General features: G+C 45.4%; 85 protein-coding genes, 1 tRNA gene, 1 rRNA gene, 1 pseudogene and 3 riboswitches. Of the genes and pseudogenes, 31 read left to right on the top strand and 57 right to left on the bottom strand.

The annotated features are described in order from the left end of the window. Positions 1–459 precede the first annotated feature (459 nt). Complete coding sequence (locus tag FKN93_RS08900) at positions 460–930, top strand: RNA-binding protein (protein ID WP_154169876.1); 471 nt, start codon at positions 460–462, stop codon at positions 928–930. Here the strand turns inward: FKN93_RS08900 and murI are convergent. Then, positions 884–1,693: a glutamate racemase gene (gene murI / locus FKN93_RS08905; protein WP_170904975.1), complete on the bottom strand. Its 810-nt coding sequence runs from the start codon at positions 1,691–1,693 to the stop codon at positions 884–886. The two genes, FKN93_RS08900 and murI, sit on opposite strands and share 47 nt — an antisense overlap. Before the next feature lie 151 nt (positions 1,694–1,844). After that, a complete protein-coding gene (locus tag FKN93_RS08910; RefSeq protein WP_170904944.1) occupies positions 1,845–3,695 on the bottom strand; it encodes a TonB-dependent receptor in 1,851 nt (616 codons plus the stop codon). Between the two features lie 45 nt (positions 3,696–3,740). Continuing rightward, positions 3,741–3,938: riboswitch (cobalamin riboswitch) on the bottom strand. 154 nt (positions 3,939–4,092) lie between these two features. Between FKN93_RS08910 and trmA the strand changes: the two genes are divergently transcribed. Beyond that, positions 4,093–5,202, top strand: coding sequence for a tRNA (uridine(54)-C5)-methyltransferase TrmA (gene trmA, locus FKN93_RS08915; RefSeq protein ID WP_170904945.1), 1,110 nt, complete (start codon positions 4,093–4,095; stop codon positions 5,200–5,202). A gap of 26 nt (positions 5,203–5,228) precedes the next feature. Here trmA and FKN93_RS08920 read toward each other — a convergent pair whose 3' ends face one another. Both FKN93_RS08920 and fabR read right to left on the bottom strand, forming a co-directional pair. Beyond that, a complete protein-coding gene (locus FKN93_RS08920; protein ID WP_040903607.1) occupies positions 5,229–5,591 on the bottom strand; it encodes a YijD family membrane protein in 363 nt (120 codons plus the stop codon). Further along, positions 5,591–6,232, bottom strand: a complete 642-nt coding sequence (gene fabR / locus FKN93_RS08925; RefSeq protein ID WP_154169851.1) for an HTH-type transcriptional repressor FabR — start codon at positions 6,230–6,232, stop codon at positions 5,591–5,593. Before fabR ends, FKN93_RS08920 begins: the two co-directional genes overlap by 1 nt. 264 nt (positions 6,233–6,496) lie before the next feature. On the opposite strand from fabR, the gene sthA reads away from it, so the two are divergent. Next, a complete protein-coding gene (gene sthA / locus FKN93_RS08930) occupies positions 6,497–7,897 on the top strand; it encodes a Si-specific NAD(P)(+) transhydrogenase (protein ID WP_040903606.1) in 1,401 nt (466 codons plus the stop codon). A gap of 95 nt (positions 7,898–7,992) precedes the next feature. Here sthA and dinF read toward each other — a convergent pair whose 3' ends face one another. The 3 genes from dinF to lexA all read right to left on the bottom strand — a co-directional run bounded on the left by dinF (position 7,993) and on the right by lexA (position 10,964). Next, positions 7,993–9,330 carry an MATE family efflux transporter DinF gene (gene dinF / locus FKN93_RS08935; protein ID WP_161425725.1) on the bottom strand — a complete coding sequence of 446 codons (1,338 nt, stop codon included), beginning with the start codon at positions 9,328–9,330 and terminating at the stop codon, positions 7,993–7,995. A 110-nt stretch (positions 9,331–9,440) separates the two neighbouring features. Then, a complete protein-coding gene (locus tag FKN93_RS08940; protein WP_115152674.1) occupies positions 9,441–10,259 on the bottom strand; it encodes a class I SAM-dependent methyltransferase in 819 nt (272 codons plus the stop codon). 78 nt (positions 10,260–10,337) lie between these two features. After that, complete coding sequence (lexA, locus tag FKN93_RS08945) at positions 10,338–10,964, bottom strand: transcriptional repressor LexA (RefSeq protein ID WP_004393945.1); 627 nt, start codon at positions 10,962–10,964, stop codon at positions 10,338–10,340. 291 nt (positions 10,965–11,255) lie between these two features. Between lexA and plsB the strand changes: the two genes are divergently transcribed. Further along, complete coding sequence (plsB, locus tag FKN93_RS08950; protein ID WP_158137500.1) at positions 11,256–13,682, top strand: glycerol-3-phosphate 1-O-acyltransferase PlsB; 2,427 nt, start codon at positions 11,256–11,258, stop codon at positions 13,680–13,682. 93 nt (positions 13,683–13,775) lie between these two features. Here plsB and ubiA read toward each other — a convergent pair whose 3' ends face one another. Further along, positions 13,776–14,633, bottom strand: coding sequence for a 4-hydroxybenzoate octaprenyltransferase (gene ubiA, locus FKN93_RS08955; RefSeq protein WP_170904946.1), 858 nt, complete (start codon positions 14,631–14,633; stop codon positions 13,776–13,778). Next, positions 14,634–15,173 (bottom strand): chorismate lyase, encoded by a 540-nt coding sequence (locus FKN93_RS08960; protein ID WP_158137502.1) that lies wholly within the window; start codon positions 15,171–15,173, stop codon positions 14,634–14,636. Positions 15,174–15,339: 166 nt separating this feature from the next. Between FKN93_RS08960 and FKN93_RS08965 the strand changes: the two genes are divergently transcribed. Further along, positions 15,340–15,747, top strand: a complete 408-nt coding sequence (locus FKN93_RS08965; protein ID WP_040903599.1) for a flagellar basal body-associated protein FliL — start codon at positions 15,340–15,342, stop codon at positions 15,745–15,747. Between the two features lie 40 nt (positions 15,748–15,787). Here FKN93_RS08965 and glpG read toward each other — a convergent pair whose 3' ends face one another. The 6 genes from glpG to ftsY all read right to left on the bottom strand — a co-directional run bounded on the left by glpG (position 15,788) and on the right by ftsY (position 21,244). Further along, the gene (glpG, locus tag FKN93_RS08970; RefSeq protein ID WP_158144571.1) at positions 15,788–16,627 is read right to left on the bottom strand and encodes a rhomboid family intramembrane serine protease GlpG; all 840 of its coding nucleotides are present in this window, start codon (positions 16,625–16,627) and stop codon (positions 15,788–15,790) included. Positions 16,628–16,632: 5 nt separating this feature from the next. After that, a complete protein-coding gene (glpE, locus tag FKN93_RS08975) occupies positions 16,633–16,953 on the bottom strand; it encodes a thiosulfate sulfurtransferase GlpE (protein ID WP_154169836.1) in 321 nt (106 codons plus the stop codon). 390 nt (positions 16,954–17,343) lie between these two features. Then, positions 17,344–18,201, bottom strand: coding sequence for an RNA polymerase sigma factor RpoH (gene rpoH, locus FKN93_RS08980; protein ID WP_170904947.1), 858 nt, complete (start codon positions 18,199–18,201; stop codon positions 17,344–17,346). Between the two features lie 136 nt (positions 18,202–18,337). Beyond that, the gene (ftsX, locus tag FKN93_RS08985) at positions 18,338–19,303 is read right to left on the bottom strand and encodes a permease-like cell division protein FtsX (protein ID WP_004393938.1); all 966 of its coding nucleotides are present in this window, start codon (positions 19,301–19,303) and stop codon (positions 18,338–18,340) included. Then, positions 19,290–19,967, bottom strand: coding sequence for a cell division ATP-binding protein FtsE (gene ftsE, locus FKN93_RS08990; protein ID WP_004393937.1), 678 nt, complete (start codon positions 19,965–19,967; stop codon positions 19,290–19,292). Before ftsE ends, ftsX begins: the two co-directional genes overlap by 14 nt. A gap of 104 nt (positions 19,968–20,071) precedes the next feature. Continuing rightward, entirely contained in the window at positions 20,072–21,244 is a 1,173-nt protein-coding gene (gene ftsY, locus FKN93_RS08995) for a signal recognition particle-docking protein FtsY (protein ID WP_170904948.1), read from the bottom strand. Between the two features lie 212 nt (positions 21,245–21,456). Here ftsY and rsmD point away from each other — a divergent pair, with 212 nt between their 5' ends. Next, the gene (rsmD, locus tag FKN93_RS09000; RefSeq protein WP_161437990.1) at positions 21,457–22,062 is read left to right on the top strand and encodes a 16S rRNA (guanine(966)-N(2))-methyltransferase RsmD; all 606 of its coding nucleotides are present in this window, start codon (positions 21,457–21,459) and stop codon (positions 22,060–22,062) included. A 75-nt stretch (positions 22,063–22,137) separates the two neighbouring features. Here the strand turns inward: rsmD and FKN93_RS09005 are convergent, their stop codons facing one another. From FKN93_RS09005 to FKN93_RS09015, 3 genes are all read right to left on the bottom strand, one after another. Continuing rightward, complete coding sequence (locus FKN93_RS09005; RefSeq protein ID WP_004393933.1) at positions 22,138–22,728, bottom strand: YhgN family NAAT transporter; 591 nt, start codon at positions 22,726–22,728, stop codon at positions 22,138–22,140. Between the two features lie 61 nt (positions 22,729–22,789). After that, positions 22,790–23,425: a lysoplasmalogenase gene (locus tag FKN93_RS09010; RefSeq protein WP_170904976.1), complete on the bottom strand. Its 636-nt coding sequence runs from the start codon at positions 23,423–23,425 to the stop codon at positions 22,790–22,792. Positions 23,426–24,447: 1,022 nt separating this feature from the next. Further along, positions 24,448–24,834: a hypothetical protein gene (locus FKN93_RS09015; protein WP_040903595.1), complete on the bottom strand. Its 387-nt coding sequence runs from the start codon at positions 24,832–24,834 to the stop codon at positions 24,448–24,450. A gap of 388 nt (positions 24,835–25,222) precedes the next feature. On the opposite strand from FKN93_RS09015, the gene FKN93_RS09020 reads away from it, so the two are divergent. Further along, complete coding sequence (locus FKN93_RS09020; RefSeq protein ID WP_154169828.1) at positions 25,223–25,558, top strand: DUF2500 domain-containing protein; 336 nt, start codon at positions 25,223–25,225, stop codon at positions 25,556–25,558. Here the strand turns inward: FKN93_RS09020 and FKN93_RS09025 are convergent. After that, positions 25,555–26,568: an acyltransferase family protein gene (locus FKN93_RS09025; RefSeq protein WP_170904949.1), complete on the bottom strand. Its 1,014-nt coding sequence runs from the start codon at positions 26,566–26,568 to the stop codon at positions 25,555–25,557. The genes FKN93_RS09020 and FKN93_RS09025 overlap by 4 nt on opposite strands. A 324-nt stretch (positions 26,569–26,892) precedes the next feature. On the opposite strand from FKN93_RS09025, the gene FKN93_RS09030 reads away from it, so the two are divergent. From FKN93_RS09030 to FKN93_RS09040, 3 genes are all read left to right on the top strand, one after another. Continuing rightward, complete coding sequence (locus tag FKN93_RS09030; protein WP_154169824.1) at positions 26,893–27,363, top strand: Dps family protein; 471 nt, start codon at positions 26,893–26,895, stop codon at positions 27,361–27,363. Positions 27,364–27,665: 302 nt separating this feature from the next. After that, positions 27,666–28,640: an alpha/beta fold hydrolase gene (locus FKN93_RS09035; RefSeq protein ID WP_170904950.1), complete on the top strand. Its 975-nt coding sequence runs from the start codon at positions 27,666–27,668 to the stop codon at positions 28,638–28,640. A 126-nt stretch (positions 28,641–28,766) separates the two neighbouring features. Then, positions 28,767–29,606: a Cof-type HAD-IIB family hydrolase gene (locus FKN93_RS09040; protein WP_170904951.1), complete on the top strand. Its 840-nt coding sequence runs from the start codon at positions 28,767–28,769 to the stop codon at positions 29,604–29,606. A 105-nt stretch (positions 29,607–29,711) separates the two neighbouring features. Here FKN93_RS09040 and FKN93_RS09045 read toward each other — a convergent pair whose 3' ends face one another. Beyond that, positions 29,712–30,176 (bottom strand): EVE domain-containing protein, encoded by a 465-nt coding sequence (locus tag FKN93_RS09045; RefSeq protein ID WP_040903590.1) that lies wholly within the window; start codon positions 30,174–30,176, stop codon positions 29,712–29,714. Positions 30,177–30,223: 47 nt separating this feature from the next. Between FKN93_RS09045 and FKN93_RS09050 the strand changes: the two genes are divergently transcribed. Together FKN93_RS09050 and FKN93_RS09055 are read left to right on the top strand one after the other, a co-directional pair. Next, on the top strand, positions 30,224–31,768 hold the full coding sequence (locus FKN93_RS09050) for a hypothetical protein (RefSeq protein WP_170904952.1): 1,545 nt from the start codon (positions 30,224–30,226) through the stop codon (positions 31,766–31,768). Next, positions 31,762–32,367: a DTW domain-containing protein gene (locus tag FKN93_RS09055; RefSeq protein ID WP_170904977.1), complete on the top strand. Its 606-nt coding sequence runs from the start codon at positions 31,762–31,764 to the stop codon at positions 32,365–32,367. The genes FKN93_RS09050 and FKN93_RS09055 overlap by 7 nt, the downstream gene beginning before the upstream one ends. On the opposite strand, the gene FKN93_RS09060 is transcribed toward FKN93_RS09055, so the two are convergent. The 8 genes from FKN93_RS09060 to FKN93_RS09095 all read right to left on the bottom strand — a co-directional run bounded on the left by FKN93_RS09060 (position 32,344) and on the right by FKN93_RS09095 (position 42,382). Continuing rightward, positions 32,344–34,743 carry an EAL domain-containing protein gene (locus FKN93_RS09060; RefSeq protein ID WP_249374170.1) on the bottom strand — a complete coding sequence of 800 codons (2,400 nt, stop codon included), beginning with the start codon at positions 34,741–34,743 and terminating at the stop codon, positions 32,344–32,346. The two genes, FKN93_RS09055 and FKN93_RS09060, sit on opposite strands and share 24 nt — an antisense overlap. Positions 34,744–34,927: 184 nt before the next feature. After that, on the bottom strand, positions 34,928–35,647 hold the full coding sequence (gene yigB, locus FKN93_RS09065; RefSeq protein WP_170904954.1) for a 5-amino-6-(5-phospho-D-ribitylamino)uracil phosphatase YigB: 720 nt from the start codon (positions 35,645–35,647) through the stop codon (positions 34,928–34,930). Between the two features lie 3 nt (positions 35,648–35,650). Further along, complete coding sequence (xerC, locus tag FKN93_RS09070) at positions 35,651–36,580, bottom strand: tyrosine recombinase XerC (RefSeq protein WP_004393922.1); 930 nt, start codon at positions 36,578–36,580, stop codon at positions 35,651–35,653. Next, the gene (locus FKN93_RS09075; RefSeq protein WP_170904955.1) at positions 36,573–37,256 is read right to left on the bottom strand and encodes a DUF484 family protein; all 684 of its coding nucleotides are present in this window, start codon (positions 37,254–37,256) and stop codon (positions 36,573–36,575) included. The genes xerC and FKN93_RS09075 overlap by 8 nt, the downstream gene beginning before the upstream one ends. 14 nt (positions 37,257–37,270) lie before the next feature. Next, positions 37,271–38,101, bottom strand: coding sequence for a diaminopimelate epimerase (dapF, locus tag FKN93_RS09080; protein ID WP_154169812.1), 831 nt, complete (start codon positions 38,099–38,101; stop codon positions 37,271–37,273). A gap of 11 nt (positions 38,102–38,112) precedes the next feature. Beyond that, a complete protein-coding gene (lysA, locus tag FKN93_RS09085; protein ID WP_170904956.1) occupies positions 38,113–39,366 on the bottom strand; it encodes a diaminopimelate decarboxylase in 1,254 nt (417 codons plus the stop codon). 30 nt (positions 39,367–39,396) lie between these two features. Further along, complete coding sequence (locus FKN93_RS09090; RefSeq protein ID WP_083797725.1) at positions 39,397–39,609, bottom strand: lipoprotein; 213 nt, start codon at positions 39,607–39,609, stop codon at positions 39,397–39,399. A gap of 244 nt (positions 39,610–39,853) precedes the next feature. Then, positions 39,854–42,382: a class I adenylate cyclase gene (locus FKN93_RS09095; RefSeq protein ID WP_158137515.1), complete on the bottom strand. Its 2,529-nt coding sequence runs from the start codon at positions 42,380–42,382 to the stop codon at positions 39,854–39,856. A gap of 149 nt (positions 42,383–42,531) precedes the next feature. On the opposite strand from FKN93_RS09095, the gene FKN93_RS09100 reads away from it, so the two are divergent. The 5 genes from FKN93_RS09100 (at position 42,532) to FKN93_RS09120 (ending at position 46,867) form a co-directional block, all read left to right on the top strand. Continuing rightward, positions 42,532–42,714, top strand: a complete 183-nt coding sequence (locus tag FKN93_RS09100; protein WP_004393917.1) for a hypothetical protein — start codon at positions 42,532–42,534, stop codon at positions 42,712–42,714. An 81-nt stretch (positions 42,715–42,795) separates the two neighbouring features. Beyond that, positions 42,796–43,734 (top strand): hydroxymethylbilane synthase, encoded by a 939-nt coding sequence (gene hemC, locus FKN93_RS09105; RefSeq protein WP_158137517.1) that lies wholly within the window; start codon positions 42,796–42,798, stop codon positions 43,732–43,734. Between the two features lie 3 nt (positions 43,735–43,737). Next, entirely contained in the window at positions 43,738–44,460 is a 723-nt protein-coding gene (locus FKN93_RS09110; protein ID WP_158144559.1) for a uroporphyrinogen-III synthase, read from the top strand. 20 nt (positions 44,461–44,480) lie between these two features. Beyond that, positions 44,481–45,689, top strand: a complete 1,209-nt coding sequence (locus FKN93_RS09115) for a uroporphyrinogen-III C-methyltransferase (RefSeq protein ID WP_170904957.1) — start codon at positions 44,481–44,483, stop codon at positions 45,687–45,689. Next, a complete protein-coding gene (locus FKN93_RS09120; RefSeq protein ID WP_170904958.1) occupies positions 45,686–46,867 on the top strand; it encodes a heme biosynthesis HemY N-terminal domain-containing protein in 1,182 nt (393 codons plus the stop codon). The genes FKN93_RS09115 and FKN93_RS09120 overlap by 4 nt, the downstream gene beginning before the upstream one ends. A gap of 102 nt (positions 46,868–46,969) precedes the next feature. On the opposite strand, the gene hemN is transcribed toward FKN93_RS09120, so the two are convergent. The 4 genes from hemN to FKN93_RS09140 form a co-directional block, all read right to left on the bottom strand. Further along, entirely contained in the window at positions 46,970–48,358 is a 1,389-nt protein-coding gene (gene hemN, locus FKN93_RS09125; protein WP_161439324.1) for an oxygen-independent coproporphyrinogen III oxidase, read from the bottom strand. A gap of 238 nt (positions 48,359–48,596) precedes the next feature. Next, the gene (locus FKN93_RS09130) at positions 48,597–49,085 is read right to left on the bottom strand and encodes a DUF2489 domain-containing protein (RefSeq protein ID WP_170904959.1); all 489 of its coding nucleotides are present in this window, start codon (positions 49,083–49,085) and stop codon (positions 48,597–48,599) included. Between the two features lie 9 nt (positions 49,086–49,094). Further along, a complete protein-coding gene (gene yihI, locus FKN93_RS09135; protein ID WP_170904960.1) occupies positions 49,095–49,667 on the bottom strand; it encodes a Der GTPase-activating protein YihI in 573 nt (190 codons plus the stop codon). After that, on the bottom strand, positions 49,667–50,305 hold the full coding sequence (locus FKN93_RS09140) for a class I SAM-dependent methyltransferase (protein ID WP_154169780.1): 639 nt from the start codon (positions 50,303–50,305) through the stop codon (positions 49,667–49,669). Before FKN93_RS09140 ends, yihI begins: the two co-directional genes overlap by 1 nt. 414 nt (positions 50,306–50,719) lie before the next feature. On the opposite strand from FKN93_RS09140, the gene yihA reads away from it, so the two are divergent. Next, on the top strand, positions 50,720–51,376 hold the full coding sequence (gene yihA / locus FKN93_RS09145; RefSeq protein ID WP_004393907.1) for a ribosome biogenesis GTP-binding protein YihA/YsxC: 657 nt from the start codon (positions 50,720–50,722) through the stop codon (positions 51,374–51,376). A 681-nt stretch (positions 51,377–52,057) separates the two neighbouring features. Here yihA and polA read toward each other — a convergent pair. Both polA and hemB read right to left on the bottom strand, forming a co-directional pair. Further along, positions 52,058–54,853 carry a DNA polymerase I gene (polA, locus tag FKN93_RS09150; protein ID WP_154169778.1) on the bottom strand — a complete coding sequence of 932 codons (2,796 nt, stop codon included), beginning with the start codon at positions 54,851–54,853 and terminating at the stop codon, positions 52,058–52,060. 753 nt (positions 54,854–55,606) lie between these two features. Next, the gene (gene hemB, locus FKN93_RS09155; RefSeq protein ID WP_154169776.1) at positions 55,607–56,662 is read right to left on the bottom strand and encodes a porphobilinogen synthase; all 1,056 of its coding nucleotides are present in this window, start codon (positions 56,660–56,662) and stop codon (positions 55,607–55,609) included. 233 nt (positions 56,663–56,895) lie between these two features. Here hemB and FKN93_RS09160 point away from each other — a divergent pair, with 233 nt between their 5' ends. Next, positions 56,896–57,657 (top strand): TatD family hydrolase, encoded by a 762-nt coding sequence (locus FKN93_RS09160; RefSeq protein WP_158137525.1) that lies wholly within the window; start codon positions 56,896–56,898, stop codon positions 57,655–57,657. 32 nt (positions 57,658–57,689) lie between these two features. Here FKN93_RS09160 and tatC read toward each other — a convergent pair whose 3' ends face one another. From tatC to rmuC, 7 genes and pseudogenes are all read right to left on the bottom strand, one after another. After that, positions 57,690–58,433 (bottom strand): twin-arginine translocase subunit TatC, encoded by a 744-nt coding sequence (gene tatC, locus FKN93_RS09165; protein WP_154169772.1) that lies wholly within the window; start codon positions 58,431–58,433, stop codon positions 57,690–57,692. Between the two features lie 255 nt (positions 58,434–58,688). Beyond that, a pseudogene (gene tatB / locus FKN93_RS09170) lies at positions 58,689–58,970 on the bottom strand (Sec-independent protein translocase protein TatB); the annotation flags it as partial. A 3-nt stretch (positions 58,971–58,973) separates the two neighbouring features. After that, positions 58,974–59,213: a Sec-independent protein translocase subunit TatA gene (gene tatA, locus FKN93_RS09175; protein WP_004393899.1), complete on the bottom strand. Its 240-nt coding sequence runs from the start codon at positions 59,211–59,213 to the stop codon at positions 58,974–58,976. A gap of 51 nt (positions 59,214–59,264) precedes the next feature. Continuing rightward, positions 59,265–60,896, bottom strand: coding sequence for a ubiquinone biosynthesis regulatory protein kinase UbiB (ubiB, locus tag FKN93_RS09180; RefSeq protein ID WP_161438654.1), 1,632 nt, complete (start codon positions 60,894–60,896; stop codon positions 59,265–59,267). After that, complete coding sequence (locus FKN93_RS09185) at positions 60,893–61,498, bottom strand: SCP2 domain-containing protein (RefSeq protein WP_161425973.1); 606 nt, start codon at positions 61,496–61,498, stop codon at positions 60,893–60,895. The genes ubiB and FKN93_RS09185 overlap by 4 nt, the downstream gene beginning before the upstream one ends. Positions 61,499–61,506: 8 nt before the next feature. Further along, positions 61,507–62,289 (bottom strand): bifunctional demethylmenaquinone methyltransferase/2-methoxy-6-polyprenyl-1,4-benzoquinol methylase UbiE, encoded by a 783-nt coding sequence (gene ubiE / locus FKN93_RS09190; protein ID WP_154169764.1) that lies wholly within the window; start codon positions 62,287–62,289, stop codon positions 61,507–61,509. Between the two features lie 48 nt (positions 62,290–62,337). Beyond that, a complete protein-coding gene (rmuC, locus tag FKN93_RS09195) occupies positions 62,338–63,870 on the bottom strand; it encodes a DNA recombination protein RmuC (RefSeq protein WP_154169762.1) in 1,533 nt (510 codons plus the stop codon). 181 nt (positions 63,871–64,051) lie between these two features. Between rmuC and FKN93_RS09200 the strand changes: the two genes are divergently transcribed. After that, positions 64,052–64,960, top strand: a complete 909-nt coding sequence (locus FKN93_RS09200; protein WP_170904962.1) for a DMT family transporter — start codon at positions 64,052–64,054, stop codon at positions 64,958–64,960. A 26-nt stretch (positions 64,961–64,986) separates the two neighbouring features. Here the strand turns inward: FKN93_RS09200 and FKN93_RS09205 are convergent, their stop codons facing one another. From FKN93_RS09205 to ftnA, 3 genes are all read right to left on the bottom strand, one after another. After that, a complete protein-coding gene (locus tag FKN93_RS09205; RefSeq protein WP_170904963.1) occupies positions 64,987–66,174 on the bottom strand; it encodes an NAD(P)/FAD-dependent oxidoreductase in 1,188 nt (395 codons plus the stop codon). A gap of 99 nt (positions 66,175–66,273) precedes the next feature. After that, positions 66,274–66,597 (bottom strand): universal stress protein UspB, encoded by a 324-nt coding sequence (gene uspB, locus FKN93_RS09210; RefSeq protein WP_040903572.1) that lies wholly within the window; start codon positions 66,595–66,597, stop codon positions 66,274–66,276. Positions 66,598–66,676: 79 nt separating this feature from the next. Further along, complete coding sequence (ftnA, locus tag FKN93_RS09215; protein ID WP_040903570.1) at positions 66,677–67,204, bottom strand: non-heme ferritin; 528 nt, start codon at positions 67,202–67,204, stop codon at positions 66,677–66,679. A 163-nt stretch (positions 67,205–67,367) separates the two neighbouring features. On the opposite strand from ftnA, the gene uspA reads away from it, so the two are divergent. Further along, complete coding sequence (gene uspA / locus FKN93_RS09220) at positions 67,368–67,793, top strand: universal stress protein UspA (RefSeq protein WP_004393869.1); 426 nt, start codon at positions 67,368–67,370, stop codon at positions 67,791–67,793. 55 nt (positions 67,794–67,848) lie between these two features. Then, a complete protein-coding gene (locus FKN93_RS09225) occupies positions 67,849–68,736 on the top strand; it encodes a DMT family transporter (protein ID WP_170904964.1) in 888 nt (295 codons plus the stop codon). A 73-nt stretch (positions 68,737–68,809) separates the two neighbouring features. Here FKN93_RS09225 and FKN93_RS09230 read toward each other — a convergent pair whose 3' ends face one another. Together FKN93_RS09230 and FKN93_RS09235 are read right to left on the bottom strand one after the other, a co-directional pair. Further along, the gene (locus tag FKN93_RS09230) at positions 68,810–69,199 is read right to left on the bottom strand and encodes a hypothetical protein (protein ID WP_170904965.1); all 390 of its coding nucleotides are present in this window, start codon (positions 69,197–69,199) and stop codon (positions 68,810–68,812) included. Between the two features lie 90 nt (positions 69,200–69,289). Then, complete coding sequence (locus FKN93_RS09235) at positions 69,290–70,081, bottom strand: class I SAM-dependent methyltransferase (RefSeq protein WP_170904966.1); 792 nt, start codon at positions 70,079–70,081, stop codon at positions 69,290–69,292. Between the two features lie 273 nt (positions 70,082–70,354). On the opposite strand from FKN93_RS09235, the gene asnC reads away from it, so the two are divergent. After that, the gene (gene asnC / locus FKN93_RS09240; protein WP_004393858.1) at positions 70,355–70,819 is read left to right on the top strand and encodes a transcriptional regulator AsnC; all 465 of its coding nucleotides are present in this window, start codon (positions 70,355–70,357) and stop codon (positions 70,817–70,819) included. A 57-nt stretch (positions 70,820–70,876) separates the two neighbouring features. Here asnC and FKN93_RS09245 read toward each other — a convergent pair whose 3' ends face one another. After that, a complete protein-coding gene (locus FKN93_RS09245) occupies positions 70,877–71,158 on the bottom strand; it encodes a hypothetical protein (protein ID WP_004393857.1) in 282 nt (93 codons plus the stop codon). Between the two features lie 144 nt (positions 71,159–71,302). After that, positions 71,303–72,463, bottom strand: a complete 1,161-nt coding sequence (locus FKN93_RS09250) for a multidrug effflux MFS transporter (protein ID WP_170904978.1) — start codon at positions 72,461–72,463, stop codon at positions 71,303–71,305. 153 nt (positions 72,464–72,616) lie between these two features. Between FKN93_RS09250 and FKN93_RS09255 the strand changes: the two genes are divergently transcribed. The 8 genes from FKN93_RS09255 (at position 72,617) to choV (ending at position 82,748) form a co-directional block, all read left to right on the top strand. Then, complete coding sequence (locus tag FKN93_RS09255; protein WP_170904967.1) at positions 72,617–73,579, top strand: LysR substrate-binding domain-containing protein; 963 nt, start codon at positions 72,617–72,619, stop codon at positions 73,577–73,579. Between the two features lie 158 nt (positions 73,580–73,737). Further along, positions 73,738–75,525, top strand: a complete 1,788-nt coding sequence (locus FKN93_RS09260; RefSeq protein ID WP_170904968.1) for an aminopeptidase P family protein — start codon at positions 73,738–73,740, stop codon at positions 75,523–75,525. A gap of 393 nt (positions 75,526–75,918) precedes the next feature. Continuing rightward, the gene (gene betI, locus FKN93_RS09265) at positions 75,919–76,521 is read left to right on the top strand and encodes a transcriptional regulator BetI (protein WP_040903566.1); all 603 of its coding nucleotides are present in this window, start codon (positions 75,919–75,921) and stop codon (positions 76,519–76,521) included. An 8-nt stretch (positions 76,522–76,529) separates the two neighbouring features. Next, positions 76,530–77,990, top strand: coding sequence for a betaine-aldehyde dehydrogenase (betB, locus tag FKN93_RS09270; protein WP_170904969.1), 1,461 nt, complete (start codon positions 76,530–76,532; stop codon positions 77,988–77,990). 9 nt (positions 77,991–77,999) lie between these two features. Next, positions 78,000–79,739: a choline dehydrogenase gene (gene betA / locus FKN93_RS09275; RefSeq protein ID WP_170904970.1), complete on the top strand. Its 1,740-nt coding sequence runs from the start codon at positions 78,000–78,002 to the stop codon at positions 79,737–79,739. After that, the gene (locus tag FKN93_RS09280) at positions 79,732–80,655 is read left to right on the top strand and encodes a choline ABC transporter substrate-binding protein (protein ID WP_158144544.1); all 924 of its coding nucleotides are present in this window, start codon (positions 79,732–79,734) and stop codon (positions 80,653–80,655) included. The genes betA and FKN93_RS09280 overlap by 8 nt, the downstream gene beginning before the upstream one ends. Positions 80,656–80,712: 57 nt before the next feature. After that, the gene (choW, locus tag FKN93_RS09285) at positions 80,713–81,558 is read left to right on the top strand and encodes a choline ABC transporter permease subunit (RefSeq protein WP_040903560.1); all 846 of its coding nucleotides are present in this window, start codon (positions 80,713–80,715) and stop codon (positions 81,556–81,558) included. Then, a complete protein-coding gene (choV, locus tag FKN93_RS09290; RefSeq protein WP_170904971.1) occupies positions 81,558–82,748 on the top strand; it encodes a choline ABC transporter ATP-binding protein in 1,191 nt (396 codons plus the stop codon). The genes choW and choV overlap by 1 nt, the downstream gene beginning before the upstream one ends. Before the next feature lie 195 nt (positions 82,749–82,943). On the opposite strand, the gene thiH is transcribed toward choV, so the two are convergent. The 9 genes from thiH to rrf all read right to left on the bottom strand — a co-directional run bounded on the left by thiH (position 82,944) and on the right by rrf (position 91,647). Continuing rightward, positions 82,944–84,104 (bottom strand): 2-iminoacetate synthase ThiH, encoded by a 1,161-nt coding sequence (gene thiH, locus FKN93_RS09295; RefSeq protein ID WP_170904972.1) that lies wholly within the window; start codon positions 84,102–84,104, stop codon positions 82,944–82,946. Between the two features lie 4 nt (positions 84,105–84,108). Beyond that, positions 84,109–84,870, bottom strand: coding sequence for a thiazole synthase (locus FKN93_RS09300; RefSeq protein ID WP_170904979.1), 762 nt, complete (start codon positions 84,868–84,870; stop codon positions 84,109–84,111). Positions 84,871–84,872: 2 nt separating this feature from the next. Next, complete coding sequence (thiS, locus tag FKN93_RS09305; protein WP_004393834.1) at positions 84,873–85,079, bottom strand: sulfur carrier protein ThiS; 207 nt, start codon at positions 85,077–85,079, stop codon at positions 84,873–84,875. Further along, the gene (locus tag FKN93_RS09310) at positions 85,079–85,879 is read right to left on the bottom strand and encodes a HesA/MoeB/ThiF family protein (RefSeq protein ID WP_170904973.1); all 801 of its coding nucleotides are present in this window, start codon (positions 85,877–85,879) and stop codon (positions 85,079–85,081) included. Before FKN93_RS09310 ends, thiS begins: the two co-directional genes overlap by 1 nt. Beyond that, on the bottom strand, positions 85,866–87,182 hold the full coding sequence (thiE, locus tag FKN93_RS09315; RefSeq protein ID WP_170904974.1) for a thiamine phosphate synthase: 1,317 nt from the start codon (positions 87,180–87,182) through the stop codon (positions 85,866–85,868). Before thiE ends, FKN93_RS09310 begins: the two co-directional genes overlap by 14 nt. 3 nt (positions 87,183–87,185) lie before the next feature. Then, positions 87,186–89,120, bottom strand: coding sequence for a phosphomethylpyrimidine synthase ThiC (gene thiC, locus FKN93_RS09320; RefSeq protein ID WP_249374169.1), 1,935 nt, complete (start codon positions 89,118–89,120; stop codon positions 87,186–87,188). A 106-nt stretch (positions 89,121–89,226) separates the two neighbouring features. Further along, positions 89,227–89,325, bottom strand: a riboswitch (TPP riboswitch). Positions 89,326–89,385: 60 nt separating this feature from the next. Continuing rightward, positions 89,386–90,732 carry a voltage-gated chloride channel family protein gene (locus tag FKN93_RS09325; RefSeq protein ID WP_158137547.1) on the bottom strand — a complete coding sequence of 449 codons (1,347 nt, stop codon included), beginning with the start codon at positions 90,730–90,732 and terminating at the stop codon, positions 89,386–89,388. A gap of 342 nt (positions 90,733–91,074) precedes the next feature. Further along, a riboswitch (Fluoride riboswitch) is annotated at positions 91,075–91,148 on the bottom strand. 220 nt (positions 91,149–91,368) lie between these two features. Continuing rightward, positions 91,369–91,445, bottom strand: a tRNA-Asp gene (locus FKN93_RS09330). 86 nt (positions 91,446–91,531) lie between these two features. After that, positions 91,532–91,647 (bottom strand): 5S ribosomal RNA (rrf, locus tag FKN93_RS09335). Positions 91,648–91,799: the final 152 nt, after the last annotated feature.

The raw sequence follows: 91,799 nt of genomic DNA on the forward strand, positions 1-91,799 counted from the left end.
ACCGAAGTGCTTATTGCTAAGCATTTTGATTATCATCAACGAGTGCCCACACAGATTGATTGGTTTAAATTGTTAAAGAGCTGGCTTGCGAATCTCTCGTTGAGCTTCGAAGCGGAGGTGAATTCTAACGAGTTAATTTGAAGAGTCAAACACTTTTTCAAATTTTCTTTTTTAGAAGCTTTCCCTCAACTAACACTGCCTGAAGCCTTGCGGCATCTGCCGTGTCAGTGAGGGCGCATTATAGGGAGTTAGTTTAGCTTAGCAAGTACTTTTTTCTATTAATTTTCCGTTCGCTCAAAAAGCCATCGGATCATTAATTTTTGAATAAAATTCCAACATTTGAAGAGGGTCACAGCAATCGATTGGAAAAACTCCAAGCATAAACGTAAGATTCATGTGTCTATATTGTTAATCTTAGATACGCCTCTTACTTTCATTCTGATTAAGTAGTATTTCAATATGAGCTCGAATAAATCTACATTATTTATTGTTGCACTGGCTATCATTGGTGCACTGGTTTTTTCTCTATTATCGATTCATCCCGCGGTAAGTTTTGTTATTGGTGTTATTTCTGCCGCGATCACTCTGCAAGTTTTATCAAATCCTTCCGTAGTATCAGTGAATGCTCCATCAACCGAGGAGTCATCCAGTAATACAAAAACGCTTTACGTCGGAAACCTACCCTATAAAGCTAATGAATCGGATGTGCGTGATTTGTTTGCTCAATACGGTGATGTGTTTGCGGTCCGATTAATGAAAGATAAACGCACAGGAAAACGCCGAGGGTTTGGATTTGTAGTCATTGCCACGGCCCATGCCTCTGCGGCGATTAATGCACTCAATGAAAAAGACTATATGCAGCGCACACTCAAAGTGAGAGTTGCTAATGATCCAAAACATCCAGATGAGGAAATGGACGAACAGGATTAAAGCCCATTTTAATTAAGTTCGCATTCAGAGCGCTCTCTTTCCAAGGGGGCGCACTGGCGAAAATCGTGTGCGGATGCTGATGCTTTAAGCCAGGTTCTACATCAAGCAACTGCTGTACCCGACGAGCTATCGCCTGACCAGAATCAATCAACATCACATCATCACCTAATACTTGTTGAATCTCTGCTTTAATGAGTGGGAAATGGGTGCATCCTAATACCGCAACATCTATCCGCTGAATCAGTGGACTTAAAATCGTCGCCAATTCTTCTTTATCGACGTCTTGCCCGCGCAGCTTCTCTTCCGCCATATCGACTAAGCGGGTTGATCCAAGCAGTTCAACACTTTTTTCACTCGAAAAATTACGGATTAAATCATGTGTGTATTGTCTTGTGATCGTTGCGGGGGTAGCAATCAACCCAATCGCTTTATGGGCAACGAGTGAGGCTGGCTTTATCGCAGGAACCACGCCTACAACCGGAATGGATAATTTGGCACGCAGCATGGGGAGTACAATAGTACTAGCGGTATTACAAGCTATCACGACTAAATCAAAAGATTGCTGTTTGACTAATGAAAGAATTAAACGCTCAACACGGTTAAGCAAAACTTCCTGCGCTAATTCGCCATAAGGATACGCTGCATTATCAAACAAATAGGTATAATCAAGCTGTGGTAATAGTGAAACTATCTCTTGATAAACTGACAATCCACCAACACCTGAGTCAAAAATTAGAACCTTATGTGACAACTGTTGCTGCATACTACACCCCAAGAAGAAAGAGTCAGTGATCATACTCCCTCTTTATCATTAGGCAACCACTCTCACTCTAATGAAATAATAATATTATGAGTATAATTTATCAGATGGATCCTCTCTAAAAAATAAGACCGCCTTACAGCGGCCTTGCATTTTAGAACTGGTAACTGGCGTTTAGGTAAAAGGCCCGCTCTGGGGCACGATACCCCAGCGCACTTTGATACTGCTCATTAAAGAGATTTTCTATCCGACTACGAATGACCATGGTATCACTTAACCAGTAGCCTACAGACACATCCCACAGGTTAGTGGAGTGAATATAATCGTTACTGGTTGGCTCTGGTGTAGGTAAGTCTAGGCGCTTACCCGTATAGGTATAAGTTGTATTTATATCAAAGTTACCCAATTGTATGGCAGTAATCCACTTGTAGTTTTCTTTTGCCCGACGAGCCAACTGCACATGATTATCATCTTTATGATCTTTGTACTCCGCCACTAAAGTATGATTGATTGGACCAGTATCAAAGTTCACTTCCAATTCCACCCCTTTAATTCGTGCATCGGTATTCAAAGTGCATCCTCCCCAATTCACCACATCACACACGGCACCGTTAGGATCAGAATACCAGATAATCAAATTATCCACCTGGTTGTCATAAGCCGACACACTCACTCGCGCTAATGGATAAGTGATATCGAATCCTATCTCACTATTCTTAGACTTTTCTGGTTCAAGATCAGGTGCCGTTGATAAATCGGTGTAGCTCGGTGCTTTAAATGCTGTGCCATAGCTGGCCCGCATACGATAATGATCGTTAACTTGATAACCGGCAGCGAAAGACCAAGTGGTGTAGTCATCATATTTATCGTGCTTATCGTGACGAATATTCGCTTCAAAAATCCAATCACTCACCGTCAGTTTGCCAGAACCAAAAATACCGTAGGTATCTCGGCTTTCTCCCGCCAACACATGACGACTACCATAACTGAGCGCATCATGGTCTAATTTTTCCCAGCGGCCATCAATACCCGCTCCAAGTTGAATCATGTCATTCAGCTGATAAAGGTTCGCCCATTGCGTCTGGGTAAGATCGATGTTCGCCTTGGTATTAGCATTATTTTTACCCTCGCTTTGGGTATAATCGAGTTTTTCTGTTTGCTGATAATTAAGCATCAACAAACTTTTTAAGCGCTTCCCTTCGTAATTCATCTTCCCAGTAAAACTCTGGTTGTCGGAAAAACTGTGGTAGAGCATACCGGAAGAATTGTATTCTACATCACTGTCAAACCAGCTAGCTGATACATACCCCAACCAGTTCTGATTGAAGCGATGTTCATAGCCGCCCATCAAATTCTGGCTTTCATAACCATAGTCCACACCTGTCTGCGGACTTTTTATATCGTAACCATCGGTTTTCTCAAAACCTGCAGAAAGTTGTAGATGCCCCAGCTCATTCACATCCGTCCTCGTGACCACTTCACCTTTACGGGATTGGTTGCTGCCAACACCAAGCGTCACTTGCTTTAGATTATTTCCACGATGAGAACGAGTGATAATATTGATCACACCACCGATAGCATCAGATCCATACATCGCGGCACCAGAACCACGAATCACCTCTAAACGCTCAACTAAGCCAATTGGAAAACGATTAATGGCAACCCCACCAGCGGCTGAATCAATCCGAACTCCATCCACTAAAATGAGAACATGACTGCTATTGGTACCTCGCATAAAAACAGAAGCCGTATGCCCTCGACCACCATTTTGAGCTATCTCGATTCCGGGTACTCGACGTAAAACCTCCGTCAAAGATCGCGCTTGATATTGTTCAATTTCTTGGCGTTCAATCACCGTTGTTGCCGCCAGTACCGATACCTGCTTTTGCTCAAACCGATTGGCTGTTATCACCATGGTCTCATCAACGGGTAAACTTTGGGCATAGGTAAGAGAGCAATAAGAGAGCGCTGACATCATCGCCAGGCTTAGATAAGATTTATTCATTATGTTGTTATCCTAAAACGCGTAGATTCTCCTGAGCAAAACACCACTGCTGGCCCAGTTGCTGGCAGGTATTCGGACTTGGGAGCGTTAACCTAATAACTCGACTTCCCACCATTAGGCAGTGTCTTGATGAGCGTTCGTTCTCCCTTACCGCTGCGCGTCAGTTCTGGATTTACACCAGATTCCCTTTTCAGAATTTAGCCATCTAGGCAGCTAAATATCACCAGCTATAATGATACTATTGACCAATGGTGAGCTTGTCTAGTATCACCGATGATAATCAAGTGATTTGTCATTACCTTAAACTTGGTAAATCACCAACAAAACTGGACATGTAGGTCAGATTGAATAAAATCTGCGCTCTTTCAATAAATGCACCAGTAAAGGTAATACCATCATGGCGACGCTTGACGTAAATCCTGAACATTATTCAGCACAACTGGCTGAGAAAATCACCCGCCTTACTGAAATGTTTCAGCCCTATCACGTCCCAAAACTAGAAGTATTTGAATCTCCAGAGCAATATTACCGGATGCGCGCAGAGTTTCGGGTTTGGCATGAAGGGGATGAAATGTATTACGTCATGTTTAATCCAACTACTCGAGAAAAGTATCGAGTTGATCAGTTCCCCGCCGCCAGCCGTTTAATTAACGACCTAATGCCACTGTTAATAGAAGCGATGCAAGGTAATAAAACATTGCGTCACAAACTGTTTCAGGTGGATTTTTTATCAACCTTGAGTGGCGAGCTATTAGTTTCTTTGATCTACCATCGTCAGCTTGATGAAGCATGGACATCTGAGGCTAAGCAACTCAAACAACGACTGAACGATGAAGGCTTTAATCTCAACGTGATCGGACGAGCTCGGAAAATGAAAATTGTCCTAGACCGAGACTATGTCGTAGAAAAACTACACGTTAACGATAAAGCATATCTTTACCAACAAGTTGAGAATAGCTTTACCCAACCCAACGGAAAAGTTGCCGAGAAGATGCTCGAATGGGCAGTAGACTGCACGCAAGAAAGCCAAGGTGATCTACTAGAGTTGTATTGTGGCAATGGTAATTTCTCGCTCGCTCTCGCGCAAAATTTCGATCGCGTATTAGCGACAGAATTAGCGAAGCCTTCAGTAGAGTCCGCACAATACAATATTGCCGCGAATCATATAGACAATGTGCAAATCATTCGTATGTCTGCGGAAGATTTTACTCAAGCGATGGAAGGCAAACGCGAATTTAATCGCTTAAAAGAGGCTGGCATTGATCTTAAAAGTTACCGCTGTAACACTATTTTTGTTGATCCGCCGCGTGCAGGAATGGATGTTGATACCTGTAAAATGGTACAAGGGTATGAGCGTATTTTGTATATTTCTTGTAACCCTGAGACATTAAAAGAGAACCTAGATATTTTATCTACTACGCATAACATCACTCGCTTCGCTTTATTTGATCAATTCCCGTACACCCACCACATGGAAGCGGGTGTACTGCTAGAACGTAAAGCATAAAAGAAATTAACGAGCCTAGCGGCTCGTTAATTTTTGCGTCCGATAAAACCGAGCTTTTTACCAATCCACCACAAAAGTCCTAATACCACAATTACTGAAAACAGCATTGAACCTGAATCGGGGTATTGAGCCTTCATAAACGCCGAGTGGCCAAAAGCTCCGACAAAAAAACAGGCTAAACCAACCAACGGAATATCGTCTGCTACTGGATGACGTAAATAGTCTTGGTATAACATTTGTACCGACAACACGAGGGCAATCAGTGGAAAGAGGGAGAAAGAGACTTCGCTGATCGTCAGCCATGATAAAAGTGCGTCACCGCACATGCCACTAATTAAGGCCAGCAGCAATGTTTTACTATTGGAAGTGGGTGATGTTTCGTTACTCATTACTCTATCCCATTTTTTAGTCGATTACGTTCACGCTCTTTGCGATACCAAAGGGCTCCTTTCGCCATCATACGCAACTGCATGATCAGTCGCTCAGACAATTCATCACGCGCTTGTCGTTCTAGATCTAATGCTTGCGCGCCGGAGCTAAAGACTAACGTCACTGAGGCTTCAGCTTGGATGACCGCTTCTTCTCGTCCCATACCGGTATTAATCAGGTATTCGGTCAGCTCAGCAGAAAAATGTTGAATTTCACGCACTACTGCGGCGCGAAACTCAAACGAAGTTCCAGAACGTTCGCGCAACAGTAAACGAAACACATTAGGACTACTTTCAATAAATTCCATAAAGGTTTCCACTGACGTACGTATCACACTGCCCTCTTTAACTATTCTCTGCCGCGCTTGACGCATCAGTTGACGTAGCAGTAATCCACCTTCATCAACCATGGTCAACCCCAACTCATCCATGTCTTTAAAATGTCGATAAAAAGAGGTGGGGGCAATCCCAGCTTCGCGTGCGACCTCACGTAAACTTAAATTAGAAAAGCTGCGATCCGCACTCAATTGGCTAAACGCTGCGTCAATCAATGAACGACGAGTTTTTTCTTTTTGTAGCGCGCGAATTCCGGTAGATTTCATACTGAACCTATTCTCATAGCCTTATCATCAACCGCATACTATAACGCGAAACGCACCATTGTCGATCCCAGCTTGCATAGCAGTGTCAGCATTTTCTCAACCATTCAACAACACAAAAATACCACACTTAAATTCTCCAGCCGCTATCCTATAAAATGTCGTGATCCTAAACACCCTATCGGGGAAATGAGATTTACCTAGCAACACAATCAGTTACAATCTCGCTACAGCACTGATAAGCATCGATAAAAACAAGGATATCCTATGACACAGAAGCACCAGTTTGACGTTATCGTCATCGGCAGCGGACCTGGCGGAGAAGGCGCAGCAATGGGATTAGCCAAAGCTGGCATGAATGTCGCGATCATAGAAAAGGAAAGCACCGTCGGCGGCGGTTGTACACACTGGGGAACCATTCCCTCGAAAGCTTTACGTCACGCCGTCAGTCGAATCATTGAATTCAACAGTAACCCGCTGTTTTGTAAAAACAACACCAGCATACACGCCACATTTTCATCCATTCTCGGTCATGCAAAAACCGTTATCGATAAACAAACTCGCTTACGACAAGGCTTTTATGACCGAAACCAATGTAGCTTAATTTTTGGTAGCGCCGAATTTATCGACCCTCACACTGTCGCAGTTCATAAACACGATGGCAGCATCGAGCACTATCAAGCCGATAAATTTGTGATTGCCACTGGCTCTCGACCTTACCAACCGAATGATATCGATTTTACCCATCCTCGGATCTACAACAGCGATTCGATTTTAAATTTAAAACACGATCCACAGCATATTATTATTTATGGTGCAGGGGTGATTGGTTGTGAATACGCCTCTATTTTTAGAGGGTTAGGCGTAAAGACCGACCTGATCAATACTCGTGATCGCTTATTGGCTTTTTTAGATAATGAAATTTCTGATGCGCTCTCTTACCACTTTTGGAATAGTGGCGTGGTGATTCGCAACGATGAAACCCATCAGAAAATTGAAGGTACTGATGATGGCGTGATTGTCCACTTACAATCGGGTAAAAAGATGAAAGCGGACTGCTTGTTGTACGCTAACGGTCGTACGGGTAATACCGATCAACTGAATTTATCAGCGGTTGGCCTCGCCGCCGACGCCCGTGGTCAATTAACCGTCAACCACAATTATCAAACCGATGTCGAGCACATCTATGCGGTTGGGGATGTGATTGGGTACCCAAGCCTTGCCAGTGCTGCTTACGATCAAGGCCGTTTTACCGCCCAAGCAATTACTCAGGGCCAAGCGGTGAATAAGTTGATCGAAGATATCCCAACGGGTATTTACACCATCCCAGAAATCAGTTCAGTTGGAAAAACCGAACAAGAACTCACCGCAGCGAAAATCCCTTACGAAGTAGGACGATCCTCATTTAAGCATTTAGCACGCGCACAGATCTCTGGTAAAGATATCGGTAGTTTAAAAATTCTCTTTCATCGCGATAGCAAAGAGATTTTAGGTATTCACTGCTTTGGGGAGCGCGCGGCAGAAATCATCCACATTGGACAAGCAATCATGGAACAAAAAGGCCCTGCTAATACCATCGACTATTTTGTCAACACGACCTTCAATTATCCCACCATGGCTGAAGCTTATCGTGTTGCCGCGCTCAATGGATTAAACCGCTTGTTTTAACCATGGTTTGTTTTAACCATGGCTTATTTTAACAATGGTTGATGACGGCGACTTAAAAAAAGAGTCGTCGTCAGCTTAAGCCGTCTCTTCCTAAGCTAGAGAAAATCGCCTCGCTGCCACTGGCGCTTTAATACCCAACCTAAACTCAGTCCACGCAATGCCATAAACGTTAACATCGCTAGCCATAAAGCGTGGTTTTGCCAGGCAGAGAAAAGTATAAACACCAGAAAAAAACCACTGGCGGCAATAAACATGCTGTTACGCATCTCTCGCCCTTTCGTGGCACCAATAAATATCCCGTCGAGCAAAAAACACCACATCGCCACTAGCGGCATCGCGACTAACCACGGCAGATATTCCTGAGCGGTCTGCTGTACACTTGGAATAGACGTAATTAAACCAATCAGGTTCGAGCCTGAAAACGCAAAGACGGCCGTTAGCCCAAGGCAAATTAGTAAGCTCCAAAACGTACTGCCAATAATAGAAGCTTTAAGTTGCGACGGGCTTTTCGCTCCTACCGCTTTGCCCACCATCGCCTCAATCGCGTATGCAAAACCATCCATGCCGTAAGAGATCATCATCAAGAAGCTCATCAGCACCGCATTCGCAGCGACAACTTGATCACCAAAAGCCGCGCCTTGAAACGTCATAAAACTAAAGGCAGCCTGCAAACATAACGAACGCAAGAAAATGTCACGATTTAAACGTACAAAACGACTCATCCCTTGAGTACTTTGCAATAATAAAGCCCAAGGTGATGGTAAACCTTTAGCACGCCAAAAGCGCCAGACACACCATAAACCAAAAGCCATACCAAGGTAATCGGCGATCACTGAAGCCAACGCGACGCCAGAGACTTTCCAACCAAAACCGAGCACAAACAGGACATCGAGCACAATATTGGTCAGATTGGTGATGATCACCATCCACATTGGCGCTTTAGCATTTTGCGTCCCCAATAACCAACCAAGCAGCACAAAGTTGATCAATACGGCCGGCGCACTCCAAGCTCGAATCATAAAGTACTGCTGAGCATAATGTTTCACTTGCTCACTGGCTTCACTTAAGGCAAAAACGCCTTCACCAATCAAACGGTGCAGTAACAAAAAGACCGCAGCAAATCCAAGAGACATCAGTACGCCCTGTACCCAGACTAAAGCCAACTGATTACGGTCATCAGCGCCATAGGCTTGTGCTGTTAATCCGGTCGTCGACATGCGTAAAAAGCCCAATAACCAGAAAGAAACGCTGATCAGCATGCCCCCAAGCGCGACGCCACCGAGATACCATGCGTGCTGTAAATGACCAATCACCGCCGCATCGACCAAGCCAAGTAATGGAATGGTAATGTTGGACAACACCATAGGAATGGAAAGCAGTAAGACTTGACGATGAATGGTGCGGTTGGTAAGAATTTGGACTAGCGACGCCACATAGAAACCCTCTTAAGATCGGCCATCCAGTGTACCGAAAATAATCAGCATTCCCAAGTGATGACGACGGACAGCGCTCAATGAACATCAATCCCAATAACGCCAAGACATTACCAACGCACTTGGACCACCACAGGGGTTAGGCGATGTTTGAATCCGTTGATTTTACTCACCAAACGTTGCCAAAGTTTCCAGCGATGGCAATGGCGGTCAAGGGGCGATAACAGCAAGGCGCTATGTGCCCAAGGCAAAGCATTGAGTATCGCTTGATCCGGTTTAGCAAAACCATGTTGATAATGACCAGAGCCCATTTTTTGTCCAAGACGTGTCATGGTTTTATCACCCGCCAGAACTAAACAAGCGCGAGCATTAACGAAATGCAGCCCCAACGCACGAATAAAAGAAGAAATCTGCTTTGCGTGGCAGTCTAATAACGCATGTTCACATAAGATCAATACCGGAGCCGAATCAGGAATGATTAACCGCTCTAACCAGTCAAGATTATCGACACTACCGCAGCAATGCTGATAACGCTCACTACGATGAAACAGTTTTTGCCGCCATAACAAATGCTCACTCACATCGACTTCCACCCAGTGACAGCGCCCATTATCGACTCGGTAAAAACGCGTATCTAAACCAGCGCCAACATTAATGATCCAGCCATCAGGATGGGTCGCTAAAAAACGATGAATTTGCTGATCGCACAGTCGAGCCAGTGTAACATGCAATAGCTGTTTTTGCGGAATGTCGCCCGCGAGACAGTCTGGCGCAAGGTGACAACGCTGACAGGCACGAGCGGCTATCGGATCATAGACCAAGCCATCATCGACGAAACTTTCACGGCTACGCAACCAAAGCGGCTGCAGTAAACGAGTGGGTACTTGATAACGTGGTGATGAATGAGTGTACTTAGAGGGCATTATCATCTTCCTTATGTCACCATAAAAAGATGATAATGAATATCAATTAGATTGGCAAGCTAATGCGTGATATTTGAGCAGGGGTCACATCCAATCGGTATTACGGATAATCCCAACGGCAATCCCTTCAATCGCTAAATCTTGACAAGTTAAGTCAACTTCAATCGGTGCAAAAGCGTCGTTCTCAGCATGCAGCCACACTTTCGCGCCTTTACGCTCTAAACGTTTGACCGTCACATCTTCTTCGACACGAGCGACAACAACTTGCCCATTACGCACATCCTGAGTTTTATGAACCGCGAGCAAATCACCATCCATAATACCAATGTCCTTCATGCTTTCCCCCTGAACACGGAGTAGAAAGTCGGCTTGAGGTCGAAACATACTCGGATCAACATGATAATGCGCTTCGATGTGCTCTTGCGCGAGGATCGGTTCACCAGCCGCGACTCGGCCGATCAAAGGTAAACCAAGATCTTGCTCAGCATCATTGGCAGCCCCTACTAAAATACGAATCCCACGTGAAGCACCGGGAACAATTTCAATCACTTGTTTACGAGCGAGAGCTTTTAAGTGCTCTTCTGCCGCATTGGCTGAACGAAAGCCCAGTTCGCGAGCGATTTCAGCGCGAGTGGGTGGCATTCCGGTTTCTTCGATCTTACTTTTAATTAGCTCGAAGACTTGTTGCTGGCGTGGCGTTAACGGCTTCATGACTCACCTGTCTTTTTATACAGTTAACTGTGAGTATATCCAGTAATTCACGAAAAGCAAAGTGGATTGCTGCTTTTTTGATTACTCCACCGCCCGTCACGGCTGGGCAGCGTTTCGAACAGGAATCATGAAACAAATCAAACCTCTAGTAAGCAATCAACTGACATGACGGAATAGTATTAAAAGGTTTGACCAGTTTCTGGTATTCTTGCGCTTCAAAAAAAGACACCGACTCAAATCGATCGCTCTCGGTTTGAGTTTTAGTACAGCATCTTGAGGCCTTGAACTCTTATGTCTTCCGGACACTCATTTTCTCGCTCTTTATTAAAATTACCGCTATCGGTAATGGTAAAAGGCACGGCGATCCCATCGAACCCGATTGATGATTTAGCCATTGATCTGCATAAACCGATTGTTTATGTCTTACCGTTTCGCTCGAATGTTGATCTACTGACGTTACAAACTCATGCGCTCAATGCGGGGCTCCCCGACCCACTGACCCCACTGACCATTAATGGTCAAACGCTAAAACGTTATGTTTTTATCGCTTCTCGTCCAGCGCTACTGCAAGACGACCATAATGTGCCTAACGAATCGATTACTACCTTTTCTGAACTGTTAGCCTTACATAAGCATGATTCTGAATTGGATGTTCAAATGATTCCTGCAAGTGTGCTATGGGGAAGACGTCCGGGTAAAGAGGGGCAAGAAAAACCTTACTTACAAGCTCTAAACGGGTTACAAAAAGCCATCGCCGTGGTGATCTCTGGACGTGACTGTTTGGTCCGTTTTAGCCCTGTAGTTTCATTGCGTTACATGGCCGATGCTCACGGTACCGATAGTTCAATTGCCCATAAACTCGCACGTGTGGCACGCATTCACTTCTCTCGTCAAAAATTAGCCGCTTCCGGCCCTAATTTACCTCAGCGTCATCAGTTATTTTCAAGACTAATGACCTCCCCTGCGATAGAAAAAGCGATTGCCGATGAAGCCAACCGTAAAAACATCTCATTAGAGAAAGCTCGCAAAGAAGCGCATAATATTTTGGATGAGATCGCCGCCGACTTTTCATACTCTTTAATCAAAAAAGGGGATCATGTTCTTGGCTGGCTATGGAATCGCATTTATCAAGGGCTGAACATCAACAACGCGGCCACGGTGCGTCGACTCGCTCAAGATGGTCATGAAATTGTCTATGTTCCTTGCCATCGTAGCCATATGGATTATCTTCTACTCTCTTATGTGCTCTATCACGAAGGGTTAGTTCCTCCGCACATTGCCGCAGGCATTAATTTAAACTTTTTCCCTGCCGGACAAATATTCCGCCGTGGCGGAGCATTTTTTATCCGTCGGAGTTTTAAAGGCGATCCTCTTTATTCGACGATTTTCCGCGAATACCTGGCAGAATTGTTTGCTAAAGGCTACTCGGTAGAATATTTCAGTGAAGGTGGCCGCTCACGTACCGGACGTTTACTGCAAGCCAAAACCGGCATGTTAGCAATGACCATTCAAGCCATGCTGCGTGGCTTGAACCGTCCTGTAACACTAGTGCCCGTCTACATTGGCTATGAACACGTGATGGAAGTGGGCACTTACGCCAAAGAGCTGCGCGGTAAACGCAAAGAAAAAGAGAATGCAGGCTTAGTGTTTCGCACGCTACGTAAACTACGTAACTTTGGCCAAGGCTACGTTAATTTCGGTGAGCCAATCCCTCTTAATCACTATCTTAATGAACATGCACCAGAGTGGACTCAAGACATTGATGCCATGGGGGGCAGCAAACCCCAATGGATGATGCCTATCGTTAACCAATTAGCGACCAAAATGATGACACACATTAACGATGCTGCTGCCGCCAATGCGATGACCTTGTGTGCGACCGCATTATTAGCCTCAAGGCAACGTGCATTAGCTCGGGACAATTTGGTCAAACAAATCGATTGTTATTTAGCGCTACTACGCAATGTTCCTTACTCGACGACCTTTACCGTACCTAGTGATAGCGCAGAGCAATTGGTCACCCATGCTGAGTCGTTAGATAAGTTTTTGGTTGAAACCGACAGTATTGGCGACATTATCTCATTAGATCGTAACCAGTCGATTTTGATGACTTATTATCGTAATAACATCATTCATTTACTGGCACTACCATCGCTAATTGCGCAGATGCTGATCCGTCAGCAATCATTATCGATCAGTGCTATCCAGCAAACCGTTGCTCAAGTCTATCCTTTCCTTAAGCAAGAGCTATTTTTAAGCTATGCCGAACATGAATTGGATGAAATTGTTGAGCGTTACCTATCCGAGCTTGAGCGCCAACACTTAGTGACGATTGAACAGCAAACGGTAACCATCAACCAAGCTCAGACACAAGTCTTGATGCTCCTTGGTCGAACGATTTCCGAAACACTGCAACGTTATGCGATTGCCTTGAATCTACTGGTTGCTAACCCAGATTTAGCCAAAACGGATCTCGAAGCTAAGAGCCAAGAGATTGCTCAACGGCTGGGACGACTACATGGGATTAATGCGCCAGAATTTTTTGATAAAGGTGTCTTTTCGGCGCTGTTTGTCACTTTAACCGAACAAGGCTACTTAGGTCATGATGGTTATTGCCAATTGGAAAAAACTCAGCAGTTTGCCGATGCACTTTACCTGATGCTCTATCCTGAAGTCCGTTTAACCATTCAAGAGAGTATCTGTCAGGTCGAGTGGTAATGAGTTAACGTCATCACGGTTACAGACGCTGGTTATCACTGACCCAATAACACTAAGGCATCCCACGGGATGCCTTAGTCGTTGATCATCGAGTTACCACCACAGTGAGAGTATTAACCCCAATGTAATGACCATACCGACATAGTTATTGTTCAAAAAAGCATGAAAGCAAGGCATGCGTTGTCGATGACGAATTAAATGCTGCTGATACACAAATAAACCACTGGCAATTAAAATCGCCCAGTAATAACTGGCTCCTAGCGAATAAACCCAACCCAGTGCGATCAATAAAACGATCGTCATCAGTTGCAACAGACCAATGATCGCTTTATCACGACGACCAAATAAAATCGCGGTGGATTTCACTCCAATCAACAGATCGTCATCACGGTCAACCATCGCATATTGAGTATCATAAGCAATCGTCCATAGCAGGTTTACCCCAAAGACTAACCAGATGATTGGAGGCAAGGTATTGGCTTGAGCGGCCCATGCCATCGGAATCGACCAACTGAATGCTAAGCCCAGAAAAAGCTGAGGTACTTGAGTATAACGTTTCATGAAAGGATAGATGAAAGCCAGTAACACCCCGACTAAAGAGAGTTTTATTGTCAAAGGATTCATGGTTAGTACCAGTAAAAAAGACAGGATCACCAAGACTAAAAACAACCCAATCGCTTCCTTCTCACTCACTTTCCCAGTGGGTAACGGACGTTGAGCTGTGCGCTTCACATGCCCATCAACATGACGATCGGCAAAATCATTAATCACACAACCGGCGGAACGCATCGCAAACACCCCAACCACAAACACCACAAGTACGTGGAAATCCGGCATTCCTTGCGCTGCTAAAATCAGCGCCCATAACGTTGGCCATAACAGCAACAACGAACCAATAGGTCGATCCATACGCATCAGTTGCCAATAGGCATGCACTTTTGCTTGGTTCATTTACACACTCTCCTTCGCGTAAATTGGGCAATCGGGCAAAAATAATTCAGCGACTAACATCGGTTTATGATTCATCCATAATCGTGAACGTCGCGCAAGTAACGGGCCATCTGAGGTCATCGCCCAGCCAACTTGTAATCCATCCCGTCGAACATGATCACTGTTAAAGACGGTAAGGCCAAGCGGAATATCCCCTTGTTGAGTCAAATCCTCTGGCTGATCTTGCAAAGAGCTTTGAGGAATGAGTGTACGACCGAAGACCCAGGGTCTAGTATCTCCGGCTAAAATAACCTGACGTAATAGACACGTTTCTGCCGTTAACCACGTCACTTCCGTAAAATCCAGTTGTGCAGGTTCCAGCCACTGGTTATGGTGCTGAATAATACTCAGTCGCTGACAATACTGAGCCATCAGACGCGATAACGACCCTTGCTCTAATAGCCAAGATTGGGCGTTATCCGTAGGATAAGTAAAATCTTCCGGCCATTGCCAATTAACTTGGCGTAATGAAGAAAGATAGAGCGGAGTCATTCTATTCATACTAGTATTCAATATGACGCTTAATCGTCATACAATAACGCCGACATGCAGGTAAACCGCGCAGCGTTCAGACTCTATTAAGCATTTTATTTACAATCAGATGCGCTATTGTAACAAGAGTCGGGCGATTCGAATATCGTGAACAGAAGAAAGAACAGGCACAACTATGCTTAAACGTTATCTAGTCCCAATAATGCTCGCCTTTGGCCTGCTAGCCCCCTACTCTGCGATGGCGAGTACGGAGAATAGAACTCAATTCGCCTATTTTACATTAGAGCCGGAATTGACCACCAACTTCCATACCCGAGGTAATCGTCTTGGCTATATTCAGGTCAGAATTGATATTATGGTCGCCAATAGTGCCGATCTACCATTAATCGAGCTCCATCAACCACTCATTCGTGATGCGGTCATTGAGCAGCTTGGTAAACAAACCGAGGATTCCATCCGCTCTCTTGCTGGCCGAGAAAACTTACGAAAAACCCTCGTCGAGGATTTAAACAATATCTTACTGCCTGAAACCGGACGTACACTGATCGCTGATTTACTGTTTACCAAATACATTTATCAATAAAACAGAGTCAACGAATCTCTCACGGTCATCGAACTATCGCTCAATGGAACGCTTTCGATGACCGACTTGCATCGTGTAAACCCAATAACATGCCGCTGACTAATCCGACCAAGTGCGCCGTATTGGCGATCGCCATAAATGGCTGAACAAATCCCAACACCAACCAAATCAGCATAAAACCAATTAACGGTTTAGGCATCTCTAAACCAAGTTGAGGCGCTCGCCAGCCCAACAGCCATAAATAACCCACCAAAGCATACACAACCCCAGATAAGCCACCAAAATTCGCGCCTTCCACCCAGTATTGTCCAGCACCAGAGAGAGCCGCAGCGATCAATGCTAGCTGGGTGAGTTTAAGACTACCAAGCCGCTTTTCAATATCACCGCCAAGCTGCCACCACCACAGTAGATTAAACGCAATATGCATGATGGAAAAATGCAGCAGCGCATGGCTAAACCAACGCCATAATTGCCATTGTTGACCCGCGAAAGCCGGAAAATGCAACGCCGCAAACACCTGACGAGCCAAACCAAGCTGTTGTAAAACAAAAATCCCGATGCAGACCATCATCACCAGTAATGTGATTGGCCCAGCTTTGGCTTTTACCAGTGATAGAAGACTCGGGGCTTGATAAGTAAACGGCGTTGGTTGAGTATTGGCTACCTGCCAAGAAGCCGCTTGATATTTACTGTCTTGAGGATAACGCAAAAAATGCTGTAGTTCGCTGTCGGTTTCTATTTGGTGCTGCTCATCGATGAGCCATAAAGAAACCTGACCACCTTCCTCTGGCTGCATCTGTACCTCGATATGCCGTGAGGCCATGTAATCAATGAAAGCTTGTGCCATCCGAGGATGAGCTAAGGTGATCAATTTTATCATTTGGGTTAACTCGTTGTTGTCGGTAAATGAGCGTGATGCCAGGCTTCAAAGCCTCCATCAATACTATACACCTGTTCAAAACCTTGGTTAACCAAGTATTGAGCCACACCTTGACTACTAATACCGTGGTAACACATGACTAAAATGGGCTGTGTGAATTCGTGCTCTTTAATAAAAGTATTGAGCGTGTCATTGGTTAAATGAAACGCATCCCGAGGATGAGCTAACGCAAAGGACTGCGGATCACGGATATCAACCAGCGTGGCCTCCGTTTGTTCAAGTAACTGTTGTGCACTGATAACATCAATATGTTGAAATGGGTCCATGAAGTGATTCTCGTTAAGCCATAATTAGTTAGCACACATTGTAACCTAACCCACATTGAACAAGTACATAACGACTGTGGGGTTATGCTCAATAATCTTCAAGCATTATATTGTGGATAATTCTGTGGATTGCGTTGATAAGGTATCTCAAGAGAAAATGATCCACTACATGTTGTGATGATCTTTATTTTTCTGTGTGTAAGAAAAACATATCCCCAAATAGAAAACAGCGTTCAAGCCTTGATTTATCGTCACTGATGATCATTCGTGATACTTTTCATCACAGAGTTATCCACAGAAAATCGACCCGATGTTGATCGCTGTTTTCGATCCTAATAAAAAAGCCGAGATCGATTGATCTCGGCTTTCTGCTCATTGATTGTCTAGCGACTAAAAATCACCGACCGCCTCTTTGAGCTTTTTCATCGCATTCTTTTCTAGCTGGCGAATCCGCTCAGCAGAGACTTGATAAAGATCCGCTAATTCTTGCAAAGTCGCCTTTTGGTCATCCAGCCAACGAGAGCGCACAATATGCTGACTACGTTCATCCAAACTTGCCAAAGCTAAACTAAGGCGATGATTGGTATGATTCTCCCAGTTTTGCGTTTCGATATTTTCCGCTAAATCCGATTGCTTATCTTCCAGATACAGCACTGGCGCAGTGTAAGCATTCGGGTTGTCGTCATCTTCAGCAGAAAATTCAAACGTTGAATCGAGCGCCGCTAAACGAGATTCCATTTCTCGAACTTCAGCAGGTTCAACCCCGAGTTCACGAGCAACGGTTTCAACTTCACCGTTATTAAACCAACCGAGACGCTTTTTCGATTTACGTAGGTTAAAAAACAATTTGCGCTGCGCTTTAGTGGTCGCAATTTTCACGATACGCCAGTTGCGTAACACGTATTCATGAATTTCGGCTTTGATCCAATGCACCGCAAAGGAGACCAATCTTACGCCGACCTCTGGGTTAAAGCGTTTGACCGCTTTCATTAAACCAATGTTTCCCTCTTGAACAAGATCCGCAATCGGTAACCCATAACCCGAGTAGCCACGAGCAACATGAACAACAAATCGAAGATGCGATAAGATCAACGTTTTCGCCGCTTCAATATCACCTGAGTAGTGCAACCGCTCAGCCAGTTCACGTTCCTCTTCAGCCGTTAGCATTGGGTAGCTGCTGACTGAACGGATGTAGCTATCTAAGCTATCTTGTGAAATAAGAGCCATTGGGTACGCTTGGTTAGTCATTCAAATCCTCATCAATCTGTGATTTTGAGTTAATTTTAACCTGACAATCTTGAACCGAAAATGAATTGGTTTCAAGCCTTGATTGCCGATAATTTTACTCTCAGCTCTGGGAGCCGATCAATAAGACCGCGCTATTTTATAGCGGTTCAATTTCTTTTAAATGCCGCTGCGCAGAAAGACGCGCCGCCAAACACCCCAACAGAGTTCCTAGCATCAGTAGTAATAACGACTCATCCCAATTAAGGCCAATCAATCGAAAACGGCTATCATAAAGTGTCGCTAATTCAGCCACAGCACCATTGAGGATAATGGTCACTAAAGCCGTTAACAGCCAAGCGGATAAGCTACCCAGCAAACCAAGCCACATCCCTGAATACAGGTAGGGACGTAGAATATAACTGTCCGTCGCGCCAATCAGTTTCATGGTTTGAATTTCATCTTTATTGGCTTGAACATTAAAACGCAAAGTATTACCGATGATCAAAAAGATCGATGACAACATCAGTATCGATAGACTAACCACGATGATCATCGCTAAATGTCGAATCGCATCTAACCTCGCTAACCAATCTTCATCTAATCTGACATCGGTAACGTTGGCTTGCTGACGAGCCTCCTCAGCAATCCGTTTGATTTGCTGATTGTCTTCAACACTAGGAGTAATGACGAGTACCCCTGGTAGGGCGTATTCATCCAGTAAACTAATCGCCTGATCAAACCCAGCATATTGACTGAGTTCAGCTAAACCTTGCTGTGGGGATATATAATCAACCAAAGCGATATCAGGGCGACTTTCTAACTGATCTTTTAATATCATCACCCGCGATTCAGGTGTCCCTTGTTGAAGATAAACACTCACTTGAGAAGGACTTGTGACATTCACCGCAACCGAAGCGATATTTTTCGTCAATAGATATAAGCTGGCCGGTAACGCCAGTGCCATTGAGATCACCGCTAATGTAAGCAAATTACCCAGTGGACGTTGCCATAATGCCGAAAATGCCATTTTGGCTTGCTTACTATGAGTGGTAATAAAGCTGTCTCGCGGGGCTCTGGGATAAGGCTGGCTGCGTTTTTTAGGATTGACTTTATTGCTGACCATACTCTTCCACCTCACTCAAAAAGCCTTGGTTCAACTCAAAGTGACGATACTGAGGTCGAGATTGCACCAAGTTAATATCATGAGTTGCCAATAAAATCGTCACACCTGCGCGATTAAATTCTTCAAAGAGCCGTAAAATACGATTCGATAAATCAGGATCTAAGTTACCTGTCGGCTCATCCGCCAACAATAAGGTCGGCCGGTTCACTACCGCGCGAGCAATACCAACGCGTTGCTGCTCACCGCCCGATAATTGGCTAGGTAGACAACGGGCTTTGTCTAGTAAGCCGGTTTTATCTAATGCTGCTGAAACGCGCCGCTTGATATCTTGCTCTGCAATCGATTCGATACGCATGGGTAAAGCGACATTATCAAATACCGTTCTGTCCATCAGTAGGCGATGATCTTGAAACACAATTCCAATATTGCGCCGTAAAAAAGGAATGTCGCGGTTAGGAATACGAGTAATATCATGACCATTAAAACTAATTTTACCGTCACTGGGACGCTCAATCGCACAGATCAACTTAAGTAAGGTGCTCTTACCCGCTCCAGAGTGTCCGCCTAAAAAAGCCATTTCACCCCGACGCAGATGAAAATCGACTTTTTGTAACGCTTGCCGACCGCCACGATAAGCTTTACTGACTTGTTGAAACTTAATCACCCGTGATCCCTCTATGACACATAACACATCGCTGGCTAAAAATATTAACGGCGACAGGCAGGCCGGTCAGCCATGCATGATCGCCGGATTCAACACCGTAGTGGTTACTCTTCTCGGCTAAATAGCGCGTCGATAAATTCTTGGGTAACAAACGGACGCAAATCATCAATCCCCTCACCAACGCCAATATAACGGATGGGTATTTGAAATTGGTCAGCAATAGCAAAAATAACGCCGCCTTTCGCGGTGCCATCCAATTTAGTCAAAGTGATCCCGGTGAGTGGCGCGGCTTGGCTAAACAACTTGGCTTGGCTAATCGCATTTTGTCCCGTTCCCGCATCGAGAGTTAACATGATCTCATGCGGCGCTTGCGGATCAATTTTCTTCATTACACGGACAATTTTTTTCAGCTCTTCCATTAAATTGGCTTTATTTTGTAGTCGACCTGCCGTATCAGCAATCACCACATCAATACCTCGAGCTTTAGCAGCTTCAATCGCATCATAAATCACCGAAGCGCTATCTGCTCCCGTATGCTGAGCAATAACCGGAACGTGATTACGCTCTCCCCAGACTTGCAATTGCTCAACAGCCGCGGCGCGAAACGTATCCCCTGCCGCCAGCATGACTTTTTTACCTTGCGCTTGGAATTGTTTGGCTAACTTACCAATCGTTGTGGTTTTACCAACCCCGTTAACCCCCACCATTAAAATCACATAAGGCATGGTTTGGCTATCAATCTGCAACGGTTTTTCTACTTTGGCCAACATTTCTGCCATTTCTTGCTTTAATAACGAGTACAGCGCTTCACCGTCACGCAACTGCTGACGAGACGCTTTTTCGGTTAAACTGGTAATGATTTTAACCGTAGTTTCCATTCCTACATCAGCCATCAATAATTGCTCTTCAAGCTCCTCGAATAGCTGATCATCGATTTTTTTACCTTGAAACAACCCAAAAAAGCCAGCGCCGATATTTGCTTTAGTACGACTTAAACTCCGTTTAAGACGCACAAAAAAGCTTTCACTCGGTTTTTCTTGCTCTTGAATTCTAGGCGGTATTTGTTCTGTTTCTGTTTCTGTTTCTGTTTCTGTTTCTGAAAAAGCGTCTGAACTGGCTGTTTCTTGTTCAACGGGTAAGATCGATGTGTCTAAAGCGGTACGCTCCGCTTCGGTTATTGACTTTGATTCTTTCTCTTCTACTACTGTTGTTGTGTTTGGTTGTTCATCCCCAAACCCTAACCATGACAATAAGCCACGTTTCTTTTTTTCCGTCATTGGGAGCTATCCTGAATTTGACATAACGATGACTCTTTTCTTGCAAGATTATCCTTTTAAGAAAAGAAAAATGACAAAGCAGTGAAAACTTTCTCGTTCGCTTGATAAACTTTGTCATAATATTGAATTCTGCTGGCTATTTATCTCAATGTTTAAACACAAGCTAAATAGATCAGTCATATAGTAACACTTAATTCACGGTCAAAAAATCTATGCTAAAACGTCGCCCGCAAACCCTATCACAAAAACGCCTCCCCAGTGGCCATGTTCGCATTATCAGTGGATTATGGCGCGGCCGAAAATTACCCGTGCATGACGCACAGGGATTGCGCCCCACCACTGACCGAGTCAAAGAAACCGTGTTTAATTGGTTAGCGCAAGACATCGCAAAAGCAAAATGCTTAGATTTATTTGCCGGTTCAGGCAGCTTGGGATTTGAATGCGCCTCCCGTCAAGCAAACCTAGTGACCATGCTCGAACTCAACGGGGCGGCTTATCATCAGTTGAAGAGTAACATCGCTCGCTTACAAGCCAATAATATCAATGCTGTGCATGGCGATACTTTGCAATATCTCAAACAATCCGCCAGCGAATACGATGTGGTTTTTATTGATCCCCCCTTTCACCAAGGATTGATCAACCAAGTAGTACCGTTACTTGAATCCAACGGCTGGTTAGCAGAACAAGCGATTATTTATATTGAATGTGAAAAAGAACTCTCATTGGATGAGCTACCTGACAACTGGCAACTGCATCGAGAAAAAACCGCTGGCCAAGTGTGCTACCGTTTATACCTCAGACAAGCGACGCCGGTATAACGTCACCGACGATCGCTATCATTTGGTGATGCAAGATAAATAGCGTTGATAGGGAGCGGAGCTATCTGCTCTCGATTACGCCATGCCCATGTAGCTTTTCACACCATTAAGGAACATTTGGGTCGAAATCATTACCAATAACAACCCCATTAAGCGCTCTACTGCTTTTAACCCGCGCTCGCCCAATACACGATGGAAGAAATTGTAGAACATTAAAATAACAAAAGTTCCTGACCATGCAAGAATCACCGCCGCAGAGAGCTCAAGCATATGTTGAGGATGCTGAGTTGAAAGTAAAAGTAGCGCAGCAATGACAGAAGGCCCTGCAATCATCGGGATCGCCATCGGTACTAAGAATGGCTCTTCTCCTGCCGCTAAACCTGTAATGCTACCCGCACTGGGAAAAATCATTTTAATCGCAATGATAAACAGAATAATGCCGCCAGAAATACTCAAGGTTTCAGGCTGAACATGCAAGAAACCGAGAATCGATCGCCCTGCAAACAAAAATAGCATCAGAATCACTAAGGCAAAGAACAGTTCGCGGATCAGCACTTTACGGCGACGTTTAGGATCAAGATGCTTAAGAATGGATAACACAACAGGCAGGTTACCCAGCGGATCCATGATCAAAAATAACATGGTTGCCGCCGATAAAATTTCCATAAAACCTCAATAGACACAGGGGGTGATAAATGGGTATGTCCGTGGCAAGGGAAAAGTTGAATTAAAAAAGCAAAACAACAGAAGCGACCATCAAAGATTGAGCGAGCAGATAACTCCCAGAAATCCAATATTGTCCCCAAGGTAAAGTGTGTCGATAGTCATGAATGGCCAATAATAACGCCGACAAAATAAACAGCAAGCTACCCACAAACCCTGCCAAAGATGCCAAAGAAGGGCGCTGCAGCAATACCTCACCTGACGCCCAAGCTAATTGTACCAGCACAAGCCCCATGATCGTAACAGGAAAAAGTAACGTATCGATTTGTGGCAGAAGAAGGAAAAAAGTCACAATGCTGGTTGCAATCAATAAAGCGGGCAGCCACCACACCATATTACCGGATAATTGAATCCAAAATGCTTTGCTATAACAGAGCTGAGCAAATAGAAAGCCTAAAAAGCACAATTTAGGTCGCAAATGAAACGTATGTAATCCATCCGCCAACATAGCAATAACTAGACCGGTGGTTATCCATATTGCAGGCATAGAGCGAGAAAATAGTGGTTCAATGATCATCGCTAGTAGTAGTACTAAACTGACCATTTTAAACAATACGGCTTGCCGTCTATGATGATTTTCCAACGCAGAAATGCTGATGAATCCCGATAATGCCACAGAAATCCAGCTCCACATGTCGATACCTCTTATCAATTCTGCCGCCAGTGTAGGCATGTCATCGATGAAGTCCAGAAGTGAACTGCAAAAATTGGATCTTGATTGCGATTCGATAGTGGTAAATTTACCATTGAAAGCTTATCCGCATCTCTACCTCGTTAACTATTCTTTGACTGAATTAGCCCCGACACACAACCAATAAACCATAAAAAACATCGTTTTAAAGCAAAAACAAACACCAAAAACCCATAAAAAATCAAAGTTAAAAAATAAAAAACAAAAAATAACAATAAAAAATCATACACTTAAAAAACAAAATCAATAAAAAAATCCACTTTAAATTAAAAACAAATAAAAGACACAAAAATAACAATAAAAAACAAACAACGACTCATCCAACCAGAATCAAATGATAACTTATATCATTAAGCTATTAGTGTATTCTTAAAAAAACAGCAATTAACTGAAAAATGACAAAACTCGCCAAGTAGCCGCCAAAACCAGAATAAACACATCATATAAACATTAAAGCAACATTATAAATAACAATAAATTCAATTACTTAAATTAAAAGATGAATAATTCAGCGCCAATGAGAACAAGAGGCAACCAACTCATAAACTCCTCTTCATCAAGCCGTAATCGGATAAACCATCACACTTTAAAGCCAACTTTTAAGGCTTTCAGCAAGATCCCCTTGATCAAGTCAATAAAGCAAGCTATTCTGATTACATAGATGAAACAGACAACAGAGGAGCAGTGTTATGATTTCTTCATCTCAAAAACAGGGATTGGTAATGATCGCGGTCATCGTAGGCTTAATGACACTGCCACTACTTTACTAACCCTTTGTTAAAAAAAGAAAACAATAAAAAACACATATAAAAAAGGACACTAGGTGTCCTTTTTTATATGTGTTTTTTATTGGCATCAGTAACAGATAAACCGAACGATAGCGCTAGCCTTGCTTAACTTATCGATACGGTTTAATTTTATTAATCGACAGCATAAGTCTCTAATCTAAAGCGCAAGATTCAGTCTCTGTACTAGCTCTTGGGTAAAAAGTGGGGGAAAAACTTAGATAACTCATCCCAATGCAGGTAATAAAACGTTACTGCCGCCATCGTCATTAATAACATCAGCATCACAGCAACACGCCAAATAAAGCGCCCACTACGTGGAGCGAGTTCTTTTTCACACTGAAGACACGCAAGTAAAAACGCTTTCCTATCCGGCAAATGAAAATGATCTTCATGGACAATTTTATTGCGAATCGTAGCGATGTATCTCAGCTTTTCAATAATGTCATGCGGTAAACGCTCCTCGCAGCTAGAAATCAACTGATGCAAACCTTTACCTTGAGCATGATAATGCTGACGCAATAAGGTCTCTAATCTTCTCGTTCGTAATACGACTTGTTCTATCTCGGACATGTCTGCCTCCTTGCTTATACCTTTGCTACTTGAAGCTGCAACGGTGTTGGCTACGGTCGTTCACCCCAATCATAGAGTCTGTCTATGCTCATGGGGACTCACTTGCCGCCTACCTGCAACTCCAAGTGGTTTAGGTATACACTACCACGATCCTATTGTTACCGATCGTAAAACGTGGCACGACTGAATTGTCGCGCCAGAAAAAATCTCACCGCCAAAATGTGAACTCAACCGAAAAATCTTGTTGCTTAATGCTGAGTTAATCACGCAATTTCGCTTCACTCCCCCTAAAGTCAACCACTTCGGTAAACTCAGTCTTCACTCTTTGTCTTTGGCTACTATCGAGCCCCGTTATGAGTTTAGCTCAGCGGCTTTTCCGGAGAATATAATGTCACCTTCTCTGTTACTTATCGTAACTATACTGGCCCTATTATTGATTGGCTTATGGTTATTTAGTCGTTTTTTTCGTCAACATGTTCAAGGTGAAAATGCCCCTGAACGTACCGCCTTCGTCACCGTTTTAGACAAACAAATCGTGGTCATAGATAACCCACTTCCCGAACAAGAGGAACAAGAATATTGGATTTATGTCCAAAAAGGGACATTGGGCCCGAAACGAGAATTTCAAATTGGCCCGCATTACTACCACGCTTTAAATCCAGGCGATCAAGGCATACTGACCTACCAAGGACGAAAATTTCTCCACTTTGCTTTGAAAACTTAAGGCAGTAACCAACGAGTGGCTATCGACCTTGATAAAGCATAGCTGGTGAGTAATGCCCCCGCGCCACTCAATAATACCCAAAGTGGGATGACCCATAAGGGATGGCCGTCATACCATGCGTAAGTTTTCATTGGCCATAGGAAAATCGGATGCAATAAATAAATGCCCAAACTGTGCTGGCTGATGATCACTACCCAACGCTGCACTGCACTTGGTAATCTTTCAGCTAATGAGCGACACAACACAAAGACCATGATCGCCGCAGCAACGACATTAAGCGTTTTATACGATAACCAACGCCCAACCGTATACCGCCCGTGCATGAGACTCAATTCCAGTACCGCTTGGACCGTCATATACAGTGCAAACGAACCCAGAATGACAACTAATAATAGGCTAAAAGACGATAGCCGCAGCTTTTGGTACAGCAGGTAACCTAGAGGCAAATAACCGCTATAGAGCCAAATCTCATGACTCCATGGCCCGTCAATACCAAATAAGTACAAGCCTGTTGTAATTAACCATATCGTCACCAAACTGTACCAAAAGCCATCATCGACTCGATTGACTAACCAATGTAAACAAGGAATAAGTAAATACAGCGGGATAAAATAGTAAAAGAACCCTAAATGGTAATAGGTCTCTTGATGAGGGCTATCAATCAACGTTTGTTTTACTACATTGAGGTCAAATCCGCGAATACTCCAGCCGCTTAAGTAAGCGTAAAACAGCGACCAAATCACAAAGGGAACCACCACTTTGCCTAATCTTCGCTGAAGGTAATAGCGTAACTCAAATGGCCTAGGGTCGCTCAGCATCAAGGCGCCAGAAATCATAATAAAAATCGGCACAGCCCAGCGACTAAGGCCATTAATCGTCACCGCGCTGATCCATTGTGGATCAGCAATAATCCCCATCATCGACCGATAAGGCGCTAAGACATGAATCGCAATCACTGCAATAGCAGCAACACAACGCAATAAATCAAAAAAAATCACTCGCTTAGTCATAACGTGCTCTAGAGGTGGTGAATAAGCAACAATCCCGCTCCCCCTAGAGCATAGACTGATGGACTTAGGGTTACCCAAAATAGAAAAATAACTATAACGGATGGATTTAAAAGAGAGGTAAAAATAAAGCTAATCGTCTGTCAATGGTGAGTTCATCAATCAAAGCGCAACCCAGTTCCATCGGTTTAACCTATTAAAACAATACCCACAACCCATTTTCTTAACACCTCATCGGGCGATAACATAGCTTCAACGTTTGCAAAACAGCAAAATCTTGTCATCGATTACCATCGATCGTTATAAAAATATTAATGAGGTGAGTGTATGAAAACCAATCTTATCGGCCTAGACAGTCATCAAAGCCAGCAACTCGCTGCATCCTTAAACCAGTTATTGGCTAATTACCAAGTGCTGTACATGAACACTCGTGGTTACCATTGGAATATCAAAGGCAAAGCTTTTTTTGAATTGCACAGTAAATTTGAAGAGATCTACACCGATCTACAAGCCAAAATTGATGAGTTAGCCGAACGCATCTTAACGCTTGGTGCTCAGCCCTTGCACAGTTTTAGCGCCTATTTACATGCCACGGAAATTGCAGAACACACTAACGCAACCGATGGTCAAACGACCATGCAAGGGCTGGTGAACGGCTTTGGTGCATTAATTACTCAACAGCGCGCGATCCTCGCATTTGCCGCTGAAGTTGGCGATGAAGGCACCAGCGCACAAATGGGTGACTACATTCGCGAGCAAGAAAAACTGGTCTGGATGCTTAACGCTTGGCTGCAATAAACCGAAGTCGAAGCTTAAACAGATCACGATTACTGAATCATTAAACCATCCATAAATAATCACCACCCTTTTGACCGGCGCGTATTCCCTCCCCAAAGACAAGGATGAATAAGCGCACGGTCTTTTTTATTGGCGGATCCAATCCATCAAAAAAGTGAATGGGTGCACTGCTAATATTGTCATGCCTTTATACAAACGATTTGGCGTTGCAGGTAGGCATTGCAATTCTGGTTGACTGGCTTATGCTAGCCAAGTCGGTCCTTTGCAGACGGCACCTCATCATCCATAGATTAGATAAGCTCATGCCAAACTCTTATACTCAAGAAGCCCAGTTTCAATACGCTATGCAGCACGATATCGCACCATGTTGGCAATCTCGTCAGCAAGGTTATCACCTGACGCTTGATAATAAACGGCTCTATTGGTGCTCGCTTACCGCTGCGCAGCATAATAAAGTGATTATCATTGTTAATGGCCGTATTGAGTCTGCGTGTAAGTATCAAGAACTCTTCTATGACTTATTTCACCAAGGGTATGATATTTACTCTTTTGATCATCGAGGCCAAGGACTGTCAGAGCGACTGATTGCTGACCCACAAATGGGCTATGTCGAGCAGTTTGATGATTATGTGCGTGATATGGATGAACTTATCACTAGGTTTCCACTGCAAAACTACACGCAACGCTATCTGTTGGCTCACTCAATGGGCGGCGCCATTACCACACGCTACTTAGAAAGTTATCCAAACCACCCTTTTGATGCGGTTGTACTTAGTGCCCCCATGCTGGGGATCAATATGCCTTGGCAGTTGCGGCCAATCGCCTTCACTCTGACCAAGCTGCTCAGTGCTACCTATGCGACTCCCCATTACGCTCCCGGCTATGGCGCTTATCTGCCAAAACCTTTTGCCACTAACCAACTTACCCACAGCGCTGTTCGCTACCAATGGTTTCGTGAGCTGTATGAACAACAGCCACAACTAAAATTGGGGGGACCAAGTGCACATTGGGTTTGGCAAAGCCTACTGGCGATTAAACGTTGCTTTAGAGAGATGAAAAGTATTCGTCTCCCCTTGTTATTGCTGCAAGCAGGACAAGATACGATTGTCAGTAATCACGCTCAAACTCGCTTCATGACGCAATTAGCACGCACCAACCCTCAAGCCAAGATCGAGATTATTGATGGCGCAAGGCATGAGTTACTGTTTGAAAGCGATCATTACCGCACTCCCGTGTTAGATAAAATCCTGGCTTTTTTTGCACAGCATTCCCAATAATGACCACGCATTGCCAATAGAGGAAAAGAACCCGTTCTAGGTTTACCCTCTTTTGGACAATCATTTTCACTTACACTAGTCTGCCACAGTTATGCCTTGGCATTTTAGCAGTACAACGAGGGTTTTATGACCACTGAACAAACAACACCGGTACGTATTGTCGCTTCCGATCTCGATGGCACCTTGTTAGCGCCTAACCATCAATTAAGTGAAATCACCAAGCAGACGCTGCACGCTCTTCATCAACAAGGTTTTACTTTCGTATTTGCTACCGGACGACATCATATTGATGTTGCTGGCATTCGTGAAATTGCTGGCATCCCTGCCTATATGATCACCTCAAATGGCGCTCGAGTGCATGATCAGCATGACAAAGAACTGTACAGTAAAAATGTACCTGCAGAGTTAGTCCAAGCGATCATCGATCTGGTCAAACACGATGACGATATTTATGTGCATATTTATCGCGATGACGACTGGTTACTCAATCGTGAAGATGAAGTACTGCGCCATTTCCACGAAGACTCCGGCTTTACTTATCAAGTCTTTGACGTCAATGCAGCCCCGAATCAAGGCGTCGCTAAAATCTTCTTCACTAATACCAAACAAGATCATGAGCAGCTCGTCCACTACGAAAACTTAATTAACCAACATTTCGCCGGACAGCTGAGTGTAGCTTTCTCAACCCCTTGGTGTTTAGAAGTGATGGGAGCGGAGGTATCGAAAGGCGAAGCGCTACAAGCGATTGCTCAATCTCTAGGCTTAACACTGGAACACTGTATCGCGTTTGGTGATGGCATGAACGATGTGGAAATGCTTTCAATGGCAGGTAAAGGATTAGTGATGGCAACGGCACATGAAAAAGTATTTCGCGCCTTACCCAATAACACCGTTATCGGCAGTCACGCCGACGACGCCGTCGCTCATTACCTACAGCAGCACTTACTGGGTCATAACCAACAATAGCTGTCAACAAACCACGTGAAGTCAAACAAAAGGGGATAATCACGCCTAACTCTGGTTGTGTTCATCCCCTTTATAACTCGCTCCAAAAGAAAGCAATAAACAATATCAACCCTTCACCCCTTCTTGGGCGATGATCGCTTGCCACTCTGACTCGCTGAGTGGCATCACCGATAACCGATTCCCCTTTTTCACCAAAGGCAATGCCGCCAGTTCCTGCAGTAGTTTTAGCTCTGACAGTGGGATCAAACGTTGAGTTTTACGTACAAACTCAACATCAACCATCAACCAACGCGGTGACTCTGGGCTCGATTTAGGGTCGAAATACGCGCTGTTGGCATCAAATGCAAAATGATCAACATAAGCTTCCCGTACCACTTGCGCAATGCCCGCCACACCAATATTCTGACAAGATGAATGATAAATCAGCACCTTATCACCTTCTTTGACAGCATCGCGTAGCCAATTTCTTGCCTGATAATTGCGTACCCCTTCCCAAGGCGAAACCTTTTGTGTTCGTAAAGTGTCAATAGAGAAGGTATCCGGTTCAGTTTTAAACAACCAATATGCCATAATGAAGCCCTATATTTTTGTATGTTCTGCCACGAGGAAGAGAGAACATGAAGCAGCTAACCACACTAGCCGCCCTTTTTGCGCTGCTTGCTATCCAAGCGTGTTCATCACCACCACCTGAGCAATCAGCGGTGGCGCCAAGCTCAGAGCCGATCCCTGCGACTCTCGATAACCCTGCCAGTGTAAAAATGCAAACCTTTATCCTGCGTGGCGAAGTCGTTCTCGGCCCAGATGTCAGCTCATTAACCCCTTGTGATAGCAATAACCAGTATTGGTTAGACTTATCACCGGAACTCAAACAACAAGCGAGAGCAGTGGCTCATCAACCTTATCAAGCTCTCTATGGTGAGGTCATCGGTTATCTGACGCCACCGAGTCAAACGGGATTTAATGGTGATTATACCGCACGCTTTGTCGTCCAGCAGATCAACCAACTGAGCGCAGAAAACCCTCAGCGCTGCCAGCATCCCTCACGTCCGACCCGCGCTTTTGGTACGGAACCGTTTTGGTCCATTCAATTCACGCCTCAAGGGCTAGAATTTCAGCCTTTAGGCGGCGATAAACAGCATTTTATGATTGAGAATAGCCAACTGTCGACTCAGCAACGTCATTATCAGTTTCCAGAAGGCCAGCTCAGTTTAGTGCGTGCCGTTTGCTCCGATAACATGAGTGACACGCTTTACAGTTGGCGATCAACCTTAACTTTATCCGCAACCACTTATCAAGGCTGTGCAACATTGAGCAACGTCGATACCACGCAAACTTGGGCGGGTACCTACTTTGCAAGTGCCAGTGATCAACGCGGATTTGGCGTCACGCTAGAGCTGAACGCTGATCACAGTGCCATCACACGTTATCGTTATTTGAGTGGCGAACGGGAACTGGTTGAAAAAGGTTATTGGCAACAGCTCAATCCTAAGCAAGTGCAAGTAGTCATGACCCACCATCAACAGCAATACTTATTATCAGAACGGATTTACACCCGTGATGGCTTCCAGTTGCATGCTGATAAAGAAAAAATTGGCCACCAAGTCTATCCGATTAGTGAAGGGGGCCTGACGCTCTTTCAAGCCAAAAGCGTCACTGACGAGCAAGCGACCTTTCATCGACCAACCTTAAATGACCGTCCGCAGTCTATCCCCTCTCGCGGTGATTATGATGAGCAAGTCGACCAAGCGATCAAACGCTATTTTGCTCTGCACAAGACCGACCCAAGTCATGTCCATTATCGCTGGTTGAAGTACGACTTAAATGGCAACCAAACACCAGAGTTGCTCGTTCAACTGGACTGGTGTCAGCAAGACCAATGCACCTTACTAATTTTCGAGCAAAAAGCCGGAGAGTGGCGTTTTAACAGCCGTATCAATCAGGTCACCACGCCTTTTCAACTCGGTAAGCTCGCTCATCATGGCTGGCAAGATCTGATGTTACCTCTCAGACGTGATCAGCAAACCCAGCATTATCAATTAGCCTATAATGGCATCAGCTATCCGGTCACCACTCGCGACGCTCAACCGGCGCAAACAACACAGATCAGCGGTGTCACGCTGTTTGCCGATGGATTAGCACCCAAAAGTGGAGTGAAATTATAATGGCTTGCTTAGAATGTGGTCTCGAATGGCAATGTCTTTGCTCTGCGGTTCCATCGCTCACCGGCCCATTAACCCTCTCGTTACTGATGCATGAAAATGAGTATCAACGTGAGACCAATACGGGTCGCTGGCTGGTTAAAGCCTTGCCCGATTGCGCAGACTATCTCTGGCAGCGACGCACGCCGCCCACTGCCTTGCTCGAACGCCTCAATGATCCAGGCTATTACTCGCTGTTAATTTATCCCAGTGAGCACAGTGAACCTGTCGAGCAGCATCTGCAACATGCACAAGATAACGGACAAATCCCTCACTTTATTGTCTTAGATGGCACTTGGCAGGAAGCGAAAAAAATGCTGCGCAAAAGCGCATGGTTAAACCTACCACATGCCCATTTAACGACCATGCAAACCTCTCACTACCAGCTAAGGCGTAACCAGCAAACGGGACATTTATGCACCTTAGAGGTAGCCAGTGAATTGCTCAAGCACATCCACCAACCTCAGCAAGCGCAGGCATTGACCGATTTTCTCGACACATTCATGAAAACCCTACAGGCCGACAAAAGTGGCCATCGATTACGCGAGCACTCGCTGACGTAAGCGCATAGGCTGACCTAAGTAAAAACCTTGCAGGTAATCAACGCCCATGTCTTCGCTTATCTGACAGACGGTTTGGTTATGGACAAATTCAGCCACCGTTTTGGCATTCAAAACTTGGCAAAGTTTGATCAATTGCTGAGCAATTTTACGCTGCTTAATGTCTTGATCGATATTACAAATTAAACTGCCATCTAGCTTAATGACTTGCGGCTCTAATTTAATAATCTCGTCAATATTCGAGTAACCACTGCCAAAATCGTCAACAATAATTCGCACGCCTAAACGCTTAAAGTGCTCACATACTTCAATCATCTGGCCATAATCTTTAATCTGTTCATTTTCGAGCACTTCTAACCCCACTCGCGATGGATCAGTCAGCGATTTCACCGCGGCCTCAAGACGCAGTAGCGTGCGTTCACTCATTAAATCTTGCGGAGAAAGGTTAATTGAAAACGCTTCATGGCGATCACGCATGATATCAAAGGTGCTTTTTATCATTTGCCGACTTAAGCGCGTGTAAAGATGACTGCCTTCGATGATCGGCAAAAATCGTCCCGGTAGAATAATCTCCCCGTCGTCTTCAATGCGCACCAAACACTCATAAGAAGCCAGTTGATGAGAATGAGCATGTACGATCGGCTGGCCGTACACCAACACATTATTATCCAAAACCGCCCGGCTCACACAGGATAACCAGCCCAATCGTTTTTGACGTAATTCATCTTGAGCACGTAATCGCGTCGCACTACAAAAATGCCGATTACGCTGAAAGGCATGCCGACGTGCTTCAATCGCGCGTAGCAATAAATCGTCCGCATCTTCAGCCGGAAATTCTTTACGGCTGACTAATCCCGCGCACAGCGAAACAGAAACATAATCCACTTCCGGTAAACCATAAGGTTCAAAATTGACATGCTCAAGCTGCTCAACAAATTGCGAAAACAGACGATGAATCTCTTCTTCATCGCGATCAGCGCTAAACACCGTCGCCCACTCGCCAACACCAATCGCATACAGTGAACTCAGGCCTGGCAGATGTACCGTCAGGTAATCTTGGAAATGGCCGGTTAAATCAACCAATAACTGATCACCAACTTGATAACCGTATTTTTCATTAATCTGATGGAAGTTGGTCAATTTTAGCGCGAGTAAATGTTCACCATTCACCATCTGTAATAGCCGTTCACGCAGCACCACTCGATTAGGTAAACCAGTACGTCGATCGACTCGATAGCTCGCGGTAAGCAAGGAAGCTTGATCTTGAATCTTCTGGGTCAAATCACGATTCATCTCGTCCAGATCATCTAACGCATTACGAATCAGACTGAATAACGGGGCAATTTCATCGTGTTTGGTGACATAGGCAGGGCTTAACGTAGTCTGAGCTGGCGTGCCTTCACGCAGAGCGAGATAGGTCATACTGTGATGAAGCATGCGTTGTGATTGTCCGTCATGCCACCACTCACCCGCTAAATAGCCACCATGAGTGGCCGCTTGGTTTTGTAAAGGCAGCAGTTCTTGGTTACCAGCAATAAAGTCCAAACGTGAAGTACAACTGTAAATCACGATTTGCTCGGCTTGGAATTCACGTAGTCGCTCAGCACCGATCGAGATTTGTTCCAAGGTTATCGATGGATGATCAAAACAAAACCGCACCTCATCCCCTACCGCTAATGGCGCATTAAAAAGTAAGCTCCCATCTTGTTCGGCAAGCGGCATGTATACGTCTTGTAAAGTGGCCTCACCTTTCATTAGCGGGAAATGGCTCAATCTCTCCAGCGGTACCGATTGACCATTGCCCAAGTAACGATCATACAATTGACGAATCGGTATATCATCGATACGTTGTACCATGCAGCCATTGGCAGCCGTGACCCGAAAGGTTCGCCCAACCGGATTCCACTCCGTATAAGCCCCAGTTTGAACGTGTAAGCTCTCGCTATGCAAGGCGACACTCACCATCGCTTGATGATATAACTGTCGCCCGAGCAAAACCCATTGCCCTTGTTTCGTTTCGGTGGCTAACCCCCCTGCGACGATAATCCCCGGAGCAAAGGTATTCAAGGCATGAAAACGCGCCTTATCATCAATGTGAGTTTGACTGACAAAACACACCATTAGCTGAGAGTCGGGCTGTAACATCAAGCCATCAACTAACGCTTGGGTGTCTTTTCTTCCAGAGTGGGAAAGCGCTTGCGCGGAGCAGGTAAGTTGAGTATTAGCAAAGTGACTGAAGATCAATAACGTACCGTCGTGGTACAACTGACCATCATGAATCATCGGTTCAGCGCTCAAACCAATCACCTTGGCCTCAGGATATAGGGTCAATAATCTATCAACCCATGCTTGAACTTTCTCTATCGATTCACTGGACATTAATTGGATCAGTAATTGACCCGCCTTGGCCAAGGCGTGATGAATAGGTAATTCAGGAACCTCAGATTGTGCCGGAAAAAATAACGATGTTGTGAACATACTCTCACTAACTCAGACTGCGAATACAACTTGTATCATTTGTGCAACTACGTTAATGATTAACCATATAGATCACAATGTTTATTCAAGAAATCAATTGATTAAGTTGCTCTAGTCGATGAATTTCAACATCAGGCAAAACCGTTGTACGTGAGTTTTCACGCAAAGTGAGACCTTGATCGTTATACCAACACGATTGGAAACCATTTTGCTTCGCCCCTTGCACGTCGGTGACCAAGTGATCGCCAACATGCAAAATCATTCTGGCCGGAAGCGCTAACCTGTGACTAGCTTTCTCAAAAAGATCCGCATAAGGTTTAGCTCGCCCATCGGGACCAGCCTTCAGTACGCTCTGAAAGTAGCCACTTAACCCAATTTGCTCAACATCAACATTACCATTGGTGATCGCAATCAACGGCAGCTTTTCCGCTAGAGAACTCAATACCTGATGTGTCATTGGTGGTACATCAACCAAATTACGTAAGCGTAAGACTTCATGGATCGTTTCTTCTGCGACTTGTTGCGCCAAAGATGCAGAGTAGCCTAACTGCAACAATCCTTGTCTTACCTGCTCAAAACGCCACTGGGTAACATCGTGGCGCAACCAAGGATCTTGCACTGCAATCTGCCGCTTGAGGCTTACCCACCATGCGTTAGGTTGGCTAGCGGTCAATGGATGCTGCTGATGCAACCATTGCGTCACCTGCTGTTCTAAACGCTCAATCACTGGATGGTTATCGTACAAGGTGTCATCCAAATCAAAGCTCATCGCTCGAATCGGTCCTAACTGACGGTAAAACAGCATCAACTACTCCTTGGTTTTCTTTTTGGCTCGTGGATGAGCTTGGTCATACACCTCAGCAAGATGTTGAAAATCAAGGTGAGTATAAATTTGCGTAGTTGAAATGTTCTCATGGCCTAGTAATTCTTGTACGGCACGCAAATTATTACTCGATTCCAACACATGAGTGGCAAACGAATGACGCAGTTTATGAGGACTGATATGACTGGCCACCGACTGCTTGTGCCCCCACTCTGCCATGCGTTTTTGTACGCTGCGATGCGAGATTCGACCACCGAGCTTAGAAATAAATAACGCCACTTCCTCGCCTTTCAATAGCGAATCACGCACCTTCAACCATTTACCCACCCACTCTTTGGCTTGCCCTGAAAACGGTACTTTCCGTTCTTTATCGCCTTTACCAATCACTCGAATCTCGCCGCGGCTAAAGCTGAGATCTTTAAGATTAATCGCCACCAGCTCTGCCAAACGCAAACCAGCGCCATACATTAACTCCATCATCGCTCGATCACGAATCGACAGGGGGTCATTGTCGGTCACCTCAAGCAACTGGGCCATCTCATCAACATCCAGGTTTTTCGGCAGTGGCCGCTGTTTTCGTGGCGCAGAAACTCCTTTGGCAGGATTGGCGCTCAACTCACCCCGTAAAATTAAAAAATCAAAGAAGCTACGTAAAGAAGATAAACGCGTCGCTAAGCTGCTGGCTTTCATTCCATCGCGCATCCCTTTACTGGCTAGCTGACGAACCCAAGCCGCATCGACGTGTTGCCATTCACTCACACCGAGATGATGAAGATGACCAGCCATAGCCTGTAGCTGCTGCTGATAATTACGCTGAGTATGTAAACTCAAACCTTTCTCACTGCGCAAATACTCATAAAAGCGCAATAGCGGCTGAGCTAACCCGCTCGGTAATACCGACGTTTCTTCACTCATTGCGATCACATTGCCAAGGTAACACGGTGATCAAGTGGCTCAGCAACAGCGCCAAATGACGTAAAAAAAGCGTATCCATGCAAGGTTGAAAATGGCCACCATCGGGGCTGGAAAAGGCCAGAATCCCTTGTGCGGCATTCTGACCAAGAGGCAATACGACATAAGAGCCCATTTCGGGTGCCGCACACTGATCGCCAAATAATAACCCGCGATCGGCTTGCCGTAATCGACCTAAATAGGCTTGTTTGCCATTAAAATGATTGGTTGAGAAACGCTGCAACGACTCTTGGTTGATGCGGTATTCCGCCAGCGTTGTATCAACTAAGCGCAGATAGGCCATTAGTCCAAGTCGCTGCGCGGTCGCTTCAATCGCTCGACATACGGCAGGTAAACTCGAACACTTTAATAACTGTTCTTGTAAATCCATAAATTCATGGAAAGTGCGATCATTATTGGCGGCAAGAGACATTAAAGCGGTGATCTCTTCTTCCAACTCTTCAATCCGCTGCCGTTGACGGGCCATTTGAACATGAACCAGAGAAACGGCCCCTGCCTGTGGATGTGGCAGGGACAAGCGTTCCACCAATTGAGACCGGTGCTGGAAAAAATCGGGATGATCGGTTAAATATTCGGCCACGACCTCTGCGGTCAGAGCCTCTACCTGTGGTTGCAACAAAACACATCCTTACTTTAGCAAGAGAGTTGACCATCAAACACGTGAGTTGCCGGTCCTGTCATATACAAAGGCTGTCCTGGGCCTTGCCAACTGATCTCCAAACGACCACCGGGCAAATTAACCGTAACGGTATCATCCAACAAATCTTGTAAGATGCCGACCGCAACGGCGGCACAAGCACCGCTACCGCACGCCTGAGTTTCACCAGCACCACGTTCGTAAACCCGCAGATTAATTTGCTGACGATTGACAACCTGCATAAAGCCAGCATTAACACGCTCAGGGAAACGTTCATGCGACTCCAATAAAGGACCGATTCGTTCAACTTCAGCGCTAGCGATATCCTCTACCACGGTCACCACATGAGGATTACCCATACTGACGGCGCCACAAAATAGCGTCTGTTCATCGACGCGCATAATGTACGTTTTTTCCGCTTGCTTAGCGCGAAACGGAATTTTACTCGGTTCGAATTCAGGAATGCCCATGTTCACGCACACCTGATCGTCCTCTTCAATGCTCAGAATGATTTTGCCTTTTTTGGTGCTGACACTCAGGCTGTACTTATTAGTTAAGCCTTTCATGCGCACAAAGCGCGCAAAGCAGCGTGCGCCATTGCCACACTGCTCCACTTCACTGCCATCAGCATTAAAAATCCGATAGTGAAAATCGGTTTCTGGATCATACGGCGCTTCAACCACCAAGAGCTGATCAAAACCGACCCCAGTATGGCGATTGGCTAAACGACGAATCAGCTCCGGAGAAAAGAACACGTTTTGGGTAATACAATCAACGACCATAAAATCATTGCCCAAACCGTGCATTTTAGAAAAATGGAAATGCATAAATGATCACTTTACTCCGGCAAAATAGTTTCTAACGCCCAAAGACTCGCTAGCGCTTCACGTTGACGAACAAGATGAATCTTATCGTCATCCACCATCACTTCTGCCGCTCGGGTCCGAGTATTGTAGTTGGATGACATCACAAAACCATACGCGCCCGCAGAACGAACTGCCAACAAATCGCCTTGCTCTAGCACCAACGCGCGATCTTTACCTAAGAAGTCGCCCGTTTCACACACCGGGCCAACCAAGTCATAAGTCACGGCTTCACCGGCACGCGGCGCGACCGGCACAATATCCTGCCAAGCTTGATACAACGCTGGACGCATCAAATCGTTCATTGCCGCATCAATAATCGCAAAGTTTTTATGCTCAGTGTGTTTTAAGAACTCAACTCGCGTTAATAACACCCCAGCATTGGCAGCAATGGCACGACCAGGTTCAAAAATCAGCTCTAAATGTGGATGATTGTGCAAGCGAGCCAACAGGGCTTTCGCGTAATCTCCCGGCTGAGGTGGACGCTCATCACGATAGACCACACCCAGACCACCACCGACATCCAGATGCGCGATGGAGATCCCTTCGGCGTGCAATTGGTCAATCAGCGCCAGTAGACGATCGGTAGCATCAATGAATGGCTCGAGCGCCGTCAACTGAGATCCGATATGGCAATCAATACCGCGCACATTGATGTGCTCCAGACTGTGGGCCAGACGATACACTTCTGGCGCACGTTCAAAGGCAATGCCAAATTTATTATCGCGCAGGCCTGTCGAAATATAGGGATGAGTATGCGCATCGACATCTGGATTGATCCGCAACGAGACCGGCGCTGTCACGCCAAGCTCACCCGCCACTTGATTTAATAACAGTAGCTCAGGTTCCGACTCAACATTAAAGCACTTAATCTGCAATGTCAGTGCACGTTTCATCTCAGCCGCCGTTTTTCCTACTCCAGAAAAAACCACTTTACTTGGGTTACCTCCCGCAGCCAGTACACGCTCTAATTCGCCACCAGAGACAATGTCAAACCCTGATCCCAAACGAGCTAACGTATTTAACACGCCTAAATTGGAATTGGCTTTCACCGCATAGCAGACTAAATGTGGGTGTGCGCCAACGGATTGATCAAAGGCATGCCAATGGCGCTCAAGCGTGGCTCTTGAATAAACGTATAACGGGGTGCCGAATTGCTCAGCTAACTGCGCGAGAGAGACGTTTTCTGCCCAAAGCTGACCATCTTCCTGATAATTAAAGTAATCCAAAATAATGTCCCTTAATCTAATGTCTTGAATTTACTGATTCTGTTCACTCGGTTGAGCACGATCAGGCGGATATAGCGGACCCGTTTGTCCACACCCTGCTAACGCAAGAGCAGATAGCAAAAATAGGGCTGTTATGGTTTTTTTCATTGTGCATATCGTAATTATTGACTCAATGCTCTCTATAATCGCACCACAATCAGGAAAAGCAATAGCATAGACAGGATGAACGACGCTGAATTTTATCCACGGGTTGGCAGTTAATTCGAATACATCAGACAAATAAGGGGGGAATCATCATCGAATATTTCGCGCAACGCAGCCAAGCTGTCGGCTGGCTGGTGGCATATCAAAACATCATACCTCACCAAAATGAGGTGGTTCGATAGCCGTCGAGAATCAATCACAGGCTGCGATAAACTCAAACGATGTAAAATGGCAGAGAGGAAACAGCCTAAATCAGGCATCACGCGACTAGGGTCTGTTGACCTTAGGCATTGATCACTTTTGAAGGACGAGAATAAACCGAGGAGTCATTACGATAAGGCACCACATAGCTCTCTCCTTCCTCAGGATGAATAATTTGGTAATACTGGGGCAGATTAAAGTTAATTAATTTAGCAGCAATCTGATTATCATCTTTTACTGACGTATAGAAGCTGTTAACACTGGTGATCATCTCATCTTTTTCACCGCTACACTGATGATACACCTCAATCCGATTCGCTTCGTCGAGCACGTAAATGTTAAAGCCCTGCTCAGTATCCTCAAAAAAGAACTGCACTAAACCTTCACTGGCAAAGCCATCAACCACATCCGGCAGTTGATAATCTTGCTCGCGATCCAACATCAGTAATGGGGAGCCTTTGAGTTTATTACTCGAAATGCTGCGATAAAAATCGACGGAATTTTCTAAGCGTTGTACCGAGACCCCTCGTCGCTCAAAAAACAGGCCATACATCTGTTTACCAATCCGCATCGCTTTAAACCGACGCCGCTTCTCTTGCTCAACAGGCTTCAAACGCAAATCAATACACTCTGCAAGCAATTGATAAATCAAATTACGCATCACGCCACGCAAATGTTTGCTGTAGCAAAAGACATCCACCGACTCAGGAGGAATCGCATCTTGGTGCATCTTACCTAATACCGTTTTCAGCGCATCCAATATCGCAGTTTCGCCTTTAAAGTGCAGGGTACGCACTTCTTGCCAAGAATTGCGATACACCAGATCAACACTGCCGACTAAGCATTGCTGCTGCTCAGAAAAACTAAAAATATCCAAACGCTTAACGTCAACCTTAAGCGATTTGCCCGTGAGTTGGGTGGTTGGATCATTTTCAAAATTAATGAACATCGCCAGTTGGCTGATTTCGCAAGGGCTAGCGAGCGCGGCCATCGTCGGGCGACGTTTATGTAACGAGAAGGTATTTCTTAGATCACTGACCATTTGATAAAACTTATCGAGGTCGAGATGCGCATCACGCACAATAGAATGTAAATGCGTCGATTCGGTGATTAAGCCATTAAAGAAGGCCCACGCGACAAGTTTACTTAAATATTCGTGATGATCTAAACAGCGCTGACCAATCATGCGCTCTGCCCGTGGCGGCTGCTTATACAAATACCACCCTGGAGGGTTGCTTCGTCCCGGACGAACTTCAATAAAAGTCAGATCCGGTTCATGCAAATCTGGGGAGATTTGTGGATTAAGCAGCGTCACTTTGCCGGGCAGCACTTCAAACGCGGCATACAATTTACGCGCGAGAATAGAAATGTCTTGAGGGCTGATCGCCGAAGTGATGTCATGCCGACGCGCAAATTGAATCAAGTTACGATAACTGAGCATTAACGCATCCAATAAAGCATGATGAACAGTTTTTACTTGCTCTACTTTCCAATGACGGCGGTTATCTAGCTGCTCAATTGTTGCTGCATCCCACTGCCAATCTTGAACCATTTCAGTTAAGGCTTCACGCCGCCACGCAACTGACCCCGCGCTTGGATCTCGCGATAATTTCTCATGGGTTTTAAGATAAAAACAGCGGCGAACTAAATCAAGTCGTGAATAGTCACCAATTCGCTCTAAGTAGCGAGTGACTTTTTTCAGCATCAAATAGTACGCGTCCATCCCATAGAGATCGGGCTCATGGGCAAAAAAGCGTCGTTTAGTATCAATGCTGAGTAATTGAGTATGGGGATATTCCCAAGAGTAAGCTTCTAATAAGGTCGCTTTTAAGACCGATTTATAAGGCGAGTCAATACTTTTATACAATTGCCATAAATTGGCACCAAAATACTCTTCGGCAGGAATTCGATTTAGGCGTCCAAAATCAATCCATTCACTGCAATCAATGTAGTGATTAGCACACAATACATTGACGTATTCATCGTAGCACTCTTCCATTTCAGGCGGTACGATTTGCCACAATAAGCGCTTACCGGCCAAGCGAACCGCAGAACGATAGAACTCATCCAACAACAAAAGGTGTTGAGAAGAACCGCAGTTCTCACCGGTCATTTGATCCGATTGATTATGACGAAAACGCTGTTCATCCATAATAAAGAAATTGGCTTCGACACCTTGGCTTTTTGCCCAATCGGTGATCAGCAAACATTTGTTGCTTAAGCGTTCACGCTGTTCGCAGCTCATACTGGCCGCCACACATACCCAAATGTCTAAATCACTTGAGGTACTTTGGCCAATCGATGACGTGCTTCCCATCGTGTATAAACCTAAAATACTCGGCTGACTAGGAACCGGCAGCGTTTCTCCTAAAGCCAATTGCGTATCATCGATTAATTGTTGCTGAATCGGATCTAGGCTAAAACACTCAATACCGTGTGGCACTTGCTGTTCAAAATAGCCGGGGATCAAAGGATGGTTGTAGTGCAGCAAAGCGGGGATCAGATGAAAAACACGCTGACCTTGTAAATCCATAAGCGCCAGCGCACGCTCAGTGCGTTGCCGGTTAAGATTATCTAATCGCTGAATTAAGGTTTTTGTGTAAGCCTGCAAGGTTGGTTCCTTGGTTGAAACATTAACGCCCGCTTTGGATATGTTTTGTACGACAGACTAAACAAAACGTGATCAATTTAACACTTTAAATCCGCTGGGTAAAGTCATCTGCACTCTCTATCATACTAAAGTCGTAATTGATTGAGCAAATGACGACTCTAAAACACAAACGCGGCAGTACTGCTCATTTACTGTCTATTTTACTCGATATCGCCACAAACACCACTCAACTTGCTGGCTTACTTCGTCAAGCGAAGAGCGGTTTAGGAGGATACCAACGAGAAGCTCATCACACTATTTTCACTAAAAATCATCAATTTAGTCACAAATGAGCTTCATCGCTATCTAGTATTAAAACTTTCCTGCGCACAATGTTAGGATGTCAGTATTGTTGACTGTTTATCGGGATTATCATGACTTCCACGCCTCCAATTCGTATTGCCACTCGGCAAAGCCCGCTCGCTTTATGGCAAGCACATTTTGTAAAAGATGCCTTACAAGCTGCTCATCCACACTTAGCGGTAGAGCTGGTGACTATGGTTACTCGTGGTGATGTGCTATTGGATACGCCTCTCGCCAAAGTCGGTGGGAAAGGGCTATTCGTTAAAGAATTGGAAGTCGCGATGCTGGAAGGACGCGCCGATTTAGCCGTCCATTCGATGAAAGATGTGCCGGTAGATTTTCCAGACGGATTAGGATTAGTCACGATTTGCGAACGTGAAGATCCCCGTGATGCTTTTGTCTCTAATACCTACCACTCCCTTGAAGCGCTGCCTCATGGTGCCATTGTCGGTACTTGCAGTCTTCGCCGCCAATGCCAAATTAAAGAAGCGCGCCCTGATATTATCATTAAAGAATTACGCGGCAATGTAGGAACGCGCCTAGCAAAATTGGATGCTGGGGAGTTTGATGCCATTGTCCTTGCCGCGGCAGGATTAAAACGCTTAAAACTGGAACAGCGCATCGCCAGCTTTATATCTCCAGAACAATCGCTCCCAGCGGTTGGTCAAGGTGCTGTCGGTATTGAGTGTCGCTTAGATGACCAACGTCTCCTCACCTTACTCGAACCCTTAAATCATGCCGATACTTATGATCGCGTGATCTGCGAACGAGCAATGAACCTGACCTTACAAGGTGGCTGCCAAGTGCCTATCGGTAGTTACACCGAATTAGACGGTGAGCAGATCTGGTTACGTGCTTTGGTTGGCGAGCCAGATGGCTCACGGATCATCCGTGGTGAGATTCGAGGCCCACGCCAACAAGCCGAACGCCTAGGCGTTGAATTAGCCCAGCAACTGCTTGACCAAGGTGCGCGTGATATCCTCAATAAACTCTACGCTGATCACGAGTAAACCATGGCGATCTTGGTCACTCGCCCAGAGCCACAAGGCGAAGCACTGTGCCAATTACTCCAGCAACATGGACATCACGCACTGCATCATCCATTAATCCGTATCGACGCTGGAATGGACTTAGCCTTACTCCGCTCAGAACTCTCCAGCTATGAGGTGATTGTTGTCGCCAGCCAACATGCGGTTAGTTGGGTTGAACACACGCTCCAAGCGGAGCGACTCTCGTGGCCAACCAGTGCGATTTATGTTGCCATTGGTCAAAAAACCGCACAGGTTTTAAGCAAAGCCAGCCAACAACTCGTACACTACCCCGAGATCAGTGATAGTGAACATCTTTTGGCGTTGCCAGCGCTACAATCGGTAGCCGGAAAACGAGTGGTCATCTGGCGTGGTAATGGCGGGCGAGAGTTAATTTACCAAACACTGCACCAACGAGGAGCCAACGTTGACTACCGTGAAATGTATCAGCGACGCCCCTTGCCTTTTGACGGTGAAACGGCGTTAGCACGTTGGCAAGCAGCCAACGTCGATACCTTAATCATTACCAGCGGTGAGCAGCTGGCGTTTTTTTGTTCACAACTGCCTCGCAAAGCTCAAGCTTGGACGAGGGCATTACGCTTATTGATCCCCAGTCAACGTATCGCTGAACAAGCACGAGAATTGGGGTTTCAGCATACAGTGATAACAGGAAGTGCGGCAAACCGCGATTTAGTGGCGGCTGTTTAGCCTTAACCCAGGATTTAGCCATGACAGATAATAACCACCCCTCTCCACAAAAACCGCAGCAAACTTCACCTCAATCCGGCGATCCGGTCGATAAGAGTGACCAAGCAAAAACCAAACAAACCGAGCGTAAGGCAGACTCAACAAGCCATGAAAATTCGCCGAAAACCGTCAATCCGCCAACGACCACCTCCGTCAGTAGTCCAGTAAGCGGTGGCAGTAAACTCGCCAGCATTGCGATTGTGTTAACGGTGTTGTTTAGTGGCGGCCTCACTTTACATATGCAGCAGCAGCGTGCCGACCATCAAGCGCAAATAGGCGCGCTACGAGCAGAACTCAATCAAGCTCGCAGCACCATCAATACTCAGCTTGGCGAAGCGAAAGAACAAGCGATTACCGCTACTCGTGATATAGCGACTCAAGCTGAACTGTTGCTTAATCAGCAAAAACAGAGCGTCGATAGCTTGCATCTCGCACTCGCCGAGATTCAAGGTCGACGCCCCAATGACTGGCTATTGGCAGAAGCGGATTACTTAGTCAAACTCGCGGGACGCAAACTGTATTTAGAGCGTGATATCGAGACTGCGACTCAGTTAGTCCAAGAAGCTGATTTACGTGTTGCGGAGCTCAATGATCCAAGTTTAACTTCACTGCGTCGCGCACTACGCCATGATATCGCTCAGTTACAAGCAATGCCGCTCATCGATAGAGATGGCTTAGTGCTGCGTCTGATGAGTCTGCAGCAGCGTATCGACCAACTACCGCTCGCCAATGCACTATTGCCAGAGGAAACTCAGCCTACCCAACCGACCGTTTCAGAGGATATTGCTGATTGGAAAACCAATCTACGCACCTCTTTGCAAGCCTTTGCCGATAACTTTATTACCTTTCGCGTAAGAGATGGACAAGCGATACCGCTGTTATCACCACAGCAACATCTTTATCTTCGTGAGAACCTTAAAGCTAAATTAGATACCGCCATCCAAGCGATCTACAGCGAGCAACAAGAGATTTACACGCTCTCCCTCAATATGGCCCTAGAATGGTCAAACGATTATTTCAATCGATACGATCAGCAGGTCAAAGCCTTTACTCATAGCCTTGAGCAACTGGCTGAACAACACATTCAGCTTGATACGCCTCAGCTCACCGCTCAACAGCCACTCGCTGATGTGATTCGTGAACGGTTACGTCGCTCTGTGGCACCAATAATGACGGAGGGACAGCAATGATTCGTTTACTGTTTTTACTGGTTGTCCTCGGCCTAGGCTTATTTGTGGGTAGCCAATACGCTGGCCAACAAGGCTATGTTTTGATCTCCATCGCTAATACCAGTATCGAAATGAGCGTCACCACGCTGATCATTTTGATGGTCGCTTTACTGGCGGGGCTATTTTTTCTTGAATATCTGATAAAAAAAATCCTTCGTGCCAGCAGCAGCACATGGAACTGGTTTACGATTCGTAAACAACGCCGCTCCCGCCGTTACACCGATGAAGGTATGATTAAACTACTTGAAGGGGATTGGAAACAGGCCGAGAAAAAAGTCACTCGCTGGGCGAATCATCATGATATGCCGCTACTCTGTTATTTGGCCGCGGCAGAAGCGGCTCATGAACAAGGCGATCAGCGTAAACGAGACGACTATTTGACGTTAGCCGCTAAACAACCGAATGCCACCCTAGCGGTTGAATTGACTCGCGCCAAACAGTTATTGAGCGACCAAGCATGGCAGGCAGCGGTTGATATTCTGACTCCGTTAGCACAGGCTTACCCTGATAATATTTTGGTTTTAAAGCGCTTAAAACAAGCTTATCTCGCCTTAGAGCAATGGCAACCTCTCCTGGCCTTAATTCCAAAATTGACTAAAGCTCAATTACTTACCCCATCACAGGCCGATGCCCTGACCTTACAAGCTCAACAAGCAATGCTCAGCGTTGTGGCAACTCAAGGTGGTAGCGAAGGATTACTGACCTATTGGCAATCGCTACCCAAAATCCTTAAAAACGAAACCCGTTTAATGGTTGAAATGATTGAGCAGTTATTACAGCGTCAAGCCGACCCAGCGGCGTTTAAATTACTCAAAGAATGGCTAAATAAGCAGCCTACGACTGAGTTATATCGCTTTCTGCCTAAGTTAACGCTAAAAGATAAACAGCCACTTATCGCCTTACTGCAAGACAAGCTACGTCGCGATAAAAATAATGCCGAAGCCCACAGCGCGCTAGGCCAAATTCTGCTCCACCAGAAACAGTGGGCACAAGCGCAACAGCACCTTGAACAGGCTTTATCACTTCGAGTGAATATTGAAGATTACGCCTGTTTAGCTCAAGCATTAGAGCAGCAAGATCGCCCACAAGCGGCGCACGATGTCAGTCGTAAAGCCTTATCCTTACTGACCACCGCTTAATAGAAAAAGCGGTCCCTCTGTACGATGGACCGCTTTTTATACTCTTCTGATGCTCTTCCCAATCGTCGTGAGCGATTACGATATCAGGTATGATACGTGAGATTAGATAACCCGAGAAAACTGCTGCTGACGGGCGCGCTGACGTAAATACTTGTCAAAACACATGCAAATATTGCGGATCAGCAATCTGCCACGTAAGGTGACGCGGATAAAACGCGAGTCCACTTCAACCAATTGATCATCAATGAAGGTTTGTAATAACGCGAGGTCTTGCTGGAAATAGTCATTAAAACGCAGCTTAAAATCCTGTTCTATTGCCTGTTTATCTAATTGGAAATTACAAATAAGTTGTTTAATGACTTCACGGCGTAGCAGATCATCACTGTCTAATGACACCCCTTTCCATAGCGCGTGACGCATCTCATCCACTTGCTGATAATAGCGTTTCAGATCTTTTTGATTTTGGGCATACACATCGCCGACCATTGAAATGGCAGAAACACCAAATCCCAGTAAATCACAATCGCCCTGCGTGGTGTAACCTTGGAAGTTACGATGTAAAACACCGTTACGCTGCGCCACGGCTAACTCGTCATCGGGTAACGCAAAATGGTCCATGCCAATAAACTGATACCCCGCTCCCGTTAAAGTGCTAATGGTATCTTGCAAGATGGCCATTTTTTCCTCTATCGAGGGCAGAAAGTCAGATTTAATTTTACGCTGTGCGGCAAACAACTCAGGCATATGCGCATAGTTAAACACTGACAAACGCCCCGGACGCATCTCAATCACTTGTTGTAAAGTGGCGTGGAAACTGGCGACCGTCTGCTTGGGTAAACCATAAATTAAATCTAGATTGGTCGAACGAAATCCAAGCTGCTTGGCGCGCGCTACTAAATCAACAATAAACTGTTCATCTTGTTCACGATTAACGTACTGCTGAACTTGTTTATCAAAATCCTGCACTCCGATACTGATGCGATTAAAACCTTCACTCCGCAAATGATCGAGTACCGAGAGTTCAATCTCACGTGGATCAACTTCAATGCTGATCTCCGCATCGGGCTGAAAGTTAAACTCAGCCCGTAATAACGTCATTAAACGACTCATTTGAGCGTTGGTTAAAAACGTCGGTGTACCACCACCAAAATGCAATTGAGTCACAGGACGCGAAAGCAGCAATGGTGCGCGTTGACGAATTTCGTGTTCCAGCACATCTAAATACTCATCCGCTTTATGCGAGTGGCGAGTGATGATTTTGTTGCAGCCACAGTAGTAGCAAAGCTTGTGACAAAAAGGAATATGGATATACAGGGATACCGGTCGCTGTGGATAACGCGCACAAGCCATATCAAATTCGGCAATCGTGAACGCTTCGTGAAATTCCACCGCGGTTGGATAGGAAGTGTAACGCGGCCCCGAGTAGTTGTACTTGTCTAAAATGGTTTGATCCCAAACAATCTGCTGACTGGGTACGACTGGCGACAACATAGTGACTCTTCCGTTATTGAACGTGGACTGATTATTTTGCCACACCAGAGACATAGCGTCGGGCAGCAAAAGAAGATTTACCGATAAAATAGTCTAAATTGCTAGCCGGATCACTTCTTATTACCCGTTAAACAAGGGCAATAGAGATCGTCTGCGTGTTGGCACCGCAACGGCTTTCGAGGTATAACGCGACAAGCGTACACCATCGAAAGCATTCATTGAAAACCGGATGAATAGATTAAACGAATTGAATAGGAATTTGTTGATTCAACGGCCGAATACGCTGTTGTAAGGCTTTTAGCTCAACAACAATCGCATCATTAAGACGCACTTCTGCTTTCTGACGCGTCAGGTTATGGCGCATTCTTTCTTGCTTTGGCATCGCTTGTCGAGCGTCGCCACGAGGCATATCTTTAACAATGTGGTACAGCTCTGCGGTGGCTGGATAGTCACGGTCAAAGTCTACCCGTTGTTCACCCTGCACATAATCCATAATGCAGTAAACTCGAATGGCGATTTCCGATAAATCACACTGACCTTGAATACCGGCCAAACAGAGTGTATTCACACTATCAAAAATATTGGCGTTACGTTTTTCTATTGCCAGTGTTTGATGTTGCTGCTGTAACTGAGTTTGTTTTTTAACTTGCAATAACAAGTAAACGGCATAGCTTGCCAAACCAAGAATGATCAGTCCACCAACCATCATCAACAAAAGCGTATTCATACCATTGTCCTACTGTTTGTACCCATCCACATCTAGATTTTCAAATTGCGCCAACAACTCATCATCGGATTGAACTTTACGTACCTTAGATTGAGTCGCTTGTGGGACAGAAAAATCATCTTCAAGCTCATCGTCTTCATCAGCAGCATCATCGAACAACCCAAGTTGCTTCATCAATACTTCGATGCGATCGAGTTTTTCGTCGACGTATTTTTGTAAACCCGCACCCAGATTTTCACCACTATCAATTCTATCTAGCAGAACGTTCAACTGAGGATCATTTTCCAGCATCGCTAACTCTTGTTCAGCATCTAAACGGCGCTGCTGCTTACTGGCTTTTTTACCCGTTTCCACGATCAATGGAATTTTTTTCTTGCTTCCCAAGCGCGGATCGCGAGCTTGCTCAGCAGTACGTTGACTTTGCTCACCGCCATCGGAATGGCGACTACCACTTTTCAGTCCTTTGCGTTTTTTCAATTTTTTGCGCTCACGGCTTTCTACATCAGCCTCACTACGATTACGTTTACGAGCAACAATCAGTTCACCGTTAAAGCCGGTTTTTGCTTTCTTTGTACGAGACATTACTGGGGTTTCCTCAGTAAAATTACATCATTTCCGATAAATTCAAGTTCGAGCTTATCCCGCTCGGCCAGAAACTGAAAGGTATCACGACTAAAAAAACTCACATGAGTAAGATCATTTTTATAGTGCCATCCAGCAAACGCATCCACGTTTTTCACTAGTTTGGTCATGATACCAATCCAGCCTCCTGGCTTAACTAAATTCAGCCATTGCTGCCAAATACGGTGAGGATCATGTAAATGCTCAATCACTTCACTGGCAGTCATAAAATCATAGTCCCTTTGTAGGACTTCTTGCTGTCGATAATAAAAGAAGTCATACAATGCGACGTCGTGTCCAGCTTCTTCAAGCATGACCGACAACGTCGGGCCTGGGCCACAGCCAAAATCCAATCCCTTCGATTGAGGAGCAAGTCTCTCAAGCATTGGCTGAGAAAGACGCGATAAAAAACGACGATAGCCCAGATCGTTAGGATTATTGTCGTGCAAATCGTAGAAACTTTTCTCACGTTCAGCGCTCAATCGATCAACCGGAGGCACAAAGACCAATCGACAAACCGAACACTCCCTATAAGCGCGATGATTATCGGCAAAGTAAGCGTGGGTTTGAACGCTGTGGCACAAAGGACAAGTCTGCATTGTCGCCTCCTGATTGGGGGATGCGCAACATACCAGAAACTGGCGATAGTGTGGAGCCTCTTTGTTCAAAAACAGAGCAATTATTGTAAAAAGATCATCAATCCATTTATCACACGACAAAAAGACCCGACCGCCGCGAATAAGCGATGCGCTAGGCTTAACCTAAAAATCAACAATGACTCCTCATCGCCCAGCGAAGAAGACAATATCCTTGGCGAGGTAAGTCATTAATATAAAAAACTAAAAGGTAATTTAAGGCGAGCGGATGACTTTCTTCCCATCCGCTTGTTGATAATTGTCCAGCTTACCCAAGCACTCATGGTACAATCATCGGTCTTGTACCGAGTACGATTCTTCGACTAAGTTTTTATAAAAGCAATCAATCGACTACGCAAAGTCGAGATGGAGTTAACATTGAGCGTAAAAATTCACTATCAAAACACGCATTTTATTACCAGTGCGCCAGACATTCGCCATCTTCCCGCCGATGACGGTATCGAAATTGCGTTTGCCGGACGTTCAAATGCTGGCAAATCAAGCGCTCTCAATCGCTTAACCAACCAAAAAAGCTTGGCGAAAACCAGTAAAACCCCTGGAAGAACTCAGTTAATTAATCTATTTAAAGTCACCGATGGTTGCCATATCGTTGATTTACCGGGTTATGGCTTTGCACAAGTACCGCTAGAAATGAAAAAGAAGTGGCAAAAATCACTGGGTGAGTATCTGCAACAGCGCTCTAGCCTAAAAGGATTGGTGGTGTTAATGGATATCCGCCATCCAATGAAAGATCTCGACCAACAATTGGTCTTGTGGGCGGTTGAATGTGCCATTCCGGTGCAAGTACTGCTGACTAAAGCGGATAAATTGAAAAGCGGTGCACGTAAAGCCCAACTCAACAAGATCAGAGAAGAGTCATTATCGTTCGGTGGTGATGTCAGTGTCGATGTGTACTCGTCGCTAAACGGCTTAGGGGTCGATACCTTACGCAGTAAACTCGATAGTTGGTTTATGCCTGAAGTATTGCGTCGTACCGAACAACCGTTATCAACCGACGAGCCACCTGTCGCTTAGTCATTATTCGTTTGTTGATTTATATCCAAGCGATAAAAATCCCCACCATCCTGGTGGGGCAACGGGAGAGAAATAGGAAGTCATTATTGTTATAGCGCTAGCATTCCTCAATCCCGCAAAAATTACAAGACGCTACCACCCACAATCTTGCTTCAACACCACAAAACATATCGCCATTTTTAATTTATTAATCAATAAATTAAATCAAAAAAACCACCATGCTATAGACTTGATTTTCCGCTAAAAAGAATCGAAAGTGTGAATGACGTTTAATGACAATACTGATCAAAAACCATCGTCAATCAGCTTTATATTGAGGCGCTGCTTAGCCGAAATAATCGACCAGATTTCAGCCGCGAAGATTGATGATACGAGAGATAAAAAGATGGGAAGCGCACAATAAAAAACGCCCCAGTCAATAATCGACTGGGGCGGCTGAATCAGCCTAATCCAATAACGTGAAACAAAAGGTCTGAAAGATAGAACATCTTACCTCTGTACCCTACGGAATTAAATCTACAGCAACTGGTCATAAATGAAAATAGTTTTTGTAGTTTTTTTTCATTAAAATTTTATTAAAATACATAAACACTTGAAAATCACTCAATTTTTTTCGATTAAAAAAAAGCCAGCGATAAGACGCTGGCTAGAATAATTGATTGATTTTATGCTAAATCGACGTTAATGGGCTTCATCCCAGTTGTTTCCGTGACCAGCATCAGCCACTAACGGCACGTTAAGTTGGGCAGCAGATTCCATCAATTCTTGTACTTTACTTTCAATTTCGGATAAAGCTGACTCTTGCACTTCAAAAACCAGTTCATCGTGTACTTGCATTAACAGTTTTACGCGTCCTTGCCCCTCTGTCTCGATCCAATTATCCACTAATAGCATCGCTTTTTTAATGATATCAGCGGCAGTACCTTGCATCGGTGCATTGATCGCCGCCCGCTCAGCGGCTTTACGACGCATGCCATTCCGTGATTGAATTTCAGGTAAATGCAAACGACGACCAAAGAGCGTTTCCACATACCCTTGCTCTGCCGCCATACTGCGCGTCTCTTCCATATAACGCAGCACACCCGGATAACGTTCAAAATATTTGTCCATATAATGCTGAGCTTCAGAGCGAGGAATACCGAGTTGCTTAGCAAGACCAAAGGCGCTCATGCCATAAATAAGGCCAAAGTTGACCGCTTTGGCACGGCGACGCTGCTCACTGGTTACCTGATCAATACTCACGCCAATGATTTCTGCTGCCGTCGCGGTATGGATATCCTTGCCTTGCTGGAAAGCGTCCAGCAACGCAGGATCGCCAGACAAATGAGCCATGATTCGTAATTCAATCTGTGAGTAGTCGACTGCCATGATTTTCCAGCCCGCTGGAGCAATAAAGGCCTGACGAATACGGCGTCCTTCTTGATTGCGGATCGGAATATTTTGTAAGTTTGGATCGGTTGAAGACAAACGTCCTGTCGCCGTTACCGCTTGATGATAAGAAGTGTGCACCCGCCCAGTTGTTGGGTTGATCATCTTTGGTAGCTTGTCTGTGTAGGTCGACTTTAATTTAGCCAATCCACGGTATTCAAGGATCACCGCTGGTAACGGATAATCTAACGCCAATTCTTGTAGCACTTCTTCGTTAGTCGATGGAGTACCTGATGGCGTTTTTTTCACCACAGGTAACTTCATCTGCTCAAACAAAATCGTTTGTAATTGCTTTGGTGAGCTTAAATTAAATTCTTGATCAGCCAGCTCATAGGCTTTGCGCTCGAGCTCAACCAAACGCTGGGCAATTTCTTGAGATTGAATCGCCAGTAATTGATCGTCAATCAATACGCCTGTGCGCTCCATACGTGATAACACCGGCACTAATGGCACCTCAATATCACGATAAACAGCGAATAGCGGCGCATCCGCTTCAAGCAAAGCTTGTAAACGATGGTGTAACCTTAGTGTCACATCGGCATCTTCCGCGGCGTATGGCGCAGCCTGTTCAAGATCGATTTGATTGAAGGTCAGTTGATTTTTGCCCTTACCAGCCACTTGCTCAAAAGAAATGCAGCTATGTTGTAAAAAGCGTAGCGCTAAGCTATCCATATCCTGCTTACCACCAACGCTGTTATAGACATAAGAAGCCAGCATCGTATCATGAGCAATGCCACGCATCGTTATCCCATAACGCGCCACAACACTGGCGTCGTATTTCAGATTTTGACCAACTTTAGCCAATTGAGGATCTTCTAATAGCGGTTTTAGCTGCGCCAGTACCCAATCACGGTCCAGCTGCTGAGGCGCATCAAGATAGTCATGCCCAACGGGCACATACGCCGCCTCTCCTTCTGCTACGGCAAACGAGAGACCCACCAAATTAGCGACCATATAATCGAGACTGTCTGTTTCCGTATCAAACGCAAACACTTCGGCTTGTTTGAGCTTAGCTAACCATATCGCAAAACTCTGTTCATCAAGGATCGTCTGGTACTGACTGCGATCAATTGTTACCGCTGAGTGCTCACTCATCACCGTGTGCGCTTGGCCAGAGGCCACTTCTCGCTGGGTGATAGGTTCACGAGCTTCAACCACGCCATTACCGCCGTCTAAGAGTTCCGTTAACCAAGATTTAAACGCCATTTTTCCATACAGCGCAATTAAGGCGTCGCAGTCGGGAGTGGTTTTCAATAAAGACTGCGGCGTGTGATCCAATGCAACATCGAGCTTAATCGTGGCTAACTGATAAGATAACCAAGCATTGTCACGATTTTCTTCCAGCTTCTTGGCCATGGTTTTTGAACCACGGAAGCCTAACTCCGCAATTTTATCTAAATTGGCATATAACGCCTCAAGGCCACCAATCCCTTGTAACAAGGCGGTCGCGGTTTTATCACCCACACCGGGAACGCCAGGAATGTTATCGACTTTATCGCCCATCAAAGCGAGATAATCGATGATCAACTCAGGCGGAATACCAAATTTTTCAATCACCCCTTCGCGATCCATGACGACATTGGTCATGGTGTTAATCAAAGTGACATGATCGTTGACTAATTGCGCCATATCTTTATCGCCGGTACTGATCAGCACTGGCATTCCCGCTTGTGATGCTTGCGCCGCTAAGGTACCGATCACATCATCCGCTTCCACACCTTCAATCGAAATCAGCGGTAAACCCATTGCACGAATAATCTGATGCAAAGGTTCAATTTGACACCTTAGATCATCCGGCATCGGAGGGCGATGAGCTTTATACTGATCGTACATGTCATCACGAAAGGTTTTACCCTTCGCATCGAAAATCACGGCCATGCGCTCTGAAGCAAATTGACGCATCATGGCACGCAACATATTGACGACCCCATACACCGCATTGGTCGGGATCTCACCATTGGTCATGGTGCCTGGGTAGGCGTGAAACGCGCGGTATAAATAAGAGGAGCCATCGATCAAAATGAGGGGGTTATCAGGGATACGAGCCATAGTTTTGCTATCCGAACAGAAACAATAAGCGCCTAGGATGCCATGACTGCTGCTTGGTTTCCATGCTGATCAAGCTGACTCGTTGCCTAAGCGTACCCCGAGATCGGTTCTGCCTCCCCTTCATCTGTGGATAAGTCTGTTCATAGATTTTATCCACACCGCTATCACTCTCTTTTTACCACTGCCAATCAAAATTAAAGTTACTGATATTTAAGGAATTTAATCCAGATCGACAAAGACAACAATGATCCTTTAACGATCATCCATTGTGGAAAAGATACTTGCTGTCCTTTTACTCACGCTGAGATCCCGCTCGAAATTAGCTGATTACAATTACAACAGTCTCATCCAATCTTGCTGACGTCATTGAGTAAAATCTACTCATGTGACAGATTGACTTGCCGAACTCATAGCATAAAAAAAGCGACACCCGAAGATGTCGCCTAGCCGTATGCTGGTGAAGCTAATGGTAAAATCAACTCCCCAAAAAGCTAAATATTACACTGGAAGCAATGTGAGCAATGTCGTGTCAAAAAGAATCTGTGTTACCCAATAACCTCTGCTTATCCGCTAGCAATAGATAAAGCTAACATAATCAGCAGGTCTGTTGTTGAACTCGACTTATCCCCTAAGACAAGGTTAATAATAATCGTTCTCATCTTAATGTCAACACTCAAATGAGAAAAAATCTCATTTGTTGATCTACCCCACTTTTATTGTGGGGTAGTTTTTATTGTGAGTGTGAGGTAGCTTTTATTTTGAGGTGGCTTTCTGACGCAAATGCTTCGCCGCTTGAGCGTGATCATCGGCTAACCATTCGGCGACTTGTTTAGCAAAATAGGTCAAAATGCCGTCGGCTCCAGCGCGCTTAAAGCACAATAGTGACTCCATAACGGTTTCACGTTCTTTAAGCCAACCATTTAAGATCGCCGCTTTATGCATCGCATATTCACCAGACACTTGATAAGCAAAAGTGGGCACTTGCAACTCACTTTTCACTCGGCGTACCACATCAAGATAGGGCATACCGGGCTTAACCATCACCATATCCGCGCCTTCGTTAATATCCATCGCGACTTCATGCAATGCTTCATCACTGTTGGCCGGATCCATCTGATAGTTTTTCTTATTGCCCCCTTTGAGATTACTTGCCGATCCGACCGCATCACGAAACGGCCCATAGTAACAAGACGCATATTTCGCCGAATAAGCCATGATCTGAGTATGGATATGCCCCGCCTCTTCAAGCGCTTGGCGAATTTTACCAATTCGTCCATCCATCATGTCTGATGGTGCGACAACATCCGCGCCAGCTTGAGCATGGGACAATGCTTGCTTAATCAATACCTCGGTCGTTGCTTCGTTGAGCACATAGCCACTTTCATCAATGATCCCATCTTGGCCATGCGTGGTAAAAGGATCTAAAGCCACGTCGGTAATCACGCCCATTTGAGGGACATGCGCTTTCAGTAATTTGACCGCACGCTGCACTAATCCATCCGGATTATAGGCTTCTGAAGCATCGAGACTTTTTGCATCTGGAGTCACGACCGGAAACAGGGCGATGGCTGGAATTCCTAATTGCGCTAAATATTGCGCTTCTTCTAACATCAAATCGATAGATAGACGTTCAACACCGGGCATCGACTCTACCGCTTCACGACGATCTTTACCCATTAAGATAAACATCGGATAGATCAAGTCATTCACCGAGACGCTGTGCTCTGCGACTAAGCGACGACTAAAATCATGTTTGCGTAAACGGCGTAAACGACGGCCAGGGAACTGACCTTGGATTGATACAGACACTCGACTCTCCTTAGTTGTCGAACCGCACAGCAGTGATAGGACCACCAGCGGTCGTGATTGGAACGTGTAGTCGTGAAATCATATCACTCTAATCACTTGGCGCTAGGCTCAATCCAAGAAAAGGCGAAAAATGATCTCCGTGGTCCACTCGCGTATACTGCTTCTTTATCGAATATCATCCCGCTGACGATAGCTCGGAAGCGTCAACAGCCACTAACCATAAAGAGATTACGATGATTGATACCCATGCCCATGTTTACGCCAGTGAATTTGATCACGATCGCGACCAAGTGATACAACGTGCGATTGAACAAGGTATTGAGCACATTTTGTTACCCAATATCGATCTCGACTCTATCGCTCCTATGCTCGCTACCGAAGCGGCTTATCCTGATTTATGCCGATCGATGATGGGCCTGCATCCTTGCTATGTAAACGCCGACGTCAAACAAACGCTCGAGCAGATAGAATACTGGTTTACACAACGCGAGTTTATTGCCGTAGGCGAAATCGGCATTGATTTGTACTGGGACAAAACCTATCAAGCCGAACAAGAGATGGCATTCATTACCCAACTGAACTGGGCAAAAAGCCTTAACTTACCGGTCGTCATTCATACTCGTGATTCCATCGATCAAACCTTAGCCCTACTCAAGCAAGAGCAAAATGGTCAATTACGCGGTGTTTTCCATTGTTTTGGCGGAACGGTTGAACAAGCCAAAGCGATCAATGATCTTGGCTTTCACTTAGGTTTAGGCGGAGTATCAACGTTTAAAAATGGCGGAATGGATAAAGTAATTCCAGCGCTCGATTTGAACTATCTGGTATTAGAAACCGATTGTCCTTACCTAGCGCCAGTGCCGCATCGCGGTAAACGTAATGAGCCAGCGTACACTCGATTAGTCGCAGAGCGAATTGCAGAGTTACGCGGCCTAAGCACCGAGTACGTCGACCAATTCACCACTAACAATGCCAAAGCCTTATTTAAGTTATAACCAACGACGACCAAGCCATCGCGATATCGCGATTACTCTTGCGCCTCACGCGGCTCTCTCTGGCCGTAAAAGCGCGCAAAAAACAGCCCAACTTCAAATAACAAGCACATAGGTATGGCTAATAGGGTTTGAGAAATAATATCCGGTGGCGTGAGTAGCATACCAATCACAAAAGCGGCGACCACAATATAGGGCCGCTTTTCACTGAGCGCTTTCGGTGTCGTCGCGCCAGTCCAACACAGCAAAATAATCGCTACGGGAACCTCAAACGCAATACCAAACGCCAAAAAGAGTGACAACACAAAGTCTAAATAGCTAGCGATATCGGTAGCAAATTGTACGCCCCCCAGCGAAATGGCGGTAAAAAAACCAAACACTAAAGGAAACACGACAAAGTAAGCAAAGGCAACACCACAATAAAACAGCAAAGAACTGGAAACCAACAGTGGAAAAATCAACCGGCGCTCATGTTTGTACAAACCAGGGGCAACAAACGCCCAAACTTGATACAAGATATACGGCACCGATAAAAAGATAGCGACAATTAACGTCAGTTTCAGTGGCGTAAAAAATGGCGAAGCGACATCGGTAGCAATCATCGTCGCACCAGCAGGCAAACGCTCAACCAGAGGCCGAGAAACAAACTCGTAAATCGTATTTGAAAAATAAATCAAACCAATAAAAACGACGATCACCGCCGCAATACTGCGTAATAAACGGTCACGTAATTCAAGTAAATGGGCGATGAGCGGCTGGGTTTGTTCAGCGGATGACATAACAACCTCGGTTAATATGGAGTACAAGTAATCAGTATCAGCTGATGGCGGTTTCATCACTGAAAGAGACTATCGCTGTAGTGGCGCGATACCACGCCAACTCAATCACCGCCTTTGTACAGCCGAACCGTTCGGCTTACTCTGGCGCTTTGCTGGGTGTTTTTTTGTCACAGCTAAGTCTGATGTCGGATTTGTTGGTTTCAGCGCAGAAGCCGAGTCTGGCTCGACAATGTTCTCAGCATTAGCACCGTAAGAACGCTGCACATCCTGTGCTGCTTTTTTTAGCGTATCGACGGATTCTTGTAGCTCTGGCGATAGATTTTTCATCCCCATTTGCTCCGCTTTACGTAATTGCTCTTGCAGTTCCTGCACCTTTAGCTCTTGGGCCAACTCTTCTTTGACGCTATTTGCCATCCCTTTGGCAGTAGCAACAAACTTAGCCACACTGCGTATTGCATGAGGTAAACGCTCTGGGCCCAGCACAACCAGTGCAACCACCGAGATCAATACCAGCTCCCAAAAACCGATATCAAACACAGCTTACACCTTCTCTTGGTCTTTTTTGGCTTCCGCCGTGCTTTCCGTTTTCTGTTGCTGTAGATTTTTCTGCTCAAAATCGGCATCTTTCTTCGTCGGGTCTTCTTCTTCAGCCATCGCCTTTTTGAAGCCTTTCACCGCACTGCCTAAGTCACTGCCTATGCCACGTAATTTCTTAGTGCCAAATAATAAAACAACGATCACCGCAATAATAAGCAGTTGCCAAATACTGATACCACCCATTTTCTCTACCTCGGGTTATGTGTTAATGATGAATTCTTCAGTGAATCTAAGTTATCGACGATACACTCGCCAGCTTAACCACCAGCTAATTGCACCCGCCATCACCGCTCCCATCGCTAATGAAGGATAGTCGGTTAATAATAAAGCAGAGCATACGACTAAAGTGGCGCCAACACCAAATAAAAACTGCCCGGTCGATTGCTGCCGCTTCGATGTACAGTAGCCTTGATAAAACTGCTCCATACGCAGATTGAGGTTTTTCCCCTGTTTTAAGCTGTCATAGAGTAGCTCGGGTAATTCTGGGAGTTTCTCCGCCCAAAATGGCGCTTTCTCTTTGACCGCGTTAATCACCGCCTGAGGACCAACCTGATTACGCATCCATTTTTCTAAAAAGGGTTTTGCGGTTTGCCACAAATCTAATTGCGGATAAAGCTGACGACCTAATCCCTCAACATACAACAACGTTTTTTGCAGTAATACCAGTTGGGGCTGCACTTCCATTTCAAACCGTCTGGCGGTATTAAACAAATTCAATAACACGTGACCAAACGATATTTCACACAAAGGCTTAGCAAAAATCGGCTCACAAACAATGCGAATCGCGACTTCAAACTCATCGATATTGGTATCGTAGGGCACCCATCCTGAGTCAACATGCAACTGCGCCACTTTACGGTAATCACGATTAAAAAATGCTAAAAAATTCTCTGCCAAATAACGCTTATCTTCAGCATTTAACGTGCCGACAATCCCGCAATCTAAACCAATCCATTGCGGATTTTCTGGATGTTCAGGATTAACAAATACGTTACCCGGATGCATATCTGCATGGAAAAAACTATCGCGAAATACTTGGGTAAAAAACACCGTCACTCCACGCTCAGCCAACAGTTTCATATTGGTGCCGTTGGCTTTTAACCCCGCCAAATCTGACACTTGAATACCATAAATGCGTTCAGAGACCATGACCGTTTTATTACTAAAATCGGTGATGATTTCTGGTACGTACAGTTCTTCGCTGTGTTCAAAATTACGACGCAGTTGGATTGCATTGGCGGCTTCTCGTCGTAGATCCAGTTCATCGAGTAAGGTTTTTTCATACTCACGTACCACTTCAACCGGTTTTAAACGACGTGCTTCTGGCGTCATTTTGGCAATAATACGCGCTAAGCGGTACATCAGTTTTAGATCCGCATCAATAACGGGGCGAATATCGGGACGGATCACTTTCAAGACAATGTCGCGACCATTAGATTTGAGTTTCGCGGTATGCACTTGGGCAATGGACGCCGAAGCTAAAGGCTCAATATCAAACTCATCAAACCAAGTATCTAATGGCCCGCCGAGCGCTTGCTCCATATGTTGCTGCGCTAAAGCACCATCAAACGGAGCAACTTTGTCTTGCAACATCGCCAATTGATCAGCGATATGCGGTGGGAATAAATCTCGTCGAGTTGACATCATCTGACCAAATTTAATCCACACTGGACCAAGTTCTTGTAACGCAAGGCGCAGCCGTTCACCCAGAGGCTTATCGGAATGTTGATTACGAATCCAAAACAACATTTTACGTGCCAGTAATGGCGCTTTGCTTAATTGGTGTTGTGGGATCAGCTCATCTAAACCATATTCAAGCTGAACTTTGATGATGCGATATAAACGCTTAACTTCTGCAGGAGTCATACTTTTCCCAGTAACTGATGCAATTTGGCTTCTAAACGAGCGGCATGACTTTTTACTTCATCCACTTGATCACAAAAATCAGCGATTTCTAATGGCGGAGGAGCAATACGCCACTCTTCGGTGAGGACTTGGGCGACATAATGTTGCTGTTTGACAAAGTGGCTGGTCACTTGCTGATGCACATCCTTAATGCCTTGCACTACAGTATGAGCGACCACATCGCCAGTAATACGTGATAACCACTCTTCAAGATCGGGCTTACAATCTGTCAATAATTGAGCAAATTTTTGTGCTAGCTGAATATCGCCTTGTAACACCAGTTTGTCTTGTTTAATCAGTTGCGTGATATTGGCCTGCTCACGCAACTCAGGCAAAATAGTCAATGATAACGACAAGTAGCAATCGGGCTGAGCTTCATAAGCACCAAGCACATCAATTTGCTGACTGAATACAAAAGTAAAGGTTTGATCGATCTCTTTAATATGCAGCTGTATCACTTGCCCTTTCAAACGAGTAAGTCGACGGTGCAGTTGTGGATCATCCTCAATTAAGGTATTGAGCGTGGTTTCCATCACCGCAGTGATCAAAGATTGAAACGGCATAAGACCCCTTAGAATTTGTAACCACGGTGTAAAGCGACAATACCGCCAGTGAGGTTATAGTAAGTGGTTTGTTCAAAGCCTGCGCTCTCCATCATGCCTTTTAACGTCTCTTGATCAGGATGCATGCGAATCGATTCAGCCAGATAACGATAACTTTCTGCGTCATTAGCAATCAACTGGCCCATTTTCGGCAACAGATGAAACGAGTAGGCATCGTATATTTTGGAGAGTGGTTCAAGGACAGGTTTAGAGAATTCGAGCACGAGTAAACGACCACCCGGTTTTAATACTCGATACATCGAGCGTAGCGCTTGATCTTTATCGGTCACATTACGCAAACAAAAACTGATCGTGATGCAGTCAAAGTAATTATCGGGAAACGGCAATTCTTCGGCATTAGCTTGCACATAGTGCACATTACCGACAATGCCTCGATCGCGCAGCTTATCACGGCCCACATTGAGCATTGAATTATTAATGTCCGCTAAGATCACATGGCCTTTTTCACCGACAATACGCGAAAACTTGGCAGTTAAATCCCCCGTACCACCGCCGAGATCAAGAATTTTCTGTCCAGGACGCGCACCCGCACAATCAATCGTAAAACGCTTCCATAAGCGATGAATACCACCAGACATCATGTCATTCATGATGTCGTATTTGGCAGCGACAGAATGAAATACTTGCGCCACTTTGGTGACTTTTTCGTCTTTGGCGACGGTAGTAAAACCGAAATGGGTGGTTTCTTGATTGTCTATTGTTGTATTGGTTTGCACGCTGATATCCGTCATTGTTATTCCTCTTGGGCAGTCTTACACCTAAACTGCAACTGCGGACGATTAGTTTACTTTATCCTCAGTGGGATGTCTTTCTAGTAAAGGCGCAAAATCAGGATCCGATTCACGCTGCGCTTGTTCCACCAACTCACTCGCTATCGAACGTTTAATCTCCACCCCAAGCTGCTTAAAACTTTCCGCCTGACGTATCGCATTACCACGCCCTGTCGCCAGTTTATTCATAGCCGATTGATAGCTCTGATTAGCGCGATCCAGTGCACCGCCTAAACCTTGCATATCTTCTACGAACAAACGCAGCTTATCGTACAATTTACTGGCTCGTTCTGCGATCTCTTGCGCATTTTGATTTTGACGTTCATAACGCCAGAGGTTATCAATGGTACGTAGCGCTACTAATAAAGTGGTTGGGCTGACTAAAATAATATTTTGCTCAAGGGCATCTTTGACTAGGCTTGGATCCGCTTGAATCGCCACCTGAAAGGCCGGCTCGACCGGAATAAACATCAGCACATAATCTAAACTGTGTAGCCCTTTCAACTGGTGATAATCTTTTTGACTCAAGCCTTTCAGGTGATTACGCAGCGCCGATAAATGGTCGTGCAGAGCACGATCGCGTTCACTATCGGTCTCGGCATTAAAGTAGCGCTCGTAAGCCACCAGTGCCATTTTTGAATCAATCACCACTTGCTTATTGTGTGGTAAATGGACGATCACATCGGGTTGATAACGTTTCCCAGCGGAATTTTGTAGGCTGACTTGGGTGTGATATTCATGCCCTTCGCGCAAACCTGATTCTGCCAATACCCGAGCAAGCACCACTTCGCCCCAATTGCCCTGTTGTTTATTATCCCCTTTTAAGGCTTGGGTGAGGTTGAGCGCTTCTTTGGCCATTTGCTCATTCAATTGCTGCAAGTTACGCAGCTCATGTACTAAGGTATGCCGCTCTTTCGCTTCTTGGTTAAAACTGTCATTGACCTGTTTTTTAAACCCTTCGAGCTGCTCTTTCAGTGGATTAAGCAGCCCAGCTAAACTCTGTTGGTTTTGCGCATCAACTTTTGCAGTTTTGTGTTCAAATACCTGATTAGCAAGTTGCTCAAATTGCTGCTTTAAACGCTCTTCAGCTCGCTCAAGCAATTGCAGCTTATCTTGACTGGCTGCGAGTTGCTGCTCATGTCGGGCTTGCTGCTCATGGAGTTGCACTTCCAATTGAGTTTTGAGATCGCGCATCTGGTTCAATTGCTCAGCATAAGCCAAACGCTCTTGTTTGATCGCTTCAAAATGGCGTAATTTTTCCATCACCGCCATCATCTTGCCATGCGCTTGTTTTAACTCAAATTCCGCTTTATCACGCTGCTGATCAAGCTCATCTAACTCTTGCTGAGCTTGCTGTAACGACTGCTCTAGCTGCGTTTTTTGTTGTTGATGCCAACGGGCTTCGCTCGCTAATTGCTGCTCTAATAGTTGCAGTGAGAACTGCATTTTCTGTTTTACCCACCAGCCAGTGGTAATCGCGGCAACGCCAGCGGCAGAGAGCGCCGCCAGCCAAGTCGTCGCATGTTCCATGAACCATTGCATATCAAGCACTTCATCAATTATCACTTTAATTAAAAATGGTATGGTGATACTGGATAAATGTCCAGTTTACTGACTGGTTTTTCCACCGTAGATTAGCACTTTGCACAAACTAGCCACACAATGACGTGTCACAGTGCGGGCTGCCAATCAAGGTCGCTAACCATTAGCAAGGAGTAGAAGCATGAATGAGCGCCGAGCGCTTGGACTGGCGTTATCCGCCGTGTTACTTTGGTCAACGGTCGCGACCGCGTTCAAACTCACCTTAACCGAGCTGACCCCAATTCAAATGCTGACCATGGCAAGCATCGTCTCGGCTTGTACCTTAGCCATCATTTGTGGCCTACAAGGTAAACTGGCACAGCTTGTCCCGACCTTTATCGCCAATCCGTTTTACTATTGCTTGCTCGGTTTGATTAATCCGCTCGCCTATTATTTATTGCTCTTTAAAGCCTACGCTTTACTGCCCGCCTCTCAAGCACAAGCGATTAACTACAGTTGGGCAATTACACTCACCTTAATGGCGGCGCTATTTCTAGGCCAAACGATCCGCAAGCAAGATTGGCTCGCCTGCGCAGCAAGTTATTTTGGCGTATTGGTGATTGCCACTCAAGGCAACTTACTGGAATTACAATTTGAAAGCCCACTTGGCGTCACTCTGGCTTTATGCTCAACGTTATTATGGGCAGGATATTGGATTTTAAATACCAAGAACCAAGCGGATCCGGTGGTTGGCCTACTGCTCGGCTTTCTGGTTGCTATTCCCTGCGCGATGGGTTTAAGCCTTTATGAGGGAGCCTCATGGCTAACTATTTCATGGCAAGGCTGGCTGGCGGTGAGCTATGTGGGCTTATTTGAGATGGGAATTACCTTTGTGCTCTGGCTGAGCGCTTTGAAAAGTACTCAAAATACCGCGCGGATCAGTAATCTTATTTTTGCCTCGCCATTTATCTCTTTGATTTTATTGGCGACCATTATCGGTGAGCGCATTCATCCCACCACCATTATCGGTTTAGTGTTTATTATTAGCGGGTTAGTGATTCAGCAAATGAAATTCTCAGCCCGCACTAAGCCAAGAAAAGCACGGCCATAAAACCCACCAGCGCAGCGGGTCAGGTATTACACCCATTGACCCGCAACATAGCCGCTCGACCAAGCCCATTGGAAATTATACCCACCGAGCCAGCCCGTCACGTCCATCACTTCACCGACAAAAAACAAACCGGGTACGGTTTTGCATTCCATGGTTTTAGAAGACAGCCAGTCGGTATCCACACCACCTAAGGTCACTTCCGCCGTGCGATACCCTTCCGTTCCGTTAGGGACAATTTGCCACTCTTGCAAGGCTTGCGCCGTTTGTTTCAGCACAGTAGGGGTTAGCTGTTTCATCGGTTTATCGACCAATAAACCACGCTCAATCAGCACTTCAACCAAACGCTTAGGCAATAAGCGCGACAAGGTCGTTTTTAACGTTTGATTAGGGTGCTGTTCACGAGCCTCGGCTAAGGCATGATCCACATCCACATTGGGCAATAAGTTAATGCTCAGGGTTTGGCCTGGCTGCCAATAAGAGGAAATTTGCAGCACCGCAGGCCCTGATAGGCCGCGATGAGTAAACAGCAAGGCTTCTTTAAAACTGGTGCCACAGCGGGCGAGGATCTCAACCGGCAGCGCAATTCCTGACAGCTCAGCCAAGGCCTCTTTATCGGCAACATGCAGAGTAAATGGCACCAAACCCGCACAGGTTGGCAATACAGGAATCGCAAATTGCTCCGCCACTTTATAGCCAAACGGCGTTGCCCCTAATTTAGGCATTGACAATCCTCCAGTGGCAATCACCAGCGATTGACACTGCCAAGTACCTTGTGAGGTTTGCAGTACAAAGCCGTCCGCGGTTTGACTAATGGTTTGGATATCAACTTGATAGCGCTGCTTCAGCGTTGGCTGATCGCACTCGGTCAGTAATAGGTTAACAATCTCTTTCGCTGAATCGACACAAAACAGCTGGCCATGTTCACGCTCTTCAAACGCAATACCGTGTTTACTGACCAGTGAGATAAAATCCCAGTTGCTGTACTGGGATAACGCTGATTTTACGAAATGTGGATTACGGCACAAGTAGTTCGCTGCCGAGACATCGTAATTGGTAAAATTACATCGCCCGCCACCGGAAATTAAAATTTTCCGGCCCGGTTTTTTGGCGTGATCCATCACTAATACTTGACGACCACGCTGCGCCGCTTGCGCCGCGCACATTAACCCTGCGGCACCAGCACCAATGACAATCACGTCTACTTGTTCACTCATCCACTACTCTCACGGGAATAAAAAAAGGATGTGCGACCAGCACATCCTTACTAGGGTGACTATTCTAACGATAAACGTCTGGCTTGCCAATCCATCCCCTTAGAGAACAAAAGCCGCCAATGAGGTCACCATAACTAAAGCGCAGCACAATACAAAGAGCTCTCTTACTCGGGAACATTTTCCGGTAAAGACGGGATCATGATGGTGGTGATACTCTTTGCTCTTCAGGTAATGATACAAACGTACTTGCTTGGTCACGTTACCTTGAGTGCTAAAGAATCCTCGTCCATCCACTTGTTGGTACAACAATGGATGAGCTTCACGCATGATATAAATGAGCGAACGTAACGCGGTTAAGTATCTAGCGATATTAATGCCCGTCACTATCATGAGCCCAAGTAAAATAGTATCTCCACTGATCATCTTTCCTCCCTACATCTCATGTAAGCATGCCCAGAAAAAAAGACGACCACTTGCGCTTCAGTTTTTCTTTTTGCTGAGGTTACTCAGCAGGGGCACCCATTACCGACGATGAGCTTGCTTTGGCTAATGCTGCTAGATCTTTATCGATAAAGAACAACGCTTTTCCATCTTCGCCGACCAGTTCTAGCTTGTCTAAAATCCCTTTAAACAACTTCTCTTCTTCATGTTGCTCCGCCACATACCACTGAAGGAAGTTAAACGTTGAGTAATCTTGTGCGGTAAACGCAACATGAGCCAGTTTGTTGATCTTTTGGGTAATCATCTGTTCGTGTTCATAAGTTTCACGAAACACTTCCCCTAAGCTGGCAAAATCATGTTTCGGTGCAGCAATCGCACCAAGGATTGGCATTGCGCCAGTTTCACTCACGTAAGTGAACAGACGCTGCATGTGCTGCATTTCTTCTACGGCATGAACCCGTAAAAATTCAGCAGCACCTTCAAATCCTTTGTCTTCACACCAAGCACTCATTTGTAAGTATAGATTGGATGAAAAAAATTCGAGATTAATTTGCTCATTCAAATGATCAATCATGGCAGGTGAAAGCATCGATGACTCCTAATGGTTTGGTCTATGACTCTGATCACTATACCATGATCCCGCTTTATTGCGCTTTTACCATTACGAGTGACGATAGATATGAGATCACTTTAGCAAAAATGTCTTGCTCAAAGTGCTAACCTAATCATGTCATCAGCAAGGAGAGAGCATAATGAGTTATCAACATATTTTGGTTGCGGTCGATCTGTCGGAAGACAGCAAACTCTTGATCGATAAAGCCGTCGCACTGGCCAAGCCGCTGAATGCGGAGATCTCTTTTATTCATATCGATGTCAATTATGCTGAACTGTATACGGGATTGATTGATATTAACTTAGCGGAAACTCAGCACCACTCGATGGAAACAGCGCAAAAACAGTTACAAGAATTGGCCACTTACGCCAATTACCCGATTAAGCACACCTTAGTCGGCAGTGGCGATTTGAGTAATGAGCTGTGTGATACCATTGGCGAGTTCAATATTGATCTCGTGGTGTGTGGCCATCATCAAGACTTCTGGAGTAAGATCCTTTCCTCCACTCGTCAGCTGATCAACTGCTCACCTGTGGACATGTTGGTAGTACCACTCAACGACTGACGAGCCTTAAAAACTCAGCTACACTGCAGACACGTTTTATCCATGATTACATCTTATGCTTTACTTATCTGCGGTGACCCTACTTTGGGCCTTCTCATTCAGCTTGATTGGCGTTTATCTTGCCGGTCAAGTTGATGCTTGGTTTTCCGTTTGGATGCGAGTGGCCCTTGCTAGTCTTGTTTTTTTACCTTTCTTAAAAATCAAACAGGTACCATGGCCTCTGATCGCTAAGTTAATGGCGATTGGTGGCATTCAGTTAGGTTTAATGTACTGCTTTTATTACCAGTCCTTTTTGTTACTTTCTGTCCCTGAAGTGCTGCTGTTTACCATCTTTACGCCGATTTATGTCACGCTCATTTATGACGGGTTGAAAGGACGCTTCTCTCCTTGGTATTTATTAACCGCCGCGATTGCCGTGCTCGGTACAGCATTTATTCAATTCTCAGGGATCAATGAACATTTTTTAAGTGGCTTTTTAGTCGTGCAAGGGGCCAACCTCTGTTTTGCACTGGGCCAAGTTGGCTATAAATATGTCATGGAAAAAGAGCCCGTTCAGTTATCACAACATACGGTATTTGGTTATTTTTATCTCGGCGCGTTAGTGGTAGCGAGCGTGGCTTTCTTACTCTTAGGAAATACGGAGAAACTCCCCACCAACACATTGCAATGGAGTGTCCTAATTTATCTTGGTCTTATCGCTTCAGGGCTTGGCTATTTTGTTTGGAACAAGGGCGCTTGTCTGGTGAATGCGGGGGCATTAGCGATCATGAATAACGCGTTAGTACCAGCAGGATTAGTGGTGAATATCGTGATTTGGAACCGAGAGGCGGATCTGTTGCGCTTATCGGTGGGCGGCGCGATTATTTTGTTGTCATTGTGGGTGAACGAAACTTGGGTGAAACGTCGAGTCGCGACACAATATGCGACCACTCTCAGCAAATAAACCGCAAAAAGCGCAGAACGAACCAGTCAGTCTGCGCTAATCAATACGGCGGAAAACCTGCCCGATAGAAGATTTAATGAACTTGAGCCAACTGAAGTACCGGATTAGCTGGATGAACCGGCAACTGAGCAAATTTTGCGTTTATGGCATGTTGTTTTTTGAGTAATTTACGCTGCTTTTTTAATACTTTGGCTAATTTTTTCTGATACTTCTTCTGCTTTTTCAGCGTTTTTTTATTCAGTGTTAAAGCCGAATTTTCAACCTGACCGGATACCGACGCCGCTACGGTTTGACTCTGCTTAACCGTTTTTAGTAATGGCTGTGGCTTGCACAAAGCCCCTTTTTCAGCAGAGCTACGAGCGCACGAACCACAAACGTAATTGGTTTGCGCCACTAAACGATGAATGTCTCCCAGTGAAGCACGAATATCATGACGATTTAATTTACATAAGCGCTTTACCATAAGAAACACAACTCCGACTAATAATGCTAATAATTCGCAGTTAGATATACCGCGAACCATTGACGAAGGCAAGGCGATTTTTTCTCCAATCTACCGATTATTTGCTTGCATGGCGGCAAGTACATAAACATCAAAGCGATTTTTTTTGGTTTCAATCGCCATACTCGGTTTTTGTTCCGCTAACCAAGGAGCGTAATCCGGCCGTTTGACCACTACCCGCTGACTGGCTAATTGCAATGCGGGAGCCAGTAGCTCATCAGCATCATGATCAGCGCCAACCAGAGATTGAAAAACTCGCATCTCTTTTTTAACGAGTGCGGTTTTTTTCTTATGTTCTGGATGTGGATACATAGGATCGAGATACACCACATCCGGTTGCTCAAACTGACTGTCGAGAGCTAAATGCTGCAAAGCCGCATGACTCGATGCATGGAGCAGCGTTACCCGCTGACTGACCCACGGACCAATTTCATGGTCTTGTTTGGCGCGGGCTAACCCATCGTCAAGCAAAGCCGCCACCACAGGATGACGCTCGACCATTTGTACTCGACAACCTAATGAAGCGAGAACGAACGCATCTCGACCTAAGCCAGCGGTTGCATCTAATATCGTCGGGACCATACCTTTATTTAAGCCAACCGCTTTGGCTATCGACTGCCCTTTACCGCCACCAAATTTGCGTCGATGAGCGACAGCACCGGTTACCCAATCGACGTAGATCGCGCCCAACTTTGGCTCATCCGTTTTACGTAGCTCTAAACGCTGCTCGGTCAACACCAAGGCAAAGACACTGTCGTTACTATGGGTCAGTTGCCAGCGCTGCGCCAGTTGCTCAAGCTCTGACGAGCGCTGTGGGGCTTCACATATCAGTTGTAGCTGCAAAGGGTCACTCCAGAGAGAAAAAACAGCGCTCAGTGTAGCGAATTTTCAACGGAACCGCGATATTTTCACAAGTCCGCTCGTTCCGCTTAAGGCGTTGAATCAAACCACAGTTGGCAGCAACGGTAAATAATGCTATATCCAACAGAGCTGATGCTGTAGGCCAACCTATTTAGCTCATACAATAAGTCGGATAATCATAGCGCTACCGCTTCAACCCAAAGGGTCTATCAACGGCAGATGGCCCATCGCCTAACGCTGAATTTAGGAATGGATATGCAAACCGCTTCAACAAAATTAGATGATTTAGATCGCGCCATTTTAAAAATTTTAATGGATGACGCACGCACCCCTTACGCTGAGATGGCCAAACAATTTTCGGTCAGTCCCGCCACGATTCATGTGCGAATCGAGAAAATGAAAGCGGCCGAGGTTATCCAAGGCACTGAAGTAGTAGTCAATACCAAAAAACTCGGTTACGACGTGTGTTGTTTCATTGGCATTAATCTTAACGCTGCTCGTGATTATCACTCTGCGCTGGCTAAGTTGAATGCGTTAGAAGAAGTGGTTGAAGCTTACTACACGACGGGCGCTTACAATATTTTTGTCAAATTAATGTGTAAATCGATTGAAGAGCTACAGTATGTATTGATCGATAAGCTACAAGCGATTGATGAAGTGCAATCGACCGAAACCTTAATCTCGTTGCAAAACCCGATTAACCGCAACGTCAATCCCTAAAACGCAATCACCCCAACCTGAACGATTGGGGTGATTGATGATAAACGGTGCTGATGTTTATTTATTGAGGTAGTTCAACAGATCTTGCGCAGAAATGCCTTGCTCAGAAAGTTGCTTGGCCAGCAATTCCACTTGCTCTCCCTTGCGAGCCTCTATGACCTGTTCAAATTGATAAACCAAGTCACGCAATACAGGAACCGGTACTTGCTTAGCTGCACTACGAATACGTTCACTACTTTGGTTACCCAGTTCATTGAGCAACTTGCCAAACATCACTTTTTCTGGTGATTCATCCAGCTGTTCCCAAATGCGAGCCATTTCATAAGTGGTCATTGACATCGTATCGTATTCCAAAAATATCGTTCAAAAGTAAGAGTGAACAATATACACATCTTCCACCCTTTAGAAAATAGCTAACCTGTCTATTTTCAGGCCAAACATGGCATGTTCTGAGCGCCTATCTTGTAGCGTACCCGATAACTATTAAGAATTGAGCACCCATTGATGCCAACGACGACCAACTTTTGAAAACAAAATGATCAGTGCTGGAGCCACCAACCACATATGCAAAGCTATCAAGATTTGTGGTTCAAAACTTAAACGTTGTAGTGTACCAACCAGTAAACCTGAACCACTCATTTGGAATAATCCTAATAAAGCGGCTGCGGTACCCGCTCGGTCACCAAACGGAGCTAACGCTTTGCCTGCTGCTGCACCGAGAATCCATGCAAAGCCTATTGATGAAATAAAGATTGGCAACATAAATGCTAATGCAGTGGCAACCTCAGCTAACATCACCATCACGCTACCACCCACCAGCAGGGCGATAATTCCCAACACCAACGTGCGATGCGTACCAACCCGATCCATCACTTTCGGAGCCGATAAGCAAGCGATAATATTCACTAACGCGTTAATTCCAAACCAAAAAGTAAACTGGTTCATACTCAGGCCTAAACGATCCATCAGTATTAAAGGCGCAGAAACGACATAAGCAAGGATCACAGCCATCGCGAGCATACATAACGACGCATGAAACAGAAACGAAGGGGTTTTTAATACTGACCAGTAACGAGACCAAGCAAAGTAAGCTTGCTTTTCGGTCGTGGGGTTGGTTTCTTTCATACTAAACAGGATCAGCAACCCAATCGTCATCGCAAAACCCGCCATGAAACTAAAATTAGCGCGCCAGCCGAATTGCTGGGTTAACCAACTGCCCAAAATAGGCGCCAATGCCGGAATAAAACAGATCGCACCATTTAAGTAGCTGATCATTTTTCCACTGCGTTCTGGGCCAAAAAGATCGCGAACTGTTGCAAAGGCTGCTACCGATGTCGCGCACGCACCTAAGCCTTGTAACAACCGAGCAATCAGCATCCATTCAATACTTTGTGCACTCCACGCCAATAAAGCGCTCAAGGTATAAATGCTGATTCCAACTAATGCAACAGTTCGACGTCCATATTTATCTGCGAGGGGTCCAGCGAACAGTTGTCCGACGCCCATCGCAAATAAAAACCAAGTGATCGTATCTTGTGCTAATGCATGTTCCACGTGAAACGTTTGGGCAATTTTCGGTAAAGCAGGTAAATAAATATCAATCGCCAAAGGGCTAAACAGCACTAACAGGGTCAGTAGCACCATTTGCAAGCGACTTGGTGTCGGTAAAGCAGTCACGTTCACGGAAGTATTCCACATCAATAAGGGTATAAATTAAGAGGTACTTATCATAACGGCAAACAGATATGAATAGAAATGGCGTATAATCATCACCATTATTCCAAAATGGAAAAACAGATGAAGATTGAAAGCTTAGCGCGCCTCGACCTCAATTTATTGGTTTGTTTAAAAGTATTGATCGAAGAGCTCAGCGTGACCCGTACTGCAAGTCGACTCTGTCTTAGTCAATCGGCAGTCAGTAAATCACTGGCCAAATTGCGTATTCAATTTGATGATCCGTTGTTTATTCGTCACTCATATGGATTAAAACCCACACCTAAATCCTTATTTCTTAAACCTAAATTGGATATTTTGGTCAATCAGTTAGAGTTAATTAACCAGCCGGAAGTGTTTGATCCCCAATCGAGTGAATATCGCTTTCACATTGCGGCGGTAGAAAGTGTGTACTCGCTAATTCTGCCCCACGTCTTACCGGCTATTTTTAGTCAGGGACCGAAACTGAATATCAGTACTCATGCGTGGAGCGATCAAACCTTCAAAAAATTACAACTCGGCGAATTAGATTTAGGGATCACAGGCAAAGACATCGATATTAATGATGCACGCCTAACCATGCTGCCTCCGAAAGACATTTGTGAGCAGGAAGTTTTTCGCGATACCCAGATGTGTGCCGTTCGCCAAGATCATCCCGTATTGCAACGTACATGGAATTTGGATAGTTACCTCTCTTTACGCCACGTTCAAGTGCGTTGTGATGGCAACGATCGTTGGTTACTCGACTATCGACTCGCTGATGTCGGCTTAGAACGAGACATTGCTATCACAGTACCCGATTTTAATAGTGCTGCTAGCTTATGCACTTATACTGACTTTGTGTTTACCGCCCCGCGACACTTTACTTACATGATTGCTCGGCAGATGAATCTGGTGGTCCTCCCCATCCCATTAGAATTTCCACCGATGGCTTACACACTCTTTTGGCACCGTGATCGAGAAGACGACCCTGCGCTCAGTTGGTTACGACAAATTATCGACAGCAAAACCACCCATCTTCGCCAACACGGTTATGGTGCTGAATAGCGAGCGGAGATAAGTTCAGAAAGCGAACCAATTAAGGCTTACCTAATGAGCGAAATCAGACAGATTTGCACCCCTATAGCAAAAGAGGTAGCTTATATTATCTCTGGCTTTCACTCGCCATGAGCCTTTATCAAGGACCGTTAACAAGGATTACCCTCATGTCACACCCCATTGCTCAACGTATTACTGGACTGCGCCATTGGCTGATTCAACAAGGCTTAGATGCCCTGATTGTCCCTCACGAAGATGAGTATCTCGGTGAATACGTACCGATTCAAAACGAACGCTTAGAGTGGGTTACTGGCTTTACTGGCTCGGCCGGTGCCGCCGTGATCACACACGATAATGCCGCTATCTTCGCCGATGGCCGCTATACAGTGCAGGTACCTAAGCAAGTACCTGGCGACATTTTTCAATATCGCCATTTAATTGAAGAGCCTTATTTGCAATGGATCACCGAACAGCTCCCTAAAGGCAGTAAAATCGGTTATGACCCAAGAATGCATCGAGCAAGCTGGTTAACCAGCGCTCAACAACGGTTAGCTGGTGAATATACACTAGTGGCAATAACCGAAAACCCGATTGATTGCTTGTGGCATGATCGCCCAGCACCAGTGACCTCGGCCATGCGCTTGATGTCCGTGGATCAAGTAGGGATAGATTGTCAGACAAAACGCGAATCCATTGCTAATCTATTGCAGGCTAAAAAAGCCGACTGCGCAATTCTTACTGAGCTGGATTCTATTTGCTGGCTATTAAATATTCGTGGACTCGATGTGGCTCGCCTGCCGGTTTTGCTCTCACACGCGATCATTCATGCTGATGCGAGCGTTGATTTTTTCTTCGACCCAGCACGTTTAGCGAGCGGCTTTAATCAACACGTCGGCGCAGGCGTACGTGTCCATCATCCGGACCACTTACCATCCAGATTAGAACAACTTACTGACCGCACAGTGATGCTCGACCCGAACACCAGTAATGCGTGGTTTACGCTGGTATTACAAAATGCTGGCGCCAAGCTGATCAATGATAGCGATCCATGCTTACTGCCCAAAGCGGCCAAAAACCCAACGGAAGTAGCAGGAATGAAAGCCTGTCATATCCGTGATGGGGTGGCGATGAGTAAATTTCTCGCTTGGCTAGACCATGAGGTCGCCGCTGGTCGTCTCTACAATGAAGCCCAGTTAGCCGACCAACTTTACGCTTTCCGCGCTCAAGACCCAACACTGGCCGATCTTAGCTTTGATACGATTTCTGCCGCTGGCAGTAATGCGGCAATGTGTCACTATAATCACCTCAATCAGCCGCAGCCCGGTGAGCTTAGTTTAAATAGTTTGTACTTAGTTGATTCAGGCGGTCAATATCTCGACGGTACTACCGATATCACGCGTACCATTGCGATTGGTCAGCCAAGCGCAGAGATGAAACACCAGTTTACGCTCGTGCTTAAAGGGCATATCGCCTTAGCTCAAGCTCGCTTTCCAGCAGGGACTTGCGGCCATCAACTGGATGCGCTTGCACGCCAATATTTATGGGCCGAAGGCTACGATTACGATCACGGTACAGGCCATGGTGTCGGACACTTTTTAAGTGTCCATGAAGGGCCACAACGGATCAGCAAAGTCCATAACCCCGTCGCTTTACGTCCTGGTATGGTGCTGTCTAACGAGCCTGGTTATTACCGAGCTGACGAGTTTGGCATTCGGATTGAAAATCTTGAGTTAGTGGTTGAGATCCCAACCCAAGGGGATAAAAACATGCTTGGCTTTGAAGCGCTGACTCGTTGCCCAATCGATACAAGAGTGATTGATTTTAGCCTGTTAGCCGCGCATGAGATTGCTTGGCTTAATGACTACCACCAGAAGGTGTGGCGCGACATTAGCCCACTGGTCGAGGGCGAGGTGAAACTCTGGTTAGAAAAAGCCACTCACTCTATAAGCGGATAAATCCGAGTGTCAACCAGTCTGAACGCTGAAACCAACCACTCTGGTTACACCAATTTGCTTCGTGTTCTATTCTCTCGGCTAAGCTTTCATTTTAATCCCTTAACCTCTTGGTTAAGGGATTTTTTATACTCATCTCTTATCTATCGCCAAACAACGTGGAGTGCAGCTTCAAGTAGGATGGATATAAACACTTCAATAGACTAAAACACCTCTAATTATTAATAAAAACTCAACAAACAAAAAAATAAAATAACCATTTGATTTAAAAGCAAAAATAAAACCAATTCTTACCACCCCTCTATGTAAAACAAAAATAATAGTTTGAGATCTAACGATTATTTGAGTAAAGTTATTGTTAACTAATCGTTCAATTAAAGATAACAGGGAGTGTTAATGCCTAAGATTGGAATGCCTGACATACGAAAACCACAACTCGTACAGGCCACCATGACGGTGATTGAACAAGTTGGATTACACGCTGCTAGCATTGCCTTGATCAGCCGCCAAGCTGGGGTATCAACCGGGATCATTAATCATTATTTTGGTGGTAAGCACGGCTTATTAGAAGAAACCATGCGCGTTATCCTTCGTGAGCACTCACTCACCGTGACGAATGCGTTAAGCAAACTCAAAAAGGACGCTCATCAAGCGCGAATTAATGCCATCGTGCAAGCCAATTTCGCCGGCTTTCAAACCCAAAGTCACGTCGTCAAAACTTGGTTAGCTTTCTGGTCATATTCAATGCATGACCCACAACTCAACCGTTTACAACGGGTGAATGAAAAACGGCTAATTTCTCATTTACACATTGAACTCAAAGCATTACTCCCCAAAGCTCATGCCCAACGAGTTGCGCAGGGCATCGCCGCTCTAATCGATGGTTTCTGGCTACGTGGTGCGCTTAATCCCAACGGGATTAATGCCGACCAAGCCCAGCACTTAATTAACGATTACTTACAACAACAACTCGCTCAACATGCAGCACTTACTCAATAGGTCTTTATATGGAAATCGCTTCACTTTATATCGATGGCGCGCTTTGCTATGCGTCATCGGGAGAAACTTTCACCAGCTACAACCCCGCAACCGGAGAGCCACTGGCCATTTTAGGTCAAGCTAGCACCAGCGACGTGCAAGCGGCGATTGATTCCGCTCAACGAGGATTTGCGATTTGGTCAGCCATGACCGCGACCGAGCGTAGCCGAATTTTGTTAAAAGCGGTCGCGATACTCCGTGAGCGTAATGATGAGTTAGCCAAACTCGAAGTCCAAGACACCGGCAAACCGATTCAAGAAGCACTTGCCGTTGATATCACCACGGGCGCCGATGTGATCGAGTACTTTGCCGGCCTAGCCCCAACGCTGCAGGGTGAGCAGCAACCACTCTCAAACAGCCAATTCTTTTATACCCGCAAAGAGCCGCTGGGTATTTGCGCAGGGATTGGCGCCTGGAACTATCCTATCCAAATTGCGATGTGGAAATCAGCCCCCGCTTTAGCAGCGGGTAATGCCATGATTTTTAAACCATCAGAAGAAACGCCGCTCAGCGTACTCAAACTGGCCGAAATTTTTACACAAGCCGGTTTACCGGATGGCGTGTTCAACGTAGTGCAAGGAGATGCCCGAGTAGGACAAATGCTCACCGCTCACCCTGAGATAGCAAAAGTGTCTTTCACTGGGGAAAGTGGAACCGGTAAAGCGGTGATGGCCGATAGCGCTAAAACGTTAAAATCAGTGACCATGGAGCTGGGCGGTAAATCCCCCTTGATCATTTTTGATGATGCTAAGCTCGACCAAGCCGTCTCAGCGGCGATGACCGCTAATTTCTATACCCAAGGCGAAGTGTGTACTCACGGCACTCGGGTATTTGTTCATCAATCCATTTATCCAGCATTTATTGAACAACTTAAAGCGCGCACGGAAGCCCTGGTTGTTGGCGATCCGATGGATCCAAATACTCAAGTAGGCTCGCTGATCTCTCAACAACATTTTGACAAAGTGCTGTCAGCGATAGACAGCGCCAAACAAAGTGGAGCCACCCTGCTCACCGGTGGAAAAGCGGTCACAGAAGGTTCATGCGCCAACGGTTACTTTGTTGCCCCTACTGTGTTTATCGATTGTGACGATGAAATGGCCTTTGTCCAACAGGAGATCTTTGGCCCAGTAATGGCGGTACTGAGCTTTGTGGATGAACAAGAAGTTATTCAACGGGCTAATAACACCGATTACGGCTTAGCCGCTGGGGTGTTTACCCAAAACCTTTCTCGCGCTCATCGTGTTATCCACCAGCTACAAGCCGGTATTTGCTGGATCAATACATGGGGAGACTCTCCAGCGCAAATGCCTGTCGGTGGTTACAAACTATCGGGCGTAGGAAGAGAGAATGGTATCGAAACCTTATCTCACTATACCCAAACCAAAAGCGTGTTAATCGAACTCGATGACTTCGTCGGCCCTTATGCTTAAGGAGTGATCATGAAACAGCATTATGACTATATTATTATCGGTGCCGGATCAGCAGGATGTGTGTTAGCGGATCGATTAAGTGAACATCCAGATAACTCGGTGTTATTACTTGAAGCCGGCGGCAGTGATAAAAGCATTTTTATCCAAATGCCAACCGCCCTGTCTTATCCGATGAACAGCGCTAAATACGCTTGGCAATTTGAATCTCTCGCCGAACCCGGACTCGATGGCCGACAACTGCATTGTCCACGCGGCAAGGTCTTAGGGGGCAGCTCTTCCATCAACGGCATGGTTTATGTCAGAGGCCATGCTTGCGACTTTGATGAGTGGCAACAGCACGGAGCACAAGGCTGGGGTTACGCCTCATGTTTACCCTACTTCAAACGTGCCGAATCATGGAGTCAAGGAGCGGATACCTATCGAGGCGGTGACGGTCCAGTGGCGACCTGCAACGGTAACGAGATGACGCTCAACCCACTTTACCAAGCCTTCATCGATGCTGGCGAACAAGCCGGCTACCCGAAAACCGATGATTACAATGGCTACCAACAAGAAGGTTTTGGGCCAATGCACATGACGGTTAAGAACGGAGTGCGCGCTTCAACCGCCAATGCCTATTTAAAACGTGCTTTAGCTCGACCTAACTTAACCCTGCTTAAAGGCGTACTGACGCGTAAAGTACTACTCAAAGATAAACGCGCGATTGGCGTCGAATTTGAAAAAGGCGGCCAAACCCAAGTGGCGTTTGCTAATCAAGAGGTCATTTCCAGCGCTGGCTCAATTGGTTCCGTACAATTACTGCAATTATCGGGGATTGGCCCTCGTGATGTATTAGAGAGTGCTGGCATTAAGGTGCAACACGAACTACCCGGCGTGGGTGAAAACCTGCAAGATCACTTAGAAGTTTATTTTCAGTATCGCTGCCAACAACCAATCACGTTAAACAGCAAACTCGGTTTAATCAGCAAAGGGATAATCGGCACCCAGTGGATCTTGACTAAACAAGGCCTAGGGGCAACCAACCATTTTGAATCTTGTGGCTTTATTCGCTCACGCGCTGGACTCAAATGGCCAAATATTCAATACCACTTTTTACCAGCCGCGATGCGTTACGATGGCCAAACCGCGTTTGATGGTCATGGCTTTCAAGTGCATGTTGGTCCCAATAAACCACACAGTCGCGGCCGGGTTTGGATTCGCTCCAGCGATCCAAAGCAAAAGCCAGCGATTCTGTTCCGTTATTTATCACACCAACAAGATATTCAAGATTGGCGAGATTGCATTCGCTTAACCCGTGAGTTACTCGCGCAGCCCGCATTAGATGACTATCGTGGTGAAGAGATTCAACCCGGTTTATCCATTAGCAGCGATGAAGCGATTGATCATTGGGTTAAACAAAATGTTGAGAGTGCCTATCACCCCTCTTGTAGCTGCAAAATGGGCTCAGCTGACGATGCCATGGCTGTAGTGGATAACCAGTGCCGAGTGTTTGGTATTCAAGGGCTAAGAGTTGTCGATTCATCGATCTTCCCCACCATACCGAACGGTAATTTGAATGCTCCGACAATCATGGTTGCCGAACGTGCCGCTGATATGATCCTCAATAAATCGCTGTTACCTGCTGAATCCGCGCCTGTGTGGATTGCAGACAGTTGGCATAATAAACAGCGTAGCCGAGCAGCCATTCGACCAATGGAACGCTCAACTTCTCAGGAAAATAGTTCAATGACAAGGAAACATTATGCTTAAAATGACCACCTATCTCTCCGTCGCTGCATTATCATTCAATGCTTATGCTAACCAATGTCAAACGGTTCGCTTTGCCGATGTCGGCTGGACAGATATTACCGCCACCACCGCCGTAGCAAGTGAAATCCTGCAAGGACTCGGTTATCAGACTCGCACTCAATTACTCTCCGTACCCGTGACCTACTCTTCGATGGCTAATGGAGATATTGACGTATTCCTTGGCAACTGGATGCCAACCATGGAAGCCGACATCGCCCGTTACCGTGAAGCAGGGACCGTTGAAACCGTACGTGCTAACCTAGAAGGCGCAAAGTATACCCTAGCCGTCCCTCAGTATGTCTATGATGCAGGTATTACCTCTTTTGCCGATCTCGCCAAACACAGTGATAAATTCCGTAATCGAATCCTTGGCTTAGAGCCTGGCAATGACGGCAATCGCACCTTGCTGTCTATGATTGAAGATGACGCCTATGGCCTCGGTGAGTTTTCGATTGTTGAATCGAGCGAAGCGGGCATGCTCTCACAAATTCAACGCTCTGTACGTCGTCAACAATGGGTGGCTTTTCTTGGCTGGGAACCACATCCAATGAATACTATGGTTGATATGGTTTATTTAAGTGGTGGTGATGATTACTTTGGTCCTAATTACGGTGGGGCAAGTGTTCACACTAACGTGCGTCAAAACTACCTTAATGAATGTGAAAACGTGGGTAATTTCTTAACTAACCTCGTCTTTAGCTTAGAAAGTGAGAATGAGTTAATGGATGCTATCCTCAACCAAAATCAATCCCCTGAACAAGCGGCTCAGCAATGGCTACAAGCGAATCCTGAAACACTAAGCCGCTGGCTCAACAATGTAACCACCATTGACGGCCAACCAGCTCTTGCCGCTGTAAACCTATATTTATCTCGCTAATTTTTACCCCTCGCGTGGCGATAGCTTCACCGGCCATCGCCAAGTGAATAAGGAACTATGCTTATGATTACTGAACACAAAATTCCTCTCGGACAATGGATGGAGTCGTTTGTTGACTGGCTGACTATTCATGGAGAACGATTTTTTGATGTGATCGCTTTTGTATTAGAAAGTAGTATTTTATTGTTAATTGATCTATTTAAAGCCATGCCACCAGCCGCTCCCATTTTGATCACGGCCGCTTTGGCTTGGTGGCTACATCGCAGCTTCTCTCTGGTCATTTTCATCATTGCTTCATTACTACTGATTCTTAACCTTGGCTACTGGCAAGAAATGCTGGAAACCTTTGTTTTGGTGTTTGCCGCAACAACGATTTCCGTATTAATTGGCGTACCAATTGGTATTATGGCTGCTCATCGAGCTTGGCTATACACCCTATTGAGACCGATTCTTGATTTGATGCAAACCGTACCAACGTTTGTCTACCTGATCCCGACCCTAGTTTTATTCGGTCTTGGCATTGTGCCGGGGCTGATCTCAACGATTATTTTTGCCATTGCCGCCCCGATTCGTCTGACCTATTTAGGGGTAACACGAGTTCCAGAAGAGCTGCTTGAAGCAGGGAAAGCTTTTGGCGCTAGCAAAATGAAGCTGTTGTTTAAAGTCGAACTTCCCGCCGCTTTACCCAGTATCATGGCCGGTATCACCCAATGTATTATGCTTTCGCTGTCAATGGTGGTCATCGCAGCCTTAGTCGGTGCCGATGGTCTTGGTAAACCCGTCATTCGCGCCCTCAATACGGTTAATATTTCCCAAGGCTTTGAAGCCGGTCTCGCCATTGTATTGGTTGCCATTATTCTTGACCGTTTATGTAAAACGCCGCAACGTAAGGAAAACAGCTAATGAATGCGATCACGATACGTAACCTTGATGTCGTCTTTGGCGACAATCCCCAACCTGCATTGGATTTACTCGATCAAGGCAAGTCCCGCCAAGAAATTAATGCTGCAACCGGCACGGTGGTTGGCGTGAATAACGTGAGCCTTGATGTTGAACAAGGTGAAATTTGCGTACTCATGGGGCTGTCTGGTTCCGGTAAATCAAGCTTGCTACGCGCTATTAATGGCTTAAATTCGGTGTCTCGTGGTTCGCTACAAGTTCAAGATGGCCAGGATTCAATTAATCTAGCCGATTGTAATCAAACCACACTGCGTCAACTGAGAATGCATAAAGTCTCGATGGTATTTCAAAAGTTCGCCTTAATGCCATGGTTAACCGTGCTGGATAATGTCGCTTTTGGTTTAGAAATGCAGGGCGTTGGTAAAAAACAACGTCGCCAGCAAGCCAGAGAAAAGCTACAAATGGTTGATCTACAAGAGTGGGAAGATAAATACCCACATGAACTCTCAGGCGGAATGCAGCAAAGGGTTGGACTCGCCCGAGCCTTTGCCATGGACAGCGACATACTATTAATGGATGAGCCATTCTCAGCTCTTGATCCTTTAATTCGTAGTCAGCTACAAGATGAGCTATTAAGCTTACAGAAGAAACTCAATAAAACCATCGTCTTTGTCAGCCATGATCTCGATGAAGCGTTAAAAATCGGCACCCATATTGCCATAATGGAATCAGGAGAGCTGATCCAACATGGTACACCAGAAGAGATTGTGTTAACGCCTACCAATCAATACGTCAAAGATTTCGTCGCTCATACCAATCCATTGAATGTACTGAAAGGTCGTTCGTTAATGAAAGACGCATCCTCTTTCAGTCAAGATCAACAACGCTGGCAAGTTTGCTCGCAACGTGATTTATGGTTAGAACATAAGGAACAAGGTTGGCAGTTAACTGGCACTAATCATCAACCACCCTCATTACAGCTGATGACTTGGCAATCGGGAATGCCAACCACGGAACTAAACTCGACCACTTTAGTGATGGCCAGCCCTGAAATCAGTATGCGCGATGCGATAGAGATACGTTACAAAACCGGTCTACCTATCCTACTCATCGATAAGCAGCAACTTGTTGGTACGCTAAATGACGATGATTTTTATCACGCGCTATTAGGTAAATATCATCAAGCCGCTTAATCGCTTTGTGACTCATCGCTATCAGTTAACAGGCTTACTTATCTAATAAATGAAAAAAGCACCAAGAAAGTTATTCATTACCTTGGTGCTTTATCTCAACAACTTAATAAGCTTCGTTTGAGAATTGCTTTTAGCTTAAAAGACACATATTAACTAAGTTTTAAGTTAACTAAGCTTCAAGTGTCAAAGCATCCGTCAAAGTGATGACAAACTCTTACTGGTTAATGTTTCACGTGAAACATACCCTCCAGAATACACCGAGTGCCAGTCTTGCCATACCGCAGCAAGTCCACGAGCTTCAATAATAGTCGCCACCTCTGCCGCGCTTCGCTGATCACTGATCGAAAATTGCTCCAATTCTGGTTTATTATCCGCATACCCTCCCGGTTGGGTTTTCGAAGCTGCCGACATACTGGTGATACCAAGCAACATAGCATGATCGCGAAATTCAGCCGATTCACGAGTAGAGAGCGATAACTCAACCTGCGAATTAAATAAACGAAAAGCACAAATTAACTGCACCAACTGTTTATCTGTCATCAGTGACTTGGGAGGCACCACTCCCGCACAAGGACGTAAACGTGGAAATGAAATAGAATAGCGACTTTGCCAATAGGTCTTCTCTAAATAATCGAGATGTGCTGCGACATAAAAACTTTCCGTACGCCAATCATCCAGACCAATTAAAGCCCCTAACCCGATTTTATCAATCCCAGCTTTAGCAAGGCGATCGGGAGTCGCTAACCTAAATTCAAAATCCGTTTTCTTGCCACGTAAATGATGCTGAGCATAAGTAGAAGGATGATACGTCTCCTGATAAACCATCACCGCATCTAAACCTAAGCTTTTTAATTCCGCATATTCCGCTTGTGCTAACGGCTGCACCTCCATTGCCACATGATGAAAAGCGGACTTAATTAACGGTAACATTTGCCGAAAATAATTCATGCCGACTTTATTTTCATGCTCACCCGTTACCAATAACACACTATCGAAGTTCATTGCTTTAATAGCATTAATTTCTCGCTCTATCTCATCAGCATCCAGCGTTTTCCGCTTGATACGATTTTCCATCGAAAAACCACAATAGCTGCAACTATTGGCACACAAGTTCGATAGATACAGCGGCACATACAAGCCCATCGTATGGCCGAAGCGTTGGCGAGTAGCAGCATAAGACAGCTGAGCCATCTGCTCAAGGTATGGCTCAGCGGCTGGTGATAGCAAGGCCTGGAAATCGGTTAATGTTCTAACTGGCTTGGCTAACGCCCGCTCGACATCTGTAGTTGTCTTGCTGTATATGGACAGCTTAATATCATCCCAATTAAGTTCAACAAAGCGATTTAGAAAGCTCATAGTATCAATCCAAAAAAGCGGTCAACGGACTTGAGGCCACCGCTTGTTGACCACGAGCGGCTAATCCTGCTTGATAAGCTAAGCGTCCGGTTTCGACCGCTTGCTTAAAAGCCTGCCCCATCAAAACGGGATCAGCGGCAGTCGCAATCGCTGTATTGACTAATACCGCATCGGCGCCCATTTCCATCGCTAACATCGCATCAGAAGGGGCACCAATGCCGGCATCAATAATTACTGGCACATTGGCTTGTTCAAGGATGATCTTTAGAAAGTCTTGCGTTCTTAACCCCTGATTACTACCTATAGGCGCTCCTAATGGCATGACCGCCGCGCACCCCACCTCTTCCAAGCGTTTACATAACACAGGGTCGGCGTGGCAATAAGGTAAAACAATAAATCCCTCTTTCACTAATTGTTCAGAGGCCAGTAAAGTTTCGATCGGATCGGGCATTAAATATTTCGGATCTGGGTGGATTTCCAGTTTAAGCCAATTCGTTTGCAGCGCCTCTCGAGCAAGATGGGCAGCATAAATCGCTTCACGGGCGGTTTTCGCTCCTGAAGTATTGGGCAATAGCTGAATACCAGCAGCGATCAAGGGCGCGAGAATGTCATCCTCACGATGCTGTAAATCGACTCGCTTTAAAGCCATCGTCACCAACTGCGATTGGCTAGCGGCTATCGCTGCTGCCATGGTGTGGCGATTGGCAAACTTGCCAGTGCCAGTTAATAGTCGTGATTGAAACTGAGTTCCTGCAATAGTTAACATCATTAACCTCCTGCGATGGCTTGAAATATGGCAATCGTGTCACCGTCGTTAACTATGGTTTGCTCCCATAAACCTTGGGGAATAATGCCATCATTAAGCGCAAATACACTGCCCACGGTGGGTAACTGTAATTGCTGTTGTAATTCAGCAATGGTGATCGGTTGTGCTAATTGCTGCAGCTGTTGATTAATAGTCACAGAGATGGTCATTAGGTAATCTCCTCTTGGTGAAAATGATCAGCAAAAGATGACGTTGCTGTTGAAGATGCTGAATGACACACCGGACAGTGAGGATCAGCCGCTAGTCGCCATTGCTGCCAACTTAAGTTGTGTCCATCAAAATAGTGCAGCTGTTGATATTTAACCGAGCCAATATCGAGCAAGACTTGTAAGGTCATTAAGGCTTGTAGATTACCTATCATGCCTACGACCGGTCCAATTACCCCACTATCACTGCAATTACGCGCTGAGTTATGCTCAGCCACTAGACAACGATAGCAAGCGGTATGTGGCTGACGAAAATTAAACGCGATACATTGACCTTGCCAACCAATCGCTGAGCCAGAAATAAGTACAGCGCCATGCTGGAGACAAACTTGGTTTATCGCAAAGCGCGTGACACTATTATCACTACAGTCGACAACAACATCGGCCATCGGTACTTCTATATTTAATAGCGCCTCATCCATCCGCCGATTGACGCAACGGATGCGTACTTCAGGGTTTAAGCGCTGTAGAGATTGCTGTAAAGCAGAGACTTTCGACATGCCTACTTGTTGAGTTTGAAAAGCGATTTGCCGAGATAAGTTAGAGACTTCCACCGTATCGTCATCAGCTAGGACCAGTTGACCAACCCCTGCAGCGGCAAGATATTGGCCTACCGCATTACCTAAACCGCCACAACCAATAATCAACACCTTGCTAGCGAGCAATGTGATTTGCCCTTGCTCAGCAATATCAGGCAAACAAATCTGACGTTGATAACGTAAAAATTGCTTATCCGTTAACATCGGCCACCTCCTGAGTTGATAGCTTTTGCTCCTGCGGCTTACTGGCTAGTTGAGCTTGGAGATGCTTAACTGCGGCGTGTACATCATCGGCCTCAGTAATGGCACGCACGACGGCAACACTGGCAACGCCACATTCCACTACCGATTGAATATTGGTTAAATCAATACCCCCGATCGCTACCGTTGGTAACTCTCCCTTAATGGTACTGTCTCGTTCTATAGTGAGTTGTTGATCGAGAGCTGAGGCTGGCACTAAATATCGATAGTCGGTACTGCTATCTACTAACTGCTGGTATAGCGCCAAACGTACCACCCCCTGAGGACGTGAAGGCATTTGCTTGGTTGTGGTAGGAAAGATATGCCCTAATGCGATATAACTCGGCCTGATTTTTAACGCGGTCAGTAATTCAAAGTAACCATGGGTTGATAACCCTAAGTGGATGTTAGCCTTAGCTAAAGCATCAAGATCCGCTGTTTGTAGATCTTCTTGTCCCAAGTGAACACCAAATGCACCATGCTTAAGCGCCAATGGCCAATAATCATTAATAAAGACCTGAGCTTGATATTGACGGCCCAATTCAATCGCACGAACAATTTGCTGTTCTAAATCAACTTGCTGAGGATTTTTTATCCGTAGCTGAAGTGTGTTTATGCCGAGCTTAAGCAAGGATTCTACCCAAGCGATATTATCCACCACCGGATAAAGACCTAAGCTCTGTTTAGCCAGTGAAGGAAAGCTAAACGCTACTGTTTTTTCAGTTTCTTCGATCAAGCAGGACTGCACTGCTGGGAAATGCCCATAATCCTTTGGCCATGTTTCACGTGAAACATTCAGCGCAGCCCTAGCGATGCATAAAGCATCTTCAAGGGCAAATTCCAAACATAGTGCCGCGACCAACCACGCTAAATGATGCCAAGCCTGAGCTGGAGATAACATCGCCCCCGATAGGAACATTAATTTACCATCGGTGTGTCGACAAATATCCCTTTGCTGACCTTGATAGGCAGCGCCAATCAACACGGTGGCTGAGTCTAGGTTATCAATATCACTATCGCTCTTACTCGACTGATAGCCAATGGCAATAGATGCCAAGTTTTGCCGTGATGGCTCTGAGCCTGAGAAAGAAGGAAAGAGATCCGTCTGCAACGAGTAACGATGCTGGCCAAGCAGCTGCATCGATTGGGTTGGACTAACGCCCAACTCAATCGATTCGATCGCAAAACCTTGCTGCTTAGCAAGCAATAATGCTTGCTGAACGGCTCCCGTTAACTCAATACAATGAGCAGGGATTAATAGTTTCACGCTTTATTCCTCCGCTGTCACCGCTGGATGATACAACTGCGAACCGGAGGCTCGAAACTCTTGCGATTTTTGCTGCATGCCTTGTAAAGGACTTTCCAGCATAGTCACCGAAATAGCCTGATCCGCCGCCACTTGCTGTGCATCGTTAGCGTACTCTCTCACTTCTTGAGAGATCTTCATCGAGCAAAATTTAGGACCACACATTGAGCAGAAATGAGCAACTTTGCCAGATTCTTGCGGTAAAGTTTCGTCATGAAAAGCTTTAGCAGTGATCGGATCAAGCGATAAGTTGAATTGGTCTTGCCAACGAAATTCAAAACGAGCCTTCGATAACGCATTATCTCTTACCTGAGCACCGGGATGACCTTTCGCTAAATCCGCCGCATGAGCTGCCAACTTATAGGTAATTAAGCCGGTTTTTACGTCTTCTTTATTCGGTAACCCTAAATGCTCTTTGGGCGTCACATAGCACAGCATGGCGCAACCAAACCAGCCTATCATCGCCGCACCAATTCCTGACGTGATATGATCATAACCCGGTGCAATATCGGTGGTTAAAGGGCCTAAGGTATAAAAAGGCGCTTCATGACAATGCTTAAGTTGCTCGTCCATATTGGCTTTAATCATATGCATCGGTACATGGCCAGGCCCTTCGATCATCACCTGAACATCATACTCCCAAGCAATTTTAGTCAACTCACCAAGGGTCCTTAGTTCGGCAAATTGCGCCTCATCATTGGCATCAGCAATCGATCCAGGACGTAAACCGTCACCAAGCGATAAGGAAATATCATATTGAGCACAAATCTCGCAAATCTCACGAAAATGGGTATATAAGAAATTTTCTTGGTGATGGGCAAGGCACCATTTGGCAATGATAGAGCCGCCACGGGAGACAATCCCAGTAACACGTTTTGCGGTCATCGGTACATAACGCAACAGCACGCCAGCATGAATGGTAAAATAGTCAACCCCCTGCTCCGCTTGCTCTAACAAGGTATCGCGCATCACCTGCCAGGTCAGATTTTCAGCAACGCCGTTAACCTTTTCTAACGCTTGATACATAGGAACAGTGCCTATAGGTACTGGACTATTACGTAAAATCCACTCCCGAGTTTCATGAATGTTACGTCCAGTGGATAAGTCCATTACCGTATCTGCCCCCCAACGGGTGGCCCAAACCAACTTCTCCACCTCTTCTTCAATAGAAGAGCTCACTGAAGAATTACCGATATTCGCGTTCACTTTGACTAAAAAGTTGCGGCCGATGATCATGGGTTCAGATTCAGGATGATTGATATTACAAGGAATGATCGCTCGTCCAGCCGCGACCTCTTGACGGACAAATTCAGCGCTAATTTCAGCCGGTAAATGAGCACCAAAGTTTTCACCTGGGTGCTGATGATTCAGCTGCTGATCTTGATACTCTCGTCGCCCCATATTTTCACGTAAGGCGATAAACTCCATCTCAGGAGTAATCACTCCTTGTTTGGCATAATGTAACTGAGTGACGCGTTTACCCGCTTTGGCTCGTCGAATATCAGGCAGCTGACCATATCTCAGCTCATCGAGAGTTTCATCGGCTAAGCGCTGACGGGCAAACTCTGAACTCATCACCGGTAGCGTTTCAATATCACCACGCTCTGCAATCCATGAATCACGCAGCTTAGGTAAGCCATGCTTTAAATTGATCGTATAGTTTGGATCGGTATAGACACCTGAGGTGTCATAAACAGGGATGGGTTGATTTGCTGAATAGATCGGTGCTTGTTTAGTGCCACCAATCAAGCTATCAGCCAAAGTAATTTCGCGCATCGGTACACGAATATCTGGTTTCGAGCCTTGAATATAAACTTTATTAGAATTGGGGTAAGGTTGAACTGAAAGTGAATCAATAAACTGTTTTGCTTCCAGTCTCGCTTGTTTACGAATCGACATAGCATTTTCCTGTGTTATTCATTAGGGATAATGCTTGACGGAAAGATGCAACAAGAGGGGATCAACAGATCAGTGGTGTGTAGATAGGGTTACAATAAGACACCACAAATTGTCTTCTCTTGTTCCCTTCGCAGGTATTAGCCTGATCAGGTTCAACGGATCCCGAATAAACGGTCTCAGCCATATGGCACTCCGACAAGTGAAAACTAGCATACAAGATTATATAAATTTAGCAATCTAGTGATAACAGCAAAATAGTTAACAGTTATTGCTTATTCTTTTTACTCGCCATCGCCTGAGCGACGGTTTGGTCTATTTTAGGTGGTTGATAAGGAGAAATACGTTTAGCCACCGCAATACGTTGTGAACCATAAATACCAGTATGACCACTGGCGTAATAAGCAATAAAACAAACTAAAGCAAAGTAGATCAGATGATCAGCCCCAAACAACTCAACCCCCATAATAATGCAAGCTAGAGGAGTATTGGCGGCGGCGGCAAACACCGCTAAAAAGCCTAGCGCAGCGAACAGCTCAACCGGTGCCCCCATTACCCATGCAAGGAAATTACCTAGTGTGGCTCCAATAAAGAATAAGGGAGTAACTTCGCCACCTTTAAAGCCAGCAGCTAAAGTTATTGCCGTTAAAATCAATTTTAATATCCAGCTATTCCATTCAGCGCCACCGGCCTCAAATGCAGAAGTGATGCTCACTCCACCTTCACGTATAGGATAAACACCAATACCAATATAATCATAGTTACCAATTAACTTAACGATAGCAATCACTAACAAACCACCACAAAATACAATTAAATAAGGATTGCGTAACCTACGTAGAAACCAAGCTTTCAAGCCTGATGTTAGTTCACTAAACAATAAACCCACTAAGCCAAATATCACGCCAGCAATCAATATCTTGCCAGTTAAAATAAAATCAATCGATATAGGATGCTCAAACAAACTATTGAACTGGGCAAAGCCGATATTGTAGTGCGTATGATGAGCCCCTACCGCACTGCATACCACATCCGCTAAAACCGCAGCAATCAATGCCGGTAGTAATGCTTGATATTTAATCCTACCGACTGACAGGACTTCCACGGCAAAAATAGCTCCCGCAATCGGGGTGCCAAACACCGAACCAAACCCCGCGGCAATTCCTGCAACCAATATAGAGCGTTGATCAGATTCATCCAGTTTAAACACGCGACTAAACCAAGCTGATACCGCGCCGCCAATTTGCACCGCCGTACCTTCCCGTCCCGCAGAGCCACCAAATAGATGAGTAACTACCGTCGCAACGAGTACAAAAACACTCATCCGAAAAGGAATTTTCTCATTCGATTGATGAATTTGGTCGATAATCAGATTATTACCACGCTCGGAAATACCTCCCCACTGGCGATAAAAAAATACTAATCCTAAACCAGCAATAGGAAGCCCATAAATTAAATGCGGGTTATCGACACGAGTCTGAGTCGCAACTTCCAAAGCCCATAAGAAAAAAGCATTCATCAAGCCGACTAAAATTGCTAATGGGGTAACTAGCAATGTCCAACGTAATGTTTGTAGTACAACGTGAGGTAAATGATCCAGAGATTTGATAGACAAAATTTATGCTCCCAATGATGTACAAATCATTTAATAATGATTTGCTTCACTTCCACCGATCATCATTCAATAACGAGATTCAGCGCTAACTAAATAGATAACAGGCATAATAATAGTCGTGATTAATGTAAATAACGTAGCGAAACACTGATTAAGCGTCTTTAAAAAGCGTTAACTTTATAATACTGAATAATAAGCAATAAACGGTGTGAGGATAAAATTGGTTCTTTGAGGTGTGCATCATTGCTTCACTCTTAACAAAAGGGATAAAACGCAATGATTCTGTGATGAGCCAAATGAGCTGTACACAGACACAACAAGAACTTATCTTGTTATCTCATTGCATGTACAGACGTCATCAGCTTGAAAAGCGGTTTAGCATAACTGCTAGGTGGAACATCATCACCTAGCCGCATTTTACCTAACCAACAGCATTAAACAATACTTAGAATAAGGTTTATTTTGGGACTCTATCAGTGGAGCGGACGGGACTCCCTGCTATTAAAAACAGGCGCGCCCCCCGGCGTGACAGGCTGGCATTCTATTCAATTAAACTTATCCGCTGTCTGCTTTTCTTTCGTATTAATAACGAACAACAAAAAAATCCCCAGCATTGCTGCTAGGGACTCTTATCAGTGGCGGAGCGGACGGGACTCGAACCCGCGACCCCCGGCGTGACAGGCCGGTATTCTAACCAACTGAACTACCGCTCCACATTGTCTTGTTACTCGATAAAGTCTGATTGGCTGCTTTATTGAGTTTCTGTCTTCAGACCTTAGGTCTAAACACAAGTATTAAAGCCTGGCGATGTTCTACTCTCACATGGGGAGACCCCACACTACCATCGACGCTGTTTCGTTTCACTTCTGAGTTCGGCATGGAATCAGGTGGGTCCAAAACGCTATGGTCGCCAAGCAAATTTGGTTAATTCGGAAAGCTGTTTTCATTCTCTACACATTCAATGCACTTCTTTGAGTCCACCAAAACCCCTTGGGTGTTGTATGGTTAAGCCTCACGGGCAATTAGTACAGGTTAGCTCAACGCCTCACAGCGCTTACACACCCTGC

The organism is Vibrio sp. A8-1, assembly GCF_013048685.1.
Classification (GTDB): domain Bacteria; phylum Pseudomonadota; class Gammaproteobacteria; order Enterobacterales; family Vibrionaceae; genus Vibrio; species Vibrio metschnikovii.

Coding starts and splice junctions, on each gene's coding strand:
- FKN93_RS08900 (WP_154169876.1), top strand. CDS start 460: ATGAGCTCGAATAAATCTACATTATTTATTGTTGCACTGGCTATCATT.
- murI (WP_170904975.1), bottom strand. CDS start 1,693: ATGCAGCAACAGTTGTCACATAAGGTTCTAATTTTTGACTCAGGTGTT.
- FKN93_RS08910 (WP_170904944.1), bottom strand. CDS start 3,695: ATGAATAAATCTTATCTAAGCCTGGCGATGATGTCAGCGCTCTCTTAT.
- trmA (WP_170904945.1), top strand. CDS start 4,093: ATGGCGACGCTTGACGTAAATCCTGAACATTATTCAGCACAACTGGCT.
- FKN93_RS08920 (WP_040903607.1), bottom strand. CDS start 5,591: ATGAGTAACGAAACATCACCCACTTCCAATAGTAAAACATTGCTGCTG.
- fabR (WP_154169851.1), bottom strand. CDS start 6,232: ATGAAATCTACCGGAATTCGCGCGCTACAAAAAGAAAAAACTCGTCGT.
- sthA (WP_040903606.1), top strand. CDS start 6,497: ATGACACAGAAGCACCAGTTTGACGTTATCGTCATCGGCAGCGGACCT.
- FKN93_RS08940 (WP_115152674.1), bottom strand. CDS start 10,259: ATGATAATGCCCTCTAAGTACACTCATTCATCACCACGTTATCAAGTA.
- lexA (WP_004393945.1), bottom strand. CDS start 10,964: ATGAAGCCGTTAACGCCACGCCAGCAACAAGTCTTCGAGCTAATTAAA.
- plsB (WP_158137500.1), top strand. CDS start 11,256: ATGTCTTCCGGACACTCATTTTCTCGCTCTTTATTAAAATTACCGCTA.
- ubiA (WP_170904946.1), bottom strand. CDS start 14,633: ATGAACCAAGCAAAAGTGCATGCCTATTGGCAACTGATGCGTATGGAT.
- FKN93_RS08960 (WP_158137502.1), bottom strand. CDS start 15,173: ATGAATAGAATGACTCCGCTCTATCTTTCTTCATTACGCCAAGTTAAT.
- FKN93_RS08965 (WP_040903599.1), top strand. CDS start 15,340: ATGCTTAAACGTTATCTAGTCCCAATAATGCTCGCCTTTGGCCTGCTA.
- glpG (WP_158144571.1), bottom strand. CDS start 16,627: ATGATAAAATTGATCACCTTAGCTCATCCTCGGATGGCACAAGCTTTC.
- glpE (WP_154169836.1), bottom strand. CDS start 16,953: ATGGACCCATTTCAACATATTGATGTTATCAGTGCACAACAGTTACTT.
- rpoH (WP_170904947.1), bottom strand. CDS start 18,201: ATGACTAACCAAGCGTACCCAATGGCTCTTATTTCACAAGATAGCTTA.
- ftsX (WP_004393938.1), bottom strand. CDS start 19,303: ATGGTCAGCAATAAAGTCAATCCTAAAAAACGCAGCCAGCCTTATCCC.
- ftsY (WP_170904948.1), bottom strand. CDS start 21,244: ATGACGGAAAAAAAGAAACGTGGCTTATTGTCATGGTTAGGGTTTGGG.
- rsmD (WP_161437990.1), top strand. CDS start 21,457: ATGCTAAAACGTCGCCCGCAAACCCTATCACAAAAACGCCTCCCCAGT.
- FKN93_RS09005 (WP_004393933.1), bottom strand. CDS start 22,728: ATGGAAATTTTATCGGCGGCAACCATGTTATTTTTGATCATGGATCCG.
- FKN93_RS09015 (WP_040903595.1), bottom strand. CDS start 24,834: ATGTCCGAGATAGAACAAGTCGTATTACGAACGAGAAGATTAGAGACC.
- FKN93_RS09020 (WP_154169828.1), top strand. CDS start 25,223: ATGTCACCTTCTCTGTTACTTATCGTAACTATACTGGCCCTATTATTG.
- FKN93_RS09025 (WP_170904949.1), bottom strand. CDS start 26,568: ATGACTAAGCGAGTGATTTTTTTTGATTTATTGCGTTGTGTTGCTGCT.
- FKN93_RS09030 (WP_154169824.1), top strand. CDS start 26,893: ATGAAAACCAATCTTATCGGCCTAGACAGTCATCAAAGCCAGCAACTC.
- FKN93_RS09035 (WP_170904950.1), top strand. CDS start 27,666: ATGCCAAACTCTTATACTCAAGAAGCCCAGTTTCAATACGCTATGCAG.
- FKN93_RS09040 (WP_170904951.1), top strand. CDS start 28,767: ATGACCACTGAACAAACAACACCGGTACGTATTGTCGCTTCCGATCTC.
- FKN93_RS09045 (WP_040903590.1), bottom strand. CDS start 30,176: ATGGCATATTGGTTGTTTAAAACTGAACCGGATACCTTCTCTATTGAC.
- FKN93_RS09050 (WP_170904952.1), top strand. CDS start 30,224: ATGAAGCAGCTAACCACACTAGCCGCCCTTTTTGCGCTGCTTGCTATC.
- FKN93_RS09060 (WP_249374170.1), bottom strand. CDS start 34,743: ATGTCCAGTGAATCGATAGAGAAAGTTCAAGCATGGGTTGATAGATTA.
- yigB (WP_170904954.1), bottom strand. CDS start 35,647: ATGCTGTTTTACCGTCAGTTAGGACCGATTCGAGCGATGAGCTTTGAT.
- xerC (WP_004393922.1), bottom strand. CDS start 36,580: ATGAGTGAAGAAACGTCGGTATTACCGAGCGGGTTAGCTCAGCCGCTA.
- dapF (WP_154169812.1), bottom strand. CDS start 38,101: ATGCATTTCCATTTTTCTAAAATGCACGGTTTGGGCAATGATTTTATG.
- FKN93_RS09100 (WP_004393917.1), top strand. CDS start 42,532: ATGACGACTCTAAAACACAAACGCGGCAGTACTGCTCATTTACTGTCT.
- hemC (WP_158137517.1), top strand. CDS start 42,796: ATGACTTCCACGCCTCCAATTCGTATTGCCACTCGGCAAAGCCCGCTC.
- FKN93_RS09110 (WP_158144559.1), top strand. CDS start 43,738: ATGGCGATCTTGGTCACTCGCCCAGAGCCACAAGGCGAAGCACTGTGC.
- FKN93_RS09115 (WP_170904957.1), top strand. CDS start 44,481: ATGACAGATAATAACCACCCCTCTCCACAAAAACCGCAGCAAACTTCA.
- FKN93_RS09120 (WP_170904958.1), top strand. CDS start 45,686: ATGATTCGTTTACTGTTTTTACTGGTTGTCCTCGGCCTAGGCTTATTT.
- hemN (WP_161439324.1), bottom strand. CDS start 48,358: ATGTTGTCGCCAGTCGTACCCAGTCAGCAGATTGTTTGGGATCAAACC.
- FKN93_RS09130 (WP_170904959.1), bottom strand. CDS start 49,085: ATGAATACGCTTTTGTTGATGATGGTTGGTGGACTGATCATTCTTGGT.
- yihI (WP_170904960.1), bottom strand. CDS start 49,667: ATGTCTCGTACAAAGAAAGCAAAAACCGGCTTTAACGGTGAACTGATT.
- FKN93_RS09140 (WP_154169780.1), bottom strand. CDS start 50,305: ATGCAGACTTGTCCTTTGTGCCACAGCGTTCAAACCCACGCTTACTTT.
- polA (WP_154169778.1), bottom strand. CDS start 54,853: ATGGCTCGTATCCCTGATAACCCCCTCATTTTGATCGATGGCTCCTCT.
- FKN93_RS09160 (WP_158137525.1), top strand. CDS start 56,896: ATGATTGATACCCATGCCCATGTTTACGCCAGTGAATTTGATCACGAT.
- tatC (WP_154169772.1), bottom strand. CDS start 58,433: ATGTCATCCGCTGAACAAACCCAGCCGCTCATCGCCCATTTACTTGAA.
- tatA (WP_004393899.1), bottom strand. CDS start 59,213: ATGGGTGGTATCAGTATTTGGCAACTGCTTATTATTGCGGTGATCGTT.
- ubiB (WP_161438654.1), bottom strand. CDS start 60,896: ATGACTCCTGCAGAAGTTAAGCGTTTATATCGCATCATCAAAGTTCAG.
- FKN93_RS09185 (WP_161425973.1), bottom strand. CDS start 61,498: ATGCCGTTTCAATCTTTGATCACTGCGGTGATGGAAACCACGCTCAAT.
- ubiE (WP_154169764.1), bottom strand. CDS start 62,289: ATGACGGATATCAGCGTGCAAACCAATACAACAATAGACAATCAAGAA.
- rmuC (WP_154169762.1), bottom strand. CDS start 63,870: ATGCAATGGTTCATGGAACATGCGACGACTTGGCTGGCGGCGCTCTCT.
- FKN93_RS09200 (WP_170904962.1), top strand. CDS start 64,052: ATGAATGAGCGCCGAGCGCTTGGACTGGCGTTATCCGCCGTGTTACTT.
- FKN93_RS09205 (WP_170904963.1), bottom strand. CDS start 66,174: ATGAGTGAACAAGTAGACGTGATTGTCATTGGTGCTGGTGCCGCAGGG.
- uspB (WP_040903572.1), bottom strand. CDS start 66,597: ATGATCAGTGGAGATACTATTTTACTTGGGCTCATGATAGTGACGGGC.
- ftnA (WP_040903570.1), bottom strand. CDS start 67,204: ATGCTTTCACCTGCCATGATTGATCATTTGAATGAGCAAATTAATCTC.
- uspA (WP_004393869.1), top strand. CDS start 67,368: ATGAGTTATCAACATATTTTGGTTGCGGTCGATCTGTCGGAAGACAGC.
- FKN93_RS09225 (WP_170904964.1), top strand. CDS start 67,849: ATGCTTTACTTATCTGCGGTGACCCTACTTTGGGCCTTCTCATTCAGC.
- FKN93_RS09230 (WP_170904965.1), bottom strand. CDS start 69,199: ATGGTAAAGCGCTTATGTAAATTAAATCGTCATGATATTCGTGCTTCA.
- asnC (WP_004393858.1), top strand. CDS start 70,355: ATGCAAACCGCTTCAACAAAATTAGATGATTTAGATCGCGCCATTTTA.
- FKN93_RS09245 (WP_004393857.1), bottom strand. CDS start 71,158: ATGTCAATGACCACTTATGAAATGGCTCGCATTTGGGAACAGCTGGAT.
- FKN93_RS09250 (WP_170904978.1), bottom strand. CDS start 72,463: ATGGTGCTACTGACCCTGTTAGTGCTGTTTAGCCCTTTGGCGATTGAT.
- FKN93_RS09255 (WP_170904967.1), top strand. CDS start 72,617: ATGAAGATTGAAAGCTTAGCGCGCCTCGACCTCAATTTATTGGTTTGT.
- FKN93_RS09260 (WP_170904968.1), top strand. CDS start 73,738: ATGTCACACCCCATTGCTCAACGTATTACTGGACTGCGCCATTGGCTG.
- betI (WP_040903566.1), top strand. CDS start 75,919: ATGCCTAAGATTGGAATGCCTGACATACGAAAACCACAACTCGTACAG.
- betB (WP_170904969.1), top strand. CDS start 76,530: ATGGAAATCGCTTCACTTTATATCGATGGCGCGCTTTGCTATGCGTCA.
- betA (WP_170904970.1), top strand. CDS start 78,000: ATGAAACAGCATTATGACTATATTATTATCGGTGCCGGATCAGCAGGA.
- FKN93_RS09280 (WP_158144544.1), top strand. CDS start 79,732: ATGCTTAAAATGACCACCTATCTCTCCGTCGCTGCATTATCATTCAAT.
- choW (WP_040903560.1), top strand. CDS start 80,713: ATGCTTATGATTACTGAACACAAAATTCCTCTCGGACAATGGATGGAG.
- choV (WP_170904971.1), top strand. CDS start 81,558: ATGAATGCGATCACGATACGTAACCTTGATGTCGTCTTTGGCGACAAT.
- thiH (WP_170904972.1), bottom strand. CDS start 84,104: ATGAGCTTTCTAAATCGCTTTGTTGAACTTAATTGGGATGATATTAAG.
- FKN93_RS09300 (WP_170904979.1), bottom strand. CDS start 84,870: ATGTTAACTATTGCAGGAACTCAGTTTCAATCACGACTATTAACTGGC.
- thiS (WP_004393834.1), bottom strand. CDS start 85,079: ATGACCATCTCTGTGACTATTAATCAACAGCTGCAGCAATTAGCACAA.
- FKN93_RS09310 (WP_170904973.1), bottom strand. CDS start 85,879: ATGTTAACGGATAAGCAATTTTTACGTTATCAACGTCAGATTTGTTTG.
- thiC (WP_249374169.1), bottom strand. CDS start 89,120: ATGTCGATTCGTAAACAAGCGAGACTGGAAGCAAAACAGTTTATTGAT.